The organism is Flavobacterium algicola, from assembly GCF_022399565.1.
In the GTDB taxonomy this organism is placed as follows: domain Bacteria; phylum Bacteroidota; class Bacteroidia; order Flavobacteriales; family Flavobacteriaceae; genus Flavobacterium; species Flavobacterium algicola.
The window spans coordinates 1,030,350-1,145,692 of record NZ_JAJTUT010000001.1 but is presented as its reverse complement, the minus strand read 5'-3'; the positions used below and the strand labels follow the sequence as shown (position 1 = coordinate 1,145,692).

At 34.4% G+C, this 115,343-nt stretch carries 75 protein-coding genes and 1 tRNA gene (1 of these 76 only partly in view); 42 read left to right on the top strand and 34 right to left on the bottom strand.

What is annotated here, in order from left to right; all coding sequences use genetic code 11:
* The 15 genes from LXH21_RS04865 to LXH21_RS04795 form a co-directional block, all read left to right on the top strand.
* Positions 1-2,922, top strand: the 3' portion of a protein-coding gene (locus tag LXH21_RS04865; protein WP_239863116.1) for a SusC/RagA family TonB-linked outer membrane protein. Its footprint begins 273 nt before the window's first position; only the last 2,922 of its 3,195 coding nucleotides appear in the window; its start codon lies beyond the left edge, outside the window; the stop codon is at positions 2,920-2,922.
* 13 nt (positions 2,923-2,935) lie between these two features.
* Entirely contained in the window at positions 2,936-4,363 is a 1,428-nt protein-coding gene (locus tag LXH21_RS04860) for a RagB/SusD family nutrient uptake outer membrane protein (protein ID WP_239863115.1), read from the top strand.
* A 1,082-nt stretch (positions 4,364-5,445) separates the two neighbouring features.
* On the top strand, positions 5,446-8,418 hold the full coding sequence (locus LXH21_RS04855; protein ID WP_239863114.1) for a SusC/RagA family TonB-linked outer membrane protein: 2,973 nt from the start codon (positions 5,446-5,448) through the stop codon (positions 8,416-8,418).
* A 13-nt stretch (positions 8,419-8,431) separates the two neighbouring features.
* Complete coding sequence (locus LXH21_RS04850) at positions 8,432-9,961, top strand: RagB/SusD family nutrient uptake outer membrane protein (RefSeq protein ID WP_239863113.1); 1,530 nt, start codon at positions 8,432-8,434, stop codon at positions 9,959-9,961.
* Between the two features lie 463 nt (positions 9,962-10,424).
* Entirely contained in the window at positions 10,425-11,252 is an 828-nt protein-coding gene (locus LXH21_RS04845; RefSeq protein WP_239863112.1) for a cupin domain-containing protein, read from the top strand.
* Between the two features lie 292 nt (positions 11,253-11,544).
* Entirely contained in the window at positions 11,545-14,358 is a 2,814-nt protein-coding gene (locus LXH21_RS04840; RefSeq protein WP_239863111.1) for a chondroitinase-B domain-containing protein, read from the top strand.
* 191 nt (positions 14,359-14,549) lie between these two features.
* Positions 14,550-15,734 (top strand): T9SS type A sorting domain-containing protein, encoded by a 1,185-nt coding sequence (locus LXH21_RS04835; protein ID WP_239863110.1) that lies wholly within the window; start codon positions 14,550-14,552, stop codon positions 15,732-15,734.
* A 163-nt stretch (positions 15,735-15,897) separates the two neighbouring features.
* Complete coding sequence (gene serS, locus LXH21_RS04830) at positions 15,898-17,169, top strand: serine--tRNA ligase (RefSeq protein WP_239863109.1); 1,272 nt, start codon at positions 15,898-15,900, stop codon at positions 17,167-17,169.
* A gap of 127 nt (positions 17,170-17,296) precedes the next feature.
* Positions 17,297-19,075: a tetratricopeptide repeat protein gene (locus LXH21_RS04825; RefSeq protein ID WP_239863108.1), complete on the top strand. Its 1,779-nt coding sequence runs from the start codon at positions 17,297-17,299 to the stop codon at positions 19,073-19,075.
* A 48-nt stretch (positions 19,076-19,123) separates the two neighbouring features.
* Positions 19,124-19,435 (top strand): DUF4286 family protein, encoded by a 312-nt coding sequence (locus LXH21_RS04820; protein ID WP_239863105.1) that lies wholly within the window; start codon positions 19,124-19,126, stop codon positions 19,433-19,435.
* Positions 19,436-19,545: 110 nt separating this feature from the next.
* Positions 19,546-20,334, top strand: a complete 789-nt coding sequence (rsmA, locus tag LXH21_RS04815; RefSeq protein WP_239863104.1) for a 16S rRNA (adenine(1518)-N(6)/adenine(1519)-N(6))-dimethyltransferase RsmA — start codon at positions 19,546-19,548, stop codon at positions 20,332-20,334.
* Positions 20,315-21,667 carry a magnesium transporter gene (gene mgtE, locus LXH21_RS04810; RefSeq protein WP_239863103.1) on the top strand — a complete coding sequence of 451 codons (1,353 nt, stop codon included), beginning with the start codon at positions 20,315-20,317 and terminating at the stop codon, positions 21,665-21,667. Before rsmA ends, mgtE begins: the two co-directional genes overlap by 20 nt.
* Before the next feature lie 60 nt (positions 21,668-21,727).
* Positions 21,728-22,507, top strand: coding sequence for a pyrroline-5-carboxylate reductase (gene proC, locus LXH21_RS04805; RefSeq protein ID WP_239863102.1), 780 nt, complete (start codon positions 21,728-21,730; stop codon positions 22,505-22,507).
* A gap of 4 nt (positions 22,508-22,511) precedes the next feature.
* Positions 22,512-22,658, top strand: a complete 147-nt coding sequence (locus tag LXH21_RS04800) for a hypothetical protein (protein WP_239863100.1) — start codon at positions 22,512-22,514, stop codon at positions 22,656-22,658.
* 72 nt (positions 22,659-22,730) lie between these two features.
* Positions 22,731-23,684 (top strand): 2-hydroxyacid dehydrogenase, encoded by a 954-nt coding sequence (locus LXH21_RS04795; protein WP_239863099.1) that lies wholly within the window; start codon positions 22,731-22,733, stop codon positions 23,682-23,684.
* A gap of 72 nt (positions 23,685-23,756) precedes the next feature.
* On the opposite strand, the gene LXH21_RS04790 is transcribed toward LXH21_RS04795, so the two are convergent.
* The gene (locus LXH21_RS04790; RefSeq protein ID WP_239863098.1) at positions 23,757-25,574 is read right to left on the bottom strand and encodes a GNAT family N-acyltransferase; all 1,818 of its coding nucleotides are present in this window, start codon (positions 25,572-25,574) and stop codon (positions 23,757-23,759) included.
* A 141-nt stretch (positions 25,575-25,715) separates the two neighbouring features.
* Between LXH21_RS04790 and LXH21_RS04785 the strand changes: the two genes are divergently transcribed.
* The 4 genes from LXH21_RS04785 (at position 25,716) to LXH21_RS04770 (ending at position 33,851) form a co-directional block, all read left to right on the top strand.
* Positions 25,716-26,480 carry an exodeoxyribonuclease III gene (locus LXH21_RS04785; protein WP_239863097.1) on the top strand — a complete coding sequence of 255 codons (765 nt, stop codon included), beginning with the start codon at positions 25,716-25,718 and terminating at the stop codon, positions 26,478-26,480.
* 21 nt (positions 26,481-26,501) lie between these two features.
* The gene (locus tag LXH21_RS04780) at positions 26,502-27,443 is read left to right on the top strand and encodes an OmpA/MotB family protein (protein WP_239863095.1); all 942 of its coding nucleotides are present in this window, start codon (positions 26,502-26,504) and stop codon (positions 27,441-27,443) included.
* Positions 27,444-27,536: 93 nt separating this feature from the next.
* Positions 27,537-28,577: an NADP(H)-dependent aldo-keto reductase gene (locus LXH21_RS04775; protein WP_239863093.1), complete on the top strand. Its 1,041-nt coding sequence runs from the start codon at positions 27,537-27,539 to the stop codon at positions 28,575-28,577.
* A gap of 438 nt (positions 28,578-29,015) precedes the next feature.
* Complete coding sequence (locus tag LXH21_RS04770) at positions 29,016-33,851, top strand: LamG-like jellyroll fold domain-containing protein (RefSeq protein WP_239863091.1); 4,836 nt, start codon at positions 29,016-29,018, stop codon at positions 33,849-33,851.
* Positions 33,852-34,002: 151 nt separating this feature from the next.
* On the opposite strand, the gene LXH21_RS04765 is transcribed toward LXH21_RS04770, so the two are convergent.
* The 4 genes from LXH21_RS04765 to panC all read right to left on the bottom strand — a co-directional run bounded on the left by LXH21_RS04765 (position 34,003) and on the right by panC (position 38,904).
* Positions 34,003-35,988: a transglycosylase domain-containing protein gene (locus LXH21_RS04765; RefSeq protein WP_239863087.1), complete on the bottom strand. Its 1,986-nt coding sequence runs from the start codon at positions 35,986-35,988 to the stop codon at positions 34,003-34,005.
* A 16-nt stretch (positions 35,989-36,004) separates the two neighbouring features.
* Positions 36,005-37,366, bottom strand: a complete 1,362-nt coding sequence (radA, locus tag LXH21_RS04760) for a DNA repair protein RadA (RefSeq protein ID WP_239863085.1) — start codon at positions 37,364-37,366, stop codon at positions 36,005-36,007.
* 294 nt (positions 37,367-37,660) lie between these two features.
* Positions 37,661-38,011, bottom strand: a complete 351-nt coding sequence (gene panD, locus LXH21_RS04755) for an aspartate 1-decarboxylase (protein ID WP_239863083.1) — start codon at positions 38,009-38,011, stop codon at positions 37,661-37,663.
* A gap of 14 nt (positions 38,012-38,025) precedes the next feature.
* The gene (gene panC / locus LXH21_RS04750; RefSeq protein ID WP_239863081.1) at positions 38,026-38,904 is read right to left on the bottom strand and encodes a pantoate--beta-alanine ligase; all 879 of its coding nucleotides are present in this window, start codon (positions 38,902-38,904) and stop codon (positions 38,026-38,028) included.
* A 78-nt stretch (positions 38,905-38,982) separates the two neighbouring features.
* Here panC and LXH21_RS04745 point away from each other — a divergent pair, with 78 nt between their 5' ends.
* The 6 genes from LXH21_RS04745 (at position 38,983) to LXH21_RS04720 (ending at position 48,514) form a co-directional block, all read left to right on the top strand.
* Positions 38,983-39,789, top strand: coding sequence for a glycogen/starch synthase (locus LXH21_RS04745; RefSeq protein ID WP_239863080.1), 807 nt, complete (start codon positions 38,983-38,985; stop codon positions 39,787-39,789).
* Positions 39,790-39,808: 19 nt separating this feature from the next.
* Entirely contained in the window at positions 39,809-41,356 is a 1,548-nt protein-coding gene (locus tag LXH21_RS04740; RefSeq protein ID WP_239863079.1) for a DUF4270 domain-containing protein, read from the top strand.
* Between the two features lie 9 nt (positions 41,357-41,365).
* Positions 41,366-43,210 (top strand): glutamine--fructose-6-phosphate transaminase (isomerizing), encoded by a 1,845-nt coding sequence (glmS, locus tag LXH21_RS04735; RefSeq protein ID WP_239863078.1) that lies wholly within the window; start codon positions 41,366-41,368, stop codon positions 43,208-43,210.
* A gap of 293 nt (positions 43,211-43,503) precedes the next feature.
* Positions 43,504-46,404, top strand: a complete 2,901-nt coding sequence (locus LXH21_RS04730; protein WP_239863077.1) for a TonB-dependent receptor domain-containing protein — start codon at positions 43,504-43,506, stop codon at positions 46,402-46,404.
* Between the two features lie 247 nt (positions 46,405-46,651).
* On the top strand, positions 46,652-48,163 hold the full coding sequence (atpD, locus tag LXH21_RS04725; protein WP_239863076.1) for a F0F1 ATP synthase subunit beta: 1,512 nt from the start codon (positions 46,652-46,654) through the stop codon (positions 48,161-48,163).
* 69 nt (positions 48,164-48,232) lie between these two features.
* Entirely contained in the window at positions 48,233-48,514 is a 282-nt protein-coding gene (locus tag LXH21_RS04720) for a F0F1 ATP synthase subunit epsilon (protein WP_239863074.1), read from the top strand.
* A 274-nt stretch (positions 48,515-48,788) separates the two neighbouring features.
* Here LXH21_RS04720 and LXH21_RS04715 read toward each other — a convergent pair whose 3' ends face one another.
* On the bottom strand, positions 48,789-51,464 hold the full coding sequence (locus LXH21_RS04715) for a reprolysin-like metallopeptidase (RefSeq protein ID WP_239863073.1): 2,676 nt from the start codon (positions 51,462-51,464) through the stop codon (positions 48,789-48,791).
* 222 nt (positions 51,465-51,686) lie between these two features.
* On the opposite strand from LXH21_RS04715, the gene LXH21_RS04710 reads away from it, so the two are divergent.
* Complete coding sequence (locus tag LXH21_RS04710; protein WP_239863072.1) at positions 51,687-52,619, top strand: bifunctional riboflavin kinase/FAD synthetase; 933 nt, start codon at positions 51,687-51,689, stop codon at positions 52,617-52,619.
* A 185-nt stretch (positions 52,620-52,804) separates the two neighbouring features.
* Positions 52,805-53,890 (top strand): biotin synthase BioB, encoded by a 1,086-nt coding sequence (bioB, locus tag LXH21_RS04705; RefSeq protein ID WP_239863071.1) that lies wholly within the window; start codon positions 52,805-52,807, stop codon positions 53,888-53,890.
* A gap of 87 nt (positions 53,891-53,977) precedes the next feature.
* Here bioB and LXH21_RS04700 read toward each other — a convergent pair whose 3' ends face one another.
* The 3 genes from LXH21_RS04700 to LXH21_RS04690 all read right to left on the bottom strand — a co-directional run bounded on the left by LXH21_RS04700 (position 53,978) and on the right by LXH21_RS04690 (position 66,501).
* Positions 53,978-56,425, bottom strand: coding sequence for a hypothetical protein (locus LXH21_RS04700; protein ID WP_239863070.1), 2,448 nt, complete (start codon positions 56,423-56,425; stop codon positions 53,978-53,980).
* 66 nt (positions 56,426-56,491) lie between these two features.
* The gene (locus LXH21_RS04695; protein WP_239863069.1) at positions 56,492-61,207 is read right to left on the bottom strand and encodes an Ig-like domain-containing protein; all 4,716 of its coding nucleotides are present in this window, start codon (positions 61,205-61,207) and stop codon (positions 56,492-56,494) included.
* A gap of 491 nt (positions 61,208-61,698) precedes the next feature.
* Entirely contained in the window at positions 61,699-66,501 is a 4,803-nt protein-coding gene (locus LXH21_RS04690) for a hypothetical protein (RefSeq protein ID WP_239863068.1), read from the bottom strand.
* A gap of 414 nt (positions 66,502-66,915) precedes the next feature.
* Here LXH21_RS04690 and LXH21_RS04685 point away from each other — a divergent pair, with 414 nt between their 5' ends.
* A complete protein-coding gene (locus LXH21_RS04685; RefSeq protein ID WP_239863067.1) occupies positions 66,916-67,398 on the top strand; it encodes a regulatory protein RecX in 483 nt (160 codons plus the stop codon).
* Positions 67,399-67,479: 81 nt separating this feature from the next.
* Here LXH21_RS04685 and LXH21_RS04680 read toward each other — a convergent pair whose 3' ends face one another.
* From LXH21_RS04680 to LXH21_RS04645, 8 genes are all read right to left on the bottom strand, one after another.
* Entirely contained in the window at positions 67,480-70,125 is a 2,646-nt protein-coding gene (locus LXH21_RS04680) for a TonB-dependent receptor (RefSeq protein ID WP_239863066.1), read from the bottom strand.
* Positions 70,126-70,490: 365 nt separating this feature from the next.
* Complete coding sequence (locus tag LXH21_RS04675) at positions 70,491-71,645, bottom strand: beta-ketoacyl synthase N-terminal-like domain-containing protein (protein ID WP_239863065.1); 1,155 nt, start codon at positions 71,643-71,645, stop codon at positions 70,491-70,493.
* A 118-nt stretch (positions 71,646-71,763) separates the two neighbouring features.
* Positions 71,764-73,716: an OmpA family protein gene (locus LXH21_RS04670; RefSeq protein ID WP_239863064.1), complete on the bottom strand. Its 1,953-nt coding sequence runs from the start codon at positions 73,714-73,716 to the stop codon at positions 71,764-71,766.
* Between the two features lie 485 nt (positions 73,717-74,201).
* Positions 74,202-75,464, bottom strand: coding sequence for an adenosylmethionine--8-amino-7-oxononanoate transaminase (bioA, locus tag LXH21_RS04665; protein ID WP_239863063.1), 1,263 nt, complete (start codon positions 75,462-75,464; stop codon positions 74,202-74,204).
* A 481-nt stretch (positions 75,465-75,945) separates the two neighbouring features.
* Positions 75,946-76,569 carry a dethiobiotin synthase gene (bioD, locus tag LXH21_RS04660; protein ID WP_239863062.1) on the bottom strand — a complete coding sequence of 208 codons (624 nt, stop codon included), beginning with the start codon at positions 76,567-76,569 and terminating at the stop codon, positions 75,946-75,948.
* 75 nt (positions 76,570-76,644) lie between these two features.
* Positions 76,645-77,790: an aminotransferase class I/II-fold pyridoxal phosphate-dependent enzyme gene (locus LXH21_RS04655; protein ID WP_239863061.1), complete on the bottom strand. Its 1,146-nt coding sequence runs from the start codon at positions 77,788-77,790 to the stop codon at positions 76,645-76,647.
* Between the two features lie 67 nt (positions 77,791-77,857).
* Positions 77,858-78,472 carry a 50S ribosomal protein L25/general stress protein Ctc gene (locus LXH21_RS04650; RefSeq protein ID WP_239863060.1) on the bottom strand — a complete coding sequence of 205 codons (615 nt, stop codon included), beginning with the start codon at positions 78,470-78,472 and terminating at the stop codon, positions 77,858-77,860.
* 123 nt (positions 78,473-78,595) lie between these two features.
* Positions 78,596-79,537: a ribose-phosphate pyrophosphokinase gene (locus tag LXH21_RS04645; protein ID WP_239863059.1), complete on the bottom strand. Its 942-nt coding sequence runs from the start codon at positions 79,535-79,537 to the stop codon at positions 78,596-78,598.
* Between the two features lie 218 nt (positions 79,538-79,755).
* On the opposite strand from LXH21_RS04645, the gene LXH21_RS04640 reads away from it, so the two are divergent.
* Positions 79,756-79,835 (top strand) — tRNA-Leu (locus tag LXH21_RS04640).
* Positions 79,836-80,118: 283 nt separating this feature from the next.
* Here LXH21_RS04640 and LXH21_RS04635 read toward each other — a convergent pair.
* Both LXH21_RS04635 and LXH21_RS04630 read right to left on the bottom strand, forming a co-directional pair.
* A complete protein-coding gene (locus LXH21_RS04635) occupies positions 80,119-81,420 on the bottom strand; it encodes an MFS transporter (protein WP_239863058.1) in 1,302 nt (433 codons plus the stop codon).
* 100 nt (positions 81,421-81,520) lie between these two features.
* Positions 81,521-82,543: a LacI family DNA-binding transcriptional regulator gene (locus LXH21_RS04630; RefSeq protein ID WP_239863057.1), complete on the bottom strand. Its 1,023-nt coding sequence runs from the start codon at positions 82,541-82,543 to the stop codon at positions 81,521-81,523.
* 333 nt (positions 82,544-82,876) lie between these two features.
* On the opposite strand from LXH21_RS04630, the gene kduI reads away from it, so the two are divergent.
* The 3 genes from kduI to pth all read left to right on the top strand — a co-directional run bounded on the left by kduI (position 82,877) and on the right by pth (position 85,399).
* Positions 82,877-83,719: a 5-dehydro-4-deoxy-D-glucuronate isomerase gene (gene kduI, locus LXH21_RS04625; protein WP_239863056.1), complete on the top strand. Its 843-nt coding sequence runs from the start codon at positions 82,877-82,879 to the stop codon at positions 83,717-83,719.
* 19 nt (positions 83,720-83,738) lie between these two features.
* The gene (locus LXH21_RS04620; protein ID WP_239863055.1) at positions 83,739-84,533 is read left to right on the top strand and encodes a gluconate 5-dehydrogenase; all 795 of its coding nucleotides are present in this window, start codon (positions 83,739-83,741) and stop codon (positions 84,531-84,533) included.
* A 239-nt stretch (positions 84,534-84,772) separates the two neighbouring features.
* Complete coding sequence (gene pth / locus LXH21_RS04615) at positions 84,773-85,399, top strand: aminoacyl-tRNA hydrolase (protein ID WP_239863054.1); 627 nt, start codon at positions 84,773-84,775, stop codon at positions 85,397-85,399.
* Positions 85,400-85,550: 151 nt separating this feature from the next.
* On the opposite strand, the gene LXH21_RS04610 is transcribed toward pth, so the two are convergent.
* Positions 85,551-86,267: a DsbA family oxidoreductase gene (locus tag LXH21_RS04610; protein WP_239863053.1), complete on the bottom strand. Its 717-nt coding sequence runs from the start codon at positions 86,265-86,267 to the stop codon at positions 85,551-85,553.
* A 506-nt stretch (positions 86,268-86,773) separates the two neighbouring features.
* Here LXH21_RS04610 and LXH21_RS04605 point away from each other — a divergent pair.
* The 6 genes from LXH21_RS04605 to LXH21_RS04580 all read left to right on the top strand — a co-directional run bounded on the left by LXH21_RS04605 (position 86,774) and on the right by LXH21_RS04580 (position 93,704).
* Entirely contained in the window at positions 86,774-87,631 is an 858-nt protein-coding gene (locus tag LXH21_RS04605; RefSeq protein WP_239863052.1) for a hypothetical protein, read from the top strand.
* Between the two features lie 39 nt (positions 87,632-87,670).
* The gene (locus LXH21_RS04600; RefSeq protein ID WP_239863051.1) at positions 87,671-88,720 is read left to right on the top strand and encodes a substrate-binding domain-containing protein; all 1,050 of its coding nucleotides are present in this window, start codon (positions 87,671-87,673) and stop codon (positions 88,718-88,720) included.
* A gap of 75 nt (positions 88,721-88,795) precedes the next feature.
* Positions 88,796-90,313 (top strand): sugar ABC transporter ATP-binding protein, encoded by a 1,518-nt coding sequence (locus tag LXH21_RS04595; RefSeq protein WP_239863050.1) that lies wholly within the window; start codon positions 88,796-88,798, stop codon positions 90,311-90,313.
* A 27-nt stretch (positions 90,314-90,340) separates the two neighbouring features.
* Positions 90,341-91,312 (top strand): ABC transporter permease, encoded by a 972-nt coding sequence (locus tag LXH21_RS04590; protein ID WP_239863049.1) that lies wholly within the window; start codon positions 90,341-90,343, stop codon positions 91,310-91,312.
* Positions 91,313-91,317: 5 nt separating this feature from the next.
* A complete protein-coding gene (locus tag LXH21_RS04585; protein WP_239863048.1) occupies positions 91,318-92,811 on the top strand; it encodes a mannitol dehydrogenase family protein in 1,494 nt (497 codons plus the stop codon).
* The gene (locus LXH21_RS04580; protein WP_317208778.1) at positions 92,811-93,704 is read left to right on the top strand and encodes a carbohydrate kinase family protein; all 894 of its coding nucleotides are present in this window, start codon (positions 92,811-92,813) and stop codon (positions 93,702-93,704) included. Before LXH21_RS04585 ends, LXH21_RS04580 begins: the two co-directional genes overlap by 1 nt.
* A gap of 238 nt (positions 93,705-93,942) precedes the next feature.
* On the opposite strand, the gene LXH21_RS04575 is transcribed toward LXH21_RS04580, so the two are convergent.
* On the bottom strand, positions 93,943-95,427 hold the full coding sequence (locus LXH21_RS04575) for a mannitol dehydrogenase family protein (protein WP_239863047.1): 1,485 nt from the start codon (positions 95,425-95,427) through the stop codon (positions 93,943-93,945).
* A gap of 161 nt (positions 95,428-95,588) precedes the next feature.
* On the opposite strand from LXH21_RS04575, the gene LXH21_RS04570 reads away from it, so the two are divergent.
* Positions 95,589-96,350: an NrtR DNA-binding winged helix domain-containing protein gene (locus tag LXH21_RS04570; protein ID WP_239863046.1), complete on the top strand. Its 762-nt coding sequence runs from the start codon at positions 95,589-95,591 to the stop codon at positions 96,348-96,350.
* A gap of 40 nt (positions 96,351-96,390) precedes the next feature.
* Here LXH21_RS04570 and LXH21_RS04565 read toward each other — a convergent pair whose 3' ends face one another.
* Positions 96,391-97,605 (bottom strand): MFS transporter, encoded by a 1,215-nt coding sequence (locus LXH21_RS04565; protein ID WP_239863045.1) that lies wholly within the window; start codon positions 97,603-97,605, stop codon positions 96,391-96,393.
* Positions 97,606-98,089: 484 nt separating this feature from the next.
* The gene (locus tag LXH21_RS04560; protein WP_239863044.1) at positions 98,090-98,446 is read right to left on the bottom strand and encodes a hypothetical protein; all 357 of its coding nucleotides are present in this window, start codon (positions 98,444-98,446) and stop codon (positions 98,090-98,092) included.
* Positions 98,447-98,528: 82 nt separating this feature from the next.
* On the opposite strand from LXH21_RS04560, the gene LXH21_RS04555 reads away from it, so the two are divergent.
* On the top strand, positions 98,529-98,888 hold the full coding sequence (locus LXH21_RS04555) for a winged helix-turn-helix transcriptional regulator (protein WP_239863043.1): 360 nt from the start codon (positions 98,529-98,531) through the stop codon (positions 98,886-98,888).
* 530 nt (positions 98,889-99,418) lie between these two features.
* On the opposite strand, the gene LXH21_RS04550 is transcribed toward LXH21_RS04555, so the two are convergent.
* The 3 genes from LXH21_RS04550 to LXH21_RS04540 form a co-directional block, all read right to left on the bottom strand.
* Positions 99,419-99,850 (bottom strand): hypothetical protein, encoded by a 432-nt coding sequence (locus tag LXH21_RS04550; protein WP_239863042.1) that lies wholly within the window; start codon positions 99,848-99,850, stop codon positions 99,419-99,421.
* Between the two features lie 187 nt (positions 99,851-100,037).
* Positions 100,038-100,892 (bottom strand): hypothetical protein, encoded by an 855-nt coding sequence (locus LXH21_RS04545; RefSeq protein WP_239863041.1) that lies wholly within the window; start codon positions 100,890-100,892, stop codon positions 100,038-100,040.
* An 879-nt stretch (positions 100,893-101,771) separates the two neighbouring features.
* The gene (locus LXH21_RS04540) at positions 101,772-104,645 is read right to left on the bottom strand and encodes an NACHT domain-containing protein (RefSeq protein ID WP_239863040.1); all 2,874 of its coding nucleotides are present in this window, start codon (positions 104,643-104,645) and stop codon (positions 101,772-101,774) included.
* A gap of 785 nt (positions 104,646-105,430) precedes the next feature.
* Here LXH21_RS04540 and LXH21_RS04535 point away from each other — a divergent pair.
* Together LXH21_RS04535 and dcm are read left to right on the top strand one after the other, a co-directional pair.
* Complete coding sequence (locus LXH21_RS04535) at positions 105,431-105,715, top strand: DUF6471 domain-containing protein (RefSeq protein WP_239863039.1); 285 nt, start codon at positions 105,431-105,433, stop codon at positions 105,713-105,715.
* Positions 105,705-107,069: a DNA (cytosine-5-)-methyltransferase gene (gene dcm, locus LXH21_RS04530; protein WP_239863038.1), complete on the top strand. Its 1,365-nt coding sequence runs from the start codon at positions 105,705-105,707 to the stop codon at positions 107,067-107,069. The genes LXH21_RS04535 and dcm overlap by 11 nt, the downstream gene beginning before the upstream one ends.
* On the opposite strand, the gene LXH21_RS04525 is transcribed toward dcm, so the two are convergent.
* The 8 genes from LXH21_RS04525 to LXH21_RS04490 all read right to left on the bottom strand — a co-directional run bounded on the left by LXH21_RS04525 (position 107,023) and on the right by LXH21_RS04490 (position 115,282).
* On the bottom strand, positions 107,023-107,967 hold the full coding sequence (locus LXH21_RS04525) for a DpnII family type II restriction endonuclease (protein WP_239863037.1): 945 nt from the start codon (positions 107,965-107,967) through the stop codon (positions 107,023-107,025). The genes dcm and LXH21_RS04525 overlap by 47 nt on opposite strands.
* A 421-nt stretch (positions 107,968-108,388) precedes the next feature.
* Positions 108,389-109,759, bottom strand: a complete 1,371-nt coding sequence (locus tag LXH21_RS04520; protein WP_239863036.1) for an NADH-quinone oxidoreductase subunit N — start codon at positions 109,757-109,759, stop codon at positions 108,389-108,391.
* Positions 109,760-109,924: 165 nt separating this feature from the next.
* The gene (locus LXH21_RS04515) at positions 109,925-111,361 is read right to left on the bottom strand and encodes a complex I subunit 4 family protein (protein WP_239863035.1); all 1,437 of its coding nucleotides are present in this window, start codon (positions 111,359-111,361) and stop codon (positions 109,925-109,927) included.
* A gap of 9 nt (positions 111,362-111,370) precedes the next feature.
* Complete coding sequence (gene nuoL / locus LXH21_RS04510) at positions 111,371-113,254, bottom strand: NADH-quinone oxidoreductase subunit L (protein ID WP_239863034.1); 1,884 nt, start codon at positions 113,252-113,254, stop codon at positions 111,371-111,373.
* 6 nt (positions 113,255-113,260) lie between these two features.
* Positions 113,261-113,581 carry an NADH-quinone oxidoreductase subunit NuoK gene (gene nuoK / locus LXH21_RS04505; RefSeq protein ID WP_239863033.1) on the bottom strand — a complete coding sequence of 107 codons (321 nt, stop codon included), beginning with the start codon at positions 113,579-113,581 and terminating at the stop codon, positions 113,261-113,263.
* A gap of 1 nt (position 113,582) precedes the next feature.
* Positions 113,583-114,095, bottom strand: coding sequence for an NADH-quinone oxidoreductase subunit J family protein (locus tag LXH21_RS04500; RefSeq protein ID WP_239863032.1), 513 nt, complete (start codon positions 114,093-114,095; stop codon positions 113,583-113,585).
* Entirely contained in the window at positions 114,095-114,640 is a 546-nt protein-coding gene (locus LXH21_RS04495) for a NuoI/complex I 23 kDa subunit family protein (protein ID WP_239863031.1), read from the bottom strand. Before LXH21_RS04495 ends, LXH21_RS04500 begins: the two co-directional genes overlap by 1 nt.
* A gap of 123 nt (positions 114,641-114,763) precedes the next feature.
* Positions 114,764-115,282 carry an ORF6N domain-containing protein gene (locus LXH21_RS04490; protein WP_239863030.1) on the bottom strand — a complete coding sequence of 173 codons (519 nt, stop codon included), beginning with the start codon at positions 115,280-115,282 and terminating at the stop codon, positions 114,764-114,766.
* Positions 115,283-115,343: the final 61 nt, after the last annotated feature.

Sequence of the window (115,343 nt, the reverse complement as noted above, 5' to 3'; positions counted from 1 at the left end):
GACGAAGTAGTAGTAGTAGGTTACGGTACAAGAAAGAAATCACATTTAACAGGTTCTATTGCAAAAATTGGTGGTGATGATGTTGCTGCTGTTCAAGCTACTCGTGTAGATGAGGCTTTAGGAGGTAAATTATCTGGGGTTAGAATTCAAAATCAAAGCGGAGAACCTGGAGCAGCTCCAAAAATTCAAATTAGAGCAGCTTCTTCTATTTCAGGTAATTCAGATCCATTAGTTGTTGTTGACGGATTTCCAATTTCAGGAAGTTTAGCGACTGTAAATCCAAATGATATCGAAAGTATAGAAGTATTAAAGGATGCAGCATCATCTGCTATCTATGGTTCTAGAGGGGCAAATGGAGTTGTTTTGATAACTACTAAGAAAGGTAAGGCGGGAAAAACTAGTTTTAGTTATAATGCTTACACAAGTTTATCAAATAAATACACAAATGATAATTTAAACATGGATGCTAATCAATGGGGTGCTCATTTAGAGGCGGGTATTGCAGATGGTACTTATGATCTTTCTAGATTGACTCCTGCTCAATTGAATGTAGCTAATTATAGAATTAATGCTTACAAAAATGCACCAGATGTAGTGAATGTAGAAGATTGGCTTTTCCGCACAGGTGCAAGCTCTAGTCATGATTTTAGTGTAAGTGGTGGTACTGAAGATGTAAAGTTTTTTGGATCTTTGGGATATCAAAATACGGAAGGTGTAGCACTTAACCAAGATTTTGAAAAATTGAATGCACGTATGAATATTGATGCTAGTCTGGGAGATAAATTCAAAACTGGATTAAGTTTTAATGGATTTACTTCTGATAGAAGTTCATTAGGGTGGGATATGAGAGATTTGTTGAGAGCTTCTAGTATTAGTCCTATATATCATACAGCAGCTTCTATCGCGTTTGTACAAGATTTAAACAATCAAGCCGTAGCTTTAGGATTAGCTAACTTTAACTCTGGTAACCGTAGTGGAAATACTTTTGGTTATAGTACAATTGCAGAGCTTCAACCTGGTATGGCAGCGCAAGATTGGCATTATGGTAGAGCCTTAAATGGTATTGGATCTACGGGTGATGCAGGACCTGCAAGTAAATTAGATAATACAGATAGATGGGAAAAAACATATTTTGCAAACGTAACAACGTATTTGCAATATAGTATTATTGAAGGATTAAATATTAAAACCGTTTTGGGTGGAGATTTTAATGACACTCAAAATTATTACTGGAGAGGTTTAGAATCTGATTCACAAGCTCGTGTAGCTCAAACGAATTTAAATAATGCTTACCTTAAAAAATCTTCTGTATTAAGTGAAACTACTTTGAACTATGCAAAGGAATTTGGAAAACATGATGTCTCTGCAGTAGCAGGAGTTGAATTTCAAAATACTTTTTTCAAAGGTGTTTCGTTAAACGGAACAAATGTTCCTTATGGAGATATCATCAATTACAACTTATTAGCACCTGCTGATATCACAACTGTAAATACTGATCAACACATTGCAAGAAAAAGTGTTTTTGGAAGGGTAAATTATGCTTATGATGATCGTTACTTGCTATCAGTATCTGTAAGAAGAGATGGTGACTCTCGTTTTGGTGCAAATCAAAAATACGCTACTTTTCCAGCAGTTTCATTGGGTTGGAATGTACACAAAGAAGCTTTCTTTAAAGAGAACGAAGTGTTGAACTTATTAAAATTGAGATTTAGTAGAGGTTCTTTAGGAACAACATCATTTTTAGGTGCTTATGATGCTTTAAGTGTATTGACAGTAAAACCAACTGCATTGGGTACAGGATATTTAATACCTGCAAATGTGGCAAATGAGGATTTGACTTGGCAAACCAACACAGAAACAAACTTTGGTATTGATACAGGGTTTTTAAATAATCGTATTAAATTGAGTGTAGATTACTATACTTCTGATATTAATGATATTTTAATTAAACAACCTAAATCTGAAGTTTTAGGTATATCTACATTAAACCTTAATTCTGGCAACGTAAGAAGTTCTGGTTTAGAGTTTGAATTGTCAGCTTCTATAATTAACAGTAATGATTTTTCTTGGAGTATAAATACGAATTTATCAACTGTAAATACAGAAATTAAAAGTTTGGGTGGTTTAGAAAAAATTGCTGACACGAGATACGGAGTTAGCGGTAGAGCACCAGTTTTTAGAAATTATGTAGGAGGTAATATTGGTGAAATGTGGGGAATACAAACTCTTGGAGTTGTAGAAGATAAATACATTAAAGATCCTACTGTAGCAATTGGTGTAAATAGTTCTGCTTACTACGTTAAAGATCAAAATGGTGATGGTAAAATTGATATAACAAAAACTGTTGCAGAGGGTGGAGATCTAGTAAAAATGGGAAAAAACACTCCGGATTTTTACTGGGGTATGTCTCAAAATTTTAAATACAAAAAATTAGATGTATCTTTTCAATTACAAGGTTCTCATGGAGCAAAAGTATGGAATGTTGATCCTATTTACTATCAATCTCAATTTGGTGGTCTTGGAGCCAGTGGAAAGCTAGGTGGAGTAATTAATAGTGTAGATACTAATGGTGATGGTGTTGCAGATGTTGGTCCGAATGCAGGAAATATTATTTTGGATGCTAATAATCCGCTAGATGCTTTTATGCAAGATGCTTCTTATGTAGCATTGAGAAATTTAACAATAGGATATACACTTAATAAAGATCTAGTGAGCAAGATTGGTTTAAGTTCTGTAAGAGTTTATGGAGCAGCTACGAATTTATTATATCTATGGGCTAAAAATTATACTTCTTTAAATCCAGAAGGTGTTTATACTGAAGACAGTACTCAAGCTTACTTAGGGCCGATCACTTATGGAGTACAAAATGGTGCTAGTCCGGTAGTAAGAAGTTTTACCGTAGGTTTAAATGTTAATTTTTAATAAATAAATAGAGATGAAATATATATATATATTATTGGGGTCATTGTTGTTAACAACAGCATGTTCCTCAGATTTGGATCAAGTACCAAGTGTTGATCCGAAATCAGAGTCATTAACAGATTTTACTAATGTGTTGTATGCTGCCTATTACTATCAAGTTAATGCAGTTACTCCATTGGCGGTAATGGGAGACTTTAGAGCAGACAATGCAAATATGGACGAAGCGCCAAATACAGATTTTGACAGTTTTAATAGCAATGCGATTAAGAGTCAAGAAGCGCTGTTTTTTCGTCCCTTTTATTCTACTATGTATAAGTCAATACTTAGTTGTAATATAGTGATCAATAAATCTTCAAATGCAACTCAAGTAGCTGAAGCAAAATTTTTAAGAGGTTTGTCTTATTTTAAATTGGTGCAAGTTTTTGGTGGCGTGTCAATCAATTTATCAGATGCTCCAGATACGGCAGACACATCTATTTTAGTGAGAAGTTCTGTGGCTGATGTTTATACTCAAATCATAGCAGATTTAATAGCTGCTAGAGATGTCTTACCTTCTGCAAAAGCATCTACTGGTAGAGCTACAAAATATGCTGCACAAGGTATGTTGGGTAAAGTATATTTAACTAGAGCTAATGCGGGTGATTTTACACTTGCCAAAACAGAATTAGCAGCTGTTGTTAATGGTGCTGCTGCTGCAGGATTTTCTTTAATTTCGGGAGCTAATTATGCAACTATTTTTACTGTAGATAAAAATGTTGAAACACTTTTTGCTTCACAAATTTCAGGTTCAATATCAGATGACTATTCTGGAACTGATTTTTGGGCTTGGTACACAGGTAGTGATACAAAAGCAGATTTTAATACAGTAGATCTTTCTTTAGTAAATGCATTTACTGCTAGTGATGCAAATGCTGTAGGGACTGCCGATTTGAGAAGATCAAAAACTATTGTAGCAAATGTAACGGTTACTAAAGGATATCAATCATCCAAATATCCGACTGCAACAGGAACGCCTAAGGGTAGTGAAGTTGATTGGATTGAACTTAGATTAGCAGACGTTATTTTATTATATGCAGAAGCTTTAAATGAAGAAACAGATGCTACTGCATCAAGAACTTTAGCTTTAACCGAATTAAGTAAAATTAGAACTAGAGCAGGTTTGAAACTATATAATGCAGCTGGTGGACCAACTTTGGCTGATACGCAAGTTGCAGTTAGACAAGCTATCGCAAAAGATAGAAGATTAGAACTGGCTTTTGAAGGACAAAGATGGTTTGACTTGTTGAGATACAATAAAGTAACTGCAGGTGCAACGCAAACTGCAATGGCCTCAGCTATACCTAGTGTCCCATCATTTAGTAATAATTTTTATTTGTTCCCGATACCTGATTCTGAGATTTCAGCTAGTTTTAATGTAATTACTCAAAATCCTGGTTACTAGTTAATTAATCACTAAGTGTTTCAATTTTTCTATATTATACCGGCCTGATAATCAGGCCGGTATTTTTTTTGTTTATTTTCAAAATTGTAATTTAATTATTCAGTTTTGAATTTAAAAGTTTTTTTAAAAATCTATATTTTTTCGATTAATTATTAAAGAAATAAGTTTTATAAGGAAACGTTTTATGCTGATATTTCAGCTAAAATCATGAAACTTTATTACCTATAACGAGTTGAGATTTAATATAAAATTACATCGCTTATAAGAAATTACGTAATATTGTTATAAAATTAATTAATTTATAGAAATAGAAATTATACAATCTTTTTAGGGGCAATTTATAACGTCATATTCTATAAAGGTTACTATTTTATTTGTAAAATCTATGTGGATAAAATGCAGATTAATTATAATTGTTAACGCTTGAAAATTAAATTTTTCACTTCGGGAAATTATAAGCTTAAATTTCAATTAGTTACATATAAAACGTATTGTATACACTTTATTTTTTAACAATAATCTTTTCGTTTAAAAGACTTCTAAATCTCTTGTTACTAGTAAGTTGTTTGAATTTATGATTATTTAAATGGCTATTTCATTTCTCCTTAATTTGAAAAGTTGATCAATATAGCCCATTATTTTTCTTTCCCAATTTCGCTCTATATATTTTACAATTTTCTCTTTAGCTATCGATTGTTTTTGACGGCTATATTTTTACCCTTCAACTTTCTACATCATGCTAAATTCTAAGATTTTGTTTATTTCAATTTTTTTTGCTAATTGTGTAATTTTAATTGATTAAATTTTTACAATCCGCCTTTTTCAAGTAGTTTTTTTGATTATTATGCAAAAATCTTTTTTTAACATAATAATATGACTTATATTTGGATAACCAGATTGGTTAATCAAATTGGTTATTCCGTTTTATTAATCATCAAAATTCACATTAATAACCGTCAAAATTATTCTAATATGAAATGCAAAACTTAATCTTCAATCTTACTTAATTCTTAAACTAACTAATATTAATAATAAATAAATTGAAAATGAATTTAAAAAATAAAATAACATTCGTGTTAATAATGATATTCAATATATCATTGTATGCACAAGGTGGATATCGATTATCTGGTACCATATCAGATGGAGATAAAATGCCTATTCCTGGTGCAAATGTAATTATTGCAAATACTACAAAAGGTGCTGCAACGGACTTGGATGGTAAATTTCAAGTTGATGTTAAAAAAGGAGATGTTCTTCAGTTTTCATATATAGGTTATAAAATGCAGTCTATTACAATCACCAATCAAAAAACGCTTAATGTAGTTTTGATCGAAAATAATAGTCAGCTTGATGAAGTTGTAGTAGTAGGATATGGTTCTCGAAGAAAGAGTGATATTACAGGAGCAGTTTCTTCTATTAAATCAGAAGAAATAAATGCTTTTCCGGTTTTAGATGCTACACAAGCACTACAAGGTCGTGCTGCTGGTGTGGTGGTACAATCAAATAATGGTGGTGAACCTGGTGCGCCGATTAGTATAAAAATTAGAGGTAATACTTCTATTAATGCAAGTAGTGATCCGCTTATTGTTGTTGATGGTTTTGTTGGAGCTTCTATGCCACAAGCAAATGATATTGAATCTATTGAAGTATTAAAAGATGCTTCGGCAACTGCGATTTATGGTTCAAGAGGTTCTAATGGAGTTGTTATGGTAACAACAAAAAAAGGTAGAAGTGGGAAACTGTCTATTGAAGTGAATTCAAATTATTCAGTATCAAATACAGCAAACAGATTAGATTTACTTAATGCTGATGAATTTGCTGCTTATCAGCAAACTTTTAACCCTGGATATGTTCAAGGACCTGCAGATACAGATTGGCAAGATCTTTTATATAGAAGTGGTAGTACTACAAATCACCAGTTCTCATTTTCGGGAGGTAGTGATAAGATAAATTTCTATGCTTCTGCAAATTACTTCAAGCAAGATGGTATCGTTATTAATTCTGATTTCGAAAAAATAACTTTTCTTTCTAATATCGATGCACAGGTAACTGACAAATTAAAATTAGGAATGAATCTTTTTGGAAGTATTGGTTCTAAAAATGGTATTGCGACGCAATCAACTGGAGATTCTGCAAATGGTGGTGGTGATGATGTGATTTCATTGATGTTTAGATTTACACCAGATAGAGGGATTTATGATGAGAATGGAGATTTTACAACCAACTCAATTGGTGAAAATGTAGATAATCCATATGCTGTAGCAACTCAAAGGGTAAATGAAACTAAAACAGATAATTATAGAGCTAATCTATACGCGAATTATGATATTATTGAAAATTTAACCTTTAAAACTACTTTTGGTTATAGTACAGTAAATGAAACTAATGGTTCTTATGTTCCTTCTACATTGATTGCCAATGACGGAGGTAGAGGTGGAACTGCGATTATTAGTAACAAACGTGGTACTACAGTTTTGAGTGAAAACTACTTGACGTACAAGAAAACATTGGGTAAAGGAGATTTAACTGTTCTAGCAGGATACTCTTATCAAAAGAATACAACTTTTAGATTTACAGCTGGTGCCCAAGATTTTATTGATGATGATTTTTCATTCTACAATTTATCTGGTAGTAATACTGCTTTGATTCCGACTTCATCTCTAGTAGAGCAAGAAATTCAGTCTCAATTTGGAAGATTGAACTATGATTACGATGATAAATATTTATTGACAGCTACAATAAGAAGAGATGGTTCGTCTAATTTTGCAAAAAATGAGAAATATGCAATCTTCCCATCTGGAGCAATTGGATGGAAAATTTCAAATGAAGATTTCCTAAAAGATAGTGAGACTGTTTCAAACTTAAAAATTAGAGCTAGTTACGGTTTAACGGGTAATCAAGCAATTAGTGCTTACCAATCTTTAGCACGTTTTGATAATATTAATGGTTTGTATGGTGGAAGCATTGTAAGTGCGGTTGTGCCAGATCAAGCAGCAAATGAAAATTTAAAATGGGAAACTTCATATCAAACTAACATTGGTGTAGATTTAGGATTGTTCAATAGCAAAGTGTCACTTTCATTAGACTATTATAACATTAACACCAAAGATTTGATTATTGCAGATTCAAGTCAACCACTTTATTTAGGGTTTTTGACATCTGCAAGTTTAAAGAATGTTGGTGAAATAAATAATAAAGGTTTTGAAGTTTCTTTGAATACTAGAAACATAACTAATGAAAACTTTAGCTGGACAACAGATTTCAATTGGGCGACTAACAAGAATAAAATAAAAACTTTATTGAATGGTCAAGACATTTATCTTGATGCATCTCCAAGTTACTTTAGTAGAGCCGATACTCATATTTTAAGAGAAGGTGAAGCTGCAGGTGTATTTTACGGATTTGAATCAAAAGGTGTGTGGCAAGGTGGAGCTTTACCAGAAGGTACAGCTACATTGGCAGGAGCTGTTGCAGGAGATCCATTGTATAATGATTTGGATGGGAGTGGAGTTATTACTACAGATGATAGAAAAATCATAGGAAACCCTAACCCTGATTATACTTTTGGTATTACAAATAATTTCAGTTACAAAAATTTCGATTTAAATATCTTTTTTCAAGGTTCTCAAGGTGGTGAAATTTTCAACTTAACTAATGTACAGTTGTATAATGGTGATTCAAATGCTACAAAAGAAGTTTTAAATGCATGGACTCCAACAAATACAGATACCAATACGCCAAGTATTGCTAATAGAAGAGATTTATCATCTCGTTTTATTGAAGATGGTAGTTACATAAGACTAAAGAATATTGCTTTAGGTTATAATTTCCCATCAACGTTTACAGATAAGTTAGGTATGGATAAAATTAGATTAACTGTTAGTGCTCAAAACCTTTTGACATTAACCAAGTACTCTGGTTTGGATCCTGAAGTAAGTTATTTTGCCGATAGTGCTGGAAGCAGCTCAGCAGGTAATACAACAAGTGGATTTGATTTTGGTAATTACCCAACAATTAGATCAGTAAACTTTAGCCTTAATTTAAAATTTTAAAAAAAAAGAGATTATGAAAAGATATAAATACATATTCGCATTGATCGGTTTGTCAATGATTGGATGTTCTGATTTAGAAGAAAAACCTGTTGGAATACTAGCTCCAGAAAGTTATTTTACATCCATGGATAAAGTAGAGATCGCTGTAAAAGGTGCCTACAGCTATATGGCTAACAGATATTTTATGGGGAGAGAGACAGCAATGACGCTGATGTTACGTAGTGATATTGTCGAAATTTCTGATCCAAACACCTCTGTAGATAGAAGGAATCATAATGATTTAACGGATCTGGCCAATAACGGACAAACGTTACAAAGTTGGAAAATAATGTACCAAATTATTGCTGCTGCAAATCAAGCTATTGCTGGAGCTGAATTGGTAACTGCAGAGGCATCTGTCAAAAATCCTTTGATAGCGCAAGCTTATTTTGCAAGAGCATTTACTTATTTTCATTTGGTACAGCAGTTTGGAGCAATTCCGTATTTCGATAAACCAGTATCAGATGTAGCAGAAGCAAGTAATGTGACAAAAACTCCGGTTGCTGATGTTTATGCAAACATTATTGCTGATTTACAATTTGCTAAAGAATGGTTGCCAAACACACAAGCTACTAGAGCATTACCAGCTAAGTCAGCGGCAAGTGCTTACCTTGCTTCAGTATACTTAACAATGGGCGATTATCCAAATGCTTACACAGAAGCAACTGATTTTATTTCTAAAAAAGGAATTTATAATATTGAACTTGAAGCAGATTATCAAGATTTGTTTGATGCAGATAAATCGGGTAGTTCTCTAGAGCCAATTTTCTTAATTGATTATATTGGAGATAGTTCAATTGGAAACTACAGTACAGATTATTTAGTACCTCTTACGGGTATTAGAAAAGACAATCAATTTGGTGTAGGTCAAGAAGGTTGGGCTGTTATGGTTCCTTCTTTGAAGACGTACTTATCCTATAATGCATTAGATTATAGAAGACAAGTTAGTTTTAATGCTACTGCGAAGTTTGGCGCTGTTGATGGACCAGTTACTCCATATACTGGTTTTAAAGCTGCAGATAGCAGAAATCAAAACCAACCCTATATTGCAAAATATACCCGTCTTAGAGGAGATACTCCAGGAGCAGAAGGTAGAGCATCTAGTCAAAATTACATCATGATGCGCTACGCTGAAGTTTTACTTATTGCTGCAGAAGCTGTTAACGAAATTCCAGGTGGTAGTATAGCTGAAGCGGAAGGTTATTTGAATCTTGTTAGAGCTAGAGCAAGATCCGGAGGTGTTACCAATGGTAATGTTCCTAGTTTATTTCCTATCGATGCTATAGGATCAACTCAGGCAACTTTTAGAGATGCTGTATTAGAAGAACGTAGAATAGAACTTGCTTTCGAACAAAAAAGATGGTACGATATAGTAAGAAGAAAATTAGGTCCAACAGTATTTGGTGCTTCAGGATTAGAAGGTAATAAAAGTTTTACAGATGCAAATTATTTGATTGCAATACCTGCAGAAGAAGTTTTAAGAAATCCAAATTTAGCATTATAAGTTTTTTCGAAAACAAAATGTCATATAAAAAGAATATAGTTTCTTTTCGAGCCTGCTAATAGTGGGCTCGAGATAAACTATTTAAAGCTAATAAATAATGCTATTTATTATCAGTACGATAGGATAGCACGATTATATTCTCACAAAATAAGTTAGTTAGATTTAGATTTTTTTAAATATACCGTCAATGTAATTGTACGGTATATTTTTTTTTATTTTAGAAAGTGATGTAAATTATTAACGGATGAAATACTAAACGTTTCAGTTCGGTGAGTATTTATAGAGGAATAATTTATTTCGAAAATAACAGCTAGCTTTTTTATCTAGTTTAATTTAACTAGATTTGGTTAACCAATTTAAAGTTTACTTGCAAATAATTAAAATGCAATAATTGTCAAGTGAATAATAGCTATTAACACAGATTACGATTAACATAACGATCAACAACTATAATTACAAACAAATGAAAAAGACCATAACAGCTTCCCTCTTACTACTATCGATTTCAACAACAATGTTCAGTCAAGAAATTCCAATCGAGAGTCTAAATACAAATTTAGAGAAAAATAAAAATCAATATTCGCAAAGTGTTTTGGATAAGGAGATTAATGGAATAACAGTTAATCACATTGCACTTACAGGAAAAAAAGCTATTGTCGATAAAGCGCAAGACGGTTATAAGACCATTTACTTATTTTTTAAAGGAAAAGGAAATGTAAATGCGGCAAGTTCCGATTATGAAATTGTTCCAGAAACTATCCTTTTGCCCAACGTAGCGAAAAATGTTACGATCACTACGGCAAAAAACGACACATTACATTATTTAAAAATAACTAGTAAACTCTCGGCTCAAGATTTAATAGAGATTAAAGAATTCCCTGTAGAGAATACTCAGAAAGTGTATTATGCAAAATTTACAGATTGCAAACCATACACAGAGCCTATTAAAAGTCCAAATACGATTAGTCGTACCATTATGCCTAACAAAATTATTCCTAGAATTGCCATGGGAACCGTTCAAACAAAAGGGCCAGATAAAGTTGGAGCGCACAAGCACCCTATGCTTGAGCAATTGTTTCTAGGATTAACAGATAACAATTGTGTAGTGTATGCTGATGAAGCAAAAGTAGACTTCCCACAATATTCCTTACTTCATATTCCATTAGGATCTATGCATTCCGTTTCTGTAGAAAAAGAAGAGGTAATGTATTATGTTTGGATGGATTTCTTCATCGATAGTAAAGGTGAAGAGTGGTTGAAAACTCATAATGTTACCGAGGATAAGAAGTAATTTTATCGTAGTTAGATTAAAAAAAGTATATAAATAAAGGGCCCAATTTACATATCGATGTAAGTTGGGTTTTTTTATATTCATCTGTCTGTTCTATAATAATCAACTTATAATGCTTGCTCATTTTTTTCGAAAATAGGATTGTTATACATGATTTAATATTCTGTATTTAAGTCAGTTAATATTATTTTACTAATTTGTTGGTTATATCGATATTATTTTTATATTTGGTTTTTTAAATTGGTAAACCAATATGGTTTTCCATTCTTTAACTAACCAAACCAATAATATCATGAAAAAAATTACTTTTAGTACAGGTAAAGTGATGCCTAAATTTTGGCTATTATTTTGTCTCCTATTTATCAATGCTCTTACAGCTCAAACGCTTTATAGCTCATCTTCTTCTTTACAGACAGCATTACATGCAGCGGCGGCAACGGGAGGAACATTTTATATCAAAGACGGAAGTTATGCAAGTTTTAAAGTGACGACAACTTTATTAAATGCATCTTCTGATAAGCCTATAATAATTAAACCTCAAACTACTGGTGGAGTAACATTTACAGGAGATTCTTATTTTGCTTTCAAAAAATCATCCAACATAATTTTGGAAGGATTTAATTTTAATTGTACTGGTAAAAGTACCATTGTAAAGTTTGAAGGTAGTAACAACATTAGGGTAACGCGTAATATTTTTAAGTTAACTATATCAGATGGTATATCATCTGTGAAATGGGTCTATATCGGTGGAGTTTATGATGACACTACAGTACCTTATCAATTTCTTAGTCATCACAATCGCATTGATCATAACATTTTTAAAGACAAAAATTTACCGGGCCATTACATTACTATTGATGGAACCGATGCAAAAGTACAGTCCCAATATGATGTGATTGATCATAACTACTTTAAAGACAATTCACCAAGAGCTACCAACGAGCAAGAGTCTGTGCGTGTGGGTTGGAGTAGTATGTCAAATTCCAGTGGTTTTACAACAGTCGAATATAATTTATTCGAAAACTGTGATGGAGATCCAGAAGTGCTATCTGTTAAGTCGTGCGATAACATCATTAGACACAATACTTTTAGAGGGAATTATGGTACTCTTTCTTTTAGACACGGAAACCGAAATAGAGCTGAAGGGAATTATTTTTTTGGGAACGGACGACCTATTGGAACAGCGCCAGATGGTACTACAAAATTGTACACGGGAGGAATGCGCGTGTACGGGACAGACCATGTGATTATCAATAATTATTTTGAAGGTTTGAATGGTACCAAATGGGATGCGCCAATTACTTTAACGCAAGGAGATGCAATTTGGAATACTACTTCAACAACACAAGATTTAACTAAGCATTACAGAATAGAACGTCTTTTAGTTGCTTACAATACATTAGTTAATAATGATCAAGGAATTGAATTAGGGTTTTCGAATAATGGAGCTTATGGTCAAAAAATGAAAGAAGTTACAATCGCTAATAATTTAATTACTAGTGATAGAAATAGTTTGGTTAGAGTTGTTGATGATAAAGATCAAGGATCTGATGTGACTTGGAAAAATAATCTGATGTTCCCCACTGGTACTGCAACCCTTATTAGCGGAGCAACTAGTACGACTCTTGCAAATGCAAGTCAAGTAGTTGTTGAAAATCCTAACTTGGTTTTTAATAGTGCTACGAATACTTGGAAATCTAGTGATACCACACCATTATATACTAATGAGTCAGGGACAATAAATAATGAAGATATCGAGGGGCAATCAAGACCGTCTATTAGTAATCCTGGAGCCGATCAGTATAGCTTAGAATCAGTACGTTATTTACCTATGACTGCTACAACAGTAGGGCCATTGGCTTATGAAAATGTACCTCTTGCTTTATCACCTATCACAGGGTTTATTATAGGAGGCGAAGCAAAATCAACGGTTGTTACTAGCAATTTATCTTGGACCGCAACTGTAGACAATTCAAGTTGGTTAAGTATTAGTACTACGTCAGGAACAGGTAATGGAACAATTGTAATTACTTCTGAAGCCAATAACACAGGTTCTTCTAGGACTGGTTTATTGACGGTAGTTGGTCTTGGAGTTGATCCAGTTACTTTAGCGATTACTCAAGATGGACCTTCGTTAGCGTTGTCTTCTATTACGGCTCTAGCTGCTAACGGGGAAAGTAAGACAACAGCTATTACTTCAAATGTTTCTTGGACAGCTAGTGTTGATAATTATAGTTGGCTAAGTATAAACACGACAGCAGGTTCTGGTAACGGCTCTATCGTTGTTACAGCAACGAAAAACACACTTACTACAAGTAGAACGGCAAACTTAACAGTAACGGGGAATTCCATTGCTCCAACAGTTTTATCAATTACTCAAGATGGTGCACCATCGGGAGCAACGTTGATAAATACTGGCGTAAGTGGTAGTCCTGTTACAGCAACCGCTACTTCTGAACAAGTGGGAAGTGGTAATGCCAATTATGCTATAAATTCATTGGATAAAGATGCGGCAACGAGATGGTCTGACAATGCTGATGGTGGAATCATCACTTATGATTTGGGAGCAGCTTATACATTAGAATCAATAAAACTAGCAACTACAGGTACTTCATCAAAATGGTATTTTTATGATGTACAATTTTCTACTGATGGAATTAATTATTCAGAAGCAGTGGGAGTGCAAAGTGCTGCTGCTTCATCTGCAACTTATGCTACATTCCCTTTTACAAATGTTGCTCGCTATGTTAGAATAGTAGGGAAAGGGAATAATAGCTCTAATTATGCGACCATATCTGAAATTGAATTTTATGGAAAAGCTGCAGTGTTATCGGTAATAAGTAACCAATTGAGTAATTCATTTGAGATATATCCAAATCCAGTTTCTCACACTATTAATCTTTATGCTAATGCAACAAGAGAGGCTTCAAAAATTGTAGTATTAAGCTTGGATGGTAAAGTTTTGTTCTCAAATAATTTAGTAGCAAACGATGCGGGTCATTACTCAGTAAGCAGTAATAACCTGTCTAATGGCATTTATATCATTAAAATTTTAGATGCACGCAGTGTATTACTTGCTTCAAAGAAGATTATAGTGAAAAATTAGTGTCGACTCTTTTTAACAATTGTATGGTGATTTATCAATACAGAATGTAAATTTTTTAACGTATCTGTCCTTTTTTATTATAAAAAATAACAGATACGTTTTTTTATTGTTAAATAAAACATATATATTTGGTAAATCAAACTGGGTAACCAGTTTAAAAACATACTATAACTAACTTTAAATTACATTTTATGAAAACAAAACTACTTTTAATTGCTGCATTGACTCTTACTGCAGCTAGCTCTTTTTGTCAAACAACACTGTTTTTTGACAATTTTGACCCTGCATCATTTCCCTCTCCTGATGCTACACTAAATAAACCTTTTGCTGCCTCCTCACCTTCAAGTAGTGTTTCTTCCGGTCTTTATACTTACACAGGTTATAATAGTTCTGCCAGTGGTTGGAATTTAAGTTCAGGAAATGGAACTAGTGGTTTGAACTGTATTTATACTTCCGCATCTGCAACCTATGCTACAAATTTAAGTGTACAAGGAAGTTCAGCGGCAGATAGTAAAGCGGCAACAACGATTGCTGTCCCTATGAGTAGCTTTATTTCTGGTTTTAATCCCATTTTAAAGAATAATAGCAATGTTCTTACTTGGTCTTATAATATGCGTATTAATAGGGGGGCTCAATTGACACAATTAGCAACTGCTTTAACTCCTGCTTCAGGAATATGTGGAGGTTTGATTTTAGCTACTGATGCTGTAGCAAATGCGCCTATATCAGATGCTGGAAATGGCTATGCAGTTATTTTCTCTGGTCAAGATGGAGGAACTACAAATAGTGTCGCCTTAGGTGTATTTACTGGTGGAATTAATAACGGGACTTTTTCCACAATACTTAAGGTAAATGGAATTACTATCGGGAGCAATGCTATTTCTGTAGTGGTGACTTATGCGCCGACTAATGATACGTGGACTCTTAAGGTAAGACAAGATTTGTCAACTTCTTATGTTGATCCCGAATCAACTACAGCAAATAATTTTGTTGTATCTAGTCCTGCTTCTGCTGTTGAAGCAAGTTATACAACTGCGACCAACACAAATATGATGATGTATTTTAATTACAATGGTACAAATGGTATGTACTTGGATAATTTGAAAGTAAAGACTGCGGCTAATTTGGCAGTTGCACAAAACGATATCAAAGGATTAAGTGTTTATCCAAATCCAGTAACTAGCGGAAAAATCTTTATAAATAGTGATAGTGGGGAAGTAAAGAAGGTGACTATCTACAGTATCTTAGGCGTCCAAGTACTTTCAAAAGATGTAACTTCAGGTTTGCTAGATGTTTCTACAATTAAAAAAGGAACTTATGTGATGAAAATTACGGAAGCAGGAAAAACAAGTACACGAAAGATTGTTATCGACTAGTTATAATTGCTATGTAACAAACAAAAGACCGTCTCTCGAGGCGGTCTTTTTTTGTTTGCAAAACAATGATTTAAGTTTTTGAGTTTGTCCCTTTTTATATGAAACATTTCCTTAAATTTGCTTACTTTATCAAAAGAACAACTAGAGTTATAAAAATTAAACTATGTTACAAATTGCATTTATTAGAGAGAATCAGGAGACAGTAATCCAAGCTTTGGCAAAAAAGAATATGGATGCCAAAACTGTGGTAGAAGAGGTAGTAGCACTAGACGAAAAACGTCGCGCCACACAAGTTGAAATGGACAACATCTTATCCGAATCTAATAAATTATCCAAAGACATTGGCGGATTGATGAAGAGTGGAGAGAAAGCGAAAGCAGCCATTCTGAAAGAAAAAACAGTTTCTCTTAAAGAAAAAAGTAAAGAATTAGCAGAAGTAGTAGATGCTTTGGCAGCCGAACTGACCGAAAAATTATATACACTTCCAAATCTTCCTGCTGACATAGTTCCAGTTGGAAAAACACCCGAAGAAAATTTAAATATTTTTGAAGCCGGAGAAGTTCCAGTATTACATGATGGGGCACAACCACATTGGGAGTTGGTAAAAAAATACGATATTATTGATTTTGAATTAGGGAATAAAATTACAGGTGCTGGATTTCCAGTTTACAAAGGAAAAGGCGCTCGTTTGCAGCGTGCTTTAATCAATTATTTTTTGGATAAAAATACAGCTGCGGGATATAATGAAGTACAAGTCCCTCATTTGGTAAACGAAGCTTCAGCTTATGGAACAGGACAGTTGCCAGACAAGGAAGGTCAAATGTACCATGATGCTACAGATGATTTATACTTAATTCCAACAGCAGAGGTTCCTGTAACCAATCTGTTTAGAGATGTGATTTTGAGTGAAGCAGAATTACCTGTACTTACTACTGCTTACACTCCTTGCTTCCGTCGTGAAGCTGGTTCGTATGGAGCACATGTACGTGGTTTAAATCGCTTGCACCAATTTGATAAAGTCGAAATTGTACGTGTTGAACATCCTGAAAAATCATACGAAGCTCTTGACGGAATGGTAGAGCATATCAAAGGGATATTGAACGAGCTAAAGTTGCCTTACCGTATTCTTCGCCTGTGTGGTGGTGACATGGGGTTTGCGTCTGCTTTGACTTATGATTTTGAAGTATTCTCAACAGCGCAGGATCGTTGGTTAGAAATTTCGTCTGTTTCAAATTTTGAAACTTTTCAAGCGAATCGTTTGAAATTACGTTTTAAAGATAAGGATGGTAAAAACCAATTGGCACATACTTTAAATGGAAGTTCATTGGCTTTGCCTAGAGTACTTGCAGGTATACTTGAAAATTATCAAACAGCTGACGGAATTGTTATTCCAGAAGTATTGCGCCCTTACTGTGGATTTGATATTATAAATTAGTTTGTAATATCACTAGCAAATATAAGTTTTAACCATTGAGAGGTGAAGAGGTGTTATACCACAATCTTCATCTCTTAATGGTATAAAAAGAAATTTTTAATTCTAAAATTAAAAACCTTTTCAGGATATGAAAAAGGGCTACCTATTTATCGCTTTATTATGCTCGTTGGTTAGTTTCTCTCAGAATGAACAATTAGCGCAATATTACTACGATAAAGGAGATTTCGAAAAAGCAAAAATTAGTTACCAAGAATTATTAGAATCAGTTCCTCAAAATCTTCAGTATTTCATCAGAACTATTGAATGCCTCCAGCAATTACAGCAATTTGATGTTGCCGAAAAAGAAATCAATACACAGCTTAGCAGGTACAAACAAGCTCCAGTATTGGTTGAATTGGGCTACAATTATCAACTACAAAACAATTCTACCAAAGCCAAAATTTACTACGATCAAGCAATTAATCGAATAAGTGTTAATGCATATGATGTTTATGGCGTTGCGGCAACTTTTGAGAAAAAAGTTTTACTAGACTATGCTTTAAAATCGTACGAAGCCGCAGAATTAAAAATGCCAAATCTCACCTTCAATTATCAAAAAGGTTTGCTCTATGGGCAGTTGGGAAATATGGAGAAAATGGTCGATACTTTCTTGGAAGAAGCCTATGTAAATCCTCAAAATGCTGTTTTAATTCAGAATCAAATGTCTAGATACATGACAGGCGAAAGTGACGAGACGTTTTCTGATTTATTGCGTAAGGCATTAATTGTTCGAGTTCAAAAAAATCAAGATGTATTTTGGAACCACTTTTTAAGCTGGTTCTATGTACAGCAAAAAGAATTTTCGAAAGCTTTTATTCAGGAAAAAGCAGTTTACAAGCGCAATCCGATTTCGTTGTCAAATATCATTAATCTGGCACAGACTAGTATTGAAGAAGAAGATACTGAAACGGCAAAAACAATACTCAGTTTTGTCTTGGAAAACTCTAAAGATTTAGAGTTATTAATACAGGCCAATACCTATTTAATTCAAATGAAAATCGATAAAGCGCTACCGAGTGACTATACGCTTATCGAGATTGAACTAGAAGCACTACTTAAAGAATTTGAAATAACGCCTTTTAGTTTATCTTTGCAGTTACTGCAAGCACATTTTGTAGCGTTTAATTTGAAAAAACCAGAAGAAGCCAAAGTGATCGTCAAAAAGGCTATGGATTTACGATTGAATGAATATCAGAAAGCGCAGGTCAAGATGGAACTTGCAGATATTTTACTTTTCGAAGAAAAATTCAACCAAGCACTCTTGTATTATTCTCAAATCGAATTGGATTTAAAAAATGATGCAGTTGCACATGAGGCAAGTTTGAAAGCGGCCAAAACGAGTTATTTCAAAGCAGATTTTTCATGGGCATTGAAGCAGTTCAAAGAATTAAAATCGGCAAGTACACAATTGATTGCAAATGATGCTTTGGAATATTATTTGTTAATTAATGATAATACTGTAGCAGATTCGACCCAAACGGCATTAAAAGAATTTGCAAAAGGAGATTATCTATTATATCAAAACCGAAACGATGAGGCCATTATTCAATTTAAGTCACTTTTACAAAACTATAAGGACAATGAAATTGAGAGTGTCGCTTTATTAAGATTAGGAAAAGTCTTTGAGAAATTAGGTGATTTCCAACAGGCTTTATCTCAGTATCAACAAATAATAGATAAACACAGTGATGGAATTTATATAGATGAAGCATTATATTTCTCGGCTGAGATCTATAATAAAAAATTAAAAGATACCGAGAAAGCAAAACAGTTGTACGAGAAAGTACTTTTTGGACATCAAGATAGTATCTATTTTGTAGAGTCTAGAAAAAGTTTTAGAATTTTAAGGGGAGATACAAATCTCTAAAATTTAAGTTTTAAAAAAGAAACAGTAATTTATAATTTTAATAAAAACATGATAATATATAACGTTACCACCAACATACACGAAAGCCTACACGACCAATGGATGATCTGGATGCAACACAAACACATTCCAGAAATGATTGCAACGGGTAAATTTGTTTCGGCACGCTTAGTACGTGTCTTGGTTGAAGAAGAAATGGGCGGAGTAACCTACTCTACTCAGTACACCACAGACAGTAAAGAAACGTTAGAAAAATATTATTTAGAAAACGCGGGTACTTTTCAAGAAGAGGGACAAAAACTCTTTGGGGATAAGATGCTAATCTTCCGTACCGAATTACAAGTTATTTCAGAGCATTAAAAAGTGATTGTTATTAATGACAAATAATGTTGTAATATCTTATGGGCAAGTCGTCTAGTAAGAAAAAATGTATGCCCTAGAATTTTGTGGCAAAAAAAGACAAGCAGAAAATGGAAAAAGTAAAAGCAAAAAAACATCTAGGACAGCATTTCTTAAAAGATGAAAGTATAGCCAAAGCGATCGCAGATACTCTAAATCTAGAAGGATACGATGATGTCTTGGAAATAGGTCCTGGAATGGGAGTGCTAACAAAATATTTGTTAGAGAAACCAGTGACAACCTATGTGGTCGAAATTGATAACGAATCAGTGGAATATCTAGACGCAAATTATCCAAAATTAGAAAATAAAATAATTTCAAAAGATTTCCTGAAGTACGATATCAACGAGATTTTTGCAGGTAAGCAGTTCGCCATAATCGGTAATTTCCCGTACAACATTTCGACTCAGATTGTTTTTAGAATGTTAGAGTACAAGGAGCAAATACCCGAGTTTTCAGGCATGTTTCAAAAAGAAGTAGCAGAACGTATTTGTGAGAAGAAAGGAACAAAGGCATATGGTATTTTATCTGTTTTGGTTCAAGCGTTTTATGATGCCGAATATTTGTTTACAGTAGATGAAAATGTATTCAATCCGCCGCCCAAAGTAAAATCGGGTGTTTTGCGTTTACGACGTAAAAAAGACTTTAGTTTACCCTGTAGTCAAAAACTATTTTTTACTGTAGTGAAAACTGCCTTTCAGCAACGTAGAAAGACTTTGCGCAACAGTTTAAAAACCCTAAATTTGTCTGATGTACTGCGGGAAGATGAAGTTTTTAACCTTCGACCAGAACAATTAAATGTAGCCCAATTTTTAGAATTGACCCAAAAAATAGAAGCCGATGGAATTCAAAATCAGTAAAGAGTTAATTCTCGAACTAGAGAAGCATATTGTAGCTAAAAACGACAAAGAATTAGAATTTTTGTTGAATGACATGCACCATGCTGATATAGCCGAAATATTAGACGAACTGGATTTTGATGAGGCTACGTATATTTTTAAGGTATTAGATTCAGAAAAAACAGCAGAGATTCTTCTAGAATTAGAAGATGATTTGCGTGAAAATATATTAAGTCGACTTTCGGCAAAGGAAATAGCCGAAGAGTTAGATGAGTTGGATACCGATGATGCGGCAGATATTATTGCTGAATTATCACAATCCAAGAAAGAAGAGGTTATCTCAGAGCTTGATGACATTGAGCATGCCAAAGATATCATCGACTTGCTTCGTTACGATGAAGACACCGCTGGTGGACTCATGGGTAAGGAGCTTGTAAAGGTAAATGAGAATTGGAATGTCTTAACTTGTGTTAAAGAAATGCGTGCTCAAGCAGAAAATGTTTCTCGTGTACACTCAATATACGTAGTCGATGATGAAAATCGTCTTAAAGGTCGTTTATCCTTAAAAGATTTATTGGTTACCTCTACAAAAGCACAGATTTCTGAAATTTATATCAACAATGTAACCTCGGTAAGTGTTGATGCAGAAGATGTTGAGGTTGCACGTATCATGCAGAAGTATGATTTAGAAGCAATTCCTGTGGTTGATGCTATGGGCAGACTGGTAGGACGCATCACAATCGATGATATTATTGATGTAATTCGTGAGGAGGCCGACAAAGATTACCAGTTGGCAGCAGGTATCTCCAAAGATGTAGAGGCAGATGATAGTATTCTAGAATTGACCAAAGCACGTTTGCCTTGGTTGGTACTGGCTCTTTTAGGTGGTTTTATCACGGTAAGAGTACTTGGGTTGTTTGAAGGCGCTATGCTAGAACACGGAAAATTATTTTTCTTCACGCCACTTATTGCGGCAATGGCCGGGAATGTAGGAGTCCAATCGTCAGCAATAATTGTACAAGGTTTGGCAAATGATACTTTGAGTGGTTCATTGTTCAATCGACTTATAAAAGAAATTTCGTTGAGTTTATTAAATGGTGCTATTCTAGCGGTAATCCTTTTCTTGGGGAGTTACTTTCTGTTAGACGAACCCCTAATTATTGGATTTGTAGTTTGTAGTGCATTAATTTCTGTAATTATTATCGCATCCTTGATTGGTACTTTCGTACCGTTAATGTTGGATAAGTTCGGAGTTGATCCTGCTTTGGCAACTGGTCCTTTTATAACAACGAGTAATGATATTTGCGGAATTTTAATTTACTTTTCTATTGCGAGATTCATTCTTGGGTTTTAATAATACAATAAAAAATACGTTTCATATCTACTAGTATATGATTCGAAAAAATATAAAAAAATGAAAATACATATCATTGGAGGAGGAAACCTTGGTGTTTCAGTTGCTGTAGGAATTGCTAAGTTTACTCAGGGACACAATGTGACAGTCACACGTCGTAATGTTGTCAATATAAAATATCTTGAGGAATTAGGCATTACAGTGTCTTCAAATAATAATCACAATATTCAGGAAGCAGAAGTTATTCTATTAACGATAAAGCCATATCAAGTTGACTTAGTATTGGCAGAAATTCTTCCTACTTTGTCCAATAAAATTATAGCTTCGGCCGTGAGTGGTCTTTCTATAGAAAAGCTTCAAAGTAAAATTGGCGCCGAGCACCACGCCATTCGTGTAATGCCAAATATTGCAGCTCAATTTGGTGAGTCGGCCACATGTATCTCTTTCCAAGAAGATAAAGCAAGCTACGGTCAGCAACTTGTGACCTTATTTCAAGAAATAGGGACAGCTCCTGTTATAGATGAGAAATTAATGGACGCAGCTACTGTATTGGCAGCATCTGGTACCGCATTTGCCTTGCGCTATATGCGCGCTTCAATGCAAGCCGGAATCGAAATTGGATTTGACTGGAAAACATCTTTAGCTATTTCTGCACAAACTGTAAAAGGAGCTGCCGAGATGCTTATGCAAGAACAAGTACATCCAGAACAATTAATTGACCGCGTAACAACACCGCAGGGTTGCACCATTGCTGGGTTAAGTGAAATGGAATCTCATGGTTTTAGCTCATCGTTAATTCGTGGAATCAAATCGGCTTTGAAACAAATTAAAGGTAAATAAATATTTGGGCATAACCCGCCAAAATCCCGAGGGGTCGGGAGCGGGTCGGGCTGTACGCTATATCTTTTTTGGAGCAGAAAAAGCTCCAAAAAAGGATGCCGCTACCATCCCTTATGCAATTCTTTGCCAACAATTAGAAAAAGGAAACTGAGAACGAATTTTGATAAATGAGTATCTTTTTCTAACTACATAATTATAAGCGACAATAAAATTAAAAAGACTCATGTTAGAACAAATTAAAATCCTCCATATCGATAGTAATAATCCGATTATGATGGAGCAATTGCAAGCTGCTGGATTTATAAATCACGAAGATTTCTCGTCGACCAAGGAAGTGATTGAATCTAAGATTCAGGACTATCATGGTATTGTGATTCGCAGTCGTTTTAATATTGATAAAACTTTTTTGGACAAAGCCACCAATTTGCAATTTATTGCTAGGGTAGGAGCAGGTCTTGAGAGTATTGACTGTGACTACGCAGTAACAAAAAATATTACGCTTATTGCTGCGCCCGAAGGTAATCGTAATGCAGTGGCAGAACATACACTCGGAATGATTTTGTCATTATTCAACAACCTTAATCATGCCGATAGAGAAATTCGTTCTGGACAATGGAACCGCGAAAGCAATCGTGGTCATGAACTACATGGAAAAACTGTCGGGATAGTTGGTTACGGGAATATGGGTAAATCGTTTGCAAAAAAACTAAGAGGTTTTGATGTTGAGGTTCTTTGTTATGATATTCTTGATAACGTAGGTGATGAAAATTGCCAGCAAGTTTCTCTAGAAGAATTTCAGCAAAAGGTAGAGGTGTTGAGTTTACACCTTCCTTGGACGCCAGAAACAAATGGATTGGTGAATAAAAAATTCTTAGATGGATTTAGCCATCCTATTTGGATCCTAAATACGTCGAGAGGTAAAAATATAGTGACAGCCGATTTGGTTGCTGCCATGAAGTCAAAAAAGGTTTTAGGAGCGGGATTGGATGTTTTAGAATATGAAAAACTATCTTTTGAAACACTTTTTCAAGAAAATGAAACTCCAGCGGCTTTTCAATACTTATTAGACGCCTCCAATGTTATTTTATCTCCCCATGTAGCTGGCTGGACATTTGAAAGTCACAAGCGTCTTGCTCAAGTTATTGTAGATAAGATTAAATCGAAATACAATCTTTAAACTAGTATAAATTTAGCATTGCAAAATGTAAAATATATAAAAATGCCTCGATATATCGAGGCATTTTTATTTTTATAGTTCAATATCATGTTCTCCCTTTTCATTGAGTTTTCTTTCTAGTTCTGCTTGAAACTCTTCCATGACGGGTTTCATAGTGCTCTCAGGAATGTCTTCTACTCTAATGTACATAAGCCCATCAACAGCGTTATTAAAAAGTGGATCTACATTAAATGCGACAACTCTCGCATTTTGCTTGATGTACTTTTTTATCAATACAGGCAGTCTTAAAATACCTGGTTCAAGTTCATCAATGATTTTGTCAAATTTGTTTAAATCTGCTTCAGTCTCATTAAAAATGAAATCTTTATCAGCATCTTTTAGTTTTACCTTGTACGCCTTTTTCGGATTGATATATTGAGCAATATACGGATCGTAATAATTGGATTTCATAAACTGAATCATCAGAGACTTAGAGAAATCTGAAAATTGATTGCTTATGCTTACACCGCCCATTAAGTATTTATGTTCAGGAAAACGTAGGGTAGTATGAATAATACCTTTCCATAGTAAAAATAAAGGCATAGGTTTTTGCTGGTATTCTTTAATAATAAAAGCGCGACCCATCTCGATACTTTTGCTCATCATATCATGTAATTCGGGCTCAAAACGGAAGAGTTCATTTAGATAGAAACCTTCAATTCCATATTTTTTAAATATTTCCGAACCTAAACCCATTCGATAAGCACCTGCAATTTTTTTAGCATCTTCATCCCACAGAAACAAATGGTGGTAATATTGATCAAATTTATCCAGATCGATAGATTCGTTTGTTCCTTCTCCTACTTCTCTAAAAGTGATTTCTCTCAATCGTCCTATCTCATAAAGAATATTTGGAATTGATTTAGCGTCTGCAAAAAAGACTTCGTAGTTTTTACTTTGTAATAAACGACAATTAGTATTGCGAAGAGCGCTGACTTCTTTCAAAATATTTTCTGAGCTGGCAGCAGTAACTATTTCTTTTGGACTTTTTGGAAGTTTAAAGTTTTGAGTATTGATAAACTTGGTTTCCTTTTCAAATGGATTTGCAAGCATATAGGTCTTCCTTCTCAAAAATTCTGAATAAGAATCAAGCGTCTTGTGCTCATTTTGTTCGCTTACAGAAATAGGTTTTCCTATTCGAACCTTAATAATACGATTTTTTTGACTAAAAACTTCTGAGGGCAATTTGGCTGTACGAAGTGTCCCGCTTATTTTTGATAGAAAATAAAATAACCCACTGTTTTTAGCATGAAAGTAAATAGGTACAACAGGAACTTGCGCTTTTCTTATTACTTTAATAGCGCCTTCTTCCCAAGGTTTATCGACAATGAGTTCGCCATCTTTATAAGTCGAAACTTCACCCGCAGGAAACATTCCCAATGGTTTTCCATCACTTAAATGACGCAACGTTTCTTTAATACCCACTACGCTAGATTTGGCATCCTTATGATTTTCAAAAGGATTAACTGGCATTATATATTTTTTGAGGGGTTCTATTCTATGCAATAAAAAGTTGGCAATAATTTTAAAATTAGGCTCCTTTTCTAACATTAATTTTAATAGTAACATACCATCAATTCCTCCTAGAGGATGGTTTGATATTGTGATGTAGGCACCATCTTTTGGTAGACGTTTTAAATCTTCTACTGGAATTTCAAACTTAATTTGTAGATCATTTACAATACCATTTAAAAATGCTATATCCTTAAGATGCTTATTTCTGTTGTAAACTTTGTTTAAGGTTGAAATTCTCAAAATTTTCATTAATAGCCAACCTATAAAAGTTCCTAAAATTCCGTATTTTTCAATATTGATAGCTTTTGCAACTTCTTTGGCAGTAACTAAACCCATGTTTGTATGATATTTTCAAGCGAAAAACAAAGATAGAAAAAAACTCGATGATTCAACTATTGTGAAATTCTAATTTCGGGTTTAGTACCTGATCCTTTTTATTTTTTAGTACTTTTGAAATAATATAAAAACAGAATATTTATGAAGATTATATCCTATAACGTGAATGGTATTAGGGCAGCTATTTCTAAGGGGTTCATTGAATGGTTACAACAAGCAAATCCAGATGTTATTTGTTTACAAGAAATTAAAGCAACTTCAGAGCAAGTGCCATTAGAAGCTTTTGAAGCGGCAGGTTATCCTTATCATTACTGGTTTTCTGCAACAAAAAAAGGATATAGTGGTGTAGCTATATTGTCAAAAATAAAACCAAACAATGTAGTTTATGGCACAGGAATTGAGCATATGGATTTTGAAGGCAGAAATATCAGAGTAGATTTTGACGAACTTTCAGTTATGAGTTTGTATCTTCCATCGGGAACAAACATTGAGAGACTGAGTCATAAGTTTACCTATATGGATGATTTTCAAGAATATATTACGAGGCTAAAAGTAGAAATTCCTAATCTGGTAATTTGTGGCGATTATAATATTTGCCATGAAGCGATTGATATTCATGATCCAGTTCGAAATAAAAAAACATCAGGTTTTTTACCAGAAGAAAGAGCTTGGTTGGATTTGTTTCTGAAAAATGGTTTTATAGACAGTTTTAGATATCTTAATAAAGAACCAGATAATTATACTTGGTGGACAATGCGTTTTCCGTCGGCTCGATTAAATAATAAAGGTTGGCGTATTGATTATTGTTTAGTAAGTGAACCTTTGAAAGATAAAATAAAGAGAGCATTGATTCTGCCAGAAGCAAAGCATTCAGATCACTGCCCAATTGTAGTAGAAATAGAATAATAAATTTTAAAATAGAAATTGATGATTAAAAAAGTTTCCATTGGATTGTTGCTTATTGCAATGAATAGTTCTTGTGTTTCGAAAAAAATTTACACCGAACTTGAAAGTAAATATATTGATTTAAAGAAAGAGAATAGAAGTTTGTCTGACGAAAATGCCAATTTGTTAAAAGGCAAAAACCAATTGCAATTGGATCAAGATGCTTTGAATGCTGATTTGGCCAAAGTTAAAGCAGAACGTGAAAAGCTAAATGCAGAATATGCTGCTCTAAATGATAAAATGAATACACTAGATGCTTCTTACAAAGCATTGGAGAAAAATAGTAGTGAAGCACTGCAAGCTAATATGAGTAAAAATCGTGATTTGCTTTCTCAGTTAGATTCTAAATCAAAAGCACTGGCTATTGAGCAAGAACGTTTAAACAAAAGCGCTCAGCGTTTGGAAGAATTAGAGTCACTTATTGCAGCTAAGGAAGAAAGCATGCGTAAGTTGAAAGAAACTTTATCAAATGCCTTAAATGGTTTTGAAGGTAAAGGTTTGACGGTTGAGCAAAAGAACGGAAAAGTATACGTATCTATGGAGAACAAATTGCTTTTTGGTTCAGGTAGTTGGTCTGTAGGATCAGAAGGTCGTAAAGCAGTTGTTGAAGTTGGTAAAGTTCTGGGTGATAATCCTGAAATTGCGGTTTTGATTGAAGGTCACACAGATGATGATCCTTATTCTGCATCTGGTCCTATCGCTAATAACTGGGATTTGTCTACAAAAAGAGCTACCGCTATAGTTGCCATTTTATCCGAGAATAAGATGATTAACAAGCAAAACCTAACGGCTGCAGGTAGAGGAGAGTTCTCACCGCTAGCAACTAATGCAACTGCTGAAGGAAAATCGAAAAATCGTAGAATTGAAATCATTTTAACACCTAGATTAGATGAAATTTCTAAGATGCTGAATGAAATTAAGTAATACAGTTATTAAAATTTATATAAAGGTTCAAAGATATTCTTTGAACCTTTTTTGTTTTTAGATACTTTTGCTGTTATAAACGGAGATAAAAAAATGAAATATAATAAATTACCTCATACTGATATTAAAGTTAGTGAAGTATGTCTTGGAACAATGACCTTTGGTCAACAAAATACAGAAGCAGAAGGACATGGTCAAATGGATTTTGCTTTAGATAATGGTGTTAATTTTTTTGACACAGCAGAAATGTATTCTGTACCAGCGCACAAAGAGACATATGGTAGTACAGAGAAAATTATAGGTTCTTGGTTTAAAAAATCAGGAAAAAGAGAAAAAGTTGTATTGGCAAGTAAAATTGCTGGACCAAATGCAAATTTTGGCTACATGCGTGAGAAATTAGATTTCTCTCCAGCAAGTTTGCATCACGCATTAGATAATAGCTTAAAACGCTTGCAAACAGATTATATAGACTTGTATCAATTACATTGGCCAGAACGCAAAACAAATGTTTTTGGGCAACATGGTTACAAAGTTCAGGATGATGCTTGGGAAGATAATATACATGAAGTATTGATGACCTTGGACGGATTTGTGAAGTCTGGTAAAATTAAAACTATCGGACTCTCTAATGAGAATCCATGGGGTTTGATGCGTTTTCTAGAAGAGAGTAAATATCATAATTTACCGAGGGTTGCCACTGTTCAAAATCCATATTCATTACTTAATAGGCAATTTGAAGTTGGTTCTGCAGAGATTTGTCATCGTGAGAATATTGGGCTATTACCATATTCTCCATTAGGGTTTGGTGTCTTGACAGGTAAATTTTTGAATGGAATTGAAAAACATCCTAAAGCTCGATTAAATTTGTTTCCGCAATACAACCGATATAGTAGCGAGCAAAGTGTGGCTGCAACTAGAATGTATAATGAAATAGCGATCAAAAATGGATTATCATTAACACAAATGTCTTTGGCTTTTATAAATCAACAATCGTATGTTACAAGTACGATCATAGGCGCGACCTCCATACCACAACTAAAAGAAAATATTGAAGCCTTTACCATTAAACTTTCAGATGAAATTTTGAAAGAAATTGATGAGGTACAGGCTATTTATCCTAATCCTGCTCCATAATTTTGCTTAAAACAGCTTATAAAGTGCTCAAAACTTATTAAAGTTTTGAGCACTTTTGCTTTCCTTCAACTAAAGCTTTGTGATTGTAGCGTTCCAATTTCAATTTATATTATGGATAATCGGTATTGCTGGTGTGCATAAAATATTTCAAAATTAACCTTTAGAAGCAAAGCTCTATAATACAATGTTAATATTAATATTTTTATAGTAGGTTTTGTATTACTATGTTTTAAATTTTATGTATTTTGTCGATATATTACGTTACTTAGTCGTTTTAACTGTTAATTATTTTCATTTTATAAAGTAGCTTTTTATTTACCAATTTATATATTTAATGTATTTAATCGATTTAAAGTAACTTTAGTCGGTTGTAATTATAGCTAATAGTGTCTTGTTTCTTAACTTTGATATGTATTCAAAGTTTTAAAAGACATCGTTATGAAAAACATTACTGTAAAAATTCTAGCGCCATTATTATTTTTGCTTTCATCCATTTTATATTCACAACCGATTGCAAAAGTGACTTATGGTTGGCCAGCTGTAAATATCAATAACGGAGGGTCTGTCTCATTTGGTTTATCTGGTGAGATTGAATTTTCAGTCAGTAATGCTGCAGTGTATGGTAATTCCTACCTGTACGTTCATAGTATAAGCGTAAATAATTCGAACTTTGTAGTGTCTTCTAGTCCGTACATTTCAGATAATTTTATCTTTAGAGGTGAAACGGGAAGATTCACAATTTCAAAAAATTCTACGAGTTGTTCATCTACTTCTTCAATAGTAACCTTGGTAACTAATGTTGGTAACTTTAGTTATACCGTAACTTCTTCTGCATCTTCATTAATTTCAGTATATGGTGGACAGCCGTTTCAAGCATTGCCAAACGGTCAATTAATTCCTAATTCATCAACAGGTACTTTATTTGGAACAGTTGATATATCATCTTCTGTATCTCGTTTTTTTGCTGTTGCAAATTCAGGAAACTGTCCCTTGAATATTAGTGCAATAAATAGTCTAACATATGACCCAGAAACAGGTGTCTCCTCTCCAGATTTTACGATCGTTCCCCTAGGTATTAGTGTGCTTAATTCGAGGTATTATACATTATTAGAAGTGAAATTTAGCCCTACATCTACAGGTACAAAATCTGCCAGAATATCAATTAACAGCAGTGATCTAATTATACCTTCTTACACATTTGTTGTTTCAGGTGAAGGTTATAATCCTGCGGTAGCAGGACCCGGGGGTGGAAGCGCAGATTTTCGACTTTGGTTGAAAGCAGATAGAGGAATCAATGTAGCCAATGGATCGAAAGTTGCATTATGGCAAGATTTGGGCTCTCTAGGTAAAAACGCTTCTCAATCTGTATCAAATAACCAACCCACATTTATCGATAATTTGACAGATAATTTAAATTACAATCCTGTAGTGAAATTTGAGAATAACGGAACTACCATTAGTCAATTTTTAGGTAATGCTGATAATGGGTATTATACTCAGGAAACATTTGTAGTTGTAAAACCAGATGTAGCTATAAATGATGGTATGACTATTATCTCTGGAACATCTGCATTAGCGCCTTTATTTTCTTTAATTTCTGACGAATTGTCGGGAATCGGTTTGGGTAATTTTAGTAATCGAATATCAGGAGAGAAAATTTGGTTTAATCAATGGTCACCAAATTCAACAGTAATTGCTCCTTATCATACCATAGCTGATAAAACAGGAGATTTTAACAATGTTGGTTTTATAAACGCCAGAAATACAACTTCATCCCCATTTCCAGAAATGGAATTATTTTACAATGCAAAAGACATAGGAACAACATCAAGTACAAAAGGGATCTTTAAAAACTTAGGGTTTCTTGACTTAACTTTTTCTCCTAACCTATGGAAAGGAACCCCTTATAATATTGGCAAAAATATTAATAGCGGCGATACAAAAGGGGATTTGAATGGGCGTGTTGCCGAAGTATTATCTTATGCTACAAGAATTACAAATGGCGATCGACCAAAAATCGAAACTTATTTGGCGCTAAAATATGGTATTACTATGGGAGACAACGGTACTAGTAAAAACTATGTAAATTCTTCTGGAGGTGTTATTTGGGATGTAACTGCCAACATAGGGTTCAATTATAATATTACGGGAATTGGTAAAGATAAAGCATCAGATTTAGATCAAAAACAATCCAAAAGCAGCAATGGTATAAATACTGTAACAATTGGACTCGGTTCTGTAGAAGCTACAAATTCTGCTAATATAAATGATTTCTCTGCAGATAAAAACTTCTTAATTTGGGGATCTAATAATGGACTTTTTACAGCAGGATCGACCAATACCGCTACACTAAGAACAGGTTTGAGTACTGCTATTACAAGAATAGGAAAAAAATGGAAAATTGTAGAAACAGGTGGAGATGTAAGTAATGTGTTTGTAAGTGTTCCACTGGCAGCTTTTGCGGCTATGTCAAAATCTAGCGTAGAGGAATATGTTTTGATAGTGGCAGATAATTCAAATTTCGGTAATACCGATATTATTGATGTTATTCCGTTAAAACTTGACGGAAAAGGTAATTTACAAACTTGGTATGATTTTGACGGCACTAAGTATTTCAGCTTCGGAAAAACAGAAAAACTAGTATCAAAAAGCTTAGTATCTATTGAGTCAGGGAGTTTCTTGGTAGGAGAATATGATCTAAATTTAAATAGTGGTTCTTTTTCAATCGCATGTTGGATTCGAAATAATGGTTCTGGAAATAGAACAATAATGGGTAAAGGAGTTAATTTGGAACTACGTCTAAATTCGGCTAATAAAGTAGAAGGATATTGGGACGGTGTTTTGAAATTTGTGTCTAATACTGCAATACCTGATTATAAATGGCATCATATTACAGCCGTTTATTATTCAGGAAGCGCTAACCTTTATATAGATGGAGTGCTGGATGTTTCGACTTTCAATTTAACCAATCCTACACCCAACTATTCTCGATTTTCTATAGGAGCAATGTATGTAAGTAAAAATGATGTACGAACTCCATTTCTTGGAGAGATAGATGAGGTATCTATTTGGGATGCAGCGTTGACTGTTGATCAAGTGAATTTTTTGATGAATCAAGAAGTTAAAAAAGGGGCATCTAATATGTCGATGGGTGCTGTATTACCAGAAGCAATTGTTAAAAATGAATTGGGAACAATTCAGTGGAATTCACTTAAAGCATATTACGATTTCAATTCGTTTTACGGAACAACTGTGGAAGGGTTGACCGATGACAGAAACTTTTTAAGAATTAATTATCTGCGAAAAAATAAACAATTAACCGCTGGGCAAACTGCACCTTTACCATATGAAACTATTGCTGACGGATTATGGAGCGATGAATCAATTTGGAAAAATGGATCTTTACAGGTCTTACCAAATAATATTTCGATTGTAAATAATCAAACAACAATGAATGGAAATATCGTTCAAATCAAACACAATGTAATTTCTAACGGTAATAAAACAGTATTAGCGTTAATTGTAGAAGGAACAGATAATGTAACCTATAAAACATTAACAGCTAGTAATAATTCAAAAATTGAAGTATCACATTATTTAAAATTAAATGGTTTGATTGATTTAAAAGAGCGCTCACAATTAGTGCAAACCCTAGATAGTGAATTAGATAATTCTAGCATTGGTTTTATAAAGAGAGATCAGCAGGGAACGGTAAATAGATACAATTATAATTATTGGTCATCACCAGTGGGACCTATTGGCGGTAGCAATAATGCAGATTTTATAGTCAAAGATGCTTTTAAAGACGGAACGACTTCAACCCTACAAAATATTTCTTGGACAGATAGTTACGATGGTAGTAATTCTCCTCTGACACTGTCTCGCTATTGGTTGTTTAAATTTCAGAATACTGGAGGTTATTCAAGTTGGCTTCGCTTTAAAGAAGATATAGGAACAAAACCATCACAAGGTTTTATAGTAAAAGGTTCTGGTGAGGTGGATGCTTCTAATACGCTAACTCAAAACTACACTTTTACTGGAAAACCTTTTAACGGGCCGATTACTGGTAGTTCTGTATTACCAAATAGTTTGTTTTTAGTAGGCAATCCCTATCCTTCTGCATTGGATGGACATGAATTTATAAAGAGTAATATTTCAGTTGCCAATGGAGGATATAATGCGACTGATATTATAGATGGAACACTGTATTTTTGGCAACATTCTCCAACAAATGACACTCATGTTTTAAGAGGTTACACCGGTGGGTATGCTACATTGACATTAACAGGCGCTACACCTCCTGTTGCCCCCATTGGTATTTTTAATGAGGGGACAAGTTCTAAGACACCATGTCAATATATTCCGGTAGGGCAAGGTTTTTTTGTAATTGGGTCTAGCTCTTTAAGTGGTGAGACGAAGGTAAAATTTGATAACAGTCAACGAGCATTTGTGAAGGAAGATGCTGTAGACGATTTATTTGTTCCTATTTCAAATACGATGTTTAGAACAACTTCACAAAAAGCGAGCAACTTTGACAATAATAGTAATGATGTAAAATATAATGATAACGAGGTTAAAATACACTTAGGTTTTAATGGCTCCAACATGGAGCACAGACAACTATTAATAGGATTTATGAATGAAGCTGCTACAGATGGTTTTGAAAATGGTTACGACGGTGTTCAGATTGACACTAAAGTAGATGATGCTTATTTTTTAATAGAAAATTCAAAATTTTCTATCCAAGGTGTAGGTGCATTTGATGTCGAAAAATCATACCCAATTGGTGTCAATGTGCAAACTGAAGGGGATGTGCACTTTATGATTGACCACAGTGAATTTCTACCAGCTTCACAAAAAGTATATATCCACGATAAAGACTTAGGACTATATCATGACATTACAGATGTAAGTGTTGCTGTAGCTCTGCCAGTTGGAATTTATGCAAATCGATTTGAATTAAGTTTTAAAACAAATAGCATTATTGATTCAGGAGCTGTTTTGGGAACACCAAATAATAACGATGCAAAATTAGAATCTTCAATAGTGGTATCAAATAATAATCAAAAGAAGGCAATTACTATTGCTAAATATAATGATATTGAGATTACCAAAGTAATAATTTATAACATTCTAGGACAGCAGGTTCTGAATGCTGTCATTTCAACGAACAACGATAGTTTTGAAATTCCGTTCACAGGACCTCAAGGAGTGTATGTTGTAAAAGTTCAAACGGATAAAGGGATTTATAATAGCAAAATTATCATTCAGTAATTAAATATTTATTTCCTTTTCTACCTGTTTTAATCTGCAGTGAATAGGTTAAACGTTCAAACCAACTAATACTTTATCAGAAGATTTGAACGTTTACATTTTTTCGAAAATGATTTGCTTTATTACTAGGACTATACAAATGACATTTCAATTATTTTTTATTAATTGTAGTTGAAAGTGGTGTCAATTTGGGTGTTTTTAATGAATCGATAGCCAATGTGTCTTTGCTTATAATTCTTATTAAAGATTTTGCAGGGCCCGTTATCAGTACAGATTGAGATTTGTAAATACTATCGTCAATTGCCAAAAGCCCTCTTTTTATTAAAGTATTGATTAAAAATGTTTCTGCCTTTTTTGACGTTTCTTTAAGATTTCCATCAGTATTGAACTGATACATGAATTTATTTGGACTAGGGATGATTCTGGCTAGATACAAGCATTCGTTCAAAGTCAAATCAATTGGCTTTTTTTGAAAGTAGTACTGACTAGCTTCGCCAATACCATATACATTAGGACCCCATTCGATAATATTAAAATAAACTTCCAACATACGTTCTTTGGTCGAAATTCTATTATTTTCTAGCAAGTAAACTAATAATATTTCTTCCATTTTACGGGATAATGTTTTCTCTCTGGTCAAGAAAACATTTTTGACTAATTGCATGCTTATAGTACTAGCTCCTCGAGAAAATTTCTTAGTTCTAATATTTTTTACAATTGATTGTTTGAATGCCTCATTTATAAATCCTCGATGAGTAAAGAAGGATGGGTCTTCAGATATTAAAACTGATTTTTGTAAGTATGGCGAAATTTGGTCCAAAGGCGTATAATTTTGATTGGCCAGCCCTACCAGAACCGGGCGTTGTAGTACATTATTAATTATAGCGCGGTAAACAAATTCATTATTTATTTTATTAAGGTTAGCTTCACCATACTTCGTGATGCGCATATTCTGCTTTTTAACATTACTGTCAAAAACCAATTGATTGGGTTTGTTTTTGTTGAATTTAAAATTTAGTTTATAATCGAATGTTCCTGTAGCTTCCATACCCTGAAAATGGGTAAATAAACCGTCAGGTAAAGACGTTATAAAGTCCTGCGTTTTCATTTTTGGAATAGCAATTTTTAGTTTGTAAATCGTGTCTTCTTCAGTATTATATGAGAGATAAGGATTCAATTTTATTTTGTTCAATCGAACTGTTGAGCTGCTGTCTATCGAAATAAAATTTGCCCCTAAAAGAAAACGATAATCGAAGCGAGCGTCTTTAATGACCACATCTTTATTAGCGATTTTAGAATGGTTGATTTTTAAATTGACTATAGAGGCATACCCGTCTAAGTGCAATTCATCACCGTCTTTAGATATATTCTGTATTTTTAAGCGAATAGAATCAAAACTAGTGATAAGGTTGTAGCGTTCGTCGACATATGGCAATTTAATAGCGCCAGAATCCAAATTAAAAAAGCGCACATCTGTAGTCTTGTTTCTAGGATCTGCTAATCCTTTTATTTTCCAGTTTTGAGTAAACGTTTTGGTTTGGACATTGATAAAGGTTTCAATTTTTTTATTTACCAAAGCTAGTTTTTTAATATCGATAGAAGCTTTCATACCATTATCATCTAATCGAAATGTCAGGTTTTCGACCTTCATATCTGTAGGTATGAGATTTAATACTTTAGAAATTATTCTATATGTAAAAGCGGCGTAATCTCTTTTATCATTACCACTCTCTTCCTCATCATCATTCCTTTTAATAAAAGCAGCAAAGTTTTTTACGTCACCTTTTTTTGTCAATTGAACATACCCTTTCTGAATTTTCAAAGATTCTAATTGTAAATCGCTAAAAAACAGTTGCATTAGGTTTACACTCGTACTCATATTTTGAATCTTAAATAGAGTGTCGGCATTTTTGGGAGCCAAAACTACATCTGTAAATTGGAGGCCAGAAAGTCCTTCAAAATGGGCCTCTTTTATGGTAAAGTTGCAGTCATATTCTGTTGCTGCCTTTGATGTAGTTTTTGCTAAAATTTGCTCTAGAAGTGTGTTTCTGAAGCTATATAGCCCCATAATTACCAGAATTATAAGTGCAATGATAATCTTTAATGTCAACACTGCTTTTTGTTTGACTGTTCTCATAATTCTACTTTTGTAATTAACCAAAAAGAATGCTTGCTACATCTTCTATTTTGGTTACCAATTCAATTTTTATTCCGGCATTTTTTAATGCTATTTTATTATATTTCGAAACAAATATGGTCGAAAAGCCTAATTTTTCTGCTTCTTGAATACGTTGATCCACACGATTTACGGGACGTATTTCTCCAGATAGACCAACCTCACCAGCGAAACAGAAACCTTTATTGACTGGAATGTCCTCGTTTGAAGATAAAATGGCAGCAACTACTGCCAAGTCAATTGCAGGGTCATCAACTGAAATTCCACCTGTAACATTCAAGAAAACATCCTTGGCTCCCAGTCTAAAACCAGCCCTTTTCTCCAAAACGGCAAGAATCATATTTAGCCTTTTGGCATTATAACCAGTGGTACTTCGTTGAGGTGTACCGTAGACCGCAGTACTTACAAGAGATTGAATTTCGATCATCAACGGGCGCATACCTTCTAAAGTAGTGGCAATGGCTGTACCAGATAATTCCTCATCTTTATGCGAGATTAAAATTTCAGACGGATTAGATACTTCTCGTAATCCACTACCAAGCATTTCATAGATACCAATCTCGGCAGTTGATCCAAATCTGTTTTTCAAAGATCTTAATATGCGATAAACATGATTACGATCACCCTCAAACTGAAGAACAGTGTCGACCATGTGTTCCAATATTTTTGGACCAGCAATATTTCCGTCTTTAGTAATGTGACCAATTAAAATGACAGGGATATTTGATTCTTTCGCAAATTTTATGAGTTCTGCCGTTGTTTCTCTAATTTGAGAAATGCTTCCTGCAGTTGATTCAATATAATCTGTGTGAAGCGTTTGGATAGAGTCAATAATCACAATTTCAGGATTAATAGCCTCTATTTGTTTAAATATGTTTTGTGTTTTCGTTTCGGTTAATATGTAGCAATTATCGCTAGAGTCAGTAATACGCTCTGCACGCATTTTAATTTGTTTTTGACTCTCTTCTCCCGAAACGTATAAAGTTTTATAAGGTAATTTTAAAGATATTTGAAGCAAGAGTGTACTTTTTCCAATTCCAGGTTCACCCCCCAAAAGAGTTAAAGAACCAGGTACGAGGCCACCACCTAATACGCGATTCAATTCGGCATCTGTAGTGTTCATTCGTACTTCCTGAGTAGAATCAATTTCGTTTACTCTTAAAGGTTTTGAAGCTCTATTTACGGGTGCAGATTCGGTTTTCCAAGCTACTTTTTCTTGTTTTTGAATAATTTCTTCGGCTATGGTATTCCACTCTTTGCAGGAGTTACATTGACCTTGCCATTTGGCATATTGTGCTCCGCAATTTTGACAAAAAAAAGTAGTTTTTACTTTAGACATAGCTTTAATTTAAATCCATATTTAGAGTTCAAAAATAGTTTAAATATATACCATTTCATACAGTAGAAAATGCTTTTACTATATTTTAACCTTTGGTAAAATTATGCCGTTTAAAGTTTTTGTTAATTAGAAAAGAAGGGTAAGAAGCTTTTAAAATTTAATTGCACTTTTATAGGGATGGGTGTGAATTGGTACTACTGCATTTAGTCAGCTAGTAAAATTTATAACAGTTATAAAAAAAAAGGAGTCTTACTAAGCTAGCAGACTCCTTAAATTTGAATTTTTTACGGTAATTTACGTTAACGAATTGTCTTTTTCATTGGGAAAAATAATCCATGGTTTGAAGGTTTTTGCTTCTTCAAATTCCAAAGTGGCATATGATATAACAATAATGATATCGTCTTTCTGCACCTTGCGAGCTGCTGGACCATTTAAAGTTATTTCGCCTGAATTTCTTTCCCCTTTGATGGCATAAGTTTCAAAACGCTCTCCGTTGTTAATGTTTACGATGGCTACTTTTTCTCCTTCAATAATATTCGAAGCTTCCAGTAGCGTTTCATCAATAGTAATGCTGCCAATATAGTTTAAATCAGCGCCAGTTACCTTTACTCGATGAATTTTTGATTTTAGTACTTGAATTTGCATGGCACAAAAGTAAATTATTTTAGTGATATGGTATCAATCAATCGAATATTATTAACAAAAACAGCGATAAATGCACGATAATTTTTGTCTTCTAATTTTTCTTCACAAGTTAAAAGTGTTTCTTCTTCTGCAATAGTAAAGTATTCCAATTCAAAACCGCTAGTTTTTGCAAAAACTGATTTTACCCAATCACCGACCTCTGTTGCCGTTTTATTATGAAATAAATCTTTTGCTTGTAAAATGGTTTTATATATTATACTTGCTTCGTCACGTTCCTCCTTGGTGAGTCGCTCGTTTCTGGAGCTCATAGCGAGTCCATTTTTTTCTCGGTAAATGGGACAACCATTAATGGTAACCGGTAGCTTGTTTTTCTGAGTCATTTTTTTTACAATTTGTAATTGCTGAAAATCTTTCTCTCCAAAATAAGCATTGTCGGGTGTTACTATTTCAAATAATCGCTTAACAATTGTTCCAACACCGTCAAAATGACCGGGTCTGAATTTTCCTTCCATTTGATTTTCGAGCCCATCAAAATCAAAAATTTGTGAAACAACATTTCCTTCATAAATGTCTTCTACAGAAGGAGCGTAAATCACGATATCTTTGTTTAAACCATTTATTTTCTCTGTATCTTCATCAAGAGTTCTTGGGTATTTTGACAAATCCTCCAAATTGTTGAATTGTGTGGGGTTGACAAAGATACTTACCACAGTGATTTGATTTTCTTGTAAGGATTGTTGCATCAAAGAAAGGTGTCCTTTGTGCAGTGCGCCCATAGTCGGTACAAATCCTATAGTACTATTTTGTGTTTTGAAAGACTTCAAAAAAGTCATCAAAGCTGCTTTTCCGTAGAAAATAGGCATAGCTGTTTTATTAAAATTAACTGCAAACATAATATTTTAGTTAATAACTGCGTAAAATTTCGTAATTTTGCATGGTTTTTATTGCCAATAAATAAAGCAAATTACAATATGAAAGACAAGAGGATATTATATGTATCATCTGAAGTGGTACCTTATCTTGCTGAAAATGAAGTTTCTTTGATGTCTTATGATGTCCCGAAGATGGTAAATGATCAAGGAGGACAAATCAGGATTTTTATGCCGAGATATGGAAATATTAACGAGAGAAGACATCAATTGCACGAAGTCATTCGACTTTCGGGGATGAATTTGGTAGTTAATGACTTAGATATGCCACTGATTATAAAGGTAGCTTCTATTCCTAAAGAGAGAATTCAAGTTTATTTTATAGATAACGATGAATATTTCAAAAGGAAAGCAACTTTCGCAGATGAAGATGGAGTGATGTATCCAGATAACGACGAGCGTGCAATATTTTTTGCAAAGGGAGTTGTCGAAACAGTTAAAAAACTAAACTGGGTTCCAGATATTATACACGTTCATGGATGGATGGCAGCTATGCTACCTGTTTACATGAAACATTATTATAAAAATGAGGCTTTGTTTTCTGACACGAAAATAATTACTTCTGTATACGGACAATCTTTTGACGGTACGCTTGATGCAGAAATGATCAACAAAGTTAAATTAGACGGCGTGCCTGAAGAAGCAGTTTCAGATTTAATTACTCCCGACTATGAAGGAGTTATAAAATCTGCAATTAAACACTCAGACGGTGTGATAATTGCTTCAGAAAGCCTTTCTTCAAGTTTAACACAATTTATAGAATCTTCGGGAAAACCTTTTTTACCTTTCGTGCCCAAAGATGCATTTGCTGAGGCTTATACTGAGTTTTACAATAGCGAAAGTCTATAATTAATTTTAGTTTCAAAGTATGTATAGTAATTCTTTTTTTAAGAAAGTTCTTTTAATATTTAGTGTTGTTTTAATATCCTCTTGTGATAAAGATTTTAATTCAATCGGTAGTGACATAGTTGGTGATAACCATTTTGATTTTGAAAAGTACACTTCAGATATAGTGGCTTACAATCAAAAAATTACAGCAATACAATCTAGTAACCAAGAAATAAATCCTTTAGGGATACTTGATAATCCAGATTTTGGTACAACTACAGCTAATTTTGTAACCCAACTATCGCTTAGCTCTGTTGTTACTTCCGCTGGCGTAAATCCAGTTGTTGAGAGTGTTGTTTTGTCTATTCCTTATTATATAGATGCTACACAAACTGTCACCGATACAGAGGGTAAGCGTACTTATGTTTTGGATTCTATTTATGGTGATGAAGCAGGGAAATTAAAACTAAGCGTTTTTCGTTCCAATTATTATTTAAGAAGTTTAGATCCAGTTAGTGATTTTGTTAATTCTCAACTATACTATACAGATCAAAATTCATTATTTAGTTCTGCAAAAGTTGGTGAAAGATTAAATAACGCTACAGATAAAGCAGAGAATGATGAATTTTTCTTTGATAAATCTGGATTTTTTGTTGCTGCAGTAGCTACAGTTTCAGAAGCGGTTTATACTACTCCAGAAATGCGACTAAATTTGAACAAAGACTATTTTCAGTCTACCATTGTTGATGCTATTGCGTCAGGGAAGTTAGCATCAAATGATGTTTTTACAGAATATTTTAGAGGGTTGTATTTTCAGGTAGAAAAATCGGGTGCTAGTGCTAGTAATTTGGCTATGTTAAATTTTGCTGCTGGAAAAATAACCGTTAATTATAAAAATGGAGAAGATGCTGCGAGAGTTGACAATAGTATTGTTTTAAATATGATTGGTAACAAAGTTAGTTTGCTAGAACAAACTGATACAAAAATGGGATATACCAATGCTATAAATAATGCTGACAGCTCATTGGGAGATAGTAAGCTTTACGTAAAAGGGGGTGAAGGATCGATGGCAATATTGAAATTGTTTGACAAAGGAGATTTGGCAACGATTAAAACAAACAATTGGTTAGTAAATGAGGCCAATATTATTTTTCATGTTGACAAAACATCTTTGACAAGCGCCGATAAGGCACAACCTCAAAGGCTTTATTTATATGATTTTACTAATAATACATATATAATTGATTATTTTGATGGAACGACCGGAACAACAAAAGCTAGTAAAAACATCTATGGTGGAATTTTAACTAAGGATGCAGATGATGAGTATTATTATAAATTTAGAGTTACCAATCACATTAGGAATTTAATTAGTAAAGACTCTACCAATGTCAAATTGGGTCTTGTGGTTACAGAGAACATCCTTAATATTACTAATGCTAAACTTAAAACAGCAAGTACTAATTTTACGAAGGCACCAGTAAGTTCAGTTATGAATCCATTGGGTACTATCTTATATGGTAGTACAGCAGGAGTAGAGGATAAAAAGAGATTGAAATTAGAAATTTATTATACTAAACCAAATTAATTTAAGTATATGTGTGGAATTGTTGGTTATATTGGTTTTAGAGATGCTTATCCTATCATTATAAAGGGTTTAAAAAGGCTTGAGTACAGAGGTTATGATAGTGCGGGGATTATGACTTATGACGGCAAAGCTGTTACTGTTTGTAAAACAAAAGGAAAGGTTGTAGACTTAGAGTCCAAAGCAGATCTAGGTAATAACGTTGGTTCCATTGGTATGGGTCATACGCGTTGGGCAACACATGGTGTTCCTAATGATGTGAACTCTCATCCACATGTATCAAATTCTGGAGATTTAGTCATTATTCATAACGGAATCATAGAGAATTATGCTCCCTTGAAAGAGGAGTTGATTAAAAGAGGTTATGTATTTCATTCTGATACTGATACAGAAGTATTAGTAAATTTAATAGAAGAAGTTCAAAAAAATGAGCACATCAAATTGGGTAAAGCAGTTCAAATTGCTTTAAATCAAGTTGTAGGGGCTTATGCAATTGCTGTTTTTGATAAAAAGAAACCAGACGAATTGGTGGTGGCTCGCTTAGGTAGTCCATTGGCTATCGGTGTTGGTAATGGAGAATACTTTATTGCTTCCGATGCTTCACCTTTTATTGAATACACTTCTAATGCTGTTTATCTTGAAGATGGTGAGGTCGCGATTATAAAAAGAGACAAGCCGTTAAAAATTAGAAAAATTAATAATGATGCACCCGTAGATACTTATATTCAAGAACTTCAAATGAATTTGGAGCAAATTGAAAAAGGTGGATATGATCATTTTATGTTAAAAGAGATTTACGAGCAACCCAATGTTATTAAAGATACCTATAGAGGTAGATTGCTGGCGGATAAGGGAATAATTCAAATGTCAGGTATAGAAGATAATTTGGAGAAATTCTTAAATGCTAATCGTATAATTATTATTGCATGCGGAACATCATGGCATGCAGGTCTAGTTGCTGAATACATATTTGAAGAGTTTGCACGTATTAATGTAGAAGTAGAATATGCTTCAGAGTTTAGATATAGAAATCCAATCATAAACAGTAATGATGTTGTTATAGCAATATCGCAATCAGGAGAAACTGCCGACACAATGGCGGCAATCAAATTGGCCAAAGCTGCTGGGGCTTTTGTTTTTGGGGTTTGTAATGTAGTTGGTTCTTCAATATCTAGAGAATCTCATGCAGGTGCTTATACTCATGCAGGTCCAGAAATTGGTGTAGCATCTACAAAAGCATTTACAACACAAATTACCGTATTAACTATGATTGCTTTGCGCTTAGCTAAAGCTAAAGGTACCTTGTCACATTCAGATTTTCATAGATATTTATTAGAGTTAGAATTAATTCCAGAAAAGGTGAAAGAGGCTTTAGAATCTAATGCAATAGCAGAAGAAATTGCAGCTACCTTTAAGGATGTTGCCAACTGCTTGTATTTAGGTAGAGGGTATAACTTTCCAGTGGCATTAGAAGGCGCATTGAAATTAAAAGAAATATCCTATATTCATGCAGAAGGTTATCCTGCTGCAGAAATGAAACACGGACCTATCGCTTTAATTGATGAGCACATGCCTGTAATTGTAGTTGCACCAATACAAGGTCATTATGATAAAATTGTAAGTAATATTCAGGAGATTAAATCTCGAAGCGGAAGAATAATTGCAATTGTAACCAAAGGTGATACAGAAGTTAGAAAACTGGCAGATTACATTATTGAAATTCCGGAAACTTCAGATGCTCTATCTCCCTTAATTACGACTATACCTTTGCAGCTATTGTCCTATCATATTGCAGTTTTAAGAGGTTGTAATGTTGATCAGCCGCGTAATTTGGCCAAATCGGTAACTGTAGAATAATCTAATACAGCATTTATATTATCAGAAATATTAAGAGATTCCCTCAAAAAGGGAGTCTCTTTTTTTTTATGGTTATTTTTATCGAAAATTAATTTATTTTGCCAAAATTTTATATGCGTGCATATGAAATTTTGTTTTTTAACGAATTTTCGATATTAAATTCAAGTATTTTCATTAGGGATTTATGAATTTTAACCTTTTATTGTCGAAATATTTTAATTTTTTAACATTATTTTTTGATTATAGTAATAATAGCAGTAACTTAGAATCAGTAAATTTTTAAAAATTAACCTATGAGAATAAAATTGCTTTTTACGGTATTGTTATTTACAACGATCTGTTTTGCTCAGAATTCTATTTCTGGAATAGTTACTGGTATCGATAATCAGGGACTTTTTGGTGTAAATGTTAAAATTGTCGGTGATAATTCGGGTACTGTTACAGATAGTAATGGAAAGTTTATCTTGAAATCTAATAAGAAACTTCCGTGGACTGTTGAGTTTTCTAGCGTAGGTTTTACCAATAATAGAATGACATTTACGACAAATAATCAAAATGCTACAGTCACTCTGGATGATGAGCATACAAAGCTGAATGAGATTGTTATCTCGGCTTCAAGAACTCCTGAAAGAATTTTTGAGTCACCTGTAACAGTAGAGAGAATGGGTATTAGAGAAATTAAAAAAACTGCTTCTCCTACTTTTTATGATGGTTTAGAGAATATGAAGGAAGTACATATGAATACAAGTAGTCTTTCTTTTAAATCTATTAATACTCGTGGTTTTGCCTCGGTTGCCAATTCTAGATTTTTACAATTAGTGGACGGCATGGATAATTCCTCTCCATTGTTAAACTTTGTTTTAGGGAATATGATAGGTGTTTCTGAGATCGATGTTCAAAGTGTAGAGCTTTTACCTGGGGCATCTTCTGCGTTATATGGTGCGAATGCATTTAACGGAATTTTGTTTATGAACAGTAAAAACCCTTTTGATCATCAAGGTATTTCATCGTATTTTAAATACGGTCAAACAAGTCAAAAAGCCGCTGGTGTAAATGATTTTTACGATTTTGGTATAAGAATGGCGCATGCTTTTGATAAGCATTTTGCAGCAAAGTTCAATTTTACATATATGGAGGGTACGGATTGGTACGCTACGAATTATGATGATAAGACGGTAGATGGAAGAACTAGAAGTCACCAGAATTACGACGGAATAAATGTATATGGTGATGAAGCTACAATTAATATATACGATGTTGGTCAATCTTTGGTAGCTGGTAACCTTTTGTCAGCAGGAGCTGCTAGTACACTGCCAAATGAAAATGTTTCCAGAACAGGTTATAATGAGACTGATTTGACTGATAATAAAGCAGGTAATACAAAAGTTGATTTTTCTCTTCATTTCAGGCCTTTAGGGACTGATAAATTAGAAGTGATTTGGCAAAGTAAATTTGGTTTTGGTAACGCAGTTTATCAAGGTGCGAATCGTTATTATTTAAATAACTTTTCGATGCAACAGCATAAACTGGAGATAAAAGGGGATAATTTTTTTATTAGAGGGTATACTACTACTGAAGACGGTGGTGAATCATATGATATGTTATTTACAGGTCTGAATGTAAATAAAAAATGGAAATCTGATGCGCAGTGGTTTGGTCAGTATGCTGGCGCTTATGCTCAGGCTATAAATGGTGCTGTGCCTAATGTCGCTGCAGGAAATTCAACTACTGCTCATGCTTTTGCAAGAGGAATTGCAGATACAGGTCGTTTTCTTCCCGGGACGGCAGCATTTAACAATGCTTTTAATCAAGTAATTGCAGAAGCAGATGTTACTACTGGTTCTAAATTGGTAGACAATTCTAAAATTTACCATGGTGATGCTAATTATAATTTTAAAGAAAAGATAAAATTTGCTGAGGTACAAGTAGGAGGTTCTTATAGATCGTATGAATTAAATTCTCACGGTCGTATTTATACAGATGCTGACGCTCCTATTAAATACAATGAGTATGGTATGTACTCTCAGGTTACCAAAAAATTCATGGAGGACAGATTGAAGTTTACAGGTTCTGCTCGTTATGATAAATCTAAGAATTTTGACGGAAATGTATCTCCTAGGTTGTCCTTAGTGTATTCTGGAGGAGAAAGTAGAAATCATAATTTTAGAGCATCTTTTCAAACAGGATTTAGAAACCCTACAACTCAAGATCAATATATCGGTTTTAACGTAGGGTCAAAAATTTTAATCGGTTCTGCTCCTGATAACTTAGCTAAGGTTTCTGAGATTCTACCTGTAGCAAACTCTTCTGGTTTAGGTCAATTTTATGCTGGTGGAACAACTGTTGTGATGACTGGAGAAAATGCTTATAACAATTCATATACTTTAGCTTCTGTAACGGCTTTTGAAGATGCAATTAGAATTGCAGCGCCAACTACCCCTCAAGCGCTAGTTGCTGCTCAAATGGCTGCAGCTCCTCTATTGACAGTAACAAAAGCAAATTTAGTACGTCCTGAAGAAGTAAAGGCATTCGAAATAGGATACCGTTCTCAGGTTGATAAAATTTATGTTGATGCAAATGCTTATTATAATGTATATAATAATTTCATCGGAGGTTTAGATGTTAAAGCTCCTTTGTATGGTACAGTAAGTGAAACAGTAAATTTTGCTGGTGCATTGACAGCTAGTGCTGATGATACGTATAAATCTATTTTTGCAATTACAAACAGACAAAATAGAGCTTATCAATTATATACTAACTCAGAAGCGCAAATTTCATCATTTGGTTTTGGTTTAGGTCTTTCTCGAAAAGTTTTTCAAAATTTTGATGCTACTATTAATTATAACTTTGCGGAATTCAAATTTGATCAAGCAGATAATTCTGGTTTTGAAGCTGGATTCAATACTCCGAAACATAGAGTTAAATTAGCTATAGGAAATGATAAATTATTTAAAAACTTCGGATTCAATATTAGTGGAAGATGGAATAGTTCTTACTTGTGGGAGTCTTCAATGGTTGACGGAATGATAGCTTCTGCGACAGTTATAGATGCACAAGTGAATTACAGTATTCCTTCTATTAAGTCAGTTTTAAAAATTGGAGCTGCTAATTTGGGAGGAAAAGAGTACACACAAGTGCTAGGAGCAGGTGCAATTGGACAACAAATATTTGCTTCATTTACAATAAATCCATAATAATTGACTGTTTAAATGTTGAAAACCACCCATTTTACAATGTGGTGGTTTTTTTTTAATGTCAAAATTCTATCTGTTTAAAGGTCTTTTAATTGATACTTCAAAAAAATCAACTTTTTTATATAAAAAATTATTGATTTTTTGTTTTAAAAAATTTATCTTTGCACTCTGAAAAAAGCAGTTAGTCAATTGATTTTGATTGATTGAATTCATAAACCTAATTAGCTATTTAATAAATACATAAGTAATGTCAAAAGTAATAGGAAAAGTTGCGCAAATCATTGGACCAGTAGTCGATGTAGTTTTCAACGGTAAAGATGTTGAACTTCCGAAAATTTATGATTCATTAGAAATCACAAAAAAAGACGGAACTTTATTAATTCTAGAAGTACAATCTCATATTGGTGAAAACACTGTTCGTACCGTATCTATGGATTCAACAGATGGTTTGAGTAGAGGTTATGAAGTAGTTGGAACGGGGAACCCTATCCAAATGCCAATTGGAGCAGATGTTTACGGACGTTTGTTTAATGTGGTTGGAGATGCTATTGACGGATTACCAGAATTGCCTAAAACAGGTGAGAACGGAATGTCAATTCACCGTCAAGCACCAAGATTTGAAGATTTATCAACTTCGTCAGAAGTTTTATTTACAGGTATTAAAGTAATCGATTTAATTGAGCCTTACGCAAAAGGGGGTAAAATTGGATTGTTTGGTGGAGCTGGAGTAGGTAAAACAGTATTGATTCAAGAGTTGATCAACAATATTGCAAAAGGTCACGGTGGACTTTCAGTATTCGCAGGAGTAGGGGAAAGAACACGTGAAGGAAATGACTTGCTTCGTGAGATGTTAGAGTCAGGTATTATAAAATACGGTGAGGAATTCATGCACTCTATGGAAAATGGAGGATGGGATTTGTCTAAAGTAGATTTACCTGGAATGAGAGAGTCAAAAGCTACTTTCGTTTTCGGACAAATGAATGAGCCTCCAGGAGCTCGTGCTCGTGTAGCATTATCTGGATTATCTATCGCTGAATATTTCCGTGATGGAGCAGGAACAGATCAAGGTAAAGACGTTTTGTTTTTCGTTGATAATATCTTCCGTTTTACTCAAGCAGGTTCAGAGGTATCGGCACTTTTAGGTCGTATGCCATCTGCGGTAGGATACCAACCAACATTAGCTACAGAAATGGGAGCGATGCAAGAGCGTATCACATCTACAAATAAAGGATCTATTACATCTGTACAAGCGGTTTACGTACCTGCGGATGATTTAACTGACCCGGCACCAGCAACAACGTTTGCTCACCTTGATGCAACAACAGTATTGTCTCGTAAGATTGCTGAGCTAGGTATTTATCCAGCGGTTGACCCGTTAGATTCTACTTCTCGTATCTTAACACCACAAATTCTTGGTGATGAGCATTATGACTGTGCACAAAGAGTGAAAGAAATTCTTCAAAAATACAAACAATTGCAAGATATTATTGCGATACTTGGTATGGAAGAATTATCTGAAGAAGATAAATTAGCAGTTTCTAGAGCACGTCGTGTGCAACGTTTCTTATCTCAACCTTTCCATGTAGCTGAGCAGTTTACAGGATTAAAAGGAGTTTTAGTAGACATCAAAGATACTATCAAAGGATTTAATATGATTATTGACGGTGAATTAGATCACTTGCCAGAATCAGCATTTAACCTTAAAGGTACTATCGAAGAGGCTATCGAAGCTGGAGAAAAAATGTTGGCAGAAGCATAATTGATTTAGGTGTAGAAATTTAGAGTGCAAATTCGCAAATTTTAAAACCAAGATCCTTAAAAATTAAATATGATTTTAGAAATAGTATCACCAGAAGCGTCTTTGTTTAAAGGGGAAATAACTTCGATTACTTTACCTGGAGTGGACGGAAGTTTTCAAATTTTGAATAATCACGCACCAATAGTTTCTATTCTTCAAAAAGGAATCGTAAGTATTACGGCATCTAGTTTTGAATTTAGTAAAGAATCAGCAGCTTTATTTACTAAAGTAAACAATCAAACTTATACATTGCCTATTTCTTCTGGGACTATTGAAATGAAAGATAATAAGATAATTGTTTTAGCAGATTAAAACCATTATTCTTTACAGAAAAAAAAAGAGCTATCATCACTGATAGCTCTTTTTTTTTGGTTTATGTTAGGTAGAAAAATGGTTTAATTGTATGTATTCTAAATTGGATATTTAGAGTAGTATTAATGGTTTTTTATCTATTGAGGCTAACCACATACAACTATTCGAAATTAAGTAGAAGTTTTTAATTACTACTTACTGCTGTAGCAAGTAGTAGGGAAAGTTATAAATATGATTCTCTAAACTGCGTATTAAATTGATGACAGAATATCCACTAGTATACCATTATCTTACGAATCTCTTTTTTATTACCTGCAGTAACAGTCATAAAATAGACACCAGTAGTTGGATTTGGAATTTGAATTTGTTCATCAAGTAATAAAGTCTTTGCAAATTCTCTTGTAAGTACCGTTTTACCTAAAACATCTGTAATTCTCATTTGAATAGAGTTTGTATTGTCACTTTCTAAGTATAATGTAAATGTTCCATTATTAGGATTCTTATAAGCTACTAGATTCAAAATCCCGAAAGTTGGCTGTCTTAAGGTGTAGCTTTTAGTGCATATATTTATAGATGCGCTGTTTAGTGTTCCATTATCATTCGTGAAATTATCTCTTACTCGAAAAGTCCAAACACCTTCTGGGTTTTCATTGGTGAAATCGGATAAATTACCATAAGGACTAACTATTTGGGAGGTAGATTTACCGCATTCTAATGTGTTTCCAGAATCACTAAATGTTAATGCTAATGTACCGCTTATGTCAGAACAGCTTCTATTTAATAAATTTACCATTGTACCTTGTGGACTAATAATGTCCATTTGTAAATCTGATATATAAGTATGCGTAAAGTTGGTATTTACTTCAATATTTGATGTAACTCCTGTAGTTGATGGATAAGTAATTGTCCTTGTTGTATAATTTGAGCTTTCTGGAATTGCAAATGGTGTAGAGAAGCCAGTAGCTGTACAAGTATATTCTACAGAATAACCAATAGCAAATGCTTTGCTGTTTAAAGCATAATAAATATTGTCGGTAGGCTCTATTAATAAGCGGCAGTTTTTTTCGATTATATTGGGTACTGTTATCGTTGTAGAGCCATTATTAGAAATGTTGGAAGCCAGGGTGGTTGTGTACGTTAGACCACCATCTGTAGAGAGTTTGATATTTACATTGGATGATCCCGGTAAGGAATTTGTATTATTTACATCCCAAGTAATTGTTTCGCTGGTGCCCTGCAGCCAGCTTACATCATCTGTATTTTGAGAGGTCAGTTTAAATGGACCTGCCGTTGCGCTGACAGTTATTATTGCTTCGTCATTTGCTGTCTGCGCTGTACCCAGAGCTGCATTATCTCTACCTGTAAGTACAAAATTTAGGGTTCTAGCTACATCTGAAACTGATTCCCAATTACTAATTAGTTTATTTGCTATGACGTTGCTTAATGAAGGCATATATCTAACAGGGCTAGAGCTAGGATTAAATGATCTAAATAAAGGTCCGTTTGTTTTGGTAGAAATGGCAAAACTATTATCTTGAATTGAGCTATTTGAGGCAGAGTCATTTTGTTCCCAGCAATAACTTATTGTGTCACCTTCAGAATCAGTACCAGTTCCACTTAATACAAAAGCAGTTCCCATTGGAATAGTATAATCGTTTCCTGCAGCTATTACAGGTGGATTGTTTATTATTGAAGTGCTTACGGGACAAGTTTTTGTGCTGAGATTAGTTTGAATTTGGTCAATACTTGCAAATGAAAAGTAATCATCTGAATTCTCCTGAACATCATAGGTATCTGTTACTCCTGCGTATCCCATTATTGTAGAGCCACTTCCAGGCTCTATATTTACTCCTGTTCCTTCAATCTCGTAGGAGTAAGTGTGGTTTGCACCAAGTTGATGTCCAAATTCATGTGCTACGAAGTCGATATCAAAACTGTCACCTTCGGGTCTGTCATCCCCGGGTGATGTATAGGCGCTACCTTTACCATACGGATCAGCTGTTGTTGGGTTATTACACACGCAACCAATACAACCAGCATTTCCGCCGCCGCCAGTTGCTCCAAAAACATGTCCTATATCGTAATTGCTATTCCCAATAAGTGTTGTTAAGGTTCTCTGCAATTGCAAGCTCCAGTTATCCAATGAACTCGCATTAGAATAAGGGTCAGTGTTTGCATTTGTAAAAATTAGTAAATCATTATTAGCTATCAAGGTTAACTTTATAGCTAAATCTCTGCTGAAAATTGCATTTACCCGTGTCATCGTTGCATTCATGGCTGCTAGAGCTCCGGCAGTAGTACCTCCATGATAGGCAGTATACTCTGCAGTGCAAGATAATGCAAGACGCATTGTTTTAAAAGTCTTGGTACTCGATGTAGTCTTGGCTGAAAGAGTAGTCTTGGATTTGTTTTGTAAAACATCTTCTGTTTTGCAACTTAATGGCAAACTGCTTTTATCTCTAGCTTTATTTGTAAAAACGATATAAAGGGACTGATCCTCTGGGTATAATTCGATAAATTCAGATCCAGTTTCAGGTCTTAAAATGATTGTTTGTATTCCCTTGGGAGCTATACTTAAACTTAAGGTCGCACTTTTGTCTGTAATTCCTATTCCTTTATAGGCACGAATATCTGCAAATTTGGCTTGTAATTCAGGTTCAAAATTTGAGTCTTCCCAAACAGCGAATTTTTCTAAAACTCCTTTTGTATTTGGAATTTCGATTATTGTAGAGGTTGTTTTTGATGTTTTACTTGATGATGATAGTAGGGCCTCTTTAATTACTGGCAAATTTAATTGATACAGTAATTCTGATTCTTTTTGTTGTACCGCATTTGATTTGCTTACAATCGTGTTAACTGTCTGCGTTCTCTTTGTCCACGCAGCGTTACTTTGGGAGTATGAAATTAGAGAGTTTGTGAATAATAGTGTTATTAAAATATATTTTTTCATAGTATTTAGTGAATATAATAGTCCAAAAATAAGTCATTTATATGTAAATGATTAGCATTGATTTCGCTTTTGCAAAAATAATGCAGCTTGTAAATTGTTCATGGTTTCATTTTCTTATATTAAAAAGGCATAAACCATTATAAAAAAAGTATAAAATCAATTCTCGAAGTTGTTACATTTAAAATAGATACCATAAATTTGCAAAACCGTAAAACAATTACAGTGAAGATTTTTCATTCTATAAAAGATTTTAGTTCTAATAAAAAAACCATATTGACACTTGGCACATTTGATGGGGTGCATATTGGTCATAAAAAAATTCTCGATAAATTAATTCAAAGTACACAGCTGAATGAATTTGAAAGTTTGGTACTGACTTTTTTCCCTCATCCAAGAATGGTGCTGCAGGAGAAGTCGGAAATTAAATTATTGAACACAATTCCTGAAAAAGTAAAATTGCTTGAAGCTATTGGTATTGAAAACTTAGTTATTCATCCTTTTGATGAAAGTTTTTCAAGATTAACTGCAGAAGAATTTGTGTCAAGTATATTAGTAGATCAATTTCGAATTCAAAAAATTATTATTGGTCATGATCATCGATTTGGTAGAAACCGAACTGCAGATATCAACGATTTAATTGGTTTTGGGGAGAAGTATGGGTTTGAAGTAGAACAGATATCTGTTCAAGAGCTTAACACTATTTCTGTAAGTTCAACCAAAGTAAGAAAAGCAATTGACGAGGGCGATATGCAACTGGCAAATAACTTCCTTGGGTATGACTATTTTTTAACGGGTACGGTGGTAACAGGAAAGCAGTTGGGACGAACTATTGGTTTTCCTACAGCTAATATCCAAATAAGTGAAGATTATAAATTGATTCCGCTTAATGGTGTATACGTTGTAAAAAGTATTTTACAAAATAAAATCATTTACGGATTAATGAATGTTGGTTTCAGACCTACGGTTGGTGGTGAAGAGTTGTCAATTGAAGTAAATTACTTAGATTATGAAGGTGATCTATACGGTCAAGAATTAACAGTTTATATACTGAAGTACATTCGACTTGAACAAAAATTTGAATCATTAGAATTGTTGAAATCGCAGCTAGAAGTAGATAAAGCGCAAGCATTATCATACATTGAAGGGATAGAGTAAAGTATATTGTCCATTTATTTCAAAATTTAAAAAGGTACTAGGCTTAAGTTTTTATAGAAATTTAAAAGGCACAATTATGCTCTTTAAATGATAAATGGTCAGTTGTTTCATAAAATTGCTTTTAGTCATTTTCATTGCTACATTCGAACAATTTGACTACTTTTGGAGCATTAAAAATCGTATTGATGAGTATTACAAAACACAATTGGACTAAAGACGAAATCGTAGCTATATATAATAAGCCATTAATGGATTTGCTTTATGAAGCCGCATCCATTCATAGAGAACATCATGACCCTAATGTTGTTCAGGTTTCAACATTATTATCAATAAAAACTGGAGGTTGTCCTGAAGATTGCGGGTACTGTCCTCAAGCGGCACGTTACCATACTGATATTGAAGGGAATGATTTGATGACTGTAAGTCAGGTAAAAGCGCAAGCATTACGTGCAAAGTCGGGTGGATCCTCTCGTGTATGTATGGGAGCAGCATGGAGAAACGTAAAGGATGGTCCAGAATTTGACCAAGTATTAGAGATGGTTCGTACGATCAACAAACTAGATATGGAAGTTTGCTGTACACTTGGAATGATTACTGAAAATCAAGCTCAAAGATTGGCAGAAGCCGGTTTATATGCTTACAACCACAATTTAGATACTTCTGAAGAGTATTATAAAGAAGTAATTTCTACACGTGGTTTTGAAGACCGTCTTCAAACAATTGAAAACGTACGTAAGACTAATGTAACCGTTTGTAGTGGTGGAATTATAGGAATGGGTGAAAGTATTGATGATCGTGCTGGAATGTTAGTAGCGCTTTCGACCTTAAACCCACAACCAGAATCGGTGCCTATAAATGCTCTTGTAGCAGTAGAAGGTACTCCGATGGAAGAAGAGAAACCAGTAGAGATTTGGGAAATGATTCGTATGGTTGCAACCACGCGTATCATTATGCCAGAAACACAAGTAAGACTTTCTGCGGGAAGAATGAATATGAGTCGTGAAGGGCAAGCAATGTGTTTCTTCGCCGGTGCTAATTCAATTTTTGCTGGAGATAAATTACTAACAACTCCAAATCCAGATGTTGATGATGATATGAAAATGTTTGACTTATTGGGCCTAAACCCACAAAAGCCATTTACAAAGGTATCACAGCCACAAACTGTAGAAGCTGCAGAGTCGCAATTTACCACACTAGGTGAAAAACCAAAATGGAGTAGACCAGGACACGAGATCGAAAGAAATTTGGAAGCCTCGCAAAAAGGAAAATAATTATATAAAAAAACCGTTTCACTCGTGAAACGGTTTTTTTATATAAAAATAAATTGTGCTAAATCTTGGTTATTATATCTTGCTCTACTAATTAATTATTTTTCTATTCACTACTTGCCCACTTGCGAGTTTGATCTTAAATAATAACATCTGATTTTTGGCTTTAGGTTTGACAAGCGCAACCTCTATGCTATTAATATTTGACAGAAACATAATTAGTTTTCCAGTAATATCATGTACGATGATTTCTCTTATCAGTTCTGTGTCCGACTGTATCGTAATATTATTTTCATCTGCAACGATTTTAACTTGGTTGTTTGTCTGTTCGGTAGCAATCATTTTTGATTCTTTTTCCGTGTTATATGATACAGAGAAACGATCATTAAATGTTCCTGCAGCGGTAGAAAAAGAATAAGGGCTTTCTCTTAAATCTTGTGTTGTTGCTGTCAATTTATCTGTTAAATATACATTTTGGTTTTTCAATAAACCATCAGCATAATCAATGCTCACAATAAAATTTCCTTCAACAGTGCTGCTGTAACCCAATGGCACGTTGTCTGTGACATCAAACGGTAATGCTCTCCCTTGGATACTGTAATTATAGTTATCATTGATGCTATAGAAATTTACAAATGCATTGGCATTAAAAGTAGGTCCATCATATAAGGAGTCATATGCATTGGTGGCACCTTCTAAATAACCAATCAATATTTGTTTAAATGCTCCAGTACTGTTTGATAAATTCAACCATATTCTGTTTTTGGTAGTAGACACTGTAGTTTTTGAACTACTATTATTTTTGAAAAACTGAGCATTGCTCATCAAATTTGATGATTTTTTTCGCATGGCATTTTCGAATAAAGCCGTGCCCGCATTTTTACTAATAGTAAAGAAAGATTGACCTGCTCCTATTTCGCCTGTTGGTATACTGGTATTTATTGCCCCTGCTGTAGTAGCCGAATTAGCCTGCGTAGCGGTACCTCCTGTAATGTTGTAAGTTGCGTAATCATCAGATGAATAGGCGTATGTTCCCGATCCAGGATTTGAAACGTTAATAGCTGGATTGGTATTATGTGTCCAAAAGTAAAGTGTACCTTCTATAACTCCCGAATTTTTGATAATAAATGCATCTGCACTTAGCGGTGATGGATAAGGATTTCCAATAAGATTTGCTAAATTTGGACCGTTAACTGGTAGAGTGATAATCCCATTGTTAGGTTCTCCTTTAAATAAAGCTTCGTAAACAGAGGGTGGTGCAGTGATTAGATAAGTTTCGGGTGCTCTTATAATATATCCCTTTGCTGACGTCATAATAGTACTTGAATTTTCTACTTGCCATGACCCATTATTAAATGATAAAAATTTATCATATAATGTTAGAGGTGACACGTCATATAATGATTGATTTTTTACTGGTGAAGACCAGTAGGTGAAATCAAATTTATCAACTGCTGTAGTCAAACGTTTATAGGTAATATTTCCGGAATTTGCTGTAAGTGGACCGTCTGAAATTTGAATAAGGCTGGCACTATTTTCGAAAATTAAATTGCTTGACGAAGCAATCTTGATGTTATTTTGGACTGTCAAAGTATGTCCGCTTTTTATATTGGTAGTGCCAGCACTAACTTCACAAGAGCAGCTTTCGATATTCGCTGCCGAATTGTAGTTTCCCGAAAATATTATATTTTTATCGCTATCGGGTAGTCCATTTGACCAGGAACTTCCATTCCAAGTTGTAGTCAGTGAATTTATAGATGCAGTTGCGGAGTTATTAGAGCTGCAATAAATATTTTTCACATAATAAGTATAGGTACCTGGCACCAAATTACTGATATTTTTAGTCGTTCCAGTAGTAGCTGATGCGAGCAAAATATTGTTCTGATATAAATCGTATGTTCCCGTTGGTAAATTAGTAAGTGAAAGACTTCCTGTAGGTGTTGCACATGTAGGCTGCGTAATTGTGGAAATTGTAGGTGTGTTGATATTACATACTACAGCCCCGGTATATATGAAGTCATTAATACTAAAGGTTCCAGTTACATTAGATCCTCCCCATGCATAAATTCTGAACGTTATGGCAGTTGTAATGTTTTGAAAAGCTGCAGCGGTCAAATTTATCGTAGTTCCTGTTGCAGTAGGGGATCCTACTGAAGTCGAGTAATTATCAATACTTGAACGGAAAGAAAAATTAACTGGTCCAGTTCCTGAGACTTGACCAGTATATGTAAATGCTGTAAAACTAATTTTATAACCCGTATTCGGCGTTAAAATAAATTCAAAATAATCATTTGGGTCTAAATTTGTAAAGTTCCAATCTCTAGCATTATATCTATCACCACCTGAATTTTGATTTAGACCTGTTCCTCTTCCTATTCCAGATACGGTTATATTTGTATTGACGACTTGGCCACTCGTGAATGGGTCAAATAAAGCTGGATATACTGTTGGCGAGGGATCGGTTATAGAATTCTCAAAAATACTCTGTCCATAACATTGAGACATGAAGAAAATAAATACAATTATAATTGACCTCATGTTCAATCTATTATGTTAGTTTAATTTAAAATTAGTAATTATTTTTAAATTAATAATGTCATTTGATTAATTATTTTGCTGCACAATTTTTTTTGTTACTATTTGTCCATTTTCGAGCTTGATTTTTAGTAGAAATACCTGAATTGTATTTGCAATTTTGTTCAGGGAAACCTCATAACTGTGTACATCGGTTTTAGCAGTAAGTAACTTACCCGCAATGTCATACATGGAGACATTCCGAATCAGGTCAGACTTCGAATAGATATTTATTTTTGTGCTCTCTTGTGTTACGTAGATCGAGATAGTATTGCTGTCAATTTCGCTAATAATTTCAGGTGATTTTGGTCTGTAGCTTATTACAAAACGGTCATCAAATGTACCTTTTGCTGTAGTGAAACTGTAAAGTTTCTCACTCAAGTTATGATTTAAGTTTACAAGCTTGTCCTCTAAATAGATATTTTGATTATTGAGACTTCCGTCCGTAGTATCGATTGCAATTGTGAAATCACCTTCAATATTCGAACTATATCCTAGAGGTACACTATCAGATTCTTGGGTAGCTATCGCTCGTCCTTGAATACTAAATGGAAATTTATTATTGATACTGTAGAAATTCACATAACTGTTCGCATTAAAAGTCACTCCGTCATAAGCTGATTCATACTCATTGGTTGCATCAGTAATGTAACCTATTAATATTTGTTTAAAAGCACCTTCAGCATTGGCAAGGTTAAGCCATAATCTGTTTTTTGTAAATTCGGTCGTTGATGTTTTGGCTGTTGCTTTACTGTTTGAGTTCGATTTAAAAAATTGCGCATTTGGAATTGTACCAGCTGCAGAACCTTGAAGACGCATACTGTTATTAAATTCTGCATTGGCGCTTGACTTTCCGATTGCCATAAAACCTTGTCCTGCTGCAATATTACCAGTAGGTATGACTCCCGCGCTGCTTCCCGTTTTGCTTCGCGCTGCGGTAGACGTACCTCCAGTTCTGTTATAAGATGCATAATCATCAGATGTATAGGCAAGTGAACCTGATCCTGCAGAACCATTAGTAATATTGCTTGCTAATTGAATTGCGGTATTGTGTGTCCAGAAATACAATGTTCCTTCTATAACTAGATCATTCTTTGTTAAAAATGCATCTGCGTCAATTGCTGATGGATAAGGGTTTCCGATTAAATTGGTGGTACCACTTCCTCCAATGGTAACATTAATTTTACCATTATTAGGTACCCCAGAAAATATACCTTCAAAGAAACTAGGAACAGCAGGAGTTTTGTGATCCTCAGGACCCCTAATTATATATCCTTTTCCAACAGTCATTAAATTATCCCTATTTTCTACCACCCATGCATTAGCGGCAGCATTTAGCGAATGGTACTTGTCATAAAATGTTTTTGGTGATAATAAGCTCAATTTCTGACCCAGAATAGGAGAGGACCAATAAGTATAATCAAAATTGGTTATTTGTGTGGTTTTTCTTTTGTAATTAATTGATCCAGAGTTGATCGAATTATCGTTGATTTGTACTAAGCTTGATGTGTCTTCGAAAATCATTGTACCATTAACTGTTAATTGATTTTGTAATTGTAGAACAGTGCCTTTTGAAACTGTTACGGTTACTCCCGAGTTTACAGTACAAGAGCACAAATTTGTATCTGCCGAGATTGTTCCATTAGCTGTAATAATCCCATATTTGTCAAGTGTAGGTGCAGCATTCCAGTTGCTACCATTGTAAGAGACTGTTTCTATAGTTTTAAAAATAACAGTTTGTGAATTTGTTGATTCACATGTGCCATTAGACACCGTAAATACATATGAACCAGCAGCTAAACCACTAATGGTGGTTGATGGTCCTGATCCAGTTATTGTTAACGTTGTCCCCGTCCTTTTTAAATTCCAGTTTCCAGTTGATGGTAAACCGTTTAAAATAACAGTTCCTGTTGGTAAGGAACAAACAGGTTGTGTAATAGTTCCTATCGTTGGAGCCAAAATAGTTGTGACATTTACGGTAGTATAATTTGCAGCTACAGAGCTGCAGCTACCACTTTGAACTACTGCCCTAAATTGAGTTGTTTGTGATAAAGCTGTCGCATTATAGGTTGTATTTGTATTTGCAATATCTACCCATGAAGTAAATGGGCTTACAGACGATTGCCATTTAAGTATTGAACCAGTATGTCCGGAGATCTGTAAGGTGCCGCTATTTTGTCCCGAACATATTGATGTGCCCCCCGAAACAGTTCCTCCAACTGTGGTCGCAGTAACAATAACCGACTGTTGTGCTTGTTTTTCCGCTGTACCCCCACAGCCTCCAGTTATTGTATATCTGATCAAAGCTGTTCCGGGAGCTATTCCAGTAACTACCCCAGTCGTAGCATTGACAGTTGCGATTTTTGGGTCAAGACTTGACCAAGTACCTGTACCGCCCCCTAAATCTGCTGAATTGGTAACGAAAGTAGAAGATTCATTAATGCATAAAGTACTCGCTCCAGTAATTGAAGCTATACTTGCATTCGCATTAACAGTCAGTAACTGCGATTTAGTTGCTGTTCCACCACAACCTCCAGAGATGGTGTAAGTTATGGTTGTAGTACCAGCGGATAGTCCTCTTACTGATCCTCCTCCAGATACCGAAGCTATATTACCGTTGCTTGAGCTCCATGTTCCACTTCCACCACCTAAAACTACTGAATCGGCTTTAAAGAGTGGATTTTCTGCAATACATATTGAATTTGGCCCACTTAATGATGCAATACTTGCATTAGGATTTATAGTGATTGTTTTCTGCGCAGCAACTGTACCTCCACATCCTCCAGTTATGGTGTATATTATTTCGGCTGAACCTTCTACAATACCGGTTACTTCACCAGATGAATTTACAGTTGCCACATTTGTATCACTACTACTCCAGACAGCAGTTCCTCCACTTAAAATAACACTGTTAGCTATATATTTTGTAGTAGCACCTGCACACATTGCAGTAGTTGACCCAGATAGAGATGTTACTCTCGCGTTTGGACTTACGTTTAGTCCAGCTGATGTTACTCTGTCTGCACAACCACCTGTAATATTAAAAAATATAACGGTATATCCAGCTTTTAAGGCCGTAACTACTCCCGTTGTTGGATCTACCGAAGCTATATCTGGTTCTCTACTAGTCCAAACACCTGTTCCGCCTCCCAATTCTAGTTCATTTACTGTAAATGTACTTGTTGAATTAAGACACATTGGACTCGTACCATTCATAGATGAAACTCTAGAATATGGATTGATCTTAATCGTACCTGTGGCGTAAATTGTAGTGCCACAACCTCCAGTTAATGGTATGCTGTAATTAAAAGTTCCTGAAACTGTTGGTCTTCCGCTAATAGTAATTACATTAGATGACCATGATGCAGATGCACCATTAGGAAGGCCAGTTGCCGTTCCAATTCCAGTTGCCCCTATTGTAGAATGTTGTATTGGCGTCATTGCAATGTTGATGCACTCTATAGTATTGGGTGATCCTGCGCTCACATAATTTGTTCCGCTGGTTGTAACTTTGACAGAGGTGCTGGCCAAATCACAAACATAAGAATTTGGCACTTTAGGAACTAAATTACGACGGTAGTACTTAATAACAGTTCCTGTGGTTGATACCGTCGCTGGTGTGTAATTTTGTCCTGTGGCGCCTGATATATCTGTAAAAGTAACGCTGTCAGTAGATACTTGCCATTGGTACGTTGTCCCACTTCCCCCACTACAAGTAGGTAGATTATTTGCGCTTATGGTTCCTGGAGAAGAACCCGAGCAAACATTGATAGTTGCAGTACTAGTTATCATATTCGATGAACTCCCAAATGGAGTTAAGCTTAACCCAACCACATTTCCTCCACTGTGTTCATAATAATCGAGTACGATGTCACTGTTTCCATTTAGATAAATAATATTATCACAATAGGTGGTGTTTCCTTGTTGCTTCCATTGACTAAAAACTAATGCGCCATCGACATAGACACGTATACCGTCATCTCCATTGACATTGAGTAAATAACATCCAGCTTTTCTAGTAGATTTCATTCGGTATCGTACAGAGAAAACCTCAGTATATATTTTGGCTCTATCAACGCCATCACTAATTACAGGGAAACACACTTGGTTACCTCCAAAATCTTCATCTATGGTTTCTGTACTTATATTGTAATAACCGACATAGTTTTCAGGTAAGAATGGCGAGATGATAGTTGAAGGACTTGATGGAGAAGTTGTTCCTCCTGGTGTACGATCGCTCGGAGCGACATGATTATAAATATGTCCAATCCAATTATCAACTCCAAAAGTTGTTTGAGAGTCTTTGGTGTTACCCACGCTATTTAAAACTAATTTCATTGTACCACTACTAGTCCCGGTTGTTGAACATGTACCACTTGTGTAAAGTATTTTTACTTGACCAGAGAAAGTAGCGGTCCATGTTATGCTAGCAAAAGTAGTATTTGAATTATATGCTAATGCATTATTTGTATTACCGTTATATAAGGTTAAATTTTCATTTGCTGATGCAGTAATGTCCGCTACTGAAAATGTATAATTAAAACCTTGAATTACATTCAATGTCACATATTTTCCACTTGTAACAGATGCTGTAGTTATTGTATTGTAATTGTCTACGCAAAAACTATAAGTTTCTACAGATGTGCCTCCAGGATAGGTACATTGAGCATTGCTCTTAGCAATAGTAAATAGAAAGAACATAATGCAAAAAAAAGCATTTTGGCAAAATTTTAAAGTTTTAATCATATATTAAGTTGCATTAACATCTGCTAATTCAAAACTAAATCCATTACTAATATGGCATGTTGCTGTAATTAATTATTCGGATTTTAGTTAGAATTTAAAATTTAATTCATTAAAGTACACAAATATAAATTAAATATAATCGATAATAAGCAATTACTATCGACTAAATACACTTTGGTAGGTTAAATTAACATAATTGAATCTATACTTTCGAAACTGATTTAAATTAATTATTTCTTTATTAAAATATTTTCACAAAATATTTATCTGTTTTAATCATCATTTTTAGAATTGATTGAGCTCAGTTTCTAAATTATTTGAGAAAAATTACTATCCCTTCGATTACATAAGTTATAAGAGAATAAGGTTGTCATTTACTGATGTTACTATTTTAAAAAAGTTCACAATTTCAAGTCGCTATTGCATTAAATTAAAAGAGCCCTCAATATTTTACTAATTATTGAGGGCTCTTTTAATTATAGTAGGTGAAATTAATTATACTGTTGTACAAATTTTTTATTTACTATTTCACCATTTTCTAACTTAATTCGTAGAATAAAAACTTGAACTGAATTAGCTATTTTCGACAGAGAAATATCTTGACTGTTTACTTTTGTTTTATAGGTGACTAATTTCCCGGTGATATCATACATCGAAATTTCTGTAATCAGCTCTGACTGTGAGTGGATATCGATTAAATTTTCTTTTTGCGTAACATACACTTCATTATTTTTTTCAGTGATTTCAGGATTATCGACAGATAAGGTTGTTTTTGCTTTATAAGTAATTACAAATCGATCATCAAAAGTTCCTACCGCAGTTGTAAAGCTATAGGCCTGTTCAGTTAAGTTGTGGTTGATTCCTAATAGCTTGTCTTCCAAATATACAATTTGATTGCTAATGATTCCATCTGTGCTATCGATACCAATTGTAAAATCCCCTTCAATTTTAGAACTATAACCTAGTGGTACATTATCATATTCTTGTGTTGCAATTGCTCTTCCTTGAATACTAAACGGGAATTTATTGTTGATACTGTAGAAATTCACATAACTGTTAGCGTTAAATGTAACTCCGTCATACGCTGACTCATAATCGTTGGTCGCGCCAGTAACATAACCTATTAAAATTTGTTTAAAGGCACCTTGTGTATTGGCAAGATTAAGCCACAATCTATTTTTTTCAATTAAAGTAATTGCTGCTGTTTTAGCTGTCGCTTTTGCACTTGAGGTAGTTTTGAAAAACTGTGAATTGACAAGGGTAGTACCTGAAACACCATCTAGACGCATACTATTATTAAACTCGGCATCGACAGTAGATTTTCCTATAGCCATAAACCCTTGACCAGCTGCAATTTTACCTGTCGGTATAACACCAGCGCTGCTTCCAGTTGTACTACGAGCAGTAGCTGTGCCTCCTGTTGAATTATACGAAGCATAATCATCTGATGTGTAGGCAAGCACTCCAGAACCAGCAGTACCATTTGTAATGTTACTTGCTAACTGTATAGCTGTATTGTGTGTCCAGAAATATAGAGTTCCTTCGATTGAGCTACTATTTTTTGCTATGAATGTATCTGCATCTATCGCTGATGCATAAGGGTTACCTATTAAATTGGTAGTTCCCGCTCCTCCAATTGTTACTTTGATTACACCATTATTAGGCACACCAAAGAAAGTACCATCAAATAAACCAGGAACTGCTGGAGCCTTATAGTACTCAGGTCCTCTGATGATATACCCTTTACCTACGGTCATTAAGTTATCTCTATTTTCTAAGGTCCAAGAATTGGCAGCAGCATTTAATGAATAATATTTATCGTAAAATGTATCAGGAGATAAAACACTCAATTTTTGACCTATAACAGGGGAAGACCAATATGTATAATCAAAATTGGTGATTTGAGTCGTGTATCTTATGTATGTGATAGATCCAGAATTTACAGCAGCATCATTTATTTGAACCAGACTCGAACGGTCTTTAAAAGTTATTGATCCTCCAGTTTCAACTTGAACTTGATTGTAAATCTTCATAACTTTGTCTGCTAGCATGGTAACGGAAGCGCCATTGTTAACAGTACATGAGCATCCCGTTACATTTGTATCTACTGTATAATTACCAGTAAAAAGCAAATTATTTTCAATGGTTGGCTCAGTACTTCCTGTAACAGGACCAGACCAGCCAGTACCATTCCAAGTTTTTGTTTCTATTGCAGTAATTTTTAATGTTGCAGAACTTAATGATGGGCAAGCTGCAGTTGCTGATACAGTAAAAGTATAGGTACCTGCTGCTAAATTATCGATTAGTTTACTTGTCCCTGTTCCTGTATACGTGGCACTCACAGTTCCAGATTGTGTTATCGTCCATGTACCAGTTGATGGCAGGCTATTTAAAGTTACCTTTCCGGTCGGAACTAAACAAGTTGGTTGAACTGTTGTTCCCAAGGTCGGAGTTACTTCTTTTGCAAGTTGCGCATTTACAGTAAATGACACCGGCAATGACGTACAGTATGGGCTAACTATATTTGTTGCAGTAAGTGTATAGCTACCTGTTGGAGCAGATATACTTCCTGCATTCATTACGACACCAGTGCTAGGTGTTACAGTATACGTATTTCCTGTGCTGTAATTGGTTATGGTCAAAGTACCGTTTGTAGTAGTACAACTTGGTTGTGTCACCGCACTAATGGTTGGAGTCGTAGTGCTAAAAACCGTACCTGTTTGAGTTCCGCTGTATGTACTTGTTCCGCAAGGTCCAGAAGCAGTTATTCTAGTATAATACGTTCCACCTGTTAAACCCGTTACCGTATAGATACGACTAGTTCCTATACTTACATTGTTTCTCACAATGGTTCCAGCATCAAAAGTGCTTGTGGTAGCAATATCTAAATAATAAGCTGTTGCGGTATAAGTTCCAGATCCTGATAAATTCCAGTTCACTTGAAATCCATCACAGCTTGATGAACTTGTACTATTTTGAACAGGAGCAGCTGTTCCTGCTGATGTCGTCACTGATGAAGTACCTGAATAAGCACTGGTACAGCTAGGAGTACCCGTCGTACTCATACCTCTTACTCGAAGGTAATAAGTCGTATTTGGCGTCAAGCCAGTAACAGTGGGCTTGTTATTTGTTCCAACATTCATAGGGTAACCCGTTGCAAAGGTTCCCGCAGTAAATGAGGAAGTGGTTGCAACTTCTAAATAATACTCATTTCCAGATTCGTTACCATTAAATAGTACTGTAAAACCATCACATACCACAGAATTGGTTGATGGATCGTTTGGTACAGGAGTCTTAATGGTGATTTTAGCAGAATTAGAATTTGCTGTAGAACAAGTTCCATTTTGTACTACCGCTCTAAAATAGGTTGTAGAAGCTAAGGTTCCAATGGCGGCACTTGATAAAGTCGCAGATGTATTGGAAATTGTAATTGGACTTGTAAAAGAAAAGTCAGATGATTTTTCCCATCTTAAAATGGTTCCTGTATAACCAGATAGAGTCAAATCTGATGCTGCAGTACCAGAGCAAATTGTTTGAGCTGAAGATACAGTACCTCCAACTGAACCAAGAGAAAATGATATTATATTAGATGATGCCGTTGTGCTACAAGCGGTATAAGCTCTGACTCTATAATAGTAAACTACCCCTGACGTTAATCCGCTCACGTAAACATTATTGGTTTGATAACCCACCTGATAATTATTGAACCCACTTACAAATGAAGAAAAAGTACTGCTAGTAGAAATATCAACGTAATAACCAGTAGCACTAGTAACTTGAGTCCAATTCAACTGCAGACCATTAGTACAATTCGAATTAGTAGGACTAGTTATTACTGGTGTTGAAGCAGGAGAAGCAGAAGTAGTATAGGTCATTGTAGTACTATTGGCACTTGTACCACACGTACCTATTGCTCTCACTCTGTAATAATAAGTAGTACCAGCACTCAATCCTGTCAAAACTAAAGCTAAATTATTTCCAGCATTGTAATTATTATATCCCGAAACAATATTTGTAAAACCACTATCTGTTGCTACATCAATACTATAAGATGTTGCGTTACTTGCTGTGTTCCATCTTGCAGTAAAGCCCGTGCACGTTGCGCTATCAGGGCTACCAGTAGATGGGCTACCAGGTGCCTGTACAATTGTTACATACAAATATTTTCCGCCATTATCCGTACCACAAGCATTCGTACTCTGTACCCTCATATTTCCTGACGTGGCTGTCGTACTAAATGTTACACTAGCAGATAGGCCATCCGCTGCAGGAGTTATGGTAGCCCCTGTCCCTTGATAACTCCAAATGTAGGCATAGGAGTACGGGTCTGCAGTAATAGTATAAGTCGTTGTTGAGTTAACACATTGACTTGTCGAACCACTTAAACTTGTTGGACCAGCCCCAGGACTATTGGCTACGTAAACCACTCTAGTGGAAGTGTATGAACTTGTGCAACTTGTACTGGTTTTATAAGAAATTGTTGCTGTTCCATTAGTTAATCCGGTGACAACACCTGTAGTTGAATTAACAGTAGCTACTGCAGTATTACTACTCGACCATGTACCTTCCGGAACAGTAGAGCTAAAAGTTGTTGTGTTGTTTGGACTATACCTACATATGTATTGATCTCCAGACAAAGTTCCCGCAGAAGTTGGACAATAAGTATAATCAAATGACACACGAGACAATCCAGCAGTTTCAAAATATTCTAACACAAAATTTGTGCTCCCGCTTAAATAAACGGTGTAAGTCCTAGAGGAGTAGGCATGATTATTCCAAACGTTAACAACATATGATGAACCTCCATCTAAACTCAATCGATACCCATCATCACCTCCAACTGTAAAAGTATAATTCCCCGCAGGCATGGATTTATTCATTTTATAACGAATAGCAAAATAGTCGGAATAAGAACTCGTCAAATTAGTTCCTGTAATTGATCCACTACCTAAATCTTGATCAAATTTTGTATCTCGATTGACATAACCAACATAGCTAGTAGTAAAAGCATTACTAGGAGGGTTCCCTCCGTTAGTACTTGCATACACATACCCTATCCATGAGTCTGTTCCGTACGAAACTTCATCTCCTGGGGCAGCAATTGCTGAAGGGTTATTTTTTTCACTGCTATGTAATGTAATATTAGTTATAGCAGTAAAGTTTGTATCGGTTAGTGATGAAACTGCATTGTTAGCTACTGAAGTAGGATTAATAAGTACAAGTAAGCATAAAGTAAATAATTTAGTGATACTAGATGATACAAAATTATTATTCTTAAAGTAGATTTTTTTCATAGGTTTATCGGTTTGATTTGGGGGCAAATCGTTATTCAATAATTTTATATCAGTTAAATATAAAATGGATTGAGGTACAAAATTATTTCATTTTACTGCATAACGAAAGTAAACTCGTCTAAACGACATATTAAGCAGTTGAAATACGACTATTCATAGATATTCATCAAATTGTTATGATTTTTATTCGCGTTAACTACTCATATACATGTAACAGAAAGGTTTAGACTGCTACTTGTTTTTCGATATACGATAAAGAATAATTTTTGGTTTTATAATTCGCAATTATTTTTAAGCAGTCATTTATAATATTTTTGTAGTGCTTGCTTTTTAAGCAAAATTTTTTAACCCAAACGTTTAAAGTGGAAAAGTGATTGTGTATTTTAGATATTATGCCTTATTTTACCAATTGAGATGAAAGAGATCTATACCATAAGAGAGGCCGTTAAGAAATTAGAGCATTACTGCGCTTATCAAGACCGTTGCCATCAAGAAGTAATTTCCAAATTGTGGGAAATGCAATTAGATGAGAATGAGAAGCAAGAAGTTATTGCTCAATTGATTAATGATAAATTCCTTAATGAAGAACGTTTTGCTCGAAGTTTTGCTCGAGGCAAACACCGTATTAAACATTGGGGGAAAAATAGAATTACCAATGAATTAAAGATGAAAGGTATTAATCAAACGCTCATCAAAATCGCTTTAAAGGAGATAGAGGAGGAGTATGATGAGAATTTTGATCAGTGGACAGAACGATTTTGGGAATTATTATTTGAAAATAATAAGTTGAAGAAACGTAAAAAATTCTGTGATTATTTCTTGAGACGAGGATTTGAATCTTTTTTAATCTACGATAAGGTAACACAGTTAGAAAAAGGAGAAGGCAATGAAAATTGATTGATTTATAAAACTAAAATTATGACAAAAAAAATGGGCTTTACGTGATGTAAAGCCCATTTTGTTAAATTGAGTATTGTATTAAAAAGTATATTTTACTGTTCCTTGAAAGTTTCTAGTTTCGCCTGGTAGGCCTCCAGCATACATAGCTTTTATGTAATACCTTGTATTGAAGAGATTGGCAACATTTAATTTTAGATTCCAGTTTTTGCTTAAATTGTATCCCAGAGCTGTATCATAAATTACATATTCATCTACATGTGCATTAAGTCCATAACCTGTAATAGACCGCTCACTTTCATAATTTACTCCAAAGTTCAAGCTCATTACATTGCGATTTTTACCAATTAAAATCTTGTATTGACTCCACAATCGAGCATAAGTTTTTGGTACACCTGTACTTTGCTCATTTGTAACGGTGCTCGCCTCCAAGGTTTTTGGGTCTTGAAAAGTAGCATTTGCATTAAAAGATAATAAATTGGTAGCCGCATAATTAATGTCAATTTCGACTCCTCTAGTTCTGTTCTCTTGATCATAGAAATATTCTGGTACAGAGATGTTGTATGCAGAAGATCCTGGATCATCGTCATAATCATCATTTGAATATTGCAAATTGGTAGTTGCAGTCTGAAAGAATACTACTGAGGCAAGAAAATCATTTTTTAATGATTTGTAACGCAATCCAAAATCAATAGATAAAGATTCTGAATCTGGACGATCGTCACCATCGAGGGATGAAGTTACTGCATAAACAGTTCTTCCCGCAGCGTAATTTGCAAAAAGTGAAAGCTGGTCTATTGGTCTGTAATTTAGGCCAAAATTATATGCGAATCCAGAATCATCAAAATCGACATAGGGTCCTAATGCATAGATGTCTTGGTAGTTTTGAATCGTACCTAGAAAAGCACCTCCCATTCGAGCCGTAAATTTATCATAGTACAATACCTCTTGTAATCCTGTACCCCAAGCTTTTACTTTTTTCTCATACTGTGTTCCTAATATTGGGTTGTAATCCCAAATTGAACCACTGCCCCAGTTTGGATTTCTAATATCGTAAATGTAGGGTACTGGGTTTGTCGCTCTACTGTCATCTGCATCCCAAGTGTTGTACTGTGTGAAGTTAATATCCCTGTTTTCGAAATTGATACTTAACATGTGCTCCCCATGAAATTTATTTTCCGCTCCCCAAGTATTTTTAAAATCGCCAAAATACTGAAACATTTTTTCTTTTGCATCCACAATACGGTATTCTTGCCTACGCGCGGCATAAGGATATAAAACATCATTCTCAACCAATGGTGCTCTTGGGTCATCATTTATTACCCCACTAGTTGCCCAGTAAACATAATTTAATGCTCCAGTTTGGCGCACATAATTAGATTTATAATTGCGATAGAGAAACTGGTTTGTAATTGTCCAAGCTGCAGATGGCTTCCATTCGTGACGTAATTTTATTCTAGATTCAACGCCTTCATTTGGTGTTGATAGTGGAGATACTAATGTTGCATCACCGATATCAAACGGTTCTGTTCCATCTGAATTCAGTAGTGAGTTTGCCAAAGTCTTTCGCTGGTCATCGCTTAACTGTAATCCTGTAAAATTACCATTTTTGTCAAGTGTAGGATCATTTTGCAAATTCTCCCAGCTATAACCTCCCGCATTTGGATCACCGAGAACATTAGGCGTAATTAATCGCACTGGATTTCCTGTAGCATCAATTTGTACAGCATCTTCAATATAAGCGGAGGACACAGTTAACTCCTGTTTTTTGGTAGTATAGCGCAAGGTTCCGTATGTTTCAAAGCGTTGAGATGAAATGTCCCTGTAGCCTTCCTCACTCTCAGATGCACTTACCAATCGGTAACTTAAATTTTTTGCCAACGGCCCAGTTAAATCGGCCATTATGCGGTAATGTCCCCAATTTCCAAAGCGGGATTCCAAAGTATATTGCTCAAAGTCCAATGGCTTTTTTTCGATCAAATTTATGATTCCACCTGCAGCCCCCATTCCGTAAAGTCCGGTAGAAGGTCCTTTTAAGACTTCTATTTTTTCGATATTGGTTTGCGAACGCACGGGATTAAATGTATTTCCCAAACTTCCACCACCATACATTCCGTCATAGGCATAATTAGCATCGAGTCCTCTTATTATAAGGTTGTCACCAATATTATAATTGTTTCCTGCTTGCGTAACCCCACTCACATTTCTTATACTCTCTTGTATGGTACTATTGGCTTGCTGGTCCAATAAATAACCTGCAACTACCACTATAGGAGCTGGCGTATTCATTAAACTTATATTTGATTTAGTTGCAGATCCTGAGCTGATGGCCACTTTCTCTTTAGCCACTTGCGCATTGATAATTACTTCATCAAGATCTTCTAAGTTTTTTTTCAGTTCGAATGTAAGTGAAACTGTCTCATCAGTTTTTAGTATTACGGTTTTCTCTAATGACTTGTATCCGATAGAAGACACAATTACAGTAATTTTACCACTAGGAACTGCTATTGAAAATCGACCTTGATCATTTGACGATGTCCCTAACTGCGTTCCCTTAATTTGAATTGTAGCATTACCAACTATCTTGTCACTTTGATTTTTTGTAATTCCTAGGATTTGACTGCTGTAATTTTGTGCACTAAGAATTGGTGCTTGTAGTAAAATTAGAAATACTACAATAATTTTCAAATTCTTTAACCAATTAACCTCTTTTAACGTAATCTTCATCAATTATTATTTAATATATTATTCTCAATAGTTGCAATCTGTGGTTCAATCTTATCTCTTTCGAATTAAAAAAGCACAAAAAAGGGTTGCTGTTTTAAGACTGAAAATGGATAGACTATTTCCTTAGAGACGGCAAATGTATTAATTATTTATATTTAATCTAAATAATAATAAGCAAGTTTAGAAGCGATTTAAAGCAGCTGCTTTATATTGGTTTACTCGTCAGTCAGTTACAAATAAAAATATATTTGTAACTGCTGCCAATTGAAGTAAAAAGACTATAGCAAACATGTCAACTTTTTTGAAATAGGAGCGTTAGTTTACCATTCAGTCAATTTTAGAAAATGCTTTATGAGGTAATTTTTCTAGAGGGTGAGTAAGATACTAACTGCATTTCCTCCGAAACCAACAGCGTTTATCATTATCTTTTTTAAAGATCTTTTTTGTACTTGTATTTCAGTAAAAGGAACAGGAATAAATTGATTTTTTTGTAACATTAATATCGCAAGTTCGATGCTTAACATTCCAGAGGTGCCAAAAGTATGGCCAATTTTCCATTTGTTGGTCGTTAGTAAAGGGAGTTCATCTCCAAATATTTTTTGGATTGCCTTATATTCTGTTATGTCTCCTTTGATGGTTCCCGGAGCGTGCATAACTATGGCGTCAATTGTTTTTAAATCAGTATTTTGTAGCGCCATTTTCATTGATTTTTGAAAACAGATGGCCTCAGCAGAAATTGAAATATTGTGTTCCAAAATTTCTGTTGCATATCCGATACTTTCAACATAAGCTAAAGCATTATCTTTCTGACCCAGCTCCAGACAGCACACAGCGGCTCCTTCGCCCAAAATCATTGTATTTTGTTTTTTATCGAAATCTAATGCTCTGTTGGGATACTGTTCTTTGCTATTCGAATAAATTTTTAATGCGCGCATTTGCCCAATCGTAAAATCGGTTAAAGGAGCTTCACTACCACCCACCAAAAATTTTGTAGCCATACCAGCTCGTAACCACGCGATACCATTAAGCATGGAATGTAATGCAGTAGAACAAGTGATTGAGTGAGAGATTTCGGGGCCAGTAGTTTGTAAATCATGTGCAACCCAAGAGGAAATATTTCCCAAAGTTGTAGTAGGAGAGGCCAACGTTTGTGCTTTGCCTGACGCTAAATAATCACGATGATGTTTTTCGAATAATTCAGTTGCGCCTCTAGAGGAACCAAAATTAATTCCGAAATCATCACCTTTAACCCAACCTGCTTGTGCAATAGCTTTGCGTGAGGCTCTAATGGCAAACAATACTGTCTTATCTAGTGACTTGTATTTTGTGTCCGACTCGCTTAAATCTTTTATCGCTTCAGAATCTGCTTCGCTTATAGCGCCAACAATTGTCTCTTGATGGTCCAAAAGTTGATTTGAAAAGCAAGTGTTAGCATTTAAATAATTCTCCCAAATCGTTTCAGAATTTGATCCTAAAGGGGAAATAGAGGCTAGGGCAGTGATGGCAATTTTTTGTGACAACAGAATTTTTTTATTGCAAAGATAACCAAAGGTTTTGGTGTCTCAAAGTTTCGGACCTATAATGCACAAAGGGTTTGACTGATTAGTCAAACCCTTTGTTTTATTATAAAAAATAAATTTAGTCTACTGCGATTATAATAAACTCGCTTCGTCTATTTAATTGGTGCTCTGCTTCTGTACAGCTAGATGTATCTGTAGGTTCGCAAGCACAATCGTTAATTAACTGTGACTCACCATAACCTTTGGCCGTTAAGCGATTGCTTTCAATTCCATTTTTAATTAACCAAGTTCTTGTAGCTTTTGCTCTTCTGTCAGACAAAGCTTCATTGTAAGCGGCAGTCTGTCTACAATCTGTATGTGAGCGAATATCTACTTTCATTTTTGGATATTGTTTCATTACGGCTAAAACTTTTTCTAATTCAAAAGCAGCATCTTTACGAATGAACGATTTGTCAAGGTCGAAATAAATTATCGGAATGCTTAATGTTTTTGCTAAGTCAGTTCCGATATTAATTGTCTTAATGCGTTTGTCAAGTGGTAGAGAAAATTGTGTTTCTCCTGATTTTTTTAAGATAGAAACTTTTCCTTCATTCGTTTCATAATCTTTTTTCTCGGCTCTCACATAATAATTTCTACCGCATTCCACTTCTTTAAAGGTAAACTTTCCTTCGGCATTAGTATATCCTTCTTTGATCAAATTAAATTTATCGTCAAATAAACTTGTTTTAGAATTCTCTAATTTTTTTCCTGTGTCTTTGTCCGTTATATAACCACTAAGGAATTGGTTGCATTTCAGTTTTCTAGTTTCAGAGAATTTATAAATATCATCGTATCCATGACCACCGTCTCTATTTGAGGTAAAAAATCCGACACGGCTCGCACTGTCCATAAAAAAACCAAAATCATCTTTCGAACTATTGATCGGCTCTCCAACATTTTGAACTTCACTAAATTTGTTTCTTGTAATACTAGTTACATAGACATCAAGTCCACCCAATCCAGGACGTCCGTCAGAAGCAAAGTAGAGTTCGTTATCATCTGATATAAAAGGGAAGGTTTCTCTTCCTTCTGTATTTATTTCCTTTCCTAAATTTTCTGGTTTCGAGTAAGTACCATCACTATTAATAGTAACCTTATACAAATCCGATTGTCCTAAAGTGCCTGGCATGTTAGATGCAAAATACAAAACTTTGTCGTCAATACTTAGTGCAGGATGTGCAATGCTGTAATTATCGCTATTAAAAGGTAGCTCTGTTATATTCGACCATTTATCGTTATCTAAAGTTGCTTTATAGATTTTTAATAATGTGATCTTTTGACTGTCTTTTCCTTTTTTACCATCCAAATAATTATTTCGAGTAAAATACATTGTTTGCCCATCTCTCGTGAAAATTGGAGTCGACTCATGAAATTTAGAATTAATGTTAGAGCTGAAACGCTGAGGTTCTTGAAGTTGCCCTCTTTCGTTAACTTCAGAGCTATATAAATTGGTAAAAGATTGGTTGGTCCAAGTAAACACTCTTTTGTATACACCAATAGTGTCTCTAGCAGATGCAAAAACTAATTTATTACCTATGAACGCCGTTCCGTAATCTGAATACTGTGAATTAATACCAGCATCTTCAATATTAAAACGTCCCGAGTTCGCTTCGATATCTTCTAGATAGTTTTTATTATTTTCGAATAGTTGGGCTCTAATGTCATTTCCAGATTTGGCATTAAATTGCTCTAGTATCTTATCAGCTTTTTTGTATTCTCCCATTGACTTTAAACATTCGGAGTAGCGGTACAAATATTCAGGTTCTTGATTCGAATTCATTGCAAATAATGCTTCGTACCATTTTCCAGCTTTCAATAAATCAGCATTAAAATAATAAGCATTTCCTAGTTTCTGAAACATTTTTTCATCTTTGTACCCTTTCTCGGCAACGCGCTCATAGGTGGCGATTGCGTCGATATAAGAGAAACGCTCATACTGTTTGTCCGCATTTGCTACAGCTGCTTTTTGAGCTTGCATTTGTGCTGTCATGGCAAGAATACAAATGCTAAATAATATATTTTTTATTTTCATGATAGTGATTTTAAAAGAATCTTGATAAAATAATTTCCTCTATTAATTACGCAGATCTTGTTTGATTTTATAAGGTTGAATTTTATTAATTACAAATACGGTTCGCTATGTAGTTATGTCTATGATTATTCTACAATTTTCTCACGAAGATCTCTTACGTGACTATAAATTTTATTTTCAGCGTGCATCCAATTGCTGTTAAAAAAGCCTGTGAAATTAGAAAACGAGAAGTATTAAAATCGGATTTTTTAAGAAAGGAGTAAAGTTATTGATCATACGTATTTGTTAGTTTAAAACCTGTGTTTATAAGTGTCAAGCTTTTGATGTTTTCGCTATCTATTAATGACGCATCAAACATATCACTATTTTTCTTACTTATCATTTATATTCGATAAAAAAGATGTTTCCTCGTTTAAATCAGTTATTGCTACCCAAATTTTTCAATTTCAATTTTCTTAAAAGCTTGAAATCATCAAAATTAATGCTTATAGAACAGCCTCAATAGTAACATAGATTTTTTCCAATTGAGCATCAGTGATCACATAAGGAGGAAGAATATAAATAATATTACCAACAGGTCTCAAGATAATTCCATTTTCGATAAAGAACTTATATAATTTATTTCGGTAAGAACCGTAATATGATTCGTCGTTTTCGGTTTTTACTTCAAGTGCAAAAATTACACCCAAAACTCGTGTCGTTTTAACACTGGGATGTTGCTTTATCTTATCCTCAAACGCCAAATGACTTTTATTTACGCGAGCAATATTTGCTTGCATCTCATGAGATTGTAAGAGTTGCAAACTAGCCAACGCTGCTGCGCAACCTGTAGGATTGGCTGTAAATGTATGTCCATGAAATAAAGCTTTGTTGATGTCATCATCATAAAAGCCATCAAAAATTTCCTGTGTAAAACTAGTAATTGCCATCGGGATAGCTCCTCCGGTTAATGCTTTTGAGATACACATCATGTCGGGCATCCCAGTTAGGTAATCACAAGCAAAGTTTTTTCCTGTTTTTCCAAAACCCGTCATGACTTCATCAGCAATGGTAATTACTTCATTTTCTTTGCAAATAGCGAGTAACTCATCCAAAATGGCGGGTTCATACATGACCATTCCGGCTGCACCTTGAACCAATGGCTCAAAGATAAATGCTGCAAAATCATTGGTAATCACTAGTTCTATCAACGCCTTTATTGACGCAGCTTCATTACCTGGGGTAGGAACTGGAATCCGAATTACTTCAATCAGGGATTCTTTAAACGCTTCTGTAAAAAACGAAATGCCACTTGTTGCCATCGCTCCAAAAGTATCACCATGAAAAGCGTTTTCAAACGCAATAATTTTGGTTTTTTTGATACCCTTATTAAAGAAGTATTGCATTGCGACCTTAATAGCAATCTCTACAGATGTAGAACCATTATCAGAGTAAAATAATTTATTCTGATTTGTAGGTAAAACAGCAATTAGTTGTTCCGAAAGTTCGACGGCTGGCTCATGTGTAAATCCACCAAAAAGCACATGCTCCAATGTAGTCAGTTGCTTGTAAATAGCATTGGCAATTACCGGATTTGAGTGACCGTATGGGTTAACCCACCAAGAGGCAATTGCATCAATATATTCCTTGCCATCTTCGTCCCATAATAATGCGCCTTCCCCTTTTACAATCGCTATCGGAATTTGTGCTGTTTTATGTTGTGTGTAAGGATGCCAATTATGTTTTTGATTTCTTTCTGCTAGTGTCATGGGAGTAATTTGTTGCAAAGATACATAGTCGTTGTAAAAGACCCTAAGTTGGTAGAGTAAAATTTCAACTTCCTGATCAGACTGTTATTCATTATCTATGATAAAGAATGATAGGTTATTCTAAAGAGTAAATTCATTAGGGCGTGTCACCCTAGAGCTATAGGGGCAACTTTGTTTGCGTTTACAAGCCCCTATATCCCTAGGCTGTCAGGCTGTACGCGCTACTTCGGTAGCTAGCTGCCATCCTTCACGCGAGCGTAGTGCCCGCAAACACAATCCGTTACCAATAAGTATGATAAACCTGTAGGAAGTAATTATTATTTAAAGTTGATTTCTAAAACTATTATCACGTTCAGCTTGTCGAAATATCTTTTGAAAGAAGTCTTCACCAGACTCAGATAGATAATGTTGTTGTACTCAATTTCTAGTTATCATGTAAATAATCTTTTTAAGGTATTCATATGTAGTATGCAAAAGTAGATTATGAATCTAATTGTAATAAATTATCTCTAAACAAATCGGCATAGGACTCAATGACGCTTTGATCAAAATAAGGTTCTTGCTCTATACGTCCCAAGTATTTCACATTGGTCTTCTTTAAGATTATCGATTCAGTTGCTTGGTTTTCATCTCCGCTAAAAATGATTCCGGCTACTGCTATGTTTCTATTCTTTAAAGCCTCAACTGTAAGTAACGTATGGTTGATACTTCCTAAATAATGTCTAGAGATCACCACTACTTTATAATCGGGTTTGATTAGGTCTATGATAGTATCATTATCATTCAATGGAACAAAAATGCCGCCTGCACCCTCGATAACTAAATGATTGTCTGTTTCCGGAGCAGAGATTTGATTTAGATCAATCGTTATTCCGTCAATTTGTGCTGCCAAATGAGGGCTGGCGGGTGTGAGCAATGCATAACTATTGTTGTGAAACTTTGACTTAGTATTCGATACAAATGCTTGCACTTTAATAGTGTCTGAGCTTACTAAATCTCCTGCTTGGATGGGTTTCCAGTAATCGGCTTCAAGGGCTTGTGTAATAATGGCAGAGGCAACTGTCTTGCCAACGTCGGTCGATATGCCTGTGATAAATATTTTCATTATTCTAAAATTTTAAGGGGTGAAAGAGTAACCTTTTTCCATAGTACTTATTGCTGTTACAAATCTTGGGTTTTTCTAAAATACAAGAGATGCAAATAAAGTTAGTAGTTCTGATATTTGTTCTTTGGTGTTGTAGCTGTGTAAACAAAATCGCAAGCGTTCTTGACCTTCAGGAACAGTTGGCGAAAGAATTGCTTTTACTTCAAATCCTTTTTCTTGTAATTGCTGAGCGATGTTTTTTACATTCTCGTTGCCTTGCACGATAGCGCATTGTATGGCCGATTTAGAACGTACAAACAACGGCTGTAGTCCAATCATTTTTTTTTCTTGATTGAACCAAATTATATTTTCTTTTAATAATACGATATTTTGAGTATGATTCTCTAAATGCTGATAAGCCATACCAATCGTTGCTACTGCATGCGGACTCAGTCCTGTGGTATAAATAAAACTACGGGCAAAATTGATAAGGTAGGTTTGTAATTCTTTCGAACCTAAAATTGCAGCACCATGACAACCAAGTCCTTTACCAAATGTCATAATTTGAGCAAAAACTTGATCTTGGATTCCTAAAGAGTGTACTAATCCTTGCCCGTTAGTACCATAAACTCCCAGAGCATGTGCTTCGTCAATCACTAAGTAACATTCGTATTTAGTTGCCAAACAAGCTAACTCTTCTAGATTGGGACTGTCGCCATCCATTGAAAATACACTTTCGGTAACAATGTAAATAGGTGTATTGTTGCTGTTGAACTTTAAAATTAATCTTTCTAAATCTTCAAAATCATTATGGTCGTATTTGTAAGCTTTCGCGTGTGATAACTGAAATCCGTCACGAATCGAGGCGTGGCATAATTCATCATACAAAATGAAGTCATTTTTTTGAGGTACAGCACTAAAAAAGCCAAGATTGGCATCATAACCAGAGTTAAAAATCAAAGCGGTTTCTGACTCATGAAAATTGGCTATTTGTCCTTCTACCGTCGTATATACTTCGTGGTTTCCTGAAATTAATCGTGAACCTGTAGCTCCGTTTTGTGTGTAGTTGTGATCAACTAAGTATTGATGCGTAGTATCGAATATTGTTTTGGATTGTGAAAACCCAATGTAATCATTTGATGAAAAATCAATTCTTGTATTTGCACTACCCAATTGTCTTATGGCATTGGAGTCAATCCTCCTTTGGAGTTTTGTAGAAAGGGTAGAGGGGAATTTTTTCATAATTCAAAAGTAAAAAAAAAGACTGTCTTTTGGACAGTCTTTTTGAATTGTATGTTTTGAAAAAATATTATTTTTTCTTTCCTTTTGCAGGAGCTCCTTTTGCAAGTTTTGCTGCTTCTTGAGCCGCTTTCATCGCAGCACGAGAAATCTTCACTTGACAGATAACAGTGTTATCTGGGTGCATGATTTTAAAGTCTGGAGTAGGAACTTGAGTAACGTATAATTTGTTACCCATGTTAAGTGGAGTAATGTCAGCCTCAACAAAATCAGGAAGATTTGCAGGTAACGCTTTTACTTTTAATTTACGGTTGTTCAAACGTAAATCTCCACCTGCCATAACTCCTTTAGAGTTACCGATGATTTTAACTGGTACTTCAATAGTGATTTCTTTATCATCAAAGATTTGAAAGAAATCAAGGTGAAGAATTTTCTCAGAAACTGGGTGTACTTGGATGTCTTGCATGATAGCAGTAAATGACTTTCCGTTACCCAATTCGATCACAACTGTGTGTGCGTTTGGAGTGTAAACCAAAGATTTAAATGCTTTTTCTTCTGCTGAAAAGTGCACTGGTTGATCTCCTCCGTATAAAACGCAAGGAACCGCTCCAGCATTACGTAAGGCTTTAGTTGACACTTTTCCCACGCTTTCTCTTTCTGATCCTTTAATTGTAATCGACTTCATTGTAATATATATAATTGTTAATAATTCTTTTTTGGGGCTATTGGCTATTGGCCTTTAGCTTTTTGCATTCAGTTTGTGTAGTTGAAGTGGTTTTGCCAATGGCCAAATGCCAACAGTCAAAATCTACATCAAGAATTTGCCGCTGATAGAGTTGTTGTGTTGTACCATGTGCATTACTTCTGCAAATAATGGTGCACAACTTACGACTCTTATTTTATTAGATGCTTTTTTTAATGGTATAGAATCGGTTACGATTAATTCTAATAATTTAGAATTCTCTATCTTTTCGTAAGCATCTCCAGATAAAATGGCATGCGTACAAATAGCTCTTACGCTAAGTGCACCTTTTTCAATCATCAAATCGGCTGCTTTTGCAAGTGTTCCACCAGTATCGATCATGTCATCTACTAGTATAACATTTTTACCTTTTACTTCACCAATCAATTCCATTGTAGCAATCACATTGGCAGCTTTTCTTTGCTTGTAGCAAATTACTACTTCAGAACTCAAAAATTTAGAATAAGCGTAAGCTCTTTTTGAACCACCCATATCTGGTGATGCAATCATAAGGTTGTCTAATTTTAAACTTTCTATATAAGGTAAGAAAATAGTAGAAGCGAAAAGGTGATCTACTGGTTTTTCGAAAAATCCTTGTATTTGATCTGCATGTAGATCCATCGTCATAATGCGAGTTGCTCCAGCAGTTTCTAATAATTTAGCCACTAATTTAGCTCCAATCGGCACTCTTGGCTTGTCTTTTCTGTCTTGTCTTGCCCAACCGAAGTAAGGAATTACGGCAGTAATATGTCTTGCTGATGCGCGTTTTGCAGCGTCGATCATCAGTAAAAGTTCCATTAAATTATCTGCAGTTGGAAAAGTAGAGCATACAATAAATACACGTAACCCTCTGATAGACTCCTCGTAAGAAGGCTGAAATTCTCCGTCACTATAGGTAGACATTGTCATTTTTCCTAGTGGTATACCATATTTATCAGCGATCTTCTCTGCTAGATAGACACTTTGTGAACAAGCAAATATTTTAGCTTCCGGTTCTGTATGTGACATTTAAATTGTTGTTTTGTAGTTAGTTAGTGTGTCTTGTTTTTACGAGTTGCAAATTTAGAAAAAATAATCAACTCTGAAAGATAAAATTTTAGTTTTTTTGCTAGAATAATATAAAAATTTTTATACATTTGCACCGTGTTAAAGAAACAGCTGTTAGGCTACCACCTTACAGTTCTTTATTGCGTTGAAATGGCTGTCGTCATTTCATGTCTGCTAAAGCCCGGATGGCGGAATTGGTAGACGCGCTGGTCTCAAACACCTGTGGGAAACCGTGCCGGTTCGACTCCGGCTCCGGGTACTTAAAAGCCTCTTAATCGTATGATTAAGAGGCTTTTTGCTTTTATTGCTGTTTTTTAATTGAGCTTGTGCAAATTTTGCGCTTATTGTTTATTCTTAATAATAATCAATTTTTGTAGACTTTTTGAACTGTTCGGGATTACCGAACAGTTGATTCTTCTTTTATCTTAATTCTCTTTCACTTCAATGCTATAGCGACCTAAGAATCTAATTCCTTGATAACAAAAAAATCCCCGAATCAATTAAGCTTCGGGGATCTTCAAAAAAAACTAAACTAAATTAAATTATCTTATTTCTTGTAGGTCATCATTTAATGGTGTCATGCTTGGCATTAACAACTGAATAAATCCTAAAACAACTAAATAACAAGAACCTGCTACCAAGAATGCCCAAAAATAAGCAGTGTTGTCTGCATTGTCTAGTAAGCTTCCTAGAATTTTATTACTTATGATCGAGGCAACTGCTCCTACCATTCCACCTAAGCCGATGATAGTTGCGATTGCTTTTTTCGGAAAGACATCAGGTACTAAGGTAAATATGTTTGCTGACCATGCTTGATGTCCAGCGGCTCCGATACCGATTAAAAATACGGCTACCCATTTATTCTCTGCAAAGGCAACATAGCTTACAGGAAGAATTAATAAAGCGCATAGTAATAGTGTTACTTTTCTAGATTTATTGATCGACCATCCTTTGTTTATGAAGTATCCAGATAGATATCCTCCAAAAATACTTCCGATATCGGCCATAAAATACATAATGAAAAATGGAAGTCCAATGTCTTTTAATTTCAAGTCGAAAGTATCAGATAAGAATTTCGCACCCCAGAATAAGTAAAACCACCAAACAGCATCAGTTGTTTTTGCGATTGCAAATGCCCAAGCTTGGCGTTTTTTTATGATTTTAATCCATGGTATTTTTACAGTATCTGTTTCAACCTCAGAGTCACTATTAATGTGTGCTAATTCTTCTGGGGAAACTTTTGGATGTACTTCGGGTTTTTTATAAGTCGAAAGCCATATTATGATCCATATGGTGCTCAATGCTCCAGTGATCAAAAAGGGAATTTGCCAGTTGGTACCGTCTTCTTCAACGATCCAACCCACAACAAATGGTGCAGCGATAGCTCCAAGACTTGTTGCAGCATTAAAAATTCCGGTAGCATAAGCACGCTCTTTTTTAGGAAACCATTCGGCAACTGTTTTAATGGCTGCAGGAAAGTTACCTGCTTCTCCAAAACCAAGACCAAAACGAGCCAAACTAAAACCGATGATACTAAAAGCAGGAGTAACAAGGGCATGCAGCATTCCGAAGGCACTCCAGATTCCAATAGAAACGGTATATCCTATTTTTGTTCCCAAACGGTCAATGATCCCACCCATAGTAAGCATACCAATTGCATAGGCGGCTTGAAAACTTATAAGAATGTTGGCATAATCATTATTCGACCAATTAAATAATTTTTGTAGAGTCGGTGCCATTACACCAATAATACTTCGGTCAAAGTAATTGATAGTGGTGGCAAACAATAATAAAGCTAGAATACGGAAGCGGTAGTTGCCTATTTTGGCTTTTATTACATTCATTTGGTGGTTTTAAATGGTTAATTTTTGTAAATATATAAAATAAATACAATCGATTGTATTTTTAAAGAAAGAATTAATAGTTAAATTTCAAGATAGATAATTATGATTTTTTCCTAGATGAATTTCTAATGATCAATTCGGGTTCTAGAATTTTTGTTTGATTTATTCTCAGGTTGCCTTCTGATTTAATTTGTTCGAAAAGTAAACTTGCCGCTATTTTTCCCATTTCAAAGTCAGGTTGTTTTACAGTTGTGAGTGAAGGTTCAAAAACGGCAGACACAGGTTCATTACTAAAACCTACAAACGCGATATCTTGCGGAATACGGATTCCGTTTTCTTTTAAATGTTGCATGGCACTGATGGCAGAAGTATCATTTGAGGATACCACACCATCAACCTTCGGTAGTGCAAGTATTTTTTTAGCCATCTCAATTCCGTCCTCTTTCATTAAAGAAGATTCAAATACATATTCTTCTCGAAAGGGAAGTTGGTGTTTTTCCAATGCCGCTTTAAATCCCTTGGTTCTTTGTTGGTATAATTGTGAAGTTTGCGGTCCAGAAAAGTGAACAATGTCTTTGCAACCTTGTTCTATTAAATGTTCGGTAACTTCTTTACCTATTTTAAAATCGTCAATAATTACATTGGTACTGTTTGCAAGTGCGCAAGGCCTATCAAAGAAAAGGATTGGTAATCCTTGTTTTTGATATTCTTTAAAGTGGTCATGTTCCGTAGTTTTCATCGATATTGAAATCAAAACACCGTCGACTCTATTAGATAACATGGTATTCATTAACTTTTTCTCTCTTTCATAATCGTCAAGAGACTGGCAAATAATTACGTCATAACCTGCGTCATAAGCAGTTTCTTCTATTCCTGCGATGGCAGAGGAGAAAAAATGACGTGAAATTCTAGGAACAATTACCCCAATAGAATGCGTCTTGTTGGTTCTTAATTTTGATGCCAAACTGTTGCGTTGGTAACCCAACTCATTTGCTTTGCTTATAATTTTATCTTTTGTTTTTTGAGATACTCTCGGACTATTGTTGAGTGCTCTTGAAACTGTGGAACTGTCAATTTCTAAAGCTTTAGAAATATCATGAATGGTTACATTGTTGTTTTTCATCTTCATTTATTGCGCTCAAAGGTAAGTGTTTATTTCAAAAATATAATGCCATCTCTCTTTGAGACGTCGTTTTACCATTGTATCTATTTTTACTAAAGGATAGGAGTGAAGCTTTTTTTTAAGTTGCTTTTTTACAATGCTCATTAAAGTGAGAACTATTAGCTTGACCCATTCCGGTTTTTCAGGATTATGTTGGGTTACGCCTAAATTTGCGTTAATGAGAAGTTTGCCCGTTCTCTCTTCGAGCCAAATGTAACTATTAAAAAACAAAATACAATCGATTGTATTTTTAAATATTATTTGTATATTTATCAAAATTTTTAAAATAGTATTATGGAAAATAAATATGAATCTCGTTATGCAGCTGCTCCTCAAGATGTAAAGTCTTATGATACAACTAGATTACGCAAAGAGTTTTTGATCGAAAATCTATTTGTTGACAATAAAGTTAGTTTGGTGTATTCTCATTACGATCGTTATATTGCTGGAGGTGTTAAACCTGTATCTGAAACGGTTGAATTAGAAAGTATAGATCAATTGAAAGCGAGCTATTTCTTAGAACGTAGAGAACTTGGAATTATAAATGTAGGAGGACAAGGTACTGTTACCGTAAACGGTGAAGCCTATAAATTGGATCATAAAGAAGCACTTTATGTGGGTCAGGGAAACGAGAAAGTAAGTTTTGCTAGTAGCGATGCTGCAAATCCAGCTTTATTTTATATTAACTCAACTCCCGCTCATAAAGCTTATCCTGTAAAGAAAATCGGAATTGATGATGTTGAAGTTGTTGAATTGGGAGCTCCTGAAACAGCAAACAGACGTACACTTCGTAAATATATTGTAAACAGTGTAGTTGATGTTTGTCAATTGCAGATGGGGATGACATCTTTACACTCTGGTAGTGTGTGGAATACAATGCCTGCTCACGTACACGACCGTAGAATGGAAGTTTATTTCTATTTTGAAATTCCAGAGAATCAAGCGGTTTGCCACTTCATGGGACAGCCAGACGAAACAAGACATATCTGGATGGGGAACAATCAAGCTGTGATTTCGCCACCATGGTCTATTCACTCTGGTTCTGGAACGAGTAATTACTCTTTTATTTGGGGAATGGCTGGGGAAAATTTAGATTACGGTGACATGGATTTTTGTAACATCACCGATTTAAGATAATTTTTAATAAAGAAATAGTATGTCAATTCAATTATTTGATTTAACGGGTAAAGTAGCTTTAATTACTGGTGGTACTCATGGACTAGGGCAAGCAATGGCCATGGGAATAGGAAACGCAGGTGCTACATTGGTTATAAACGGTGCCTCGTCTCAGGAAAAACTAGACTCTGCTGTAGCTGCCTACAAAGCAGCAGGAATTAAAGCGCACGGTTATCTTTTTGATGTTACTAATGAAGATCAAGTCATAAAAAATATAGCCGCAATCGAAAAAGAAGTTGGTCCTATTGATATTTTGGTAAACAATGCCGGAATTATTAAAAGGATTCCGCTAGAAGATATGGAAGTAGCCGATTTTGAAGAAGTGATCAAAGTAGATTTGATTAGTCCTTTTATCATGTCAAAACATGTTGTAAAGGGGATGATCGCTCGCAAGCAAGGTAAGATTATTAATATTTGCTCAATGATGAGTGAATTGGGTCGAAGTACGGTTGGAGCTTATGCAGCTGCAAAAGGTGGACTAAAAATGTTGACCAAAAACATGGCTACAGAATGGGCAAAACATAACATTCAGGTAAACGGAATCGGTCCTGGGTATTTTGCTACAACTCAAACGGCACCTATTCGTGTAGATGGACACCCATTTAATGAATTTATCTTAGGAAGAACGCCAGCAAATCGTTGGGGAGATCCAGATGACTTGCAGGGTGCGGCAATTTTCTTGAGTTCAAATGCTAGTAATTTTGTAAACGGTCATATCGTTTATGTTGATGGTGGTATCTTAGCAACAATTGGCAAGCCTTCAAACGAAGCTTAAAATTTTTAGAAAATAATTTTTATCGAATGAATAAATCCTTTTGCATTTGAGTAATCAATTGTAAAGGGATTTTTTATTTCTATTACATCTTCAGAGTTAAGAGGTATCCAGTGCTAATTAGCTTTATGCACTATTTCGAGAATACTAAGTAAATACAGAAATGTGATTTCTTTTATTAGGAAAGAAATGGAATAGTATATTTAATTCTTTTTTTAAACAAATACCCTTATTTTTGCATCATGATAAAATGGATACAACAATTGTTTTCATCTACAGCCATAGAGGACAAAACCGAGGATATGAAGAAATTTTTAATAGTAGGATTAGGAAATATTGGTGCAGAATATGTTAATACACGTCACAATATAGGTTTTAAAATAGTTGATTTCTTGGCTAGAAAAGAGGGAGTTTCATTTGAAACTGTAAAATTGGGAACAATGGCCGAATACAGATTTAAAGGAAGGACATTTTTACTTTTAAAGCCCAATACCTATATGAATTTGAGCGGAAAAGCCGTAAAATACTGGTTGGATAAAGAAAATATTCCGGTCGAAAATCTTTTCGTTATAACTGATGACTTAAATCTTGCTTTCGGAAAAATAAGAATTAAGCCAAAAGGGAGTGACGGTGGTCATAATGGCTTGAAAAATATTAATTTCGAATTAAATTCAAATGTATATACGCGTTTTCGTTTCGGTATTAGCGATGAGTTTAAAAAAGGGAAGCAAATCGATTATGTCCTAGGTGAGTGGACGGCAGAAGAAGAATCGCTACTAACGGAAAGATATGAAATGGGAGCAGAGATTATCAAATCATTTGGAACAGCCGGACTAGAACTTACAATGACGAGTTATAACGGTAAATAATATTATACACTTATACGTGTACTTTTAAATTAAAAATGCCCAAACGACGTTAAGTCATTTGGGCATTTTGATTGTAGTGATAATAGTATGATTACTCCTTTTAATTCGCTTCTACTATCGATCTCAAACTGATTTTGGTGGAATTATTAAATTAATTACAACCATCAATTCCGCAACTGTCACCTTCTTCATTATTCAAAAGTGTAAGTTTGGGTGCAAAACTTCCTTCTTCCCATACTTTCTCCAAAGTTTGAACAAATGTCTCAACATGCTGCGCACCAGAAACAGCGTATTTATTATCGAATACAAAGAAAGGAACCCCTTGTACTCCGATTTGTTGCGCCATAGCGATATCATTTTGCACTTCTTCAGCGTATGCATTCGAATTTAAAACTTCTTCAATAGCGTCTTTTTCTAATCCTACTTCTTGTCCTAGAGCTATCAACGTCGGGATGTCATCAACATCTTTACCATCTGTCATATAAGCTTTGAAAAGTAATTCCTTTAAAGGATCTCCTAAATTATGTTTTTTGGCTAAGTGAAGTAAACGGTGTGCTTTGTGCGAATTAGCTAAAATTGCTTTATCGAAATTAAATTCCAACCCAGTATTTTTTGCGTTATCTGTCATGCTTTGTACCATCTCGATAGCCCAATCCTTATCTTTTCGATATTTCTCAGCTAGATGGTCGTAGATGTTATCTTCTGGCGATGCTACAAAACTAGCATCCAACTGAAAGCTTTTCCATTCTACTTCTATTGCATCTTTGTGACCAAATTGTTCTAGTGCATTTTCAATTCGTCGTTTTCCTATGTAGCAATATGGACACATTACATCTGACCATATTTGTATTTTGAGTGTGTTTTCCATTGTACTTTAATGTTTGTATATACAAATGTACAAAACAGATTCCTAGTTTTAAAGGAGTTTAGGATTTTATTAGGATTTACTCTTCATATAGTGTTGAAAATGAGTATCTTGTTGAGAGACTCAATTGTATGCAACAGCTCGATGCAAAATTATAAGTGACGATGGCTCTTGCTAACTTTTTTGATTCCATTTTACACTATTTAGCAGTACTAATTTATAGAATTCCACTCAATTTTCATTACCAACTCTATCGTAATAGTTGATTTTTCTTTCTTTTACTCAATATTAAACGTAAAATATACGTAATAAGAAATTGATGTTTATCCCTTGTAAAATATGGTTTTATGTCAATAATGTGATCTTATAAATGAATTAAATGTTTTTTTAAGGCATAAAAAAAATATTTATGTCAAATTTAATTCTATCTTTGTTTTATTAAAGCGTAGATAATACGTTTTATTACAAACAACCACAGAAACAAATTAACTAAACACAAATCATTAATTATGAAAAAAGTAAACAGCTTCACGTCGTTCACTAATGGAGCAAAACTTAAAAAAAGACTAACTTTACAAGTAGTAGCTTTAGGAATGCTTTTCGGTGCAAATACAATACAAGCACAAGATAAAGCGATGGCAGAAGATGATTATGAGCCTTTTAGCTTTGGGCTTCAATTGAAGAACATGCACCTTTGGCATGGATTCGTTGTAACACCTGGGCCAATGGTTGCTACAAACTTAGAATACAATACTCGTGACAAAAAATTCACATTTGGTGTATGGGGTGGTGCGGGTGCAGCATCTGATGTAACTAATAAAGCTGGAGATCAAGTTAGCGCACACTACAAAGAATTCTCAATCTATACAGCATACCGTTTTTCAGATAAATTTTTTATAGAAGCAGTTTCTCATAATAACTATACAGGTGTTGAAGAAAGAGGAGATGTTTTACACTACTGGAGTTATGATAAAAGACAAGGATATAATTTTGTAGATTTAAACTTTGGTTACCAACTAACAAAAAGCACCTCTCTATATTTTGCTACAATTTTGGCTGGTGGTTCTGGAGATTATGAGGTGCAATCTGATGGCTCTTTTAAAGATTCATACACGCATTACTTAGAAGTTAAAAGTAAAGTATGGGAAAAAGGAAATAATAGACTATCACTTTTTGCAGGAGGAGCCTGGTCTTTTATAACAGATAAAACGTTTTATACAGAAGGTAAAGGAAATCTTATCAACGTTGGAGCAACGCTTACCAAAAAAGTCGCTCTAGGAAGTTATGTATTACCAGTTGACGTAACAGCAATGTGGAATCCAGAAAAACAAAAAACAGTACTACAAGTTGCTGCAAAAATATTTTAATTAAAGTAAATTTTAAATTAACAAACAAAACTACAAGATATGAAAACATTATTAAAAAGAATGGTTAAGCCACTATTGATGTTGGCAATTGTTGCCTCTGCAACTAGTTGTATCGATAAAGAAAAAACTGCTGAAGGTGATGCAGTAGCAACGCCAAGTGCTGGAATGAAATTCGAAAGTGCAAAAGACTTAAAAGGATTGAAAATTGGATATTGTTCTCCATCATTGGATGCACCATATTACCAAGCACTTTTGACAAGTATAAAAGAAACTACAGAGGCAAACGGAATGGTGTTTTTGTCAGCAGACGGTCAAGGTGATATCAGCAAGCAAATTGCAGCTTGTGAAGATTTAATAACAAAAGGTGTTGATGCTTTATTGTTAAACCCAAAAGATCCAGACGCATTGGTTGAGGTTACTAAAGTAGCTGCAAAAGCTGGAATTCCAGTATTTATTATTGACAGTTCTATCAACCCATCTGCAGAATTTGTAACTACAATTCAATCAAATAATTTAGCAAACGGTGAATTAGCTGGAGCATGGGCTGCCAAAAAATTCGGAAGTAAAAAAATGAATATCGCTTTGTTGAGTGGTAATGCTGGAAACCCAGTTGGTAAAACACGCAAACAAGGATTGTTACAAGGTATTACAGAGGAACAATTGAGAACTTTAGGATATATCAACCTTAATGTAGTTACACAAGCTTACACAGAGTGGACATATGCAGGTGGGCAAAAAGCGATGGAAGATGTATTGGTAGCACACCCAGATGTGAATGTTGTTATTACAGAATCTGATGTATGTGTATTAGGTGCGATAAAAGCAATTGCAAAAGCAGGAAAAACAGATGATATCTTAATCGTTGCTGGTGCAGACGGTCAAAAAGAAGCAATCAAATACATTATGGATACTGATTTTTACGGTTGTACTGCAATGAACAGCCCTGTGCAAATCGGAATCAATTCTGTTGAAGCTGCCATTCAATATATCAATGGTAAAAGAGATTTTTCTAAAATTTCGTTTACACCGCCATTGTTAATTACAAAGGAAAATGCAGCTAAATATTACGACCCAAAAGCATTGTTTTAATCTAATAAAAACCCGCTGGGTGTAAGTTATGTTGTTTAATAATTTCACCCAGAGGGATAATAAAACTAAAGTAGTATGGAAAATATGAAAAGTGAGTACCGAGTTGAAATGATCGGAATTACCAAAAGTTTTGGGGTAGTTTCTGTTTTGCAAGGTGTAAATTTAAAAGTCAAGCCTGGAGAGATACACGCATTGCTCGGGGAAAATGGAGCAGGGAAGTCTACTTTAGTAAAAATCCTAAGTGGTGTTCATCAAAGAGATAATGGAACAGTTTTGCTTAACGGCGTAGAAATTAATCCAAAAAACACACACGACGGACAAGTATTAGGTATTAGTGTTGTATATCAAGAATTGTCATTGGTAAATGATTTATCAGTTGCTGAAAATATTTACCTACACAAATTAGGAGCAAGTAAATTTTGGATGAATTGGAAACAAATCACCAAAGATGCTCAGGAACTAATTGACTCTTTGGGTTTTGTTATTGATGCTGGTGCGAAAGTGAGAGACTTAAGCATCGTTCAAAAACAAGTGGTAGAGATAGCCAAAGCATTATCTGAAGATACAAAGGTGTTGATTCTAGATGAGCCAACAACGGTTTTTGACCCTAATGATGCCAAAAAGTTATTTGCAAATTTATTAAGGTTAAAGAGTGAAGGAATGTCAATTATCTATATCTCACACCATTTGGATGAGATATTTAAGATTGCCGATACCATCACAGTTCTTAAGGATGGTGTAGATACCGGTAGTATGGCTACCAAAGATATTACCAAAGACAATGTAATAAAATTGATGATTGGTCGTGATTTAGATGAGTTGTATCCAACACGTGATGCAAGAGAAGATTTAGCTCCGGTTTTTGAAGTCCAAAACCTTTTTGGGAGTGATGGTTTTGTAAAAGATGTTTCATTCTCTGTTCATCCAGGTGAAGTCTTAGGAATTGCAGGATTGGGAGGTAGTGGAAGAACCGAAATGGCAAAACTTATTTTTGGTGCCGATAAAAAGAAATCGGGGACCTTAATTCTAAACGGTAAAATAATCAAAACTGATTCGCCTTTTGATGCTGTCAAGCATGAAATTGGATTTGTGTCTGAAGATAGAAAGGAAGAAGGAGTGTTTTTACCACTTTCGATTAGAAGCAATATCAGTATTACTAGTTTTAAACCTATCTCAAGTAAGTTAGGATTTATCAATAATCAAAAAGAATGTGAGAATGTTCGTGGTTTGATAAGTAAACTAAATATTAAAACGCCAAGCAGTGAAGTTGACGTTAAAAACTTATCTGGTGGTAACCAGCAAAAGGTTGCGCTGGCAAAATGGTTGAGTATTGATAGTAAGTTAATTATTATTGATGAACCAACAAGAGGGGTTGATGTTGGGGCGAAAATAGAAATATATAACCTCATAAATGAAGTTGCAAAAAAAGGAGTTGGTGTTATTGTTATTTCTTCAGATATGCCTGAGATTATGGGAATTGCAGACCGAATTCTAGTCATGCACAAAGGATCTATATTTGGCGAATTGCCAAAAGAGAAATTCACTGAAGAAAATATTTTAAGATATTCTATTGGCGAAGAATTAAAAGAATAAACACTAATAACATTAAAAATATAAAAAATGAATACATCTATAAATAAACAAGCAAATGGTTTAGGCGGAATATTGAAGTTTGTGATTAAGCACAATACGATCTTTATTTTTCTTCTTCTAGTAATTTTTTCAGCCTTCATATCGGATGTTTTTTTTACAGAAACCAACCTTTCAAATTTATTAAAACAAGTATCGGGAATCGGGGTAGTAAGTATTGCGATGCTAATTGTAATCTTAACCGGTGGTATTGATTTATCAGTTGGTTCACTTGTAGCTCTATTAGCCGTTACTTTTGCCATTTTAATAAATGTGGTGATTTTGCCTGTTGCTATCTTATTAACGATAGTACTAGGATTCGCTCTGGGTAGTTTCTCAGGGTATTTGGTAGCCTATCAAAAAATGGCACCATTTATTGCAACTTTAGCATTAATGACGATTGCTAGAGGTTTGGGTTTTATTTATTCAAAAGGTTCTCCTGTAACTTTCAATTCTCCAGGAGGTTCATTTATGTCTGATTTTGCAAATAACTCTACTTTATTTGTTCCAAATATTGCAATCGTATTTTTTATTATCGTTGCCTTGGCTGCAGTAATGTTAAAATACAATGTGTTTGGAAGATTGGTAATCGCAATGGGTAGTAATGAGGAAGCTTCTCGTTTATCTGGAATAAAAGTAAGTAAATATAAGTTTTTAGTATATGCAATATCAGGTTCTTTAGCTGCTGTTGCCGCAATTATCACCGCTTCAAGAACCAATTTAGGTTCTCCAAACATGGGTTTTTCTTGGGAATTAGATGCCATTGCAGCTGTTGTTATTGGTGGTGCAAGTCTTAATGGTGGTAAAGGGAATGCAGTAAACACACTTATGGGTGTATTAATATTGGGATTAATAGGTAATATATTAAATCTTCTTAATGTTCCTTCTTATCCGCAACAAGTTGTAAAAGGAGCTATCATCATCTTAGCCGTATTGTTTCAAAAAATCGAAAGCAAAAAATAGTAATCATGACAAATCATAAATTAAATAACAGTAGTTTGAAAGAACTTACTGCGGGGGTTTCTGTGCCAAGATACAACAGATCAAATGTAAAAGCAGGTATTGTTCATGTTGGTGTTGGTGGGTTCCATAGAGCGCACGAAGCCATGTACTTAGATCAATTATTACACGACGAATCCAACTCAAATTGGGGTATTTGTGGAGTAGCCTTATTGTCTTTTGATCAAAAAATATACAATACGCTTAAGGATCAAGATGGTTTGTATACACTGGTTGTAAAAGAGCTTGATGGTACATTGACAAAAAGAGTAATAGGATCAATCGTCGAATATCTATTTGCTCCAGATAGTCCTAAGGCGGTAATCGAAAAAATGGCAAATCCAGACGTTAAGATTATAACTCTAACAATTACTGAAGGCGGTTATAATTTAAATGAAGCTACTGGTGAGTTTAACTTGGATAATCCTCAAATTATTCACGACAGTAAAAACCCAGAAGATCCAAAAACAATCTTCGGTTATTTAACGCAAGCATTAAAATTAAGAAAAGAACAAAATACAGGTGCAGTAACTATTCTTTCATGTGATAACATTGAAGGTAACGGACATGTAACCAAAAAAATGCTTTTGTCGTATGTGGCATTTGCAGAACCGCAATTATTAGCTTGGATCGAAAGTAATGTTTCGTTCCCAAACAGTATGGTTGACAGAATTACACCTGCAACTATGCCTGCTGATATTGCTGAACTTAAAGAAGTATCGGGCATAGAAGATCAATGGCCAGTGGTTTGCGAATCTTTTCAACAATGGGTAATAGAGGATGACTTTATTGCAGGTAGACCAAATTTGGAGGCTGTTGGCGTTCAATTTGTAAAAAATGTGGCTCCTTTTGAAAAAATGAAATTAGGATTGTTAAACGCAGGTCACTCTGTGGTTGGGATTCTAGGAAGTTTGTTAGGGTATGCTACTATTGATGAAGCGGTGACAGATCCTGCAGTTGGAACTTTCTTAGCTAATTATTTAGATGTTGAGGTAACGCCAATTCTTCGTGATCTAGACGGAATGGACTTAACAGCCTACAAACAAACTTTGATTAATCGTTTTAGCAATATTTACATCAAAGATCAAATTGATAGAATTTGCTCTGAGTGTTCTGCCAAAATCCCTAAGTTTATTTTACCAACGGTACAAGAACAATTAAAAGGTGATCAAGCAGTAAGTCATGCATCATTTGTGATCGCGGCTTGGGCCATCTATAGTTTAGGTTACAATGAGAAAAACGAGGCAATCAACATCAAAGATGCATTGCAAGAGATACTTTTTGCACAGGCTAAATTGGCACAAACCAATCCAAAAGCATTTTTAGAGCTAGAAGCTGTATTTGGAAACTTGAGTAAATCAGATGTTTTTGTAGATGCTTTTGCAAAATCTTACAAAGATATTGTATCTTTTGGGGTCAAAAAGTGTGTAGTAGAGTTGAATAGCAAATCTTTAAGTAAATAATGATGATAAAGGCAACCTGTTTTGGAGAAATTTTATGGGATGAATTTCCAACTCATAAAAAAATTGGAGGAGCACCACTTAATGTAGCTGTTAGATTGCAATCAATGCAAAATCAAGTAGCGGTAATTAGTAGTGTTGGAGTTGATCAAAAAGGAGAGCTTTTGCTTGACTTTATGAAAGAAAACAATGTAGAAACCAAAGGGGTTCAACTTGATGCCAATTATAAAACTGGTAAAGTAAAAGTAGTGCTGGATGAGTCAGGATCTGCTTCTTACGATATTATGCAACCACGTGCTTGGGATAAAATAGCCTTGACAGATGCTGCGATTGAACTTACTCAAGAATCTGATGTATTTGTTTACGGCAGTTTGGCTTCTAGAGATTTAGTGTCTAGAGCCACATTATACGAGCTTTTAAAAGTAGCAAAGTACAAAGTGTTTGATGTTAATCTACGCAAGCCTTACTACAGCGCAGATGTATTGTCACATTTGATGAATGAAGCCAATTTTATTAAATTCAATGATGACGAAATTTTCGAAATCGCTGGCTTACTTGGTTCAGATTCTCAAACATTAGAGGTTACTATTTTGTTTATTGCTCAAAAAACCAATACAGATTGTATATGTGTAACCTTGGGAAGTAAAGGAGCTATCTTGTATTTTGAAGGAGAGTTTTACTCCAATGCTGGATATAAAATCACGGTTGCCGATACAGTAGGTGCAGGAGATTCATTTTTAGGAACACTAATCAATAAGTTGGTCAAAAAATCAGATCCACAAGAGGCGATTGATTACGCTTGTGCAATTGGTGCTTTGGTAGCAAGCCATGAGGGAGCAAATCCAAAAATTGAAGAATCGGAAATCAATAAATTAATGGGAAAGACAGTTTCTTAATCGAAGCTTCTACGATATAATATAGATGTTTCTCCATTAAGGAATTTTGAGTATTTCGTCAAAGTATTTCTTAATTTCTTAATGGTTATATTTTTAAAATAGTCTTGTTTTTGCAAGTATTATTAATTCAAATTATTACAATTTTTAACTTGAACTTTTTTAGAATTTGTCGTTAAAACTTCATGATAGCCATCATGAAGTTTTTTTATGCAGTAAAGTGTAATTTTCGAACTAATTTCTAAGAGACATTCCACATTTGAATGGAACTTTTCACTGTATTTTCTCTTAGCAAACTTAGTGCTTCGAGATAATGAGTAACAAAATCTTCTTTGGTGCTTAGATCGTCAAAAATAGATTTGATTTCGATAAACTTCAAAGGGTTTTGTATCGAAAGTGCTGCGGTTCTAATCAAAGTACCACTCTTGGTATCTATAATGTCATACGGATGATCATTATCATCAACACCATCATTGTATTTTGCCCAGGCGGCAATAATAAATGCTGCACTTTTAACATTCTTATCATTTGCTAATTGATGATTTATGGTAGGCAATACAAACAACGGAATCTTAGCAGAACTCTCTTGACAGATACGAAATAATTGGTCATTGATATGTGGATTTCGAAACCTAAAAATTAAATTCTTTTTATAGCTCTCAATTCTTTCTTTGTCAGAGTCGGTAAGTGTTGGGGTTACCTCGTTATCTAGAAATTTTTTAAGAAAAAGCATAAAATCTTCGTCCTTTGAGGTCTCGTATACTGTTTTGTATCCATGTAAAGTCCCTAGAATACCTAGAATAGTATGACTGGCGTTTAACAGACGCAATTTCATGTTTTCAAACGGTGTGATATTGTCTGTGTACTGCACGCCTACTTTATCCCAGACAGGTCTGCTATGAATAAATTTATCTTCGATTACCCATTGTGAGAAAGCTTCGCAAACGACCGGCCATTGGTCATCAATAAAAAAATCTTCTTTAAGCGTCTGAATATCTGCTGAATTTGTGATAGGTGTAATTCTATCGACCATCGTGTTGGGAAAGCTCGTATTGGCTTTAATCCAATCCAAAAGATCTGGCTCTGTCTTGCTTACATAATTATATAGCGACTGCCTCATTGTATCTCCATTTGATTTAATATTGTCGCAGGACAAAATGGTGCAACCCGGTAGGTTTCTTAGTTTCCTTAATTTAAATGACTGTGTCAAATATCCAAAAACGGTTTTAGGGCTAAAAGGGTTTTTAATATCTTCGGTCACTGCAGGATGGTTGATGTCAAACTCCCCTGTAATTTCTTTTAGATGATAACCATCTTCTGCAATCGTCAAAGAGATAATTTCGATATTCGGATTGGCCATCTTTTCGATTACGGCCAATGGGTTTTCAGGTCCATAAAAATATTCGACAATTGAGCCTATTATTTTTGCTTTATGAGCACCGTTATTTTCTTTGGTGTAAAGTGTAAAAAGTCCGTCTTGATCTTTTAAAACACTATATATTTTTCGATCGGACTCCAATAAATCAACACCGCAAATTCCGTAGTTTAGTTCTTTGTACTTATCAATCAACTCATGTACGTAATAAGCTTGATGGGATCGGTGAAAGTTACTTACGCCTATGTGTAAAATACTGGTGTTAATTTGATTTCTATCGTATGATGGGATAGCAACATCTTTAGGCAGTAGTGTTAGATTTTCAGCATTTAGATAATAAGATTTCGCCATGAGTAAACTTTACAATGAATTTTAAAACGTTAAAAATACGCAATTATATTCGAAAATGTCCCATAATAATGCGTGCTAAAAGGATTTATTGGTTGATAAAATAATTAAAAACAGCTATATTTGTGTTATGTGCAAAATATTGCCAAAGTGAATCCCCAATCATGGACTTTAGAAAAATAAATAATTTATCGGTAGACTGTGTGATATTTGGTTTAGGACCCGATAATCTAAATGTTTTACTTCAAAAGCGCAGCTTAAATCTTTACAATGAGAATTATCCTGTAATTGATGATTGGATCATTCCGGGCGAGAATGTGTTTAAGAGTAATAGCTTGGGACAATCTGCAGATAAAATTTTAAAAGACATTTCTGAAGATCATTTTACCAATAAAAAGCAATTTAGAACCTACGGAAGTCACAAGCGAGTAAAGTCGGATAAGGATTTGTTATGGGTGCGTAGCCAAGGTGCAGAAGCGCGAACGATCACTGTGGTCTACTACTTAACTATGCCACAAGATCATATAGAATTGGTCGAAGGGAGCGATTTGCAATGGTTTCCTGTAGAGTCATTGCCAGAAGTTGGTTTTGATCACCATTTGATTATAAACGATTCGTTTGAAGATTTAAAAAACAAAATCACAACCGAACCAGTTTTGTTTGATTTGGTTCCTGTAAAATTCACTTTAAACGAATTGCAAACCGCCTTTCAGATTTTACTGAATATCGAACTAGACAATAGAAACTTTAGAAAGAAAACATTGAGCAAGCCCTATATTGTTCCGCTTGATGATAAACGAAAAGTTGCCGGTTCCAAAAAACCATCTAAATTGTATATGTTCAGCAAAGATGTCTATGACAAAATCGCCGAGAAAGATTTTATGATCGGTACGATTTTGGTATTCCTACTCAAACTTTTTATTTAGAGATCCTAATATTTTTATTTTCGAATGGATTATAATGATGTTATTGCAGTGCTTTAACTCGCGAAACCAAAAAGGCAATGATAAGTCCGAATATTCCAATGAAGGCAAAGGAGAATCGCAATCCAAATAATTCTGCGATATATCCAATTACGGGGGGTCCCATCAAGAAGCCGAGAAAACTCACACTCGTTACCATTGCAATAGCTTCGCCAGGAGGAATATGAGGCGTTTTACCTGCTACACTATACAGTGTAGGCACAATCGTCGATACACCTAGACCAACAAGCATAAAACCAATGGTTGCGGGAATAAGAATTGGGAAAAGAACAGCGGTAAATAATCCTATCGAAATCATAAAGCCACTTATTTGGATGACTTTTTTACGTCCGTATTTGGTAATCAATCCGTCTCCCAAAAAGCGTCCTGTTGCCATCATAATCATAAATGAGGTATAACCCAAAACAATCAGTGGGCCAGGTGCTTTGACAACTTCTTCAAAATATACACCGCTCCAGTCAAACATGATTCCTTCGCTCGCCATACATCCAAAACCGATGATTCCCAGTGACAACAAAGCGGGATCGGGTTTTGTAAATAATTTTTTCTTTTCGCCTGTTTTCGGGTATTCTTTGGCTTTGATTAAGAATTTATAATTAAAAATAATGAGCAAACATACAATCACTGCTACAATCGAAAAGTGTTGAAAAGGGGTCATTTCGAATGACAACATTCCGATGCTGACCAATGCTCCAGTAAATCCAGCAAAACTCCAAACACCATGAAATGAGGTCATGATATTTTTATTGAATAATTTCTCGGTATAAATTCCTTGTGTGTTGATGGCGATACTGTTCATGTTACCACACATTCCAAATAAATACAAACCAAAGGCTAATTGCCAAGGAGTGGACACATACCCCATAAGAGATAAAAAACCACCGTACATAGCCAAGGAGAACAATACCAAACGATGGCTTCCGTAGCGAGTCACTAGTCTACCTGCAAAAGGCATCATGGTCAATTGTCCAAGTGGTAATGCTAGTAATATATTTCCCAAATCAGCAGCACTTAAATCCAAGGCCACTTTTATGTCTGGGATTCGGCTCGCCCATGTAGAAAAGCACAAACCCATCCCGAAATAGAAGGAAGAGACCGCCCAACGAATGCGAGTTAAATAAGAAGCTTTTGCTTTCCTAAAACTCTTTTTTATTTTTCCTTGCGCTCTAAAATTACCAATGAAATTTAATCGAATCAAAATTTTTGTTTTGCAGTTGAGAAATGCAAAAATACGAAAGATGATTTTTATAAGAGTAGTATCTCAAAACGGATTTATTACTTTAACGTTTTAAGTGATTGCTATCGTTGTAGTTGTTAATTTTCAGGGTGCAAGTATATGATTTTCAGCGAGAATTTTGCTTTTTGGTTAGTCTTTTTGTTATTTATCCCATAAATTTGATCCATTTAAAAGGTACTAAAAGCTCTAGGAATACGAACAATAGTTCCGCTTAATTAAAGCTAATTAAATGGCAGTTAAACATTGCTTTTTTTCTTTCTCTATAATTATTTTTTCAACTAAGTCTCTAAATGTTTTTAAATTATCTATTACAAGTTCTTCTTCTTCTTTCTCAAAATTCGAAAAATTTAGTAATTTCCAAAAACCTTGTTTTATTCTTCTTGTTTCAGTTATATGGATGCGATTGAAGGGACAAGCATCCATATAACACTAGCTATGTTAATTACTATTCATTAAGTTGAAGGTATTCAATTATTTTACCATCGTTTTGTTCAACTATAAAACGAACCCCGGTACTTACTCTATTAACAGGAATAATTATTCTTTTTGATTCTTTTTCAACTATTTCCCAATAAACATCCAAATTATCAACTATAAATATGGCATTTACTAAGCTAGGAATTTTTAGTGCTTCAGGCTCATTTAAAGCACCCAATATAACAAAATGATCCACTAAATTCAGTTGATACCCATCGTGGGCTGCTGCCAATGAGACATTTTTTCCTGTTATTTTTTTATAGAAGTCTACTGTATTTTCAAAATCATCAGTAACAATTGGTAACAATACTTTTATAATTTCCATGAATATTATTTTTTTATATTTACTTCAAAGATATTTTGGTTGTCTGTAATTCACAATAACTCACTTTTTTATTAGTACTGAAATGATAAATAAAATTAAAGAAAGTTCTACCAATCAACTCAATAAACGAATATTGTCGGATAGATGCAGCGTAAATGACACTCTTGGTTTGATTGGTAAACGATGGTTGATGATGGTATTATATGAAGTTTCTCAAGGAAGTAATCAATTCTCATTATTAACTAAAAGCATTCCTGAAATTTCTGAAAATGTTCTAGCAATACGAATTAATAATTTGATTGATAATGATTTAATAGAGAAGATAGAGAAAATGAATACGACTCCGTTAGAGATAATTTATAGTATAACTGAAAAAGCGAAACAGCTGTTATCACTCGTTGATAGCTTAGGTAAATGGGATGAAAATTGGAATACTCAATAAATGTTAGCGTTGCAGTAAACATTTAATTTTTATAAATAATTTGATCGCTCGGTAATATCAATGTATACTCTTTATGGATAACTCAGAATTGTATTCTGTGCATGCTCCATTGAAACATTAAAAAAAATCTAATAATATTAGCTGTAAGTCATAATCTACTACAACATAAATAATGGCTGAGGTAAAATAATTATCCTCTAGAATTATTAGAATTTTTTTCGTTCACAGGATTATAAAAAATTTAAAACTGCCGCCTTTTATGCTTTGATTATTTGCTCAGCTTCTTAGGCACTTAATGCAAGACCGCGCTATCTACATATGATGGAATTTACTGTATATCCGTGTAGTCGGGATTTTTAGTACAGTTCGTTTTCATATGGTTCAACGTCTTGAATTTTCGGTAAAGGCCTTATGAGTATTTTCTTTTTAAAACTAGTCGGAAGCTTATCGTCTTGTTCTCCAAAATTTTCTGTTTTTTCAATTCTAATACCCGTTATAAGATTAAAGTCTGTAGTGTAAATTGTTCCGTGTCAATCAGATGATATTGATGAGAAACCAATTAATTCAAAGTTTCTATTTTGAAATCTGAATTTATGTTCAAAGTGTCCTCTTAACAATCCAAAATTAACATTAATCACTCCTTGATTAATTGTAATATCCATAAATCCATCACCTGTTCGGTATCCATCTCTTCCATTAGGGAATTGCGGAGCAATTATTTTGGTTGAAGTAGCGATTAATTTAAATCCACCTGTTGGTTGAGCAAAAACAATTTGAAGTTTATAAGGTGAATTTCGATTAATAGTATCTTGGGTGACTATTACCTTATCAATTAAATTGTCATTATTTAAATCCCCGCTTACTTCTGTGACTAGAAAAGTATAAGTATCTTTTTTAATTTTGGTTTGTGAAAATACAGTAACATAAATCAATAGAAATAATAGTAGTGGAAGCTTTTTCATCACGTTTAAAGGTTTTATTTTTAGCTGTCTGACCGAAACGGACTGCTGACGGTTTTAGGCTTGGCGAATGTGGCAATTTTTACCTCAAATGTTGATGTGGAGACCAAAACTTTGATTAATCACAACTGTACCCGCGGAGTATTGAACCGCCACTTTTGCCAAACTCGTTTTAGCCACAGCAATTCTTTCAGCATCCAACAGTTGTGTGTTCTCCTATTGGTTTCACTACTTCTGTTTTGTTCGCAGGTGTTGACAAATAAATTGTCTGATTTGTTGCATTATAATGTCCTGAAGTATCAATTATCAAGTCTAGAATTCCGTCCCCGTCAATATCACCTGCAAATAATAGTTCTGCCATTTGCTCGTCAAAATTTGGTTGGGCAACAAGAAGACTTTTGTGTTGTTGTCCGTTTATTGTGGCTGTTAAATAAAGTTTGTAATTCCGAACGCTAAACCACTCTGGGTCGTCCTGCACTTTCTTTTTACTTCCTGTTGCATATATTTGGTAGTTGATGCCTAAATAGTTAATTCGTAAGGTATCGCCAGGAAAGAGTTTTTCTTTTGGTAGAATGGCTTGTTGAACATTATGAGGTGACAAATATTTTAAAGCTTGAATTAAAATAATTGAAGTGTCTTTGTTTACGGTTTTAACTTCCCAACCAGTCTTTTCATTTTCATCCTCGTCCACAACTGGATCAATAACTCTTTTAGTTTTCAGCTTCGTTTCTGCAAGGTAATAACCTGTCTTACCTTGAAAAAGTCCGAACCATTTTTCTTTATCTGCGTTATCCCAAACTTCATCACTGTGAAATGTACCCACGGTCAACACTTTGACTGATAAAGTGCTGTCAATAGGAAAAGAAGTATAATCGGAGGTGTTGGAGTCGTTGTTTGATTTATTTATAACATCATCAACAGCTGTAAGAGTGTCAGTCACTGATTTTTTACTTTGAGGACTATGCTGTTGACTTGAATTGTTACATGCTGTCAGTCCTAAAACTGCGATAGTCAATGCTATTATTGTTTGTTTTGCTATTGTCATATTGTTGCTGTTAGTGTTTCGCTGCTTTGAGATGGATGGAATGCTAAAGGAATAATTAAAGTACCAAGGAATATAAAGCCAGTTAAAACAAGTCCAAGTATATCGAATATAAAATTTTCTATTTTAGAAAGAAATTCGTTCATTATTTATTATTTAGGTTATTGAATTCTTCCATTTTTTAGTAAACTTGCCTGTAACGTCAGTCAGTAAAAAACTAACATTTATTTGAATCAAATATAACACATAATGTAAAATAAAAAAGAAGAAAAGTTGTATATTTAAATATGCAACATATCACTGGAATTGCTCGCAATCAGCTATTTTTTACTAGTTTATAAGAAATCATTACTTCATACAAAGCGAGATTGAGAAACTTTCAAATCAATTTGACAGGATTCTAGAAAATAAATGGCAAACACAGTATGATTATGTTAATTTACAACATCAAACGCAGTATCAAAATACTGGACGTTCCCGATTTGATTACCAAACTTCTAAAATGGAATTCACCATACAAGGCAAAAGTCTTGCTTTTGCTAAAGACGAAGTATTTAAACCCGAATACAAACTTCCTTTCGTTCTAAATTAAATCAGCTGCCTAAGAAAATAGCCTTCTAAGAAGGCTTTATTTAAGTTGTGATATCGTAAAATTTAATTATTATTGTTGATTAATGAGGTTTTTTCACAGCCTGATGTGTCGCTTGTAACCGACAGTCGCGTATCCTTAGCAAACTGAGTTCTCAGTTTGCTAAGGATAGACTTTTTTCGTAAAACTACAACTTCTGGTTACCGAAAACTTCGCGATTGCGGTTACAGGCTGTTTGCAGCAGTTTTGTTTTGATGCTACTGGCTTACGTACTTTTAAGTCGCCCAAGAAACTTAAATATACGCGTAGTAATCTGTTTCCTGAATTCCTGAAATTTTGTCAATAGTTTCAAAAAGTGGAATGAAGTTTTTAAAATCCAATGGATTCTTCAACAATTTGATCTTCTTAGCGAATTTCGTTTTAACCCCACTTGAATCCTTGATCTTGTATAATCCAGGAACTCCGGAAGCTTTAACTAAGTCATTTTCAATTAATATCGAATCTTCAAAATAGTGTTCGATTGCCAAGTAAAAATTTTCTCGTTCTTGACGAACGTATTCTTCCCTAAAGTTGGGTACGGGTAATTTGATACCGAAAATATTTGCGCCAGACATTTGCTTTACTCTAGTAAAATCTTCGTAAAAATCAAATTGCAGACCATCAAATTGATTTATTCCTTCAGTGTCGTGGTCAAAAATTCCAATAATAAACTCGTTTTCACCTGATAAAGGTTTTGACTTATCAAGAAGAAATTTTACTTCATTCGCACCACCGCTCTTATTTCCAGCAGGCTTGACTTTCCAATATGGAATCTTCCCATCAGTAAGAATTGTGAAAGCATGTTCTAAAATTTCTGCATCTGTGGGACCTTCTGTAATGATTGTGACTTTTTTTCTTGATTCAATTGAGTCCAGCGGCGAAAATCTTAATTTGCTTGCAGGCAACTTTATTAGATCTCTAGTAACATCACTCATCTTTAAAAAAACTTGATGTAGCTGTTGTTTCATCACTTTATGTTCTGCGCCACTATCAAAGTACAAAGCAAAATCTGCAATTGTGACCAGATAAGGATCTTTTAATAGCTTTGTCTCATCAAACAATGTTTTCAAATAAGATGAATCACCGAATTTTTTTGAATGAAAAATGGCAGCGATTGTTAAAAGCTGATAACCTATGTTCGTTTGATTATCTTGTTTGTATTTCTCCAATAAACCTTGAAACGCTTGTGAAAGGGGTTCATTGAGCGTTGATGATAAAAAGTTCAGGTAGAAAAAGTACATGTTGAAAATTGACAATGCGGGCAAGCTCATATTCTTGAATAAGAAAACTTCTCCATCAATAATAATTTTTTTATACCACTCATGGAGTATCAAGCTTTGATCCAGCGCTATATCAACAGCCTCTCGTCTCAACTTATTGTCGGTTTGATATAAGGCTTGCAACAAATACCCCAATCCTAGAATTGCGTTATTATGTTCTTCTACTGTTGTTCCTCTCTTTATTCTAGTTAAAATTTCACGCAAAAAATTTGGCATATCTTTCGACTGTCCACCGTAAAATAAGGCTACATTTTGCCAACTTAAATCTAGAAAGTTTTCAACCAAATCAGATTCTAATTCTCTTTTGTGCTTAAATATTTCAAGAGAAGCATAATATTCTAAGAATGATTTATGAGAAAAATTCACATATTGTTCTTCCTCCATTCTTAAGATTCCCGAGCTTTCAATAAAAAACGACAAAAAATCGTCTAAAACTTCCGGAGCTATATCACTCGATTTATCCTGAAAATATTCTTTTAAAAAATTCAAAAAAGCACTTTTCGTGTAAGGTCGACCATTATTGTGTCGTAAAATTTCTAAAGCATAAAGAGATAATATACGTTCTCTAAAATTAAATTTTATTATTTCGAATCTTTTCGTAGCGGTTAATTTTCCGAGTATTAGTTGGTTAAAATTGTCATAGATATCGGAAATTGTCGCGGGGATTTCATAGTTTTCTTTTTCGTAGACAAGGGCGATTAACGATAGCGAAAGTGGAGTTAGAGGTAACTTCTGCAATATCCTGTTATCCTCTAGAGCTTCAATTAAATTGCTTGTAATTCCTGCATTATTAAAAAAACGAAATGCAAATTCTCTAATTTGAAGATCATTGAATTTACGGATTTGAAAAAAATTGACGTCCGCGCACAATGTGCTAATTTTTCCAGCTTTGATGGATCGTGTACTGAGCACATACCGTATAGAGCCAGACTCATTTAATTCGTTCAATTGGTCGATAACCTGCTTCTGTTCGCCTTCTTCGAAATCATCAATATTGTCAATTAGAAGTGTTAGATTGTACGATTTAAGTATTTCTTCCCATTCACCTTCAACTTTTCCGTGCAGTAATTTTGTTGCAGCTGTTACAATATCAAAATTAGAGGCATAGAGTAAAATTGGAGAGATAAATATAGGAAGCGTCTTTAAGTCTTTTTGTTCTTGTATCTGTAAACGTCCAATTTCTTTCAATAATGTACTTTTCCCAGAGCCCGTATCACCTTCAATAATACAGGATTTACCTCGCCGCATTATTTCAGCTTCGTTAACTTTATTAAGTTGAGACTTATTACTTTCTAAATCTTTTTTGATCTCATAGATCCTTGGCTTAATGTATATATCGAGCAGTTTTTTTGCTTTACTTTCCAAACCTTGAATATTAAGAAGTGCTGACTTCTCAACCATATCCTCCAGAAAATACTTTTCGTACGCTACCAAATCGAAATTTTCATACATCCAAAAATTTGGAAAATGTGCAGAAATTAATTCAATTAAAGTTTCGCGATGAATTATATCAAAACTAAATTCGAAGGACTTACGAAGATTTTTTTGTACTGATCCTGAAATATTGTAGCCAGTTATTAGAATCATCAAATGTGGCTGAGATGATTTGTGCGCAAGTTTTATTTTATCTTGAAGCTCTTTCAATTCAACATTACTTCCGGAAAGGTTTTTTTGATAGACATAAAATGCTGTCGAAAAAGTTGACAAACCTTCCTTAGTATCACTATTTATTAAATTAGTCGAATCGCTAATCAAGTTTTTATATCCTTCTTTTGCTAATACATTTAAAATAATCTCCTTGATTTTCGAAAGAGAAAGCTTTTCCAAACTATTAATTTGTTTATTCATAATTATGGTATGAGATGTCGTACTGCAAATATACTATAATATCACAGATCGGATTAAATGATAGACGTTCTTGAAAAAAATTGCTGCCAGCGGCAGTCTGTGAAAAAACTAACATTTTTTTGAATCAAATATAACACATAATGTCAAATAAAAAAGAAGAAAAGTTGTATATTTAAATATGCAACACATCACTGGAATTCCTCGTAATCACCTATTTTCTACTAGTTTAGATTAAATTATTACTTCAGATAAAATGAGAATTAGAAATAATCACACCAATTTGACAATACTTTAGAAAGTAAATGGAGAACACAGTTTAATATTGTTGGTTTACAACATCAAACGCAGTATCAAAATACTTGGCGTTCCCGATTTAATTACTAAACTTCTAAAGTGGAACTCACCATAGAAGGCAAAAGTCTTGCTTTTGCTAAAAACGAAATATTTAAACCCGAATACAGATTTCCTTTTGATCCAAATTAAATCAACTGCCTAAAAAAATAGCCTTCTTAGAAGGCTTTATTTAAGTTGTGTTATCATAAAATTTAATGATTATTGTAGAAAAAAGAGGTTTTTTCACAGCCTGACTTTCTCGCGCCCTACGCAGTTTGCGACTTACGAAGACGCGTATTTTCGCGCTAAACTAAAATACGAATAAAAACGGTAATTCTACTAAATTCGCAAATGGCGCAAGACATGTGTCACCTGCCGTATTTTTATTTCCGCCTTTTTATTTGCATATATGACAATAATTATCTAATATTGCAATATAAATCTATAGAATTATGTCAAACTGGGATGATAAAGCAAAACGATTACTAAAGTCAGAATTAGTCAAACGTGGTGTGTCAAATACAGATTTAGTTTTACTATTGAATGAAATTGGAGTTGAAGAAACCAAAGCAAGCATTGACAGCAAAATCAGTCGTGGTTGTTTTAGCGCTACTTTTTTGTTGCAATGTCTTACTGTAATAGGTTGTCAAAAAATTGAAATTGAAGATTATGAAAGTCAATTATTGATGGTTGCAGAATCAAATGAACCTTATAAAAAAAAGCAAAATGAAAAATAATACTGTAAAATTTATTGACCTTTTTGCAGGTCTTGGTGGAATTCGTTTAGGTTTTGAAAAAGCATTTAAAGATTTAGGAATGGAGACAGAATGTGTAATGACTTCAGAAATAAAACCTTATGCTGTAAAAACATTAATGCACAATTTTGGTCACGAGTTTTTGGCGGGTGACATTTTTGAAATTCGTAATGAATTTATTCCTGATTTTGACTTTTTATTAGGTGGTTTTCCTTGTCAGCCCTTTAGTGCAGGTGGAAAGCGTAAAGGTTTCTTAGATACAAGAGGTACTTTGTTTTTTGAAATTGAAAGAATTTTGAGAGAGAAAAAGCCTTATGGTTTTATTCTTGAAAATGTCGAAGGATTGGTAAAGCACGATTTAGAAAACAAAAGTGATGAAATAGGCAGAACACTAAAAACTATTTTACATACTCTCGAAAATGAATTAGGTTACAAAACAAGTTGGAAAGTTTTTGACAGTTTAGAATTTGGGTTGGCTCAATCTCGAAAAAGAATTTTCATTGTTGGTACAAAAGATGAAAAAATTGATTTGAATGGAAATCAGCCACGTTTTAAATCATTGGAAAGTGTTTTAGAAAAAGATTTACCAACATTAAAATCCGATTTTATAGACAAACTTTTGGCTCATTTTCCATTTGAAGATTTGTACGGAAAATCTATAAAAGACAAACGAGGTGGCGATAACAATATTCATAGTTGGGATATTGAGATCAAAGGAAGTGTATCTAAACAGCAAGCTGAAATTCTGAACAAATTGTTTAAGCAAAGACGTAAAAAACAATGGGCTGTTGAAATCGGAATTGACTGGATGGATGGAATGGCTTTGACTTTGGAACAAATAAATACGTTTATTGATTTACCAAAAGCTGAATTAAAAATCTTATTAGAAGATCTTACTAAAAAGGGATATTTGAAATTTGAACATCCTAAGAAGTTGGTCACGCTTCAAACAGAAAATGGCATTTCAACGTCACGGATATATGACGAAACCAAACCTAAAGGTTACAATATTGTAACTGGAAAATTGAGTTTTGAAATAAATAAAATACTTGACCCAAAAGACATTGCTCCAACTTTAGTAGCAACAGATGTTTCTCGATTAGCAGTTCCAGACGGAAATGGTTTGCGAAGATTGACTATTCGTGAGGGTTTACGACTGTTCGGTTATCCAGAATGGTACGAAATTCCAACAAAAGAGTACGATGCTTTCGATTTGTTAGGAAATACAGTCGCCGTCCCTGTGGTGGAATTTGTTGCCTCAAAAATAGTAGAAACTATAAATTTCGAATTTATGGGTTGGGATAATATTCATTCAAAACTTCATCAAGTACATTGAGAGTTCTTTGATTAAATACAAAATCGCTTGCATCATAAATTCTATGTAAATCGTTTTGTCTTCCAACCCATCCAAAACCATCACAGTAATTCAGCATAATAATTTTATTTGCTCGATGATTTGCATTATGTCGCATTAAAGCACCATAGAATTCTACAAGTTGGTCGGCTCTTTTTGATTGACCGCTTCCAGTGGTTATGTTATAAGATGATTCTATTAAAATTATTGGAGCGTCAACACCAGGTAGCAGAAAATCTATGTTTTTATTTAGAAGAGGAAACTCTTTTTGAAGTTCATATTTTAAAGAAGCATTATTATTGATTTTGTAATTATCAAGTCTCGATTGGATAATCTTCTCAACGTGAGCTCCAACTTTGTTTGAATACTTGTCTTGAATTTCATTATCGTTCAAAATTCTTTCAACATATTTGTAATCTCTTAAATCTTCGATGAAGTCAATTTCTTTAAGCTTGAAATTTCGCATATAATAAAGAGGAATTTCAGCACCGATTCTTGAATTTCTCCCGTTTATAAAAAATTCAATTAGAAGAATGCGAAATTCTACATTATTTTGAATAGTTCGACTAATTCTCCTAACGTCCCATTCGGTTCTAAATTCCTCTCCATTAAAACGATATCTCAAAAGAGAAACTACTCTTTTCAGTCTTTCTTCGGAAAGTCCAATTATAGAAACAAAAGCTTTCAATTTTTCTACTGGAGAAAAATTATCTGCCTCAGTCAAGAAGATGGATAATTCTTCTGGACTTGAGAAACGATTACAATTTGCATTAATATAATTTGTTAATGGTTCGATTGATAGTAGAAAATTATTATCAAAATCATCATCAATCATAAACGACATACTATTTTTCCAATCTTCAAATGATATTTTTGGCATTTTTATATTTTTTACAAATTTAGTTGTTTTCTTGTTGATTTAATGCGTTTTGTTGGTTTACATGTCAGGTAACTTCTATATGTATAACAAAATCATACATACTCATCCGATTTGTGGTAGATATGTATGATCCCCTGATACATTGCTATAGAAGCAAATATAAGTAAAACATGGTTACAAAAACAGAATTTTCTCACCAGCCCTAATCCTAGTACAAAACCTGTTGACGGGGGTGAGACTTCGGGATAAACCGCTATAAGATTGAAACGCCCCGAAACTTAGGGAGCAAGACCAATGATTCTTCATAACATCAAACTTTCTAATCTAAAAAAAGTAATATTGAAACAAAAAAAAACAGCAATAAACCAAAGTCTATTGCTGCTGTATATTTGTGTTTGCCGAAAATGTTTCGGATGTAGTTTTAAGCTAATAAATCCAATACAAGTGACGGGAAGAAACCTAATGCGATATTAAGCACGATAGCGATTACCGCAACGGCATAGATCACAAATGGAGTAGCTGTTCTAACCTCATTTGGTTCTTTGTTGTACATCGCTAAGATTAATTTGAAATAGTACCCAATACTGATAATAGAGTTGATTACTGCAACAATTACCAAAGAGATATATCCTGCTTGAATAGTTTGGTTAAATAGAAATAGTTTGGCAAAGAAACCTGCAAAAATAGGGATACCTGCCATAGACAATAAAGCCCCAGTTAATATAGCGGCCAATAAAGGATTAGTTTTTCCTAAACCATGAAAGTTATTGATGTCTTCATTGTTTTTGTTGTAGCATACATATAAGATAACGCTAAAGGCTGCAATACCTGCTAATGCATACGATGATGAATAATATAATAATGTTCCTGCTGCATTTGTAGTAATCAATAAAGTCATCAACATAAAACCAGCATGCGAAACCCCAGAAAAGGCCAACATACGTTTTACATTTACTTGTCGTAACGCCATAATGTTACCAACGGTCATCGATGCCATAGAAACAATTACAATCACGGTTTGAAACTCAGCTGAAATCTCAGCATTCATTGCCGTTAGTAATTTGAATAAAGTAGCAATCGCTACCACTTTGGCCAACGTACTCATTAATGCCGTTGTCAATGCTGGTGAACCTTCGTAAACGTCGGGAGCCCAAAAGTGAAAAGGTACCGCTGCGATTTTGAAAAGCATTCCGATAAAAACCAAAATAATTCCAATAGGAAACCACACTGGCAATTCAGCAGAATAAGACAGTTCACTAATCTCCGTAATATCAAAAGTTCCCATTGCTCCGTAGATTAAGCAAATACCAAACAGTATAATACCAGAAGCAAAAGAACCCATCAAGAAATATTTCATTCCGGCCTCGTTACTCTTAATGCTTTTTCTATCACTAGAGGCTAGCACGTACAGTGCAATTGACAGTACTTCGATTCCTAAGAAGAACATTGCTAAATTTCCGAAAGAAACCATAGCAACCGCTCCAGCAAGTAAAAATAATTTTATAGCGATAAAATCAGAAATGTGAGCCTGATTGTTTTCGTGAAACTTATGACTTAACGCAACCAAGAAAATTGTCAATACAATAAACAATGCAGAGAAAGAAGTCGAGAACTTGCTCACTATAATCATATTGTTGTAATAAGCTTCAGGGGAATTGAATTCAGAAATGTTCAATCCTAAAACAGCCAACAATCCAATAATACTGATTGGAATAATTGCTTTTCTAAAGTCGAAAATTTCCAATAAAAGGCATAAAATACCTAGTCCTATTATAGCTATTAATGTACTCATTTTTAATGTTTATGATTGTTTTATTTAGGGTTTAGGATTTCTGTTGAACCTGACTCTAAACCTTAAATGTATTATTTTATATTGATGTTTCATTATTAGTGTGACGATACTCTAGCTGTCCAAAAGTCTAGAATACAAAATCGTTACTCTTTAATCTGAAATCTTTTATCTATTTATCACAGTAAGAATATGCTCCAAACTTGGTGTAATCAAATCATTGATTGGTTTTGGATAAATACCAAAAACAAACAACACAGCAACTATTATAACTAGTGCAAATCCTTCATTGAAATTTACTTCGGCAAAAGGTTTTGTATTTGTTTCTCCCAACATAACGTGTTGGTACATTTTCAACATATAGTAAGCTCCAAGAATAATTGTTGTTCCACCCAAAACAGCGTACCAGATATTAATTTGTGATAAACTATATAACACAGTAAACTCACCTACAAAGTTGAATGTTGTTGGTAATGCCACCGATGCCAAAACTAATATTAGGAACAAAGAAGCAAATTTTGGCGTTTGTTTACGTATGCCACCCATGTCTGCAATATTTCTTGTTTCGTATCTTCTGTAAATGATTTCAGCTACAAAGAACAAACCTACTACCACAAAACCGTGAGCAATCATTTGTAAAACGGCTCCACGCAATCCATCTAGGTTTAGTGCATAAGAACCTGCTGCAATCAAACCAACGTGAGCTAGGGAAGAGTACGCTAATAATTTTTTCAAATCCTTTTGACGCAACGCTACAATAGATCCGTAGATCACACCTGCAATTCCAAGACCGATAAGGATATCCATATATTCTTTCGCTGCATTTGGTGCAATTGGCAATTGCCAACGGATGACACTGTACAATCCCATTTTTAGCATGATACCAGAAAGTAACATTGTTCCCACTGCGGGTGCTTTTTGATATACTTTTGCTTGCCATGTATGAAAAGGAATCAGCGGAATTTTAATAGCATAAGCCAAGAAGAAGGCTCCAAAAATCCATGTTTGCTCTTCGAGAGTTAAGTCAAGTGCGTATAAATCTTCAATCATAAAGCTTCCTGCCTTTTGATACAAGTAGATGAAAGCAACTAGCATGAATAGGGATCCTGCAAGTGTATAGATAAAGAATTTTATCACTGCATCTTTGCGGTCTTCGGCATCGCCATTCCCCCAAATCAAAGCGATAAAGTATATCGGAATCAAAGACAACTCCCAAAAGATGTAATATAAAAGTCCGTCAGCAGCTAAGAATGTTCCTGCCATAGCAAATGCCATAAACAAAATCAGACTGTAAATACTTTTGGCATTTTTAAATTCAGTTCCAAAAGAAGAAAAGATAATTATAGGAGTCAATGCAGTAGTTAATAATAACATCGCGATTGACAAACCATCTGCTGCTAGAGCAAAGGCTATTTTTGGTTGGTTGATCCAAGGTGCAACAAAATTAATGTCTTCACCAAGTGAAAGGCTATTAAGCAAAGCAATACTAACACCAAATGCACCCAAGCTGAAAACTAAAGCTACTTTTGAAGCTAATTTGTCGCCTGATAGATAGGTTATAAGAGCACCAGCTAAAAGAATTATTAATAGAAGAGATACGTTCATAATAAATGATTATTGAGCTAAAAATAAGTAGGTTACAATGGCACAAAGTCCCAATACAAAGAATAATACATACAAACCAATACTTCCGTTTTGTATTTTCTTACCTTGATATCCTAATTCGTTCGTTATTTTACCAAGTCCAAAGACTAATGATGTTAATCCAGTTTCTACATGGTCTCTGAATAGATTTGATGCACTGTTGATCGATTTTACAAAAATCAAATCATAAGCTTCATCAACATAATATTTGTTGTATAACGTTTTAGCGATGCCAGTGATGTTCTCATCCGATTCCGGAACTTCTTTTTGTTTGATATACTTATAGAAAGCAATTCCAATTCCGATTAGTCCACCCAATACAGCTATACCCATCAATGTATACTCAGTAGCGCCAAAGTGGTGTGCTTCGTGTACCTCTTTCGAAAACAAAGGAGCTAGATAACCATTCAACCAACTGTTTGTTGGTAAGCTAATCAATCCGCCAATTGCAGCCAGAATAGCCAGTACAATTAGTGGGAAAGTAATTAAAGCGGGACTTTCATGTAAATGATTCTTTTGTTCTTCAGTACCTCTAAAATCATTAAAGAAGGTAAGGTACAAAAGTCGGAACATATAGAAAGCAGTCATTAATGAAGCCAAAGAAGCAATGATCCAAAGTGCTATATTATTTTCGAAAGCAACTAATAATATTTCATCTTTCGAGAAAAATCCTGAAAAAGGAGGGATTCCAGAAATTGCTAGTGAAGATATTAAGAAAGTAAAGAATGTGATTCCCATTACTTTTGTCAATCCACCCATATTACGCATGTCTTGCTCTCCATGCAAAGCATGAATTACAGAACCAGAACCCAAGAACAAACAAGCCTTGAAGAAAGCATGTGTGATTACGTGAAAAACGGCTACTTCATACGCACCAAGTCCTAATGCTAAAAACATTAACCCCAATTGCGATACAGTAGAATAAGCCAATACTTTTTTGATATCTGTTTGTACCAATGCTATTGTTGCCGCTACTAATGAAGTTACAGCTCCTACAATGGCGATGATGTTTTGAACATCTGGAGCCAAATCAAATACATAATTCAAGCGCGTAATCATAAAGATACCCGCTGTTACCATCGTTGCCGCATGTATTAATGCAGACACAGGAGTAGGTCCCGCCATTGCATCAGGCAACCAAGTGTATAACGGTATCTGTGCTGATTTTCCACAAGCTCCAATAAACAAACAGAAAGCAGCAATAGATAATGTGGTTACGTCTAGGTTTGTTGCTCCCGCAATTGCTGATTGCAAACTAGCGTAATCCAATGTAGAAAATGTAGATCCCAAGATAAATATCCCTATTAATAATCCTAAATCACCAATACGGTTCATGATAAAAGCTTTCTTAGCAGCATCATTAAAGTCTTGGTTTTTATGCCAGAACCCAATCAATAAGTAAGAACACAATCCAACACCTTCCCAACCAATGAACAATACCAATAGGTTACTACCCATTACCAAAGTGATCATAAAGAAGATAAACAGATTCAAATACGCAAAAAACTTGTGCATATTCTCATCATCGTGCATATAGCTGATAGAGTAGAGGTGAATCAAAGATCCAATTCCTGTTACAAACAGTAACCAAAGTACCGATAATTGGTCCAATAAGAAACCAAAATCTACTTTGAAATTACTAATCTGAATCCAATCAAACAATTGAATTTGAATCGCTTGTTGACTAGCGTTTATTTGAGTAAAGAAGTAGAGTGTAGCAGCAAATGATAAAACTACAGCAAGAGTACCAATTACTCCAGAGGCCGTTTTACCAATATTTTTTCCGAAGAAGATATTAAATATAAACCCTAAAAAAGGAGCTAACAATAAGAGTAAAGCTAAATTTGTATCCATTATAGTTTATCCTTTTAAATTTTTTAATTTATCGATACTAATTGTACCCATGTTCTTAAATATAGAAACCAGTATTGCAAGTCCAACAGCAACCTCTGCGGCAGCAACTGCCATTGAGAAGAATACAAATATTTGACCTTGGGTATCTTGGTGGTATGTCGAGAAGGCAACAAATAATAAGTTAACTGCATTCAACATAATTTCGATAGACATAAATACAATAATTGCATTACGTCTGTACAAAACGCCACATACACCAATACTAAAAAGTATGACAGCAAGAAAAATATAATTCTCTATTCCAATTTCGTTTAAAATATTATCCATATTAGTTTTCTGATTTTTCTTTCTTAGACAATAATACAGAGCCAATCATCGCTACCAAAAGTAGAACAGAAGCAAATTCAAAAGGAACCATGTATTCGTTTAATAGTACTTTACCTAATACTTTGATAGATTGGTAATCGTCACCTGTTGTAGTGTATTCTCCAACAATTGGTTTTGAGTTTATGAATACTAAAATCAATACGATACAGATCAAACTAAAAGCTACAATAGCACCCAATCGAGTAATTCTCGGGCGATGTACTTCTTTCTTCTCATTCAAATTCATCAACATAATGGTAAATAAGAATAAAATCATGATCGCACCCGAATAAACAATAACGTGTACAATTGCTAAAAACTGGGAATTTAATAATAGATAGTGACCTGCAATCGAAAAGAAACATATTACAAGGTACAATGCACTGTGAATTGGGCTTCTACTAAACACGGTTAAAAAAGCCGTTGCTAAAGTAATTGCAGACAAAACACAAAATATAATAAGTACTGTTGACATTAATTAGCGTTTTTAAGTTGAGTATTTTTCATTGCTACATCAAGTGGCATTACCAATCTATCTTTTCCAAAAATGAAATCTTCTCTTTCATAACTAGAAGGCACCAATACTTTTGAGGTAGTCAAGTACACTGCGTCTTTAGGACAAGCCTCTTCACACAATCCGCAAAAAATACAACGCAACATATTAATTTCATATATTTCTGCATACTTCTCCTCACGGTACAAATGTTTTTCATCCGCTTTACGTTCTGCCGCTTTCATAGTGATCGCTTCAGCAGGACAAGACAAAGCACACAATCCACATGCCGTACAATTTTCTCTTCCTTGTTCATCGCGTTTCAATTGGTGCTGCCCGCGATATACTGGACTCATTGTACGTACTTGTTCTGGGTACTGAATCGTAACTTTTCTGGAGAACAAATGTTTTAATGTAATCCACAATCCTTTAAAGATTGCAATGATATACATCCGTTCCAAAAAACTCATCTCTTTGTGAGAGACCAATTTCTTTCTTCCCGATAAGGATATGGTTTCTATTGCCATTTTTTAATTTTTATTTTTTAAGAGCTGTTTCCCGCTTTCCGTTGCAATCTTTAATTTTTTAAAAAAAAAAATTAAAGGATTTCCACTTCAATCGGGGCTAGGGCTTTCTGCTATTAGTTATATTTATTTTTTAAATCCAATTTTTGTTCTTTGTATCGGATTTTCCTGCTTCTCTATTAATTCATCCAAGTAACTAAAAACTAATTCTATGTTTTTGTCTTGGTTAATTGATTTTTTCTTTAATTCTTCAATTTCCAATTTTATCGAAAGATTGTCATTTAAAAATTGTCGCAAACTAACGAAAATTTCAATAATCTTAATACTCATTCGTACAGCACTTTCACTTTTTACAACATTAGATAATTGCAATATTCCATGTTCTGTAAAGACAAAAGGAAGTTTTCTTGTTCCTCCCCAACTTGAAGTCGCAAATTGCGACTTCAAGATTTCGAATTCATTTTCGTTTAATTGAAACATGAATTTTTCTGGAAACCTATCTATATTTCTCTTCGTTTGTTCATTGATACGTTTAGTCTCAACACCGTAAAGTTCTGCCAAATCTCTATCCAGCATAACTTTTTGATTTCTAATCAAATAAATTTTATCAGTTATTATTTCATCAGGAATTATAATTTCATTCATAATTTTCACAGATAAAAAATATAGTTACCCTTTGTTACACCTTGTGTTTTAATTTAAATAA

What these genes read in the sequence shown, in the direction of transcription:
- LXH21_RS04840 (WP_239863111.1), top strand. Translation starts at nt 11,545, where the DNA reads ATGAAAAAAATTACTTTTAGTACAGGTAAAGTGATGCCTAAATTTTGG.
- kduI (WP_239863056.1), top strand. Translation starts at nt 82,877, where the DNA reads ATGGAAAATAAATATGAATCTCGTTATGCAGCTGCTCCTCAAGATGTA.
- LXH21_RS04540 (WP_239863040.1), bottom strand. Translation starts at nt 104,645, where the DNA reads ATGAATAAACAAATTAATAGTTTGGAAAAGCTTTCTCTTTCGAAAATC.
- panC (WP_239863081.1), bottom strand. Translation starts at nt 38,904, where the DNA reads ATGTTTGCAGTTAATTTTAATAAAACAGCTATGCCTATTTTCTACGGA.
- LXH21_RS04515 (WP_239863035.1), bottom strand. Translation starts at nt 111,361, where the DNA reads ATGAACGTATCTCTTCTATTAATAATTCTTTTAGCTGGTGCTCTTATA.
- LXH21_RS04820 (WP_239863105.1), top strand. Translation starts at nt 19,124, where the DNA reads ATGATAATATATAACGTTACCACCAACATACACGAAAGCCTACACGAC.
- bioB (WP_239863071.1), top strand. Translation starts at nt 52,805, where the DNA reads ATGAGTATTACAAAACACAATTGGACTAAAGACGAAATCGTAGCTATA.
- LXH21_RS04520 (WP_239863036.1), bottom strand. Translation starts at nt 109,759, where the DNA reads ATGAGTACATTAATAGCTATAATAGGACTAGGTATTTTATGCCTTTTA.
- LXH21_RS04835 (WP_239863110.1), top strand. Translation starts at nt 14,550, where the DNA reads ATGAAAACAAAACTACTTTTAATTGCTGCATTGACTCTTACTGCAGCT.
- LXH21_RS04785 (WP_239863097.1), top strand. Translation starts at nt 25,716, where the DNA reads ATGAAGATTATATCCTATAACGTGAATGGTATTAGGGCAGCTATTTCT.
- LXH21_RS04575 (WP_239863047.1), bottom strand. Translation starts at nt 95,427, where the DNA reads ATGGCGAAATCTTATTATCTAAATGCTGAAAATCTAACACTACTGCCT.
- rsmA (WP_239863104.1), top strand. Translation starts at nt 19,546, where the DNA reads ATGGAAAAAGTAAAAGCAAAAAAACATCTAGGACAGCATTTCTTAAAA.
- LXH21_RS04775 (WP_239863093.1), top strand. Translation starts at nt 27,537, where the DNA reads ATGAAATATAATAAATTACCTCATACTGATATTAAAGTTAGTGAAGTA.
- LXH21_RS04555 (WP_239863043.1), top strand. Translation starts at nt 98,529, where the DNA reads ATGATAAATAAAATTAAAGAAAGTTCTACCAATCAACTCAATAAACGA.
- bioD (WP_239863062.1), bottom strand. Translation starts at nt 76,569, where the DNA reads ATGAAAATATTTATCACAGGCATATCGACCGACGTTGGCAAGACAGTT.
- LXH21_RS04560 (WP_239863044.1), bottom strand. Translation starts at nt 98,446, where the DNA reads ATGGAAATTATAAAAGTATTGTTACCAATTGTTACTGATGATTTTGAA.
- LXH21_RS04550 (WP_239863042.1), bottom strand. Translation starts at nt 99,850, where the DNA reads ATGAAAAAGCTTCCACTACTATTATTTCTATTGATTTATGTTACTGTA.
- LXH21_RS04650 (WP_239863060.1), bottom strand. Translation starts at nt 78,472, where the DNA reads ATGAAGTCGATTACAATTAAAGGATCAGAAAGAGAAAGCGTGGGAAAA.
- LXH21_RS04500 (WP_239863032.1), bottom strand. Translation starts at nt 114,095, where the DNA reads ATGTCAACAGTACTTATTATATTTTGTGTTTTGTCTGCAATTACTTTA.
- LXH21_RS04715 (WP_239863073.1), bottom strand. Translation starts at nt 51,464, where the DNA reads ATGAAAAAATATATTTTAATAACACTATTATTCACAAACTCTCTAATT.
- LXH21_RS04595 (WP_239863050.1), top strand. Translation starts at nt 88,796, where the DNA reads ATGGAAAATATGAAAAGTGAGTACCGAGTTGAAATGATCGGAATTACC.
- LXH21_RS04860 (WP_239863115.1), top strand. Translation starts at nt 2,936, where the DNA reads ATGAAATATATATATATATTATTGGGGTCATTGTTGTTAACAACAGCA.
- LXH21_RS04690 (WP_239863068.1), bottom strand. Translation starts at nt 66,501, where the DNA reads ATGAAAAAAATCTACTTTAAGAATAATAATTTTGTATCATCTAGTATC.
- bioA (WP_239863063.1), bottom strand. Translation starts at nt 75,464, where the DNA reads ATGACACTAGCAGAAAGAAATCAAAAACATAATTGGCATCCTTACACA.
- LXH21_RS04585 (WP_239863048.1), top strand. Translation starts at nt 91,318, where the DNA reads ATGACAAATCATAAATTAAATAACAGTAGTTTGAAAGAACTTACTGCG.
- pth (WP_239863054.1), top strand. Translation starts at nt 84,773, where the DNA reads ATGATAAAATGGATACAACAATTGTTTTCATCTACAGCCATAGAGGAC.
- LXH21_RS04590 (WP_239863049.1), top strand. Translation starts at nt 90,341, where the DNA reads ATGAATACATCTATAAATAAACAAGCAAATGGTTTAGGCGGAATATTG.
- atpD (WP_239863076.1), top strand. Translation starts at nt 46,652, where the DNA reads ATGTCAAAAGTAATAGGAAAAGTTGCGCAAATCATTGGACCAGTAGTC.
- LXH21_RS04680 (WP_239863066.1), bottom strand. Translation starts at nt 70,125, where the DNA reads ATGAAGATTACGTTAAAAGAGGTTAATTGGTTAAAGAATTTGAAAATT.
- LXH21_RS04845 (WP_239863112.1), top strand. Translation starts at nt 10,425, where the DNA reads ATGAAAAAGACCATAACAGCTTCCCTCTTACTACTATCGATTTCAACA.
- LXH21_RS04490 (WP_239863030.1), bottom strand. Translation starts at nt 115,282, where the DNA reads ATGAATGAAATTATAATTCCTGATGAAATAATAACTGATAAAATTTAT.
- serS (WP_239863109.1), top strand. Translation starts at nt 15,898, where the DNA reads ATGTTACAAATTGCATTTATTAGAGAGAATCAGGAGACAGTAATCCAA.
- panD (WP_239863083.1), bottom strand. Translation starts at nt 38,011, where the DNA reads ATGCAAATTCAAGTACTAAAATCAAAAATTCATCGAGTAAAGGTAACT.
- dcm (WP_239863038.1), top strand. Translation starts at nt 105,705, where the DNA reads ATGAAAAATAATACTGTAAAATTTATTGACCTTTTTGCAGGTCTTGGT.
- LXH21_RS04545 (WP_239863041.1), bottom strand. Translation starts at nt 100,892, where the DNA reads ATGACAATAGCAAAACAAACAATAATAGCATTGACTATCGCAGTTTTA.
- LXH21_RS04850 (WP_239863113.1), top strand. Translation starts at nt 8,432, where the DNA reads ATGAAAAGATATAAATACATATTCGCATTGATCGGTTTGTCAATGATT.
- LXH21_RS04700 (WP_239863070.1), bottom strand. Translation starts at nt 56,425, where the DNA reads ATGAGGTCAATTATAATTGTATTTATTTTCTTCATGTCTCAATGTTAT.
- LXH21_RS04780 (WP_239863095.1), top strand. Translation starts at nt 26,502, where the DNA reads ATGATTAAAAAAGTTTCCATTGGATTGTTGCTTATTGCAATGAATAGT.
- LXH21_RS04535 (WP_239863039.1), top strand. Translation starts at nt 105,431, where the DNA reads ATGTCAAACTGGGATGATAAAGCAAAACGATTACTAAAGTCAGAATTA.
- LXH21_RS04610 (WP_239863053.1), bottom strand. Translation starts at nt 86,267, where the DNA reads ATGGAAAACACACTCAAAATACAAATATGGTCAGATGTAATGTGTCCA.
- proC (WP_239863102.1), top strand. Translation starts at nt 21,728, where the DNA reads ATGAAAATACATATCATTGGAGGAGGAAACCTTGGTGTTTCAGTTGCT.
- LXH21_RS04670 (WP_239863064.1), bottom strand. Translation starts at nt 73,716, where the DNA reads ATGAAAATAAAAAATATATTATTTAGCATTTGTATTCTTGCCATGACA.
- LXH21_RS04730 (WP_239863077.1), top strand. Translation starts at nt 43,504, where the DNA reads ATGAGAATAAAATTGCTTTTTACGGTATTGTTATTTACAACGATCTGT.
- LXH21_RS04620 (WP_239863055.1), top strand. Translation starts at nt 83,739, where the DNA reads ATGTCAATTCAATTATTTGATTTAACGGGTAAAGTAGCTTTAATTACT.
- LXH21_RS04720 (WP_239863074.1), top strand. Translation starts at nt 48,233, where the DNA reads ATGATTTTAGAAATAGTATCACCAGAAGCGTCTTTGTTTAAAGGGGAA.
- LXH21_RS04570 (WP_239863046.1), top strand. Translation starts at nt 95,589, where the DNA reads ATGGACTTTAGAAAAATAAATAATTTATCGGTAGACTGTGTGATATTT.
- LXH21_RS04795 (WP_239863099.1), top strand. Translation starts at nt 22,731, where the DNA reads ATGTTAGAACAAATTAAAATCCTCCATATCGATAGTAATAATCCGATT.
- glmS (WP_239863078.1), top strand. Translation starts at nt 41,366, where the DNA reads ATGTGTGGAATTGTTGGTTATATTGGTTTTAGAGATGCTTATCCTATC.
- LXH21_RS04655 (WP_239863061.1), bottom strand. Translation starts at nt 77,790, where the DNA reads ATGAAAAAATTCCCCTCTACCCTTTCTACAAAACTCCAAAGGAGGATT.
- LXH21_RS04685 (WP_239863067.1), top strand. Translation starts at nt 66,916, where the DNA reads ATGAAAGAGATCTATACCATAAGAGAGGCCGTTAAGAAATTAGAGCAT.
- LXH21_RS04855 (WP_239863114.1), top strand. Translation starts at nt 5,446, where the DNA reads ATGATATTCAATATATCATTGTATGCACAAGGTGGATATCGATTATCT.
- LXH21_RS04790 (WP_239863098.1), bottom strand. Translation starts at nt 25,574, where the DNA reads ATGGGTTTAGTTACTGCCAAAGAAGTTGCAAAAGCTATCAATATTGAA.
- LXH21_RS04740 (WP_239863079.1), top strand. Translation starts at nt 39,809, where the DNA reads ATGTATAGTAATTCTTTTTTTAAGAAAGTTCTTTTAATATTTAGTGTT.
- LXH21_RS04600 (WP_239863051.1), top strand. Translation starts at nt 87,671, where the DNA reads ATGAAAACATTATTAAAAAGAATGGTTAAGCCACTATTGATGTTGGCA.
- LXH21_RS04825 (WP_239863108.1), top strand. Translation starts at nt 17,297, where the DNA reads ATGAAAAAGGGCTACCTATTTATCGCTTTATTATGCTCGTTGGTTAGT.
- nuoL (WP_239863034.1), bottom strand. Translation starts at nt 113,254, where the DNA reads ATGGATACAAATTTAGCTTTACTCTTATTGTTAGCTCCTTTTTTAGGG.
- LXH21_RS04525 (WP_239863037.1), bottom strand. Translation starts at nt 107,967, where the DNA reads ATGCCAAAAATATCATTTGAAGATTGGAAAAATAGTATGTCGTTTATG.
- LXH21_RS04605 (WP_239863052.1), top strand. Translation starts at nt 86,774, where the DNA reads ATGAAAAAAGTAAACAGCTTCACGTCGTTCACTAATGGAGCAAAACTT.
- LXH21_RS04745 (WP_239863080.1), top strand. Translation starts at nt 38,983, where the DNA reads ATGAAAGACAAGAGGATATTATATGTATCATCTGAAGTGGTACCTTAT.
- LXH21_RS04770 (WP_239863091.1), top strand. Translation starts at nt 29,016, where the DNA reads ATGAAAAACATTACTGTAAAAATTCTAGCGCCATTATTATTTTTGCTT.
- radA (WP_239863085.1), bottom strand. Translation starts at nt 37,366, where the DNA reads ATGTCTAAAGTAAAAACTACTTTTTTTTGTCAAAATTGCGGAGCACAA.
- LXH21_RS04630 (WP_239863057.1), bottom strand. Translation starts at nt 82,543, where the DNA reads ATGAAAAACAACAATGTAACCATTCATGATATTTCTAAAGCTTTAGAA.
- nuoK (WP_239863033.1), bottom strand. Translation starts at nt 113,581, where the DNA reads ATGGATAATATTTTAAACGAAATTGGAATAGAGAATTATATTTTTCTT.
- LXH21_RS04765 (WP_239863087.1), bottom strand. Translation starts at nt 35,988, where the DNA reads ATGAGAACAGTCAAACAAAAAGCAGTGTTGACATTAAAGATTATCATT.
- LXH21_RS04580 (WP_317208778.1), top strand. Translation starts at nt 92,811, where the DNA reads ATGATGATAAAGGCAACCTGTTTTGGAGAAATTTTATGGGATGAATTT.
- mgtE (WP_239863103.1), top strand. Translation starts at nt 20,315, where the DNA reads ATGGAATTCAAAATCAGTAAAGAGTTAATTCTCGAACTAGAGAAGCAT.
- LXH21_RS04495 (WP_239863031.1), bottom strand. Translation starts at nt 114,640, where the DNA reads ATGGCAATAGAAACCATATCCTTATCGGGAAGAAAGAAATTGGTCTCT.
- LXH21_RS04645 (WP_239863059.1), bottom strand. Translation starts at nt 79,537, where the DNA reads ATGTCACATACAGAACCGGAAGCTAAAATATTTGCTTGTTCACAAAGT.
- LXH21_RS04695 (WP_239863069.1), bottom strand. Translation starts at nt 61,207, where the DNA reads ATGATTAAAACTTTAAAATTTTGCCAAAATGCTTTTTTTTGCATTATG.
- LXH21_RS04635 (WP_239863058.1), bottom strand. Translation starts at nt 81,420, where the DNA reads ATGAATGTAATAAAAGCCAAAATAGGCAACTACCGCTTCCGTATTCTA.